Origin of the sequence: Spongisporangium articulatum, assembly GCF_044465595.1 — a bacterium.
Taxonomy (GTDB): Bacteria; Actinomycetota; Actinomycetes; order Actinomycetales; family Kineosporiaceae; genus Spongisporangium; species Spongisporangium articulatum.
On the sequence record NZ_JBITLV010000007.1, the window covers coordinates 194,959 to 310,301 of the forward strand.

The following is a 115,343-nucleotide window of genomic DNA, read 5'->3' on the forward strand; positions in this document are numbered from 1 at the left end:
CGGACGGCCGGCACCCTGCGGACGGCCGCCGCTGCGGGGGCCGCGGTCATCGCTGCCGGAGCGGTCCCTGCGCTGCGGACGGTCATCACGCTGCGGACGGTCATCACGCTGCGGACGGTCATCACGCTGGGGACGGTCCGGCCGCTCGAAAGGTCCACCACCGGCGGGGCGACCCGCACCCCGCGGACGGTCGCCGCCCTCGGGGCGCCACTGCCGCTGGGGACGGTCGTCACGCTGCGGGCGCTCAGAGCGCTCGAAACGTCCGCTGCCACCACCGGCGGGGCGACCCGGACCGCGTGGACGATCGCCACCTTCGGGACGCCACTGCCCCTGCGGACGGCCACCGCCCGACGGACGACCACCCGACGGACGCCCACCCGAGCTGGGCCGGCCGGTGCTGGGCCTACCGCTGCTCGTGGGGCGACCGGAACTCTGCGGGCGATCACCCTGGGTACGGTCGTCGCGCGACCAGGTACGCGGACCTTCACCGAAGCGCTGGCCACCACTGCGGGACGGGCCACCACTGCGGGACGGGCCACCACTGCGGGACGGGCCACCACTGCGGAAGCCACCGGACCGGGGAGAGCCGCCCGAACTGCCACCGCGCGACGCTCCTCCTCGGGAGGCGCCACCGCTGCCGGCGCTCCGGGGATTGCCCCCGCGCGAAGCACCGCCGGCTCCGCCCGACGACTGCCCACGGCTGAAACCACCGCCCTGGCCACCACGCCGCGGGCCACCACCGGAGCTCCCGCCGCGCCCGGAGTTGCCACCACGACCGGCGCTGCCGCCGCGTCCCTGCTTGCCGTCCATCTGCTCCATCTTTCCCGAACCCGATAGCCCCACCAAGATCACCGAAAATCCGTCAGTTGACCGGGCTGAACCCGATGAAATGCGCGATCCCCGGTGATCTTGTGAGCTACATGCGCCAAAACAACGATGGCGGCCACCGCAAAGGTGGCCGCCATCGTGAAAGATGTCCGGCGACGTCCTACTCTCCCACGCGCTCCCGCACGCAGTACCATCGGCGCAGACAAGCTTAGCTTCCGGGTTCGGAATGGAGCCGGGCGTTTCCCTGTCGCTATGATCGCCGTAACTCTATTGAGATGTCAGCCGTTTCCCGACCGTATCTCGGGAACCGCACAGTGGACGCAAGCAAGAAATCTGTTAGCAAGTTATCGGCTTATTAGTACCGGTCAGCTTCATGTGTCGTTAGTTCACACTTCCACATCCGGCCTATCAACCCAGTAGTCTAGCTGGGAGCCTCTCGGGGTAAACCCCATGGAAACCTCATCTTGAAGCGAGCTTCCCGCTTAGATGCCTTCAGCGGTTATCCCTTCCGAACGTAGCTAATCAGCGGTGCTCTTGGCAGAACAACTGACACACCAGAGGTTCGTCCGTCCCGGTCCTCTCGTACTAGGGACAGCCCTTCTCAAGTTTCCTACGCGCGCAGCGGATAGGGACCGAACTGTCTCACGACGTTCTAAACCCAGCTCGCGTACCGCTTTAATGGGCGAACAGCCCAACCCTTGGGACCTACTCCAGCCCCAGGATGCGACGAGCCGACATCGAGGTGCCAAACCATGCCGTCGATATGGACTCTTGGGCAAGATCAGCCTGTTATCCCCGGGGTACCTTTTATCCGTTGAGCGACCGCGTTTCCACTTACCACGGCCGGATCACTAGTCCCGACTTTCGTCCCTGCTCGAGATGTCTCTCTCACAGTCAAGCTCCCTTGTGCACTTACACTCGACACCTGATTGCCAACCAGGCTGAGGGAACCTTTGGGCGCCTCCGTTACTCTTTGGGAGGCAACCGCCCCAGTTAAACTACCCACCAGGCACTGTCCCTGATCCGGATCACGGATCGAGGTTAGACATCCAGAACGACCAGAGTGGTATTTCAACGTTGACTCCACGAATACTGGCGTATCCGCTTCAAAGTCTCCCACCTATCCTACACAAGCCGTTCCGAATACCAATACCAAGCTATAGTAAAGGTCCCGGGGTCTTTCCGTCCTGCTGCGCGTAACGAGCATCTTTACTCGTAGTGCAATTTCGCCGAGTTCGCGGTTGAGACAGCGGAGAAGTCGTTACGCCATTCGTGCAGGTCGGAACTTACCCGACAAGGAATTTCGCTACCTTAGGATGGTTATAGTTACCACCGCCGTTTACTGGCGCTTAAGTTCTGAGCTTCGCCGTGAGGCTAACCCGTCCCCTTAACGTTCCAGCACCGGGCAGGCGTCAGTCCGTATACATCGTCTTGCGACTTCGCACGGACCTGTGTTTTTAGTAAACAGTCGCTTCTCCCTGGTCTCTGCGGCCTTCAAAGGCTAGGCAGCAAGTGCCTTCACCCCTCAGGCCCCCCTTCTCCCGAAGTTACGGGGGCATTTTGCCGAGTTCCTTAACCACGATTCACTCGATCGCCTTAGTATTCTCTACCTGACCACCTGAGTCGGTTTAGGGTACGGGCCGCTCGATTCTCGCTAGAGGCTTTTCTTGGCAGCATGGGATCACCCTACTTCCCGCTAATGCGGTCACCATCAGATCTCAGGCTATATGAGCTGCGGATTTGCCTACAGCTCGCCCTACATCCTTGGACGTAGACAACCATCGCTACGCGGTGGCTACCCTCCTGCGTCACCCCATCGCTTACCTACTACCGGCTCGGGTCGCGTGCTCCACGGACACCGGTCCGAAGACCAATGCCGCTTCAGACGCTTAGCATTACCGGGTTCGGTATGGACGAATCTTTGCGGGTACGGGAATATCAACCCGTTGTCCATCGACTACGCCTGTCGGCCTCGCCTTAGGTCCCGACTTACCCAGGGCGGATTAGCCTGGCCCTGGAACCCTTGGTCATTCGGCGGACGGGTTTCTCACCCGTCTTTCGCTACTCATGCCTGCATTCTCACTCGTGTGGCGTCCACGACTGGGTCACCCCGCCGCTTCACTCGCCACACGACGCTCCCCTACCCATCCACACGCCTGGATCCGAAGACCTAGCACATGTGCGAATGTCACAGCTTCGGCGGTGTACTTGAGCCCCGCTACATTGTCGGCGCGGAATCACTTGACCAGTGAGCTATTACGCACTCTTTAAAGGGTGGCTGCTTCTAAGCCAACCTCCTGGTTGTCTGTGCAACTCCACATCCTTTTCCACTTAGCACACGCTTAGGGGCCTTAGCTGGTGATCTGGGCTGTTTCCCTCTCGACTACGGAGCTTATCCCCCGCAGTCTCACTGCCACGCTCTAACTTACCGGCATTCGGAGTTTGGCTGACGTCAGTAACCTTGTAGGGCCCATTAGCCATCCAGTAGCTCTACCTCCGGTAAGAAACACGTGACGCTGCACCTAAATGCATTTCGGGGAGAACCAGCTATCACGGAGTTTGATTGGCCTTTCACCCCTACCCACAGCTCATCCCCTCAGTTTTCAACCTAAGTGGGTTCGGTCCTCCACGCGGTCTTACCCGCGCTTCAACCTGGCCATGGGTAGATCACTCCGCTTCGGGTCTAGAGCATGCGACTCAATCGCCCTATTCGGACTCGCTTTCGCTACGGCTTCCCCACACGGGTTAACCTCGCCACATACCACTAACTCGCAGGCTCATTCTTCAAAAGGCACGCCGTCACCCCACGAATGAGGCTCCGACGGATTGTAGGCACGCGGTTTCAGGTACTATTTCACTCCCCTCCCGGGGTACTTTTCACCTTTCCCTCACGGTACTTGTCCGCTATCGGTCACCAGGTAGTATTTAGGCTTAGGGGGTGGTCCCCCCAGATTCGTACGGGATTTCTCGGGCCCCGTACTACTTGGGAACTCCCTCAGGAGGCCGCGCCATTTCGTCTACGGGGGTAACACCCTCTGTGCCGGGCCTTTCAATGCCCTTCGACTATGACGCGACTTTGTAACTCCTTGTACTTTCGGCAGAAAGTACGGAGGGGTCCCACGACCCCGAACGCGCAACGCCTGCCGGCTATCACACGCGCTCGGTTTAGCCTGATCCGCTTTCGCTCGCCACTACTCACGGAATCGCGGTTGCTTTCTCTTCCTGTCGGTACTGAGATGTTTCACTTCCCGACGTTCCCTCCACATACCCTATGTGTTCAGGTATGGGTCACTGGAAATGACTCCAGCGGGGTTTCCCCATTCGGAAATCCTCGAATCACAGCTCGGTTACCAGCTCCTCGAGGCTTATCGCAGGTTCCTACGTCCTTCATCGGCTCCTGGTGCCAAGGCATCCACCGTGTGCCCTTAAAAACTTGACCACAGATTTTAAAAGATGCTCGCGTCCACTGTGCAGTTCTCAAGCTACGGGCGGAGATCGGACCATTTGCTGTCGCGCCTGCCGGCGGAGGCCGGTGGTTCGTCGACGAGGTGATTCCGCGCGTGTCGGCCGGTTGCCCGGCCGGCCACTGAAGGTCGAGCTTTCGCCCGTTCCCTCAGGACCCAACAGCGTGCCTAAGCCGCCTCCCCGTGACCAACCCGCGTTCCTGCTCCGAAGAGCTGTACTAACGAGGGGTCGCAGAGCGACGGCCAACTGTCGATGTTCCACCCATGAGCAACCACCTCAGATCGAACGTCTGAGTAGTGGCCTCTGGACGCCAATCGGCGTCTAGATGCTCCTTAGAAAGGAGGTGATCCAGCCGCACCTTCCGGTACGGCTACCTTGTTACGACTTCGTCCCAATCGCCAGTCCCACCTTCGACGGCTCCCTCCACAAGGGTTGGGCCACCGGCTTCGGGTGTTACCGACTTTCATGACGTGACGGGCGGTGTGTACAAGGCCCGGGAACGTATTCACCGCAGCGTTGCTGATCTGCGATTACTAGCGACTCCGACTTCATGGGGTCGAGTTGCAGACCCCAATCCGAACTGAGACCAGCTTTTTGGGATTCGCTCCACCTTACGGTCTCGCAGCCCTTTGTACTGGCCATTGTAGCATGCGTGAAGCCCAAGACATAAGGGGCATGATGATTTGACGTCATCCCCACCTTCCTCCGAGTTGACCCCGGCAGTCTCCTATGAGTCCCCACCATTATGTGCTGGCAACATAGAACGAGGGTTGCGCTCGTTGCGGGACTTAACCCAACATCTCACGACACGAGCTGACGACAACCATGCACCACCTGTAAGGCGCCCTTGCGGACCTGATATCTCTACCAGTTTTCGCCTTATGTCAAGCCTTGGTAAGGTTCTTCGCGTTGCATCGAATTAATCCGCATGCTCCGCCGCTTGTGCGGGCCCCCGTCAATTCCTTTGAGTTTTAGCCTTGCGGCCGTACTCCCCAGGCGGGGCGCTTAATGCGTTTGCTGCGGCACGGAACTCGTGGAAAGAGCCCCACACCTAGCGCCCAACGTTTACGGCATGGACTACCAGGGTATCTAATCCTGTTCGCTCCCCATGCTTTCGCTCCTCAGCGTCAGTTACGGCCCAGAGACCCGCCTTCGCCACCGGTGTTCCTCCTGATATCTGCGCATTTCACCGCTACACCAGGAATTCCAGTCTCCCCTACCGCACTCTAGTCTGCCCGTACCCGATGCAAGCTCAGGGTTAAGCCCTGAGTTTTCACACCAGACGCGACAGACCGCCTACGAGCTCTTTACGCCCAATAATTCCGGACAACGCTTGCACCCTACGTATTACCGCGGCTGCTGGCACGTAGTTAGCCGGTGCTTCTTCTGCAGGTACCGTCACTTGCGCTTCTTCCCTGCTGAAAGAGGTTTACGACCCGAAGGCCTTCATCCCTCACGCGGCGTCGCTGCGTCAGGCTTTCGCCCATTGCGCAATATTCCCCACTGCTGCCTCCCGTAGGAGTCTGGGCCGTGTCTCAGTCCCAGTGTGGCCGGTCGCCCTCTCAGGCCGGCTACCCGTCGTCGCCTTGGTGGGCCGTTACCCCACCAACAAGCTGATAGGCCGCGAGCCCATCCATGACCGAAAAACTTTCCACACGCAGAGGATGCCCTCGCGTGTCGTATCCGGTATTAGCTCCGGTTTCCCGGGGTTATCCCAGAGTCATGGGCAGGTTGCTCACGTGTTACTCACCCGTTCGCCACTGATCCACCACCGAAGTGGCTTCACCGTTCGACTTGCATGTGTTAAGCACGCCGCCAGCGTTCGTCCTGAGCCAGGATCAAACTCTCCGTTGATGTCTAGTCAATGAGCCCGAAGGCCATTGTCATCTAGAAGTCGGTGCGCCCGGGCTGGCGAGCTCGGTTGCACCATATTGATCTGGCGTCTGCAGTTGCTGGCCCCCGGTAAGGGGCCCCAATCTGCGTCTACCAAAGGAATTCCGTCTCGACTATGCTGAGGCCCGGATGGACCTCGATGCACACCCGATGACGGGGTTATTTGGCATCGACTTTTGGCACGCTGTTGAGTTCTCAAGGAGCGGACGCACACCGTTACTGTGACCTTTCGGCCTGTTCTCGGGGCAACCCTTCTAGCTTAGCTTCCCGTTTCAGCCCGGTCAAATCCGTGTTTCTTGGATCTGATTGAGCCGTTTCGTTCGGCATCCCACCGCGTGGTTTTCTGGCCGAGCCCGTAGAGGACCCTGCCTGTACCTACTTGGGGGAGTTGCTCCGAGACCGGCCACCTTGCGGTGTCCGTTGCTCTCGTTCGGCAACAGGTAGAAAGTTACGCAGTACGGTTTCGCAAGTCAAATCGGCCCTGCGACACGCCTGTGACCTGCGCCAATGTCGCTACGTAGTTGTAACAACACGGCTGGTCAGGGCCACGCAGTGTGGTCAGTCGACGAGTTCCACCGCCCCGATCGCCTTCCGGCCCCGCCGCACCACGAGCCACCGCCCGTGCAGCAGGTCCGCAACGCCGGCGGTCGAGTCCTCCCCCGGCACCTTCGCGTTGTTCAGATACGCCCCGCCCTCCTTCAACGTGCGCCGCGCGGCCGACTTCGACGGCGCCAGACCGGCCGCCACCAGCAGGTCCGCCACCGGGTGGTCGACCCGGGGCAACCGCGCCACGGGCAACTGGCCGAGCGCGTCGGCCAGCGTCCCGTCGTCCAGGGCGGTCAGGTCCCCACCCCCGAACAACGCCGCCGCGGCCGCCTCGGCCTGCTCCATCGCCTTCGGCCCGTGCACCAACGACGTCAGGTCCCGGGCCAGCGCCCGTTGACCCTCCCGGGCCTGCGGGCGCTCAGCCGCCGAGGCCTCCAGGGCCGCGATCTCCTCCCGGGTCCGGAACGAGAAGACCCGCAGGTAGTCACCGATCTTCGCGTCCTCCACGTTCAGCCAGAACTGGAAGAACGCGTACGCCGACGTCATCGACGGGTCGAGCCAGACGGCCCCACCCTCGGTCTTGCCGAACTTGGTCCCGTCGGCCTTCGTGATCAGGGGGGTGGCCAGCGCGTGCGCCGACACGCCCTCGGTGCGGTGGATCAGGTCGGTCCCCGCCGTCAGGTTGCCCCACTGGTCCGAACCGCCGATCTGCAGCACGCAGCCGTACCCGCGGTACAGCTCCCGGAAGTCGAGGGCCTGCAGGATCTGGTAGCTGAACTCCGTGTAGCTGATCCCCGCCTCGCTGTTCAGCCGCGCGCTCACGGCGTCCTTGGCCAGCATCCGGCCCACCCGGAAGTGCTTGCCGATGTCCCGCAGGAAGTCGATCGCCGACAGGGGCGCCGTCCAGTCGAGGTTGTTCACCATCCGCGCCGCGGCCGGGCCGTCGAACTCCAGGAACGGTTCGATCTGCCCCCGGATCTTCTGCACCCACTCCCCCACCGTCTCGCGCGAGTTGAGGGTGCGCTCGGCCGTCGGCCGCGGGTCCCCGATCAGGCCGGTCGCGCCCCCGACCAGGGCCAACGGCCGGTGCCCGAACTGCTGCAGGCGACGCATGGTGAGCAGCTGGACCAGGTGCCCGATGTGCAGGCTGGGGGCGGTCGGGTCGAACCCGATGTAGTAGGTGACCGGCCCCTTCGCGAACTCCTCCGACAGGGCGTCCAGATCGGTGGAGTTGCTTATCAACCCGCGCCAGCGAAGTTCTTCGAGCGCAGGGTCCAGAGGTCGTTCGGCGGAGTTCTCGGTCACGCGAAACAGCCTACGGGCTGCGCACCACCGGTTTCCGGGACCGCGGCTTGGCGGGCCGGTACACCGACACCGTCGGGTCGCCGTCGATCCACCACCGCCACTCCTGCACCGCGCCCGCCCCCGACACCCCGACCCGCGGCCCGGTGCGCACCCGACTCGCGGGCACCCGGGCGCCGGCGACCAGCGCCCCGACGGCGTCGAGACCGTCGTCCGAACCGGTCAGCCCCAGCGCGCTCGCCAGCCGCGCCGGGCCGCGGCAGAGCTCGCGGTCGGTCTTCGCCGCCGGACGACGGGAGCGCGCCTCCTCGAGGCCGCCCACCACCTCGCCGGCCCGTAGGAGCACCGCGGTACCCGTCCCCGGTGGCTCGCAGACCAGGTTCGCGCACCAGTGCATGCCGTAGGTGAAGTAGACGTAGACGTGCCCGGGCGGCCCGAACATCGTTGCGTTACGGCGGGTTTCACCTCGGAAGGCGTGCGATCCGGGGTCGGACGACCCCAGGTACGCCTCCAGCTCGGTGAGCCGTACCGAGACCCCGCCGAGGGTCAGCACGCAGCCCAGCAGGTCGCGCGCGACCCTCCGGGAGTCCCGGTCGAAGAACTCCCGCGGCAGCGGCTCCCCCGCCCTCACGACGCGCGGAACCGTTCAGGCCCGGAGAGTCCGGGTGAACGCGCGCAGTCGCGTCAGCTCGGCCCGCGCCTCGGCGAGCTGCTCGAGCACCCGCGCCGGCGCCGTCCCGCCCCGCCCGTCGCGCGAGGCCAGCGAACCGGCGACGTCCAGAACCGACCGCACGTCCGGCGTCAGGTGCGGCGAGATCGCCGCGAAGTCGGCGTCCGTCAGGTCCCACAGCTCCACCTCGCGGCCCTCGGCCGTCGAGCGCTCCTCGCACCGCCGCACGCACGCCCCGGACAGCTCGTGCGCCTCCCGGAACGGCACGCCCTTCCGGACGAGCCAGTCGGCCACGTCGGTGGCCAGCGCGAACCCGCGCGGCGCCAGCTCGGCCATGCGGTCGGTGTGGAACACCAGGGTCGCCACCTGACCGGCCACCGCCGGCAGCAGCACCTCGAGGGTGTCGACCGCGTCGAAGACGGGCTCCTTGTCCTCCTGGAGGTCCCGGTTGTAGGCCAGCGGCAGGCCCTTCAGCGTGGCCAGCAACCCGGTCAGGTCCCCGATCAGCCGGCCGGCCTTGCCCCGGGCCAGCTCGGCCACGTCCGGGTTCTTCTTCTGCGGCATGATGCTCGACCCGGTCGACCAGGCGTCGTCCAGCGTCAGGAACGAGAACTCCTTCGTCGCCCAGAGGATCACCTCCTCCGACAGTCGCGACAGGTCGACCCCGACCATGGCCGTCACGAAGGCGAACTCGGCCGCCAGGTCGCGCGCCGCCGTCCCGTCGATCGAGTTCGGCACCGAACCCTCGAAGCCCAGCTCGACCGCCACCGCCACCGGGTCGAGCCCCAGCGACGTCCCGGCCAGAGCGCTCGACCCGTACGGCGACGAGGCCGCCCGTGCGTCCCAGTCGGCGAACCGGGCCACGTCGCGCAGCAGCGGCCAGGCATGGGCCAGGAGGTGGTGGGCCAGCAGCACGGGCTGCGCGTGCTGGAGATGCGTGCGCCCCGGCATCGGCGCCTCCGGGTGGGCCGCGGCCTGGGCGACGAGCGCCGCCACCACGTCCAGCACCTGCCCGCCGATCACGCGCGCGTGGTCGCGCAGGTACATCCGCAGCAGCGTGGCGATCTGGTCGTTGCGCGAGCGCCCGGCCCGCAACCGGCCGCCCAGCTCCGGGCCGACCCGCTCCAGCAGGACCCGCTCCAGCGCGCCGTGCACGTCCTCGTCGCCGGGGTCGGCGACCAGCGCCCCCGACGCGACGTCGGCGTCCATCTTGGCCAGCGCGTCGAGCAGCCCGTTCAGGTCGTCGTCGGTGAGCAGCCCGGCCCGGTGCAGCGCGCGGGCGTGGGCGCGGGACCCGGCCAGGTCGTAGCGGGCCAGTCGCCAGTCGAAGTGCGTCGAGCGGGACAGCTCGGCCATCGCGTCGGCGGGGCCCCCGGCGAACCGGCCGCCCCAGAGCGCGCCGGTACCCGTCGTGCCCGTCGAATCAGTCACTGCTCGTCCTTCTGCTCTTCAGGGGCCTCGCCCGAGGCCAGGGCCAGGAACCAGTCGGCGACCGCCCCGCCCCCGGCGGGGTCGCGGGTCACCACCAGGACCGTGTCGTCACCGGCGATCGTGCCCAGCACCGCCTGCAGCACCGACTGGTCGATCGCCGAGGCCAGGAACTGCGCCGCGCCGGGCGGGGTGTGCAGGACGACGAGGTTCGCGGACGCCTCGGCCGTCACCAGCAGCTCCTGGCAGAGCCGGGCCAGGCGCTGGTCGAGCACGTCCTGCTCGAGCCCGGCCTGCGGCGTCCGGTCGCCGCCCTCCCCCGGCACCGCGTAGACCAAGCCGCCGTCCGCGTGCCGGACCTTCACCGCGCCGAGCTCCACGAGGTCGCGCGACAGCGTGGCCTGGGTGACGACGAGGCCGTCCTCGGCCAGTAGCTGCGCGAGCTCGGCCTGCGAGCGCACGGGCGTCCGGCGCAGCAGGTCGACCACCCGGCGGTGCCGGGCGTTCTTGGTGGCGGCCAGCTTCCCCTGGGTGGGTATGGAGGTCACGACTTCTCCAGAAGCCAGGTCAACAGCGCCTTCTGGGCGTGCAACCGGTTCTCGGCCTCGTCCCAGACGGCGGACTGCGGACCGTCGATGACCTCGGCGGTGATCTCCTTGCCGCGGTAGGCGGGCAGGCAGTGCAGGACGACGGCGCCCGGGTTCGCGCGGGCCAGCTGGGTCCCGTCGACGACGAAGGGCACGAACGGCGCCGCGCGCTCGGTGGCCTCGGCCTCCTGGCCCATCGAGATCCAGGTGTCGGTGGCCAGCACGTCGGCACCCTCCGCGGCCGCGGCCGCGTCGTGCCCGACCGCTACGGACCCCCCGGTCTCGGCGGCCCGCGCGGCGGCGCGCGCCACGACCCCAGGGTCCGGCAGGTAGCCCTCGGGGGTGCCGATCCGGACGTGCAGGCCCGCGTTGGCTCCGGCCAGCAGGTAGGAGTGGGCCATGTTGTTGGCGCCGTCACCGAGGTAGGACAGCGTCAGCCCGGCCAGCTTGCCGTGCCGCTCGCGGACCGTCTGCAGGTCGGCGAGCAACTGGCAGGGGTGGAACTCGTCGGTCAGCGCGTTCACGACCGGCACCCGGCTGACGGCGGCCATCGCCGCGATCCGCTCCTGGCCCGCGGTACGCCAGACGATCGCCGCGACCTGCCGGTCGAGCACCCGCGTCGTGTCCTCGATCGACTCGCCACGACCCAGCTGGCTGGACCCGGCGTCCAGCACCAGGGGGTAGCCGCCGAGCTCGGCGATGCCGACCGAGAACGACACCCGGGTCCGGGTGGAGGACTTGTCGAACAGCACCGCGACGGCCCGCGGACCCTCCAGCGGGCGGGCCGTGAACCGGCCCGCGGCGCGCTCGGCCTTCAGCCGGTCGGCCAGGTCGAGGACCTCGAGCAGTTCGTCGGGGCTCAGGTCGTCGTCGCGCAGGAAATGCCTCATGCCGCACCAGCCAGGGCCAGGTCGAGGGCCGTGGGGAGCGCCTCGAGGAACGTGTCGGCCTGCTCGGCGGTGAGCACCAGCGGCGGGGCCAGGCGCAGCGCGTCGGGCGCGACGGGGTTGACGATGAAACCAGCCTCCAGCAGCCGGGCGGCCACCTGGGGGGCGACCGGCTGCGTGAGCTGGACGGCGAGCAGGAGACCGGCCCCGCGCACGCTCGCCACGCCCGGGTGGGCGAGCGCCCCGACCCCGTCGACGAGCCGCCGGCCGACGCCGGCCACGTTCTCGAGGAGACCGTCGCGTTCGATCACGTGCAGCGTGGCCAGGGAGGCGGCCGCAGCGACCGGATTGCCGCCGAACGTCGAGCCGTGCTGGCCCGCGCCGAGCAGCTGCGCGTTGCGCTCACCGAACGCGATGGTCGCGCCGATCGGGATGCCGCCGCCCAGGCCCTTGGCCAGCGTGACGACGTCCGGTCCGGTCCCGCCGGGCGACAGTTCCGCCTGCTGGAAGGCGAACCACGACCCGGTCCGGCCGACGCCGGTCTGGACCTCGTCGAGGACCAGCAGGGCGCCGACAGCCTGGGTCAGCCGACGAGCCTCGGCGAGGTAGCCGGGCGGGGCCGGACGCACTCCCGCCTCACCCTGCACGGGTTCCAGGACGACGGCCGCGGTCGCCGGGGTGAGCGCCGCCTCCAGGGCGGCGGGGTCGCCGAACGGCACGTGGACGACGTCCCCGGGCAGCGGTTCGAACGGCTCGCGGTAGGCGGGCTTGTGGGTCAGGGCCAGTGCACCCATCGTCCGGCCGTGGAACCCGCCCTCGGCGGCGACCAACCCGGTCCGGCCGGTGCGCCGGGTCAGCTTGAACGCCGCCTCGTTGGCCTCGGTGCCGGAGTTGCTGAAGAACACCGCCGAACCCGACGGGGCCCCGGCCAGGTCGAGCAGGCGCTCGGCCAGCGCCACCTGGGTGGGCGTGGCGAAGAAGTTCGACACGTGCCCGAGGGTGGCCAGCTGCGCGCTGACCGCCGAGCTGAGGAACGGGTGGGCGTGCCCGAGCACGTTGACCGCGATCCCGGCCAGCAGGTCGAGGTACCGGTTCCCGTCGGCGTCCCAGACGTAGCAGCCCTCGCCCCGCACCAGCACCCGCTGGGGCGTGCCGAAGGTCTGCATCACGGAGTGCCGGTACCGCTCCAGCCAGGCGTCCTGCGACTGCAGCTGACCGGAGGTGTAGAGGTCGAGGTCGAGAGTCACTGGGCCACCGCCTGTTTCGCCGGAACGACCATGGTGCCGGCGCCCTGGGTGGTGAAGACCTCGAGCAGCAGGCCGTGCCGGACCCGCCCGTCGATCACGGTGGCCCGCGGCACGCCCCCGCGGACCGCGCGCAGGCAGGCCTCCATCTTCGGCACCATCCCGGCCTCCAGGCCGGGCAGCATCTGCTCCAGCTGCACGTCGTCCACCTCGGTCAGCAGCGACGACCGGTCCGGCCAGTCCGCGTACAGGCCCTCGACGTCCGTCAGGACGACGAACTTCTCCGCGCCGAGCGCGACCGCCAGCGCCGACGCCGCGGTGTCGGCGTTCACGTTGAGCACCTGGCCGTCGTCGTCGGGGGCCACGGTCGAGACCACCGGGATCCGCCCGGCGTCGATCAGGTCCTGCACCGCGGCCGGGTCGACGTCCACCACGTCTCCGACCAGGCCGAGGTCGACCGGCTCGCCGTCCACGACGGTGCCGCGGCGCGCGGCCCGGAACAGGCCGCCGTCCTCGCCCGAGAGCCCGACCGCGAGCGCGCCGTGCGCGTTGATCAACCCGACCAGCTCGCGGCCGACCTGCCCGGTGAGGACCATGCGGACGACGTCCATCGCGTCCTGGGTGGTGACCCGCAGGCCGCCCCGGAACTCGCTCTCGATGCCGAGCCGGTCGAGCATCCGCGAGATCTGGGGCCCGCCACCGTGCACGACGACCGGCTTCAGCCCGGCGGCGCGCAGGAACACGACGTCCTGCGCGAAGGCGCGCTTCAGCTCGTCGTCGACCATGGCGTTGCCGCCGTACTTGACGACCGCGATCGCCCCGCGGAACCGCTGCAGCCAGGGCAGGGCCTCGACGAGGACGGCGGCCTTGAGCTGTGCCTCTTCTTGAGTGGTGCTGCTGATCATGTGGAGTAGGCGCTGTTCTCGTGGACGTAGGCGTGGGTGAGGTCGTTGGTCCAGATCGTGGCCGTCGCGTCGCCGCTCTTGAGGTCGATGACGATGTGCACGGCCCGCGGTTCGAGGTCGACGCCGGCCGGGTCGTCGGCGGCCATGCCCTTGCGGCAGATCCAGACGTCGTTCATCGCGACGTCCAGGTCGGCCGGGTCGAAGGCGGCCCCCGTGGTGCCGACGGCGGCCAGGATGCGACCCCAGTTCGGGTCCTTGCCGAAGATCGCGGCCTTGAACAGGTTGCTGCGGGCCACGCTGCGCCCGACCTCGACGGCGTCCTCCTCGCTGGCGGCGCCGCGCACCTCGATGGCGATCTCGTGGTCGGCGCCCTCGGCGTCGGCGAGCAACTGCCGGGCCAGGTCGGTGCAGACGGCCGTGAGGGCGTCGGTGAACTCGACGGGGTCGGGCGTGACACCGCTGGCCCCGGACGCGAGCAGCGCGACGGTGTCGTTCGTGGACTGGCAGCCGTCGGAGTCGAGTCGGTCGAAGCTCACCCGGGTCGCGGCGCGCAACGCGGCGTCCAGCCCCGCGGCGTCCACCTCGGCGTCCGTCGTGACGACCACGAGCATGGTGGCCAGCGCCGGGGCCAGCATGCCGGCGCCCTTGGCCATCCCGCCGATGGTCCAGCCCGCGGGCGAGGTGTGCACGGACTGCTTGGCCACGGTGTCGGTGGTCATGATCGCCGTCGCCGCGTCGGCGCCGCCGTCCGTGCTCAACGTGGCCGTGGCCGCCTCGACCCCGGCCAGCATCCGCTCGCGGCTGAACAGCGGGCCGATCAGCCCGGTCGAGCAGACCAACACGTCGTAGGCGCCGAAACCGCCCAGCTCGGCGACCTTCTCGGCCGTGGCGTGGGTGGTCTGGAAACCCTCGGGCCCGGTGTAGCAGTTGGCGCCGCCGGAGTTCAGGACGACGGCCCGCAGCCGGCCGTCGCCGATCGCGCGCTCGCTCCAGAGCACGGGGTTGGCCTTGCACCGGTTGCTGGTGAACACGGCCGCGGCCGCCTCGAACGGGCCGTCGTTGACGACGAGCGCGACGTCGGGCTTGCCGCTGGGTTTCAGGCCGGCGGTCACGCCGGCGGCCCGGAAGCCCTGGGGTGCAGTGACACTCATCGTTGCGCTACTCCGCGTCCTCGGTGATCTCGTAGCCGGCGTGCCGCCACACCGAGACGGCGTTGGTGGTCTTGGCGGCGGGCACGAGGATCCAGTCGGTGTCGAACGTCGAGACCGACAGCACCGGGATCCCGGCGTCGGCCATGGGTTTCAGCAGGCGCAACAGGCTGCCGATCTGTGAGATCTCGAGCTGCCCGGCGACCCGCACCACCGAGAACGGCCCCTCGACCGGGCCCGGTACGGGCTCCGGCAGGCTGCTCGTCGGGCAGATCACGCTCAGCTCGTCATCCGTGCGGGAGACGCTGACCAGGGGGCCGCCGACGGCCCACGTGGGCTCGGGGGCGTCGGCGCCGAGCCGGACCACGGTCATGGCCTGGCGGTACTGGATGAGGTGCACGCAGAAGACCTTTCGTGCGTCAGGGGGCCAGGCCGGCGACCGGCAGGCCGAGGCCCTCGGGCAGGCCGAGGGCCAGATTGGCGGACTGCACGGCCCCTCCCGCCGTGCCCTTCGTCAGGTTGTCGATGGCGCTGATCGCGACGACGCGACCGACGCGACGGTCGAGGGCCACCTGGACCAGGGCGGTGTTGGCGCCCAGCGTGTCCGCGGTGCGCGGCCAACGGCCCTCGGGGAGCAGGTGGACGAACGTCTCGCCGTCGTAGGCCCGGCCCCAGGCGTCCCGGACGGCCGACTCCACGGCCTGCGGGTCGTCGGCCAGCTGTGCCTGGAGCGACGGGGCCAGCCGGGCGGTCGCGGTGGCGAGGATGCCCCGAGCCATCGGCGCCAGGGTCGGGGTGAAGCTCACCGTCACGCCCTGCCCCGCGGCGACGCCCAGGCACTGTTCCATCTCCGGGGTGTGCCGGTGGATGCCGCCCACGCCGTAGGGGCTCATGGAGCCCATCACCTCGGACCCGAGCAGGTGGGGCTTCACGGCCTTGCCCGCGCCCGACGTCCCGCTGGCGGCGACCACGACGACGTCGTCCGCCTCGAGCACGCCCGCGGCGAAGCCGGGGGCGAGCGCCAGGGTCGCCGCGGTCGGATAGCAGCCGGGGACGGCGATCCGCGTGGCCCCGGCCAGCTGGGCCCGCTGCTTGGTGCCGTCCGCATGCGTGAGCTCGGGCAGGCCGTAGGCCCAGGTGCCCGCGTGCTCACCGCCGTAGAACTCGGCCCAGGCCTGCGCGTCGGACAGTCGGTGGTCGGCGCCGCAGTCGATGACGACCGTGTCGGGGCCGAGCTCGGCGGCGAGGGCGGCGGAGGCGCCGTGCGGCAGGGCCAGGAAGACGACGTCGTGGCCGCGCAGGGTCTGCGGGGTGGTCTCGGCCAGCACCCGGTCGGCCAGGGGCAGCAGGTGCGGCTGGTGCTCACCCAACGTCGAGCCGGCGTTCCCGCCCGCGCTCAGCGTGCCGATCTCGAAGTCGGGGTGGGCCAGCAGCAGGCGCAGCAGCTCACCGCCCGCGTAGCCGGATGCCCCAGCGACGGCTGCCGTGATTCCCATGACGAAAGACTATACACCCTTCTGCATGAGTATTCACGGCTCAGCATGAGACCGCCTCCCGCATCGATACCCAGTGTCCCACCTCGCTAACCGTGTGGGAACGGTGTGGCCTGTGTGGCGGGCGTGAACCCGCTACGAACCGCCTACGAACGCAGGACGGCGCCCGTCGCCCGGGTCGCCTCGGCCACGGCCGCGTCGCGGGCCGCCGCGGTCTCCTGCGCGGTCAGCGTGCGGTCGGGGGCCCGGAACCGCAGCGCGAAGGCCAGCGACTTCTTGCCCTCACCGACCTGCGGGCCCGTGTAGCTGTCGAACAGCCGGATCGACTCCAGCAGGTCGCCCGCCCCGGTGCTCAGCGCGGCCTCGACGTCGCCGGCCGGCACGACGGCGTCGACCACCACGGCCACGTCCTCCTTGGCCAGCGGGAAGGTGGAGATGGGACGGGCCTTGACGATCCGCCCCGACGCCGCGGTCAGCACGTCCACGTCGACCTCGGCCGCCACCGTGCGGGCGGGCAGGTCGAGCGCCGCGCAGACCTTCGGGTGCAGCTCTCCCGCGTGGCCGAACAGCTGCCCGTCGATCTCCAGGCGCGCGCAGCGCCCCGGATGCCACGGCATGTGGTCGGCGTCGCCGACCACCGTCGGCTCCACCCCCACCGTCCGGGCCACCAGGAGGGCGGCCTCGAGCGCGTCGGTCCAGTCGGCGGCCCGGCCGGGACCCGTCCATCCGGGCAGGTCCCGCTGTCCGGTGAGCACGATGGCCACCCGGCGGGGCTGCGGCGGGACGGCGGCCCGGATGGCGTCCAGGTCGGCGTCCGAAGGGCGCACCCCGACCGGGCCCTGGGGCGCGTGCGGCGTGCTGTCCGGCGCCGGCCGGGTGACGAGCCCGATCTCGTACAGCCCGATGTCGGTGAGCCCGCGGGACACGTTGCGGCGCAACGTCTCCAGCAGGGTGGACAGCAGCTCCGTGCGCATCAGGGGCAGCTCGTCGGACAGCGGGTTGGCCAGCCGGATGGCGGCTCGTCGCGGGTCGCCGGCGGGCAGACCGAGCGCGTCGTGCGTCGCGCCGGACACGAACGGGTAGCTGAGCACCTCGACCAGGCCGTGGTCGGCCAGCGCCCGGGCCACGGTGCGACGCACGCGCTGCCCGTGGGTCAGGCCTCGTCCGGGCGGGGCGACGGGCAGGACCGAGCCGATCTGGGCGTAGTCGCGCAGCCGGGCGACCTCCTCGACCAGGTCGACGCCGATCCGCAGGTCGGGGCGCCAGGTCGGCGCGGTCACCCTCAGCGTCCCGCCTCCACCTACTGCTGGCTCGACGGTGCAGCCGATCTCGCGCAGCGTCTCGACGACCTGCGCCTCGGTCCACTGCGCGCCGACGATGCGGTTGGGCAGGTCCCAGGGCATCTCGATCGGCGGGACGGGCTCGCGTTCGTCGACGTCGGTCACCGCGGCCGGGGTACCTCCGCCGTGCTCGACCAGCAGGCGGACCGCGAGCTCCGCGGCGGCGGCGGCCAGGTCGAGGTCGACGCCCCGCTCGTAGCGGCGGCTGGCCTCGGTGGAGAGCTTGTGCCGGCGGGCGGTGCGCGCGACGGTGATCGGGTCGAAGTGGGCCGACTCGATGAGCAGGTCCGTCGTGGTGGTGCCGACCTCGGAACTGGCCCCGCCCATGACTCCCGCCAGGGCCAGGACGCGGCTGCCGTCGCCGGACGGGCTGTCGGTGATCAGCAGGTCCTCGGCGTGCAGGGTGCGCTCGACGTCGTCCAGGGTGGTCAGCCGCTCACCGGCGCGGGCGCGGCGCACCACGACCGGCGCCACGAGCTTGCTCAGGTCGAAGGCGTGCAACGGCTGGCCGAGCGCGAGCATCACGTAGTTGGTGACGTCGACGGCCAGCGAGATGGGTCGCATCCCCGCCTGTTCCAACCGCTTCTGCATCCAGCGCGGCGAGGTGGCGGCCGCGTCGACGCCCCGCACGACCCGCGCCACGTAGCGGTCGCAGCCGGCGTGACCGTTGATCGGCGCGTCGTCGGCCAGCCTCACGGCCGGCCCGTCGTCCGTCGGGGCCGGCGTGTCCAGCAGCGCGGGGTCGGTGAAGGCGGCGCCGGTGGAGTGCGAGTACTCGCGGGCGATGCCGCGCAGGCTGAACGCGTACCCGCGGTCGGGCGTCACGTTCACCTCGACGGTCTGCTCGTCGAGACCGAGCAGCGTGAGCGCGTCGGTGCCGGGTTCGACGTCACCGAACTCCCACTCGACCAGCCGGATGATGCCCGAGTGGTCGTCACCCAAGCCGAGCTCGCGGGCCGAGCAGATCATCCCGTCCGAGACGTGCCCGTACGTCTTGCGCGCGGCGATCGCGAACCCGCCCGGCAGCACCGCCCCGGGCAGCGCCACCAGGACCAGGTCACCCTCGACGAAGTTGCCCGCCCCGCAGACGATCCCCCGCGGCTGCCCGTCGTCCGGGTTGTACGACCCGACGTCCACCTGACACCAGCGGATCGTCTTGCCGTTCTTCTGCGGCTCCGGCGTGAAGCTCACGACGCGACCGACGACGACCGGGCCGACGACGTCCCCGCCGTGCAGCCCCTCCTCCTCGAGGCCGACCTTCACCAGGGCGGCGGCCACCTGCTCGCCGGTGACCCCCTCGGGCAGCTCGACGTACTCGCCGAGCCAGTTCAGCGGCGCGCGCATCAGGCCTCCACCCCGAACCGGCGGCTGAACCGCACGTCGCCCTCGACCATGTCGTGCATGTCCTCCACGTCGTTGCGGAACATCAGGGCGCGCTCGACACCGACGCCGAACGCGAACCCGGTGTAGACGTCCGGGTCGACGCCACAGGCGCGCAGCACGTTCGGGTGGACCATCCCGCAGCCGCCCCACTCGATCCAGCCGGTGCCCTTGCAGGTGCGGCAGTCCGGGTCCTTGCCGGAGCACACGAAGCAGCGCAGATCCAGCTCGGCACTGGGTTCGGTGAAGGGGAAGAACGACGGGCGCAGACGCGTGACGCTGCCGGCGCCGAACATCGTCTCCACGAAGTGGTCGAGGGTGCCCTTCAGGTGGGCCATCGTCAGGCCCTTGTCGACCGCCAGACCCTCGACCTGGTGGAAGACGGGCGTGTGCGTGGCGTCGAGTTCGTCGGTGCGGAACACCTTGCCCGGGCAGATCACGTAGACCGGCAGGTCGCGCTCGAGCAGGCTACGGGCCTGCACGGGTGACGTGTGGGTGCGCAGCACGAGACCGCTGTCGGGTGGGTCGACGAAGAACGTGTCCTGCATCTGGCGGGCCGGGTGGTCGGGCCCGAAGTTCAGGGCGTCGAAGTTGAACCACTCGGCCTCGAGCTCGGGCCCCTCCGCGATCTCCCAGCCCATCGCGAGGAACACGTCGCCGACGCGTTCCATCAGCGTCTCGAGCGGGTGCCGGGCGCCGAGCGGGCGGCGCTCCGCGGGCAGGGTGACGTCGACGGCCTCCTCGACGAGCATGCGCGCGTCGCGTTCGGACTCCAGTTCCGCCTGGCGGGTGGTCAGGGCGGCCTGGATCTCGCCGCGGGCCGCACCGAGACGCTTGCCGGCGTCGGCCTTGGCCGCGGGCGGCAGCGCGGCGATCTCGCGGCTGGCCAGCGAGATGGCGCTCTTGCCGCCGGTGTGGTCGAGGCGGGCCTGCTTCAGCTCGTCCAGGTCGCGAGCCTCGGTGAAGGCGGCCAGCGCCTGGCGCACGGCCTCGGCGAGCGACGCCTCGGAGAGCGTCGCCACCTCGACCGGGTCGTAGTCGGTGCTCTTTCCGGTCACCGCGCGATTGTTTCAGATCGCGCGGGTTCCGTTCGCCAGGGTTTCCGCGACGCTCAGAAGGAGAGGTCGACGCCCGAGGTGCCGGTGGTGGTGCTCTTGGCCTGGCCGTTGGGCAGCAGGCTGGCGTACTTGTCGGCGATCCCGGAGTAGAGGCTGTCGAGCCCGCCGCCGGAGTCGTCGTCGCCGCTGCCGAAGGCGCTGAGCATCGCCTGCTGGTTCAGGTAGTTGGCGGACTCCATCGGGCTGAGCGCCTGGAACTCCTGCGTCGACAGGCCCGTGGACGCCGCGAGGGAGTCGAGGGAGTCGGACGCCGACGAGCTGCCGGACAGGCTGGCCCACCAGTCGCTGGTGGTGTCGTTCGACGAGCCGGAGACCTGCGACGAGGCCGAGGCGTTGCTGAGCAGCTGGGCGTAGTAGTCACCGCTGCCGCCGGACACAGGACTGATGCTCACGGAGCATGCATCGGCACGCAGCCCCTGAACCTTGAGCGGCGATCTTCACCGGGCCGCCGGGCGATCGTCGACGAGGCGATTTCGGGCGCTATGTCCAGCCGAGATCGCCTCGTCGATGATTACCGGTGGGCGCGCGCCGAGGCGTACAGGCACACCGTGGCGGCGGTGCCCAGGTTGAGGCTCTCCGCGTGGCCGTGCACAGGGACCCGGACGACCTGGTCGGCCAGGGCGCGGTCCGCCGGGGGCAGGCCCCACGCCTCGTTGCCGAACACCCACGCGACCGGACCGCGCAGCAGCGCGGGGGCGCCCGTCGTCCGGGCGGTCTCGGCTTCGTCGAGCAGGTCGTCCAGATCGGTCCGGCCCGCCCCGTCGGCCGCGAGCACGGCGAGGTCGGCCGCCTTCAGCGCCGCGACCGCGTCGGGCAGCGGCACGCCGGTCACGACGGGCAGGTGGAACAGGCTGCCGGCCGTCGACCGCACGCACTTGGGGTTGTGGACGTCGACGCTGGCGTCGGTGAGCAGCACGGCGTCGGCGCCGGCGGCGTCCGCGGCCCGGATGACCGTCCCGGCGTTGCCGGGGTCGCGCACCTGGGCCAGCACGGCCACGAGCCTCGGGCGGGCGGCCAGTACCTCGTCGAGCGGGACGTCGACCAGGCCGCACACGGCCAGCAGCCCCTGCGGGTTGACGGTCGCGTCGTCCCCCGCCATCGCGGCCAGCACGGCCTCCGTGACGGGGGTGACGGGGACGTCGGCGGCCAGCGCGGCCGCGACGATCTCGGCGTACCGCTGCGCGGCCGCCTCGGTGACGTACAGCTGGACGACGTCCGCCGCCCGGAAGCGCAGAGCCTCCCGGACCGACTGGGGTCCCTCCACGAGGAAGCGGCCGGCGCGTAGTCGCGCCGGCCGCCCCGAGAGCCGGGCCACCGCCTTCACCCGGTCGGACCGGGGGTTGGCGAGGGTTTCCCCGCTGAGCACCTGCTGGTGGCCTGTGTGGTTCAGGTCAGGCCGCGGTCGTCGTCCCGGTGGCCGGCAGGGCCTCCCGGGCGGTGGTGACCAGCACCGCGAACGCCGCGGGGTCGTTGACCGCGAGTTCGGCGAGCATGCGGCGGTCGACCTCGACCTCGGCGGCCTTCAGACCCTGGATGAACCGGTTGTAGGTCATGCCGTTGGCGCGGGCCGCCGCGTTGATCCGCTGGATCCACAGACGACGGAAGTCGCCCTTGCGGGCCCGACGGTCACGGTAGGCGTAGACCAGCGAGTGGGTGACCTGCTCCTTGGCCTTGCGGTAGAGCCGCGAGCGCTGGCCGCGGTAACCGCTGGCCCGCTCGAGGACCTCGCGACGCTTCTTCTGGGCGTTGACCGCCCGCTTCACGCGTGCCACGTGAGTTCTCCTTTACTGGCTCGCGCCGGTCAGCGACGACCGAGCAGGCGGTTGACGGCGGGCGCGTTCGCGGGGTCGACGACCTCGTTGGCGGCGAGGCGACGGGTACGCGTCGTCGGCTTGCCCTCGAAGAGGTGCCGGCGGTTGGCCTGCTCGCGGATCAGCTTGCCGCTGCCGCTCACCTTGAACCGCTTCTTCGCACCGCTGTGCGTCTTCATCTTGGGCACGTTCGTTCTCCTGTTCGGCCACGCCGGGTGGCGCGGGTCTGTCACCGCGGTTGGGACCGCGGTCGTCGGTGGTGTCACCGGCCGGAGGCGGACCTCAGGCGTCGGCGACCTTCTTGGCGGTCTTCGCGGCCGCCGTCTTGGCGGGCGGTCGCGGAGCCGCCGGCTTCGGCGGGGCCGGCTTCGGGGCCGGGGCCTTGGCCGCGGGCGCCTTGGCCGCCGGAGCCTTGGCCGCGGGGGCCTTGGCCGCCGGAGCCTTGGCGGGGGCCTTCGCCGCCGGCGCCTTCGCCGGTGCGGGGGCCGGTGCCGCGGCGGGGGCCTTGGCGGTGGCCGCCCCCGGGCGGGGGCCCGGTCGGGCGCTGCCCGGGGTCGGGGGCCGCGGGGCGGCCGGCCGGGCCGGAGCCGGGGCCGGAGCCTCGGCGACGGGCGCCGGGGTCGGTTCGACCACGGGGTCCGGTGCCGGCTCGGGCTCCGCCGCCTGGGCGACGGGCTCGGGCGTCGCCGGGACGGCGGGCGCGGGCGCGTCGGTCACGGCGGACCCGTCGAACTCGCTCAGGTCGATCGACACGTCGTCCTCGTCGCGGCGGCGACGGGAGGCGCGCGGCTCGGCCTTGGTCTCGGCCTTCTTCTTGTGCGGACCGATGACCATGACCATGTTGCGGCCGTCCTGCTTCGGGTTGCTCTCGATGTAGCCGAGCTCGGCGACATCGGCAGCCATCCGCTGCAGCAGCCGATAACCCATCTCCGGGCGCGACTGCTCGCGACCGCGGAACATGATCATGACCTTGACCTTGTCCCCCGCCTTGAGGAACCGCTCGACGTGGCCCTTCTTCGTGCCGTAGTCGTGCGGGTCGATCTTCAGGCGGAGACGGATCTCCTTCAGCACGGTGTGCGCCTGGTTCTTGCGCGCCTCGCGTGCCTTCATCGCCGACTCGTACTTGAACTTCCCGAAGTCCATGAGCTTGCAGACCGGGGGCCTCGCCTGGGGGGCGACCTCGACGAGGTCGAGATCGGCCTCCTGCGCCAGACGCAGGGCGTCCTCGACCCGCACGATGCCGACCTGCTCCCCGTTGGGGCCGACCAGCCGCACCTCAGGGACGCGGATACGGTCGTTGATCCGGGGCTCGCTGATGTGGTGCTCCCATCCGTTCGTGTCCGTGGCCGCCGCAACGCAGGAAGGCTCCCGCGCGCAGGCGCACGGGAGCCTCTGACAACGGACCGGCGAACACGCCGCGGACGGCGGAACGCGGCTTCGACCGGGCGGCGGGACGCCTACCGGTGAAGCACGGACCGGACCCGGACGCCGTCAGACTGATGCAGCCCGGCGACGGGTGGGAGAGACTCCACTTTGCGCACCGGACCCTGTCGGACCCGGTCGGTCGTCCCCCCACGATATCAGCACCAGGCCCACTCCGGCGACGAGCGCGCCCAGCGTGCCGATCAGGGCGAAACCGGACCAGGCCCCGGCCCGGTCGATCACGAACCCCGCCAGGGGCGCCCCGACAGCCACGCCCACCGTCGCCGCCGTCCCGTACCAGCCCATGGCCTCCCCGCGCACCGACTCGGGCGCGAGGCGGTTCACCTCCGAGGTGGCGGCGCTCAGCGTCGGCGCACAGAAGAACCCGGCCGGGGCCATGGCCAGGACCAGCCACCAGAGCCCGGGCACCAGTCCGACGGGCGCCGTGGCCAGGCCGAGAGCCAGCAGCAGCACGTACAGCGGAACCGGACGGCGCAGCGCCCCCAGGACGAGGCCGCCGACGATGGAGGTGAGCGACCAGACGACGAAGACCAGCCAGCTCATCCGGGCGTCGCCGGACTCCTCCCGGAGGTGCGCGACGATGGCCACCTCGGTGCCGGACAGCACGATCAGCGCGGCCACGGACGCCAGCAGGACGGTGACCATGCCGGGCGCGAAGACCTGGCGCAGGCGCCCCCGGTCGCGCACGACGGCCTCGACCGGGTCGGGGGCCGAGGTCAGGGGTGGGTTGAGCACGAGCAGCCCCACGCCCGAGACGACCGTCAGCACCCCCACGACCACGAGCGAACCGCGGACCGACCAGGCCGTGGCCAGGACGACGGCGGCGGCCGGGGCGATCATGAAGCTGACCTCGGTGGCCAGCGAGTCGACCGTGAACCCGCCGGTGTGCAGCCGGCGGGGCAGTTGGGCGCCGAGGGCCTGCCGGACGACGGTGAAGGTCGGGACCTGGAAAAGGCCGCCGACCAGGGCCACCGGCAGCAGCCATGCGTAGTCCAGGAACGGGATGGCGGCCCAGACGAAGCCCTCCACGACGAGCGAGGGCAGCACGGTGCGGCGCAACCCGATCCGGTCGAGCAGCCGCCCCCGCCACGGCGAACCGAGCGCCACCCCGACCGTCCACAAGGCCCCGACGGCGCCCGCCGCGCCGTACCCGCGGTCGAGCCCCAGCACCACGAACAGGGTCAGGACGATGCCGCTGGCCGCGTGCGGCATCCGCGCGAACAGCGAGAAGACCAGGAGGCGCCGGACGCTCGGGATCGCCAGGATCTGGCGGTAGACGTGCGTTTCGGGCGTCGTCGTCGACGGGGTGGAGCCGGACATGGCCTCCATCATGACCGTCCCGACCGACAGAGCTCGAGCCGTTTTCGGCCGGCGTCGCCCGGCATGATCGGCACGAGTGCCGGGGTCCGGCGAGTTCCGCTCGGCCGATCCCGGCCGGATCGGTGATCTTGTGTCAGGCGGTGCGCAGGCTGAGCCGGATCGAGCCGGCGCGTTCGGCGACGACGGGGTCGGCGGCCAGCAGCTCGGACAGCCGCTGCACGACGCGTTGGACCGCGTCGGCGTCCAGCCCGGCCGGCAGCCCGAGGACGACGAGCAGCCCGGTCTCGCCGTCGGGCTCGACCCGGTGGGCCACCAGGTCGGGGACGGCGCGGGCCAGGTTCGCCACTCCCGTCAGCACCTCGGGGTCGGCGGCCGGCGGCACCCAGTCCCGGCCCTGGGCGACGGCCCACACGCACGGGCGGGGCAGGATCCGCAGCTGCGGCCCGGCGGCGTCGACCACGATCTGCCCGCACTCCTCGAGCACGGCGGCCTGGGCGGCGCGGGCGGCCTCGACGGGCACCGGGCGGGCGCCGGGGTTCCAGGCGGCCAGCGCCGCGACGGAGGTGAAGACCGGCAGCGAGCGGACGCCGTCCGCGCCGGTGATCGTCACGAGCGCCATGTCGGCGCTCTTGTCGCCCTCGCTGGCCGTGGCCTCCTCCCCCTCGCCGAGGACGGCGACGATCGGGACCAGCGCGCGGGTCGGGGCCCAGGCGCGGACGACCTCCTCGAGGGAACCGCCCGCGAGCGCGGCGCCCAGGCCCGGGTCGCAGCTGCCGTCGTCCCCCGGGAACGGCTGCGCGGTGAGGGTGCGCCCCGACCACGGGACGCCGGCCGAGTCGGCGAGGTTCTCCCCCGGCGCCTTACCGGCCCGCGACATCCAGGGCCTCGGTGAGCGTGAAAGCGCCTGCGTAGAGCGCCTTCCCGACGATCGCACCCTCGACGCCCAGCTCCACGAGCGAGCGCAGGGCGCGCAGGTCGTCGAGGCTGGAGACGCCGCCGGAGGCGACGACCGGCCGGTCGGTCTTCGAGCAGAACTCGCGCAGCAGGTCGAGGTTGGGGCCGCGCAGCGTGCCGTCCTTGGTGACGTCGGTGAGCACGTAGCGGGCGCAGCCGTCGGCGTCGAGGCGCTCCAGGGTCTCCCACAGGTCGCCGCCCTCGCGCGTCCAGCCGCGCCCGGCCAGCGTCGTCCCGCGCACGTCCAGGCCGACGGCCACCCGGTCGCCGTACTCGGCGATCGCGGCGCGGGTCCAGTCCGGGTTCTCCAGCGCCGCGGTGCCCAGGTTGACCCGGGCGCAGCCGGTGGCCATCGCCCGGCGGAGGCTCTCGTCGTCCCGGATGCCCCCGCTCATCTCGACCTTCACGTCCATCGCGGCCACGACCTTGGCCAGCAGTTCCGCGTTGGAACCGCGGCCGAAGGCGGCGTCGAGGTCGACGAGGTGGATCCATTCGGCGCCGGCCGACTGCCAGGCCTGGGCGGCCTCGAGCGGGTCGCCGTAGGAGGTCTCGCTGCCGGCCTCACCCTGGACCAGGCGGACGGCCTGGCCGTCGGCGACGTCGACGGCGGGCAGCAGTTCGAGCTTCGGTGCGGATCCTTCGGTCACGGGCGCCAAGGTATCGCTCACTCGAAGCGGGACGGGTCCCCGGCCCCGACCCGGACCACGACGGGCTCGTCACCGGACAGGTCCACCACCGTCGTCGGCTCGACCCCGCAGTCGCCGGAGTCGAGGACGGCGTCGACCTGGTTGTCGAGCTCCTCCTTGATCTCCCACCCCTGGGTCAGCGGCTCCTCGTGGCCGGGCAGCAGCAGGGTGGAGGACAGCAGCGGCTCACCGAGCGCGGCGATCAGGGCCTGCGTGACCGTGTGGTCGGGGATGCGCACGCCGACCGTGTTCTTCTTCGGGTGCAGCAGCTGCTTCGGGACCTCCTTGGTCGCGGGCAGGATGAACGTGTAGCTGCCCGGCGTGGAGGCCTTGATCGCCCGGAACACCGCGTTGCTGACGATGACGAACTGGCCGAGCTGCGCGAAATCGCTGCACACCAGCGTGAAGTGGTGCTTGTCGTCGAGCCGGCGGATCTCCCGGATCCGGCGTAGCCCCTCGCGGTTGGCGAGCCGGCAGCCCAGCGCGTAGCAGGAGTCGGTCGGGTAGGCGACCAGGCCGCCGTCCTTGATCAGGTCGACGGTCTGCGCGATGGCGCGGGGCTGGGGATTGTCCGGGTGGACGTCGAGGTAGCGGGCCACGCAAAGACCCTAGACCTCGAGGGCTCAGAGGGCGGCGAGCCAGTTGTGCAGGAGGCGGAGCCCCGCCTCACCCGACTTCTCGGGGTGGAACTGGGTGGCGCACAGGGCGCCGTTCTCGACCGCGGCGACGAACGGGACGCCGTGCGTCGTCCAGGTGACCAGCGGCGCCCGCAGCGGGCTGTCCTCCTCGCCGGGGCCGGGCAGCTGCCACGTCTGCACGCCGTAGGAGTGGACGAAGTAGAACCGCTCGTCCTCGACGCCGGCGAAGAGGGTCGACCCGGCCGGCACGTCGACCGTGTTCCAGCCCATGTGCGGGACGACGTCGGCCTTCAGCTTCTCGACGGTGCCGGGCCACTCGCCCAGCCCGCGGACCTCACCCTCGAACTCGACCGACCGGTCGAAGAGGACCTGGAGCCCCACACAGATGCCGAGTACCGGGCGGCCGCCGGCCAGCCGACGTTCGATGATGCGGTCCCCGTGGACCGCGCGCAGACCGTCGGCCACCGCGGAGAACGCGCCGACCCCGGGGACGACGAGCCCGTCGGCCTCGGTGGCGACCCGCGGGTCGGCGGTCAGCGTGACCGCCGCGCCGGCCCGTTCGAGGGCCCGCACGGCCGAGCGCACGTTGCCCGACCCGTAGTCGAGCACGACGACGTCGGGCTGCGAGGACATACCCCCACCATAGTTCGTGATCATGCAGAAACGTCCGCCGCGGTCCGCGGCCGATCCGACCGCAGCCCGCCGGGCGGACGTTTCTGCATGATCACGAACCGAGGGTCAGCCCTTGGACAGGGCCCGGCGGTACTCCTTGTTCAGGTTGGCGATGCTCGTGAAGGGGATCTCCTTCGGGCAGGCCAGCGTGCAGTTGCCGGTGTTGGTGCAGCCACCGAAGCCCTCGGCGTCCATCTGCCCGACCATGTTGATCACGCGGGACTCGCGCTCCGGGCCGCCCTGCGGGAGCAGGTTCAGGTGTGTGACCTTGGCGCTGGTGAACAGCATCGCCGCACCGTTCGGACAGGACGCCACGCAGGCGCCGCACCCGATGCACGTGGCGTTGTTGAACGCCTCGTCCGCGTCGGCCTTGGGCACCGGGGTGGCGTGGGCCTCGGGGGCGACGCCGGTCGGGGCGGTGATGAAGCCACCGGCGCCGATGATGCGGTCGAACGAGGAGCGGTCGACGACCAGGTCCTTGATCACCGGGAAGGCCCGCGAGCGCCACGGCTCGATGACGATCTCGTCACCGTCCTTGAAGCTGCGCATCTGCAACTGGCAGGTGGTGGTCTGGACCGGGCCGTGCGCCTCACCGTTGATCACGACACCGCAGGAGCCGCAGATGCCCTCGCGGCAGTCGTGGTCGAAGGCCACCGGGTCCTGACCGTCGAGCGTCAGCTTCTCGTTGAGCGTGTCGAGCATCTCGAGGAACGACATGTCCTCGGAGACCTCGTCCAGCTCGTAGTCGACGATGCCGCCCTTGTCGGCCGCGTCCTTCTGACGCCAGATCTTGAGCTTGAGCTTCATGAGTGGGTACTGCTCCTCAGGCGTAGCTGCGCTGGGCCGGGTGGACGTAGTCGAAGATCAGTTCTTCCTGGTGCAGAACCGGTTTCACGGGCTCCGCCGGGTCGCTGCCCTCGGGCAGGATCGGCGCCTCGGGGCCGCCGTACTCCCACGCCGCGGCGAACGAGAAGTTCTCGTCGTCGCGGGCCGCCTCGCCGTCCTCGGTCTGGCTCTCCTCGCGGAAGTGACCGCCGCACGACTCCCTGCGCATCAGCGCGTCGATGCACATCAGCTCGCCGAGCTCCAGGAAGTCGGCGACCCGGTTGGCCCGCTCCAGCGACTGGTTCAGCTCGACGCCGGTGCCCGGGATCTTCACCCGGGCCCAGAACTCCTTGCGCAGCTCACGGATCGCGCTGATGGCCTTGCGCAGGCCGGCGTCGTTGCGGGCCATGCCGCAGTAGTCCCACATGATCTGGCCGAGCTCGCGGTGGAACGAGTCGACCGTGCGGTCGCCGTTGATCGACAGCAGCCGGTCGATGCGGGCCTTGACCCCGGTCTCGACCTCGGCGACCTCGGGCGCGTCGGTGGCGACCGGGGCCAGCTTGTTCGAGGCGATGTAGTTGTTCAGCGTGGGCGGCAGCACGAAGTAGCCGTCGGCCAGGCCCTGCATCAGCGCACTCGCGCCCAGCCGGTTGGCGCCGTGGTCGGAGAAGTTGGCCTCACCGATCGCGAACAGCCCCGGGATCGTCGTCTGCAGGTCGTAGTCCACCCACAGGCCACCCATCGTGTAGTGCACGGCGGGGTAGATCCGCATGGGCTGCTTGTACGGGTCCTCGTCGGTGATCCGGGCGTACATGTCGAAGAGGTTCCCGTACTTGGCCCGCACGGCCTCCTCGCCCATCCGCTTGATCGCGTCGGCGAAGTCGAGGTAGACGCCCTGCCCGCCGGGGCCGACGCCGCGGCCCTCGTCGCAGACGTTCTTGGCGGCCCGGGACGCGATGTCGCGAGGCACCAGGTTGCCGAACGCCGGGTAGATGCGCTCCAGGTAGTAGTCGCGCTCGGCCTCGGGGATCTCGGCGGCCGGGCGGGTGTCGCCGTGCTTCTTGGGCACCCAGATGCGGCCGTCGTTGCGCAGCGACTCGCTCATCAGCGTGAGCTTCGACTGGTGGTCGCCGCTGCGCGGGATGCAGGTCGGGTGGATCTGGGTGTAGCAGGGGTTGCCGAAGTAGGCGCCGCGGCGGTGGGCCCGCCAGATCGCCGAGGTGTTCGACCCCTTGGCGTTGGTCGACAGGTAGAAGACGTTGCCGTACCCGCCGGTGGCCAGGACGACGGCGTCACCGAGGTGGGTGCTCAGCTCACCGGTGACCAGGTTGCGGGCCACGATGCCACGGGCCCGCCCGTCGATCACGATCAGGTCGAGCATCTCGTGCCGGGCGTGCATCTCGACGTTGCCGGCCGCGATCTGGCGGGACAGCGCCTGGTAGGCCCCGATCAGCAGCTGCTGGCCCGTCTGGCCGCGCGCGTAGAACGTGCGCTGCACCTGGACGCCCCCGAACGAGCGGGTGTCGAGCAGGCCGCCGTACTCCCGCGCGAACGGCACGCCCTGCGCGACGCACTGGTCGATGATCTCCACGCTGGTCTGGGCCAGGCGGTAGATGTTCGACTCGCGGCCGCGGAAGTCGCCGCCCTTAACCGTGTCGTAGAAGAGCCGGTAGATCGAGTCGCCGTCGTTGCGGTAGTTCTTCGCGGCGTTGATCCCGCCCTGCGCGGCGATCGAGTGCGCGCGCCGCGGGCTGTCCTGGAAACAGAACTGGACGACGTGGTAGCCCTGCTCGGCCAGCGTCGCGCCGGCCGACCCGCCGGCCAGGCCGGTGCCGACCACGATGATCTTGTGCTTGCGGCGGTTGGCCGGGTTCACCAGCTTGGCCGCGAAACGGCGCTTGTCCCAGCGCTCCTCGATCGGGCCCTCGGGTGCCTTGGTGTCCTTGACGGGCTCGCCGACCGACCAGAGGTCGTCTGCGGGAAGGGTGCTCATGTCGTCTGTCCCTCTCAGTCCACTAGTCCGAAGGCGACCGAGAACGGCACCACCAGGAAGCCGACGGTGATCAGCACCGCGACCGTCACCGCGACCGTGCGGTACGACGCCGTGGTGGCCGGGCCGACGCCGAGCGTCGTCGCCGCGCTCCACAGGCCGTGTGCGATGTGCAGGCAGAGCGCGAGCATCGCCACGGTGTAGGCGAGCGTCACGTACCAGGTGCTGAAGTCGGCGGTCATCCGCTCGTAGACGTCCGCTCCGGCCGGGGCCGGGTTCAGCTTCGCGGCCGACAGGTCGAGCAGGTGGTAGATCACGAAGAGCAGCAGGATCACGCCGCCCCAGCGCATGGTGCTGGCGGCGTAGCCGCCCTTGCGCCGGGCGGTGTAGCCGACCGGGCGGGCCTGCACGTCCTGCTTGGTCAGCGAGGCCGCCGACCAGACGTGCGCGACCAGGGCGACCAGCAGCACGGCCCGCTGGATCCACAGGTACATGCCGTGCAGCAGCAGCGGCTCACCGATGGTCCGCAGCCAGGCCGCGTAGTGGTCGAACCCTTCCTGTCCCTCGTAGAACTTGAGGTTCCCCAGCATGTGCACGATCACGAAGGCGAGCATGAGCAGGCCGGTGACGGCCATGATCATCTTCTTGCCGACGGCCGATCGGTGCAGGGTGCTCAGGGACGTCGCCCGCTTGCTCGCAGGGGCGGTCTTCGCTGTCACAGCCACAGCCCGCACGCTAGGGCACCGCGCCTCGGTAGGTCCAAGAGAAGTAACCGCTCATCACGATAGGTGTCGCCTATACCTGCAGTACGCTGCTCCTCATGCAGCTCCACCAGCTCCAGTACTTCGTCGCCGTCGCCCGGACCCGGCACTTCACCCGGGCCGCGCAGGAGCTGCGGATCGCCCAGCCGTCGCTGTCGCAGCAGATCAAGGCCCTCGAACGCTCGCTGGGCACCGAGCTGATCGAGCGCACCCGGGGCAACATCGGCCTCACTCCGGCCGGGGAGGCGCTGCTGCCCATCGCCCAGCGCATCGTGGCCGATGTCGAGATGGCCCGCCAGGAGGTCCACGAGCTGGTCGAACTGCGCCGGGGCCGGGTGCGCCTGGGCGCACCCCCGAGCCTGCTCACGGGGCTGCTGCCGGACGTCGCCCGCGAGTTCCGGGTCCGCTACCCCGGCATCCACCTGATGATCGAGGAGAGCGGTTCCCAGAATCTGGTCGCGAAGGCGGCGACCGGCGAGCTCGACCTGGCCCTCGTCGTCCTGCCGTTGCGGCGGGCCGACCCGACCCTGCAGACCGCTCCCCTGCTCCGCGAGGAGCTCGTGGTCGTCTCCTCGACGCAGGAGCCGGCCCCCACGCGGGACGGCCGCCCGATCGCGGTCTCGGAACTGGAAGGCCGGCCGCTCGTGATGTTCCGGCCCGGCTACGACCTGCGCGAGGTGACCATGGACGCCTGCCGCGCCGAGGGTTTCGAGCCGACCCTGGTGGTCGAGGGGGGCGAGATGGACGCCGTGCTGAGCATGGTCGCCGCCGGCCTCGGCTGGGCGGTGCTGCCGAGCACGGTCGCCGAGGGCCGCGCGTCCCACCGGGTCACGCAGTTCGCCGCCCCCGGCCTGGCCCGCACGATCGGCGTCGCGCACCGCCGCGACGTGCCCCTGCCGGGGGCCGCCCGGGAACTGCAGACCGTCCTGCTGGAGTACCTGGCCGAGCAGGACCGGTCCGGCCGACTGCCGGCCGGCACCCGGTTGATGGTCGGGCTGAGCGGAAGCGCGGTCGGCGTCTGAAACCCGGGACCGTGCCGAGTTGATGTGATGTGCATCACGCGGCCCCAGCGGCACCGACCGCCCCCACGCCGACCGGGCGGACGTCGTCCCCCGGGCTGCGGCGCCCCGCCCGCCAGCGCTTTCCGCGCCCACGCACAGGCGCCGCAAGGGTTGTGGTCGCGCCCCCCGTCACGCGACCACAACCCTCGGCCATGCCCGCCGGGGCCCCGGAAGTGTGAACGGCCCCGTCTACGCGCCGGAATCGCGGCGCCGCGCAACTACTGTGGGGTGCTCTGGACAGGAGCACCCATTCGGTGCTCACGGACCGAAGACGGACCATGACGGACGATCACGGAGGGGCGTCGTGTCAGGAACAGGTCAGGCCGAAAGGGACAGTGTGCCCGATGCGGCGCAGATGTGGGCGGCCCGGCTCGGAGACCAGGACGACGACCTCTCCGCCGTGCTGCGCCACGTGCGGGTCAACCGACTCCCCGCGACCCGCGCCGCGTGGGCGAACAGCTGGCAGACCCGCGAGTTCCTCAACCTCGGGCTGCTGATCCTGCACGAGCACCAGTTGCAGCAGGGCACCTCCGCCCAGGGCGACGGCGTGAAGCTCAGCAGCACGCTGACCCCCGAGAACCTGGCCAACACGGCCCAGTTGAAGGTCGCCGACCCCGACCGGGCCTCCGTCCTGTCCGTGGTGCGCTGGAAGGAGACCTGGGGGCACCAGGCCGCCTACACCGAGGACCTGATCGCCTACCTGTTCCGGCCCGGCCCGCAGGAACGCCGCATCGCCACCGTGCGCGAGGCGGTCCTGGTCACCGACCCGGACCTGCCCTACGCGAAGTACGTCCGACTGGCCACCGACGCCCTCTTCCAGGCCGCCGCGGAGGACCCGGTGCTCCGCCTGCAGCAGTGGATCCAGGCGGCCATCCCCGGCCACCCGTCGGTGCTCACCCACGCCCTGAGGGTGGACGAACTCAGCCGCGAACTGTGGACGGTCATCCTCGAGAAGAACATGACGGCCTACGGGCTGACCCCCAAGCACGGGGTCACGTTCGCCGACCTGGCGGCCGCCGTCCGGTACGCGATCGCCGGCCTGCTGCTGGTCCGCGAGCCGGGCACGCTGCCGCCGGCGATGGCCTCCGGCGACTCGCCGCTGGCCGCGATCTCGCTGTCCCTGGCCGCCGCCTACTGCGACGTCACGCTGGACGACCTGGAGACCCGGCTGCCCACGATCTGACCCGCTGTACGAACGGCTCTACAGCGAGCCCTTGGTGCTCGGGACGCCGGACACGCGCGGGTCGGGCTCGATCGCGGCCCGCAGGGCCCGGGCGAACGCCTTGAACTGCGTCTCCACGATGTGGTGCGGGTCGCGGCCGCCGAGCACGCGGATGTGCAGGGCGATCGCGGCGTGGAACGCGATGGTCTCGAACACGTGCCGGGTCAGGCTGCCGATGTACTGGCCGCCGATCAGCACCTGCTCCTGCCCGGCGGGCTCCCCCTCGTGCACGCAGTACGGGCGGCCGCTGACGTCGACCACGGCCTGCACCAGCGCCTCGTCGAGCGGGACCACGGCATCACCGAACCGGCGCACCCCGGCCTTGTCGCCGAGCGCCTGGCGCAACGCCTCACCGAGCACGATCGCCACGTCCTCCACGGTGTGGTGGGCGTCGATGTGCAGGTCGCCCGTCGCCGTGACGGCCAGGTCGATCAGCGAGTGTTTCGACAGCGACGTGAGCATGTGGTCGTAGAAGCCGACCCCGGTGGAGATCTGCGACTGGCCCGTGCCGTCGAGGTCGAGCTCGACGACGACGCTGGACTCCTTCGTCGTGCGCTCGATGCGTGCGGTCCGGTTGGCCGAGGTCATCGTTTCTCGTTCTCCTTCAGGGGGTTTCAGTCGAGCAGGCTGTCGGCCAGCGCGTCCAGGAACTTCGTCGTCTCGGCCTCGGTGCCGGCGGTGACGCGCAGGTGGTTCGGGATGCCGACGTCGCGCACCAGGACGCCGCGGCTCAGCAGCGAGCGCCAGGTCGCCTCCGCGTCGGGGAGCCCGCCGAACAGCACGAAGTTGGCGTCGCTGGGCGCGGGCGGCAGCCCGAGCGCCGCAACGTCGGTGACGATCCGGTCGCGCTGCTCCTTGATCGCCTCCACGGTGGCCAGGAGGACGTCGGCGTGCCACAACGCGGCGCGGGCCACCGCCTGCGTGACCGAGGACAGGTGGTACGGCAGACGCACCAGGCGCAGCGCGTCGGTCACGGCCGGGTCGGCGGCCAGGTAGCCGAGCCGCCCGCCGGCCAGCGCGAAGGCCTTGCTCATCGTCCGGGTCACGATCAGCCGCTCCCGGCCCGGCAGCAGGGTGAGCGCGCTGGGCGTGCCCGGGCGCGCGAACTCCGCGTACGCCTCGTCGACCACCAGCACACCGTCGGTCGCCTCGTAGGCCGCGCGGACGACGTCCAGGTCGAGCGCCGTCCCGGTCGGGTTGTTCGGCGAGCAGAGGAAGGTCACGTCGGGGCGGTGCTTCTCGATCTGCTCGACCGTCAGGTCCAGGCCGAGGTCGAAGACGTCGGCGTCGGTGCCGCGCAGCCCGTCGACCCACGCGGTGCCGATCCCGGTGCTGATGATCGGGTGCATCGAGTACGACGGCGTGAACCCCAGCGCCGTGCGGCCCGGACCGCCGAACGCCTGGAGGACGTGCTGCAGGACCTCGTTCGAGCCGTTGCCCGCCCACAGCTGGTCGGCGGTCAGGTCGTGACCGAGGTACGCGGCCAGGTCCTCGCGCAGGCCGGTGAACTCGCGGTCGGGGTAGCGGTTCAGGTGCTTGGCCTCACGGCGGACGGCCTCGACGACCGCCGCGATCACCTCGTCCGGCACGTCGTAGCTGTTCTCGTTGGTGTTCAGCCGCACGGCGACGTCCAGCTGCGGCGCCCCGTACGGGACCTTTCCGCGCAGATCGTCCCGAATCGGCAGGCGCGACAGCACGTCGTCCCGCTCGCTCACAGTGCTCGACACCCCGCGATTCTACGGGCCGGGAGCTACGGGGCCGTCATCTCCACGAGCTTGACCACGGTGTTCCAGTTCCGCGCCGTGGCCGGGACCTTCAGGGCGCGCTGCAACGGGGGCAGGAGCTTGGAGCGGCCTTGCCCGTCGGGCAGGCGCAGGTAGATGCGGTCGTCGACGAGCGCGAACTCGTCGGGGGCGAACTGGGCCTGGTCGAACTCGGCCAGGCGTTTGCGACCCGCCGCGTCGAGGGCGTCGATCAGCCACCAGACGACGTGCTTGGTCGGCTCCGCCTCCGGCCTCGGGTACGGGCAGTCGGCGACCACGGCCTCCAGCTGGGCGTGGGTCTGGGCGAGGACCCGGATGTCGAGCCCGAACTCGCTCTTGATCAGTTTCTCGACGCGCTTCTGCAGGGCGGCGGGCGTCCCGCTCGCGGTGACGACGGCCTGGCCGGACTGCAGGTAGGTGGCGACGTCGTCCAGGCCGTCGGTCTCCAACGCGGCGCGGAAGTCCTTCATCGACAGCTTGACGCCGCCGACGTTCACCCCGCGCAGCAGCAGCGCGTACCGCTCTCTGCCGGCCATACGGCTAGTCCCGCTGGTCCCGGAACCGGGCCGAGACCGCCTGGCCGTGGGCCGGCAGGTCTTCCGCGGCCGACAGGGCCAGCACGTGGTGGGCGACCTCCTGCAGTGCGGCCCGGTCGTAGTTCACGACGTGGATGCCGCGCAGGAACGACTGGACGCTCAGGCCGCTGGAGTGGATGGCGCAACCACCCGTGGGCAGCACGTGGTTCGAGCCCGCGCAGTAGTCGCCCAGGCTGACCGGCGACCAGGCCCCGACGAAGACGGCGCCCGCGTTGCGTACGCGAGCGGCGACGGCGTCGGCGTCGGCGGTCTGGATCTCCAGGTGTTCGGCGGCGTAGGCGTCGACGACGGCCAGCCCGTCCTCGACGTCGGTGACCAGCACCGTCGCGGACTGCGGGCCCGACAGCGCGGTGGTGACCCGTTCGACGTGCTTGGTGGCCGCGACCTGGCGGGCCAGCTCGGCGTCGACCGCGTCGGCGAGCGCCTCGGAGTCGGTGACCAGGACCGAGGCGGCCAGCGGGTCGTGCTCGGCCTGGCTGATCAGGTCGGCGGCCACGTGCACCGGGTCGGCCGTGTCGTCGGCCAGGATCGCGATCTCGGTCGGCCCGGCCTCGGAGTCGATGCCGATCAGGCCCTGGAGCAGCCGCTTCGCCGCGGCGACGTAGACGTTGCCGGGCCCCGTGACGACGTCCACCGGCTCGCACGCCCACAGCTCGTCGTCCGCGTCGCGCGCCCCGTAGGCGAACATGGCGACCGCCTGCGCGCCGCCCACGGCGTAGACCTCGTCGACGCCGAGCAGGGCGCAGGCGGCGAGGATCGTCGGGTGCGGAAGGCCCTCGAAACCGGGCGGGTTGTCCTTCTGCGCCGGGCTCGTCACGGCGATGGACTCGACGCCCGCCTCCTGCGCCGGGACGACGTTCATCACCACGCTGCTCGGGTAGACGGCCAGGCCACCGGGCACGTAGAGCCCGACCCGGCCGACCGGCACCCAGCGTTCGGTCACGGTGCCGCCGGGCACGACCTGGGTGGTGTGGTCGCTCCGGCGCTGGGCCGCGTGCACGCGGCGGGCGCGGGCGATCGACTCCTGCAGCGCGGCCGTGACCTCGGCGTCGAGGGATTCCAGCGCACGGCCCAGCGCCGCGTGCGGGACCCGGACGTGCTCCAGCCGGACGCCGTCGAACCGTTCGGTCAGGTCGATCAGGGCGTTCAGCCCGTCGACGCGGACCTGCTCGCAGATCGGACGGACCGCTTCCAGGGCCTGCTCGACCCCGATCGAAGCCCGGGGGACGGCGTTGCGCAGGGACCGGGAGTCGAGGCGGCCGGACGGGCCACGCTGGGCGTCGCGGAGGTCGAGACGGCGGATCACGACCGCGAGTTTACCCGTGCCATAGCCTGGCCCCATGCCCGCGCACCTGCCCCTGTTCCCGCTCGGCACGGTGCTCGTGCCGGGGCTGGTGCTGCCGCTGCACATCTTCGAACCCCGCTACCGCGAACTGGTCGCCGACCTGCAGGACAAGCCCGAGGACCAGCGACTGTTCGGCGTGATCGCCGCCCGCTCGGTCGAACCGGCCACCCTGCAGGGCACGGAACTGCCGGATGCCGGGACGCCGGCGCTCCCGGCCCGGTCCCGGTTCCCCGAGTTGTTCCGGGTCGGCTGCACCGCGCTGGTGCAGGAGGTCACGTCTTACGACGACGGCCGGTACGACATCGTGGCCGTCGGCCAGGACCGGTTCCGGCTGGTCCAGCTGCTGCCCGACGCCGGGACGTCGTACCTGACGGCGCAGGTCGAGTACCTCGACGAACCCGACGGTGAGGACGAGGTGACCTACCTGGCCGAGCTGGTCGGGCTGCGGTTCGCGGCCTACCGCGAACGGCTCCGCGTCGAGCAGTCGGGCGTGCCGACCGACCCGCGCGTGCTCTCCTACCTGGTGGCCGCCGCGGCCGCCCTCGACCTGAGGGAACGCCAGCAGCTGCTGGAGGCCGGCTCGACCGCCGAACGGCTGCGGGCCGAGCTGGCGCTGCTGCGCCGGGAGATCGGGCTGCTCGACGCCTTCGCGGCCCTGCCCGCCGTCGACCTCCCCCGCGCCCCGATCGCCCCCAACTGACCCGCCCTCCCCCGTTGACTCGGGAGGAGGCGCGTCAGCGCCGACGGAGCACAAACGCATGACCTCCGCGTTGATCATGCACAAACGCATGGTCAGCGGCGCGTCGAGATGGGGGCGACGCGCGCCTGCGTCAGTCGCACCAGCTCGGCGGGGGCGAGTTCGACGTCCAGGCCGCGCTTGCCACCGCTGACGAAGACGGTCGTCCGTTCCAGGGCGCTGGCGTCGACGACCGTCGGCAGCCGTTTGCGTTGCCCGAGCGGGCTGATCCCACCCACGACGTAGCCGGTGGTCCGCTCGGCCACCGCCGGATCGGCCATCGCGGCGCGCTTTCCGCCCGCGGCCGCGGCCAGCGCCTTCAGGTCGAGCAGGCCGCTGACCGGGACGACGGCGACCCACAGGCTGCCGTCCACCTCGGCCAGCAGGGTCTTGAACACCGCATCGGGGTCGGCGCCGATCGCCGCCGCGGCCTCCGCGCCGAACGCCACGTCGCGCCCCTCCCGCGAGCGGTCGGCCGCCTCGTAGGCGTGCAGGGTGTGCGCGACACCGGCAGTGATGAGCTCCCGCACCGCAGGGGTCTCACCGGCAGGCTTCTTCTTGGCCACGCCTCAGCCTCTCAGGCGCCGATGCTGCGTTTGCGCATGATCACCGCGCTAGTCATGCGTTTGCGCATGATCAACGGGGGGGGTCAGCGGGCGTGGGACGGCGGGCGCTGGGCCCAGTCGCCCCACTCACCGTCCGGGCCGCCGTCCGGGCCGCCGTGCGGTTCTCCGGCCGCGTCGAAGCGCTCCGACGTCCAGGGCAGCAGCGAGGCCGTGAACAGGCCGAGCGCCGTGGCGATCGGCCAGGCCAGGAGCACCCCCGGGCCCAGCAGGGAGGCGCCTCCGAAGAGGTACAGGACCGGCCAGGTGATCAGCCCGCCGAGCAGCGAGCCGAGCACGGCCGAGGCGCAGCGGGTCACCGGCCGGGCGGTCGGCCGCACCAGAACCCAGGTGGCGGTGAGGATCCCGGCCACGATGCCGAGCAGGGCCAGCGTCACATCGGCGCTGGCGTTGACCTCGTCGCTGTCGCCCAGGTGCCGGGTCAGCGGGTAGAGCCCGCGCCGGGCCGCGGCCAGCAGGACGCCGACCAGCACCAGGCGCGCCACGAACGGGGCTTGAGCCCGCACCACCGGCCAGGCCCGCTTCAACGACACGGGACTCAGACTAGGCAGTTGGGGCCCAGGATCTGTTTCAGGTCCCCGAACAGCGACGTCGACGGCGTGACCCGCAGCCCGTCGTCCAGCTTCAGCACCTGCACCCGGCCGGGCTGCTGGAGCTGCAGGTGCACCTCGGTCACCCCCGGGTAGTTGGTCAACACGTCCTTCAGCCGCTCGACGACCGGCGGCGTGCACTTGGCCAACGGCATCGTCACGACGACGGGGCCGCGGTCGCCGATGTCGAGGTCGGGGATCTTGAGCTCGGAGCCGTAGATGGTGGGCACGTCGTCCCGCCGGTTGACCCGGCCGCGGACGCAGACGATGAGGTCCTCGGCGAGCACGTGCGAGATCGTCTCGTAGGTCTTGGGGAAGAACAGCACCTCGATGGCACCGTCCAGGTCCTCGACCGTGGCGATCGCCCAGGGGCTGCCGTTCTTGGTCATCTTGCGCTGCAACGAGCTGATCATCCCGGCGATGGTGACCGTCGCGCCGTCCGGCCGACCGTCGTCCCCGGTCAGCGCCGAGATCGAGCAGTCCGACTCCTTCGACAGGATGTGCTCGACGCCGAACAGCGGATGGTCGGAGACGTACAGCCCCAACATCTCCCGCTCGAACGCGAGCTTCTCCTTCTTGTCGAACTCCGGCAGGTCGACGATCTGCACCGACAGGCCCATCGCCTCGCCGCCGTCGTCCGCGCCGAGGCCCGCGAACAGGTCGAACTGCCCCACGGCCTCCTGCCGCTTGATCGCGATGACCTCGTCGACCGCGTCCTCGTGCTTGGCCAGCAGCGACCGCCGCGACTGCCCCAGGGAGTCGAAAGCACCCGCCTTGATGAGGGATTCGATCGTCCTCTTGTTGCAGGCGACCGCGGAGACCTTCTGCAGGTAGTCGGTGAACGAGGCGTAGCGGCCCTGCTCCTCGCGGGCCGCGACGATCGCGTCGACGACGTTGATGCCGACGTTGCGGATGGCGGCGAGCCCGAACCGGATGTCCGTGCCGACCGGCGTGAAGTTCGCCGCCGACTCGTTCACGTCGGGCGGCAGCACCTTGATGCCCAGCCGGCGGCACTCGTTCAGGTAGAGCGCCGACTTGTCCTTGTCGTCCCGGACACTCGTCAGCAGCGCGGCCATGTACTCGGCCGTGTAGTTGGCCTTGAGGTACGCCGTCCAGTAGGAGACGAGGCCGTACGCCGCGGAGTGCGCCTTGTTGAAGGCGTAGTCGGAGAACGGGACGAGCACGTCCCACAGGGCCTTGATGGAGGCGGCGCTGAACCCGTTCGCCTTCATCCCGCCCTCGAAGCCGACGTACTCGGCGTCCAGGACCTCACGCTTCTTCTTGCCCATCGCCCGGCGCAGCAGGTCGGCCTTGCCGAGCGTGTAGCCGGCCAGCCGCTGGGCGATCTCCATGACCTGTTCCTGGTAGACGATCAGGCCGTACGTGGTGCCGAGGATCGGCTCCAGCGCCTCGGCGAGTTCGTCGTGCGGGTACGAGATCTCCTGCTGCTTGTTCTTGCGCAGCGCGTAGTTGGTGTGCGAGTTCGCGCCCATGGGGCCGGGCCGGTAGAGCGCGCCGACGGCCGAGATGTCCTCGAAGTTGTCGGGCTGCATCAACCGCAGCAGGGCCCGCATCGGACCGCCGTCGAACTGGAAGACGCCGAGCGTGTCACCGCGGCCGAGCAGCTTGTACGTCTCGGGGTCGTTCAGGTCCTTCGACAGGGCGTCCAGGTCGATGTCGACGCCGCGGTTCAGCTTCACGTTGACGATGGCGTCGTCGAGGATGGTCAGGTTCCGCAGGCCCAGGAAGTCCATCTTGACCAGCCCGAGCGACTCGCAGCTCGGGTAGTCGAACTGGGTGATGATCTGGCCGTCCTGCTCCCGCTTCATGATCGGGATGACGTCGAGCAGCGGCTCGCTCGACATGATCACGCCGGCCGCGTGCACGCCCCACTGCCGCTTCAGGTTCTCCAGCCCGCGGGCCGTCTCGACGACGCGCGCGACGTCCTCGTCTCCTGCGTGGAGCTGGCGGAACTCCTCGGCCTCCTTGTAGCGGGGGTGGGCCGGGTCGAAGATCCCCGACAGCGGGATGTCCTTGCCCATCACCGCGGGCGGCATGGCCTTCGTCATCCGCTCGCCGAGCGAGAACGGGTACCCCAGAACCCGTCCCGCGTCCTTCAGGGCCTGCTTGGCCTTGATCGTGCCGTAGGTGACGATCTGCGCGACCCGGTCGTCGCCGTACTTCTCGGTGACGTAGCGGATGGTCTCGCCCCGGCGACGTTCGTCGAAGTCGACGTCGAAGTCGGGCATCGACATGCGTTCGGGGTTGAGGAACCGCTCGAAGATCAGGCCGTGCTGCAGCGGGTCGAGGTCGGTGATGCGCATGGCGTACGCGCACATCGAGCCGGCCCCGGAACCACGGCCCGGGCCGACCCGGATGCCGTTCTCCTTCGACCAGTTGATGAAGTCGGCGACGACGAGGAAGTACCCGGCGTACCCCTTCGAGGTGATGACCTCGATCTCGTACTGCGCCTGCTTGCGCACGTCGTCCGGCACGCCGTTCGGGTAGCGGCGCAGCAGGCCGCTCTCGACCTCCTTGACGAACCAGGACTCCTCGTTCTCCCCGGGCGGGCAGGGGAACCGGGGCATGTACTGCCCCTCCCCCTCGGAGAACGACACGTCGCACCGCTCGGCGATGAGCAACGTGTTGTCGCAGGCCTCGGGCAGCTCGCTCCAGACCTGGCGCATCTCGGCCGGGCTCTTCAGGTAGAACTCGTCGGCGTCGAACTTGAACCGCTTCGGGTCGGCCAGCGTCGACCCGGACTGCACGCACAGCAGGACGGCGTGCGCCTGCGCGTCCTCCGCGCGGGTGTAGTGCAGGTCGTTGGTGGCCAGCAGCGGCAGCTTCAGGTCGCGGGCCAGCTTCAGCAGGTCCTGCTGGATGCGGCGCTCGATGCCGAGGCCGTGGTCCATCAGCTCGCAGAAGAAGTTGTCGGGGCCGAACAGGTCGCGGTACTCGGCGGCCGCCTGCACGGCCTCCTTGTACTGACCCAGCCGCAGCCGGGTCTGCACCTCACCCGAGGGGCAGCCCGTCGTCGCGATGATGCCCTCGCTGTACGTCGTGAGCAGCTCGCGGTCCATGCGGGGCTTGTAGAACTGCCCCTCCAGGCTGGCCCGCGACGCCAACCGGAAGAGGTTGTGCATGCCGGTCGTGTTCTCGGCCAGCAACGTCATGTGCGTGTAGGCCCCGGTGCCCGACACGTCGTCGCCGGGGCTGGTCGACGCATCGCCCCAGCGCACCCGGGTGCGGTCGCCGCGCGCCGTGCCGGGGGTGAGGTACGCCTCGACGCCGATGATCGGCTTGACCCCGTGCTTCTTGGCCTTCTTCCAGAACTCGTACGCGCCGAAGACGAACCCGTGGTCGGTCGTCGCGACGGCGGGCATGCCCATCCGGGCGGCCTCGGCGAACAGGTCGTCGATCTTCGCCGCACCGTCGAGCATCGAGTACTCGGTGTGCACGTGCAGATGGACGAACGAGTCCGTCGACGGCATGGGTGGGCGCCTCCCGAGAAGCGGGCACGGTGACCGGGGGAAGCGCCGGGACGACGAGCGCCCCCGCTCGATCTAGGTGCGATCTGGTGCGTGGTGGGTGAGGTTCGATTCTCACACGGCGCACCGACAAGACGGCGCAACCTCGTCGACTGTCCGGGCCATTCGGCGTGTCCTCCGACCGGTCCGTTCGAGCGGCGAAAGCTCCTTGATGACGGGGCGTGTCAGGCGATCACGGAAGGTTGCGTACCGGCCCGCCGGACCATCGTCAGCAGGCTGGTGAACCCGTCGGCGTCGGCCGGGCGCCCGAACAACCAGCCCTGCCCGCGGTCGCACCCGAGCCGACGCAGCCGCTCGGCCTGTTCGGGGTGCTCGACCCCCTCCGCGACCACCTGCATGCCCAGGGCCTGCGCCATCCGCAGCACCGCGGTCACCACGGCCCACCCGTCCTGCTCACCCGCCCCGACGCCCGAGGGGATGAACGACCGGTCCAGCTTCAGGACGTCGACCGGCAGCCGGGTCAGGTACGACAGGGCCGAGTAGCCGGTGCCGAAGTCGTCGAGCAGCAGTCGGTGGCCGGCGGCGCGCAGCTTCAGCACCTCGGTGTCGACGTCGGGGTCGTCGGCGAGCAGCACGCTCTCCGTCAGCTCCAGGGCGATCGTGCTGGTGGGCAGCCCCGCCCCCGCGACCATCTCGGCCACCATGTCGGCGAGTCCGGGTCGCACGAGCACGGGCGAGACGTTGAGGGTGGCCACGAAATCCTCGGGGAGCAGCCCGGCCTGGCGCCAACGCCCGACGTCGGCTAGGGTCTGCGCGATCACGAACCGGCTGAGCTCGGTGATCAGGCCGCTGTCCTCGGCGAGCGGGATGAACTCGTCGGGGGTGATCTCGCCCAAGGCCGGGCTGAACCAGCGGCAGAGCGCCTCGGCGCCGATCAGGCGACCGGTGTTGAGCTCGACGATGGGCTGGTAGACGACGCGCAGGTCGCCGCGCCGGCGGGCCTCACGCAGCGCCGTCTCGACCTGCAACCGCCGCTCCACCCGGTCGCGCAGGCTCTGGTCGTAGTGCCGGATCGCCCCCCGCCCCGCGGCCTTCGCCTCGTACAGGGCGACGTCGGCGCGGCGCAGCAGGTCGCCGGGCGTGACGTTGCTGCTCGCCGCGATGCCGATGCCGCAGCAGGCGCTCGTCCACAACCCGCCCGCGATCGGCAGCGCGTGGGTCCACAGGCGCCCCAGCTGGTCGCCGAGCTGGGCGAGCCGACGGTCCAGCCGCAGCCGGCCGTGTCGTTCGACGATCACCACCGCGAACTCGTCACCGCCCAGCCGGGCCAGCACCTCGCCCGGCTGCAGCACGCTGGACAGGCGCTTCGCGACGTTCTGCAGCAGCACGTCGCCGGCGTCGTGCCCGTGCGTGTCGTTGACCATCTTGAACGAGTCAAGGTCGAGCAGGACGACGGCCGTCGCGGTCAGCGGTTCGGCCAGCGACCGGTTCAGCAGCCGCATCAGCAGCCGCCGGTTCGGCAATCCGGTGAGGGTGTCCTGGTCGGCCTGCTCCTGGAGCTGCTGCAGGCCGGCCTCGGCGCGGGCCGCGACCCAGACCACGAGGACCGCCACCACCAGGAACAGTGCCGACGTGTCGAGCCAGACGACGAACCGGCCGGCGAAGCCCCCCGGTTGCAGCCACAGGGCCCCGGCCAGGCAGACCTCGATGTGGAGCAGGTGGGCGAGCACCTCCCGGCGGCCGAGGAAGAGCGCCACGTACGCGACGGCCCAGGCGTAGTACAGCCGGACGTCGTTGTGCGAGGCGGCGGTCAGGGTGAAGGCGAGGGTGATCACCCAGACGGCGCCGGCCATGGTCGCGTGCTCGAACCAGGCGCCCGAACGGTCGAAGAGGCCCGAGTACATCAGGACACCCCAGAGGACGGCCCCGACACCCAGCCCGATGTTGATCGGCACGTGCTGGTCGACCACCCCGAGCCAGATCTGGACGAGTCCGAGCAGGCCCGCCGCGCCCCAGAGCACACCGAAGACGCGCATCCGGATCCGGGGCGGGACGACCTGCAACGGCGGGTCGAGCACCGGACGCTGTGCGGCCATGCCAATCCCTCCGTCCGACCCCAGGACCAGCGGCGGGCACCGTGGTCAGGCGGCTAGTGGAATGCGGCGGTCGCGCACCCCGACATCTGGATCGGCCCTCGGCGCCACGGGGTGTACCGGCCTCACCCGTTCGGCCCAGGGGGTCAGCCCAACGGTTCAGCCCCCGCGGTTCAGCCCACCACGTGCACCGGACCGTGGGCGCGCAGCAGGGTCTCGATCTCGGCCGGCGGAACGGGCCGCCCGTAGAACCAGCCCTGCGCCCGGTCGCAGCCCAGATCGAGCAGCCGCTGAGCCTGCTCACCGGTCTCCACGCCCTCCGCCACCGCGACCATGCCCAGGGTCTGCGCCAGGCGCAGGACGGCCTGCACGACGCCCTCGGCGCGCCGGTCGGAGCCCATCGCGGCGACGAACCCGCGGTCCACCTTCACCACGTCGACGGGCAGCCGGGCCAGGCTCGACAGGGACGAGTAGCCCGTGCCGAAGTCGTCCAGCATCAGGGTGTGCCCCGCCGCGCGCAGCTGCCCCAGCTCGTCGGAGACCTCCGTGGTCGGGCTGATCAGCAGGCGTTCGGTGAGTTCGATCGCGAGCCGCTCGGCCGGCACCCCGGCCAGCTCGACGGCGTCCCGCACCTGGGCCGCCAGCCCGGCCCGCAGCATGATCGGCGACACGTTGATGGTGACGGCGAACCGGGGCGGCAGCAGGCCGCCGGCCTGCCAGCGGGCGATCTGGCGCGTCGCCTCGGCGAGCACGAAGTCGCCGATCTCGTCGATCAGCCCCGAGTCCTCGGCGACCTGGATGAACCGGTCCGGCGGCACCGACCCCAGCACGGGGCTGTTCCAGCGGCACAGGGCCTCGACGCCCACCGGGCGACCGTCGTCCAGCGTGACGATCGGCTGGTAGACCAGCGACAACTCACCGCGCCCCGCCGCGCCGCGCAGGTGGGACTCCAGCTCCAGCCGACGCAGGGCGGAGTTGCGCAGGTCCTCGTCGTACAGATGGACGGCGGAGCGCCCGGCCTCCTTCGCCCGGTAGAGGGCGGTGTCGGCCTCCCGCAGCAGGGCGCCCGCGGTCACCGGGCCGCCGCCCGCCGCGCTGCCCAGCGACACCGAAACCCCCACGCAGCCACTGGCATACACCCCACCGGCGACGGTGAACCGTTGCCGCCAGGCCTGGGTCAGACGGTTCGCGAGCACCATCGCCGAGTCCCGGGCCCGCTCGTGGCCGTCCGGATCGGTCGCCGCCCCCGGGACCTCGTGCAGGACGGCGAACTCGTCCCCGCCGACGCGGGCCAGGATGTCGCGCGGGCCGATCAGCGCAGCCAGACGCGGGGCCACTTCGCTCAGCAGCCGGTCACCGGAGTCGTGGCCGTGACTGTCGTTGATCATCTTGAACGAGTCGAGGTCGACCAGCAGGAGCGTCGTGGTGACGTGGGGGTTCTGCAGGGAGTCGCGCAGCAGCCGGCCGAACATTCGGCGGTTGGGCAGGCCGGTGAGGAAGTCGTGCTCGGCGAGGTGACGGAGCCGGTCGCGGCTGCGCTGGTTGAGCCGGCTGACCCAGGCGACCAGGAAGGTGGCCACGCCGACCAACCCGATCGTGGTCAACCACAGGGCGACGGCCTGTGCCGCGGGTACCTCGTGGAAGCCCAGGACGACGAACATCAGCAGCGCGACCCAGACGCTGTGCAGGACGGCGAGCCGGCGGGTGAAGAACAGGGCGGCGTAGGGCGTGGCCCAGACGTAGAACAGCCGGATGTCGTTGGCCGGGTCGGCCGCAGCGGCGTACGCGATGGTGATCACCACCTGGATCAGGGCGATCGCGACGTGCAGGTAGACCTCGCCCACGTCGTGGCGGCCGAGCCGCCGGGCGCCGAGACCGTTGAACACGCCCGAGGTCATCACGAGACCCCAGACCAGGGCCCCCACGGCCATGGCCACGACGATCGACCGGCCCTCGCGCAGCTCCGTCAGCCGGACCCAGACCAGGGCGAGGGAGGCGCCCGCGATCCACAGCAGGCCGAGGGCCCGCATCCGCAGCCGGAACGGGATCTGACCCGCCAGCTCGACGACCTCGTCCAGGTCGCCCGAGTACGGCACGATGCATCCCCCCTCACCCGGTTCCGGCGTGCGACACAGCCGCCTCGGATAGGTCGGGCGATGGGCCGGTGAGCTTTACCCGGGCTGCTTGACGGGTGTCAGGGGCGCAGCCGCTCCAGGGCGGTGGCCAGGTCCTCGGGCAGCGTGGACTCGAACTCGACCCAGTCCCCCGTGGCCGGGTGGTGGAACCCGAGCCGCACGGCGTGCAGCCACTGGCGGGTCAACCCCAACCGGGCGGCCAGCGTGGGGTCGGCGCCGTAGGTCAGGTCGCCGACGCACGGGTGGCGCAGGGCCGAGAAGTGCACCCGGATCTGGTGGGTGCGGCCGGTCTCCAGGTGGATCTCCACCAGGGACGCCGCCGGGAACGCCTCCAGCGTCTCGTAGTGGGTCACGCTCGGCTTGCCGCCCTCGACGACGGCCCACCGGTAGTCGTGCACGGGGTGCCGGCCGACCGGCGCGTCGATCGTGCCCGACGAGGGGTCCGGGTGCCCCTGGACGCATGCCCAGTAGGTCTTCTCGACGGTCCGTTCCCGGAACGCCTGCTTCAGGACCGAGTAGGCGTGCTCGCTCTTGGCGACGACCATCAGGCCGCTCGTCCCGACGTCCAGCCGGTGCACCACGCCCTGCCGTTCGGCGGCGCCCGACGTGGAGATCCGGTAGCCGACCGCGGCCAGGCCGCCGACCACGGTCGGCCCGGTCCAGCCGGGGCTCGGGTGGGCGGCCACGCCGACGGGCTTGTCGACGACGACGATGTCGTCGTCGTCGTGCACGACCCGCAGCCCGGGGACCGGTTCCGCGACCCGGTTCAGGTGAGCCGGGACGACGGGTTCGGGGCGCGCGAGCGTGACCTCCAGCCAGGCGCCGGAGCGCAACCGTTCGGACTTGCCGACCGCCTCGCCGTCCAGGAGCACGTGCCCCTCGGCGGCCAGGTCGGCCACGGCCGTGCGGGACAGGCCGAACAGCCGGGCCAGGCCGGCGTCCACGCGTTCGCCGGCCAGCCCGTCGGGGACGGGCATCGAACGGACGTCACTCATCGGCGGCTCGTCGGCAGTGGCTCATCGCACCCGGGCGCCGTCGATGCCGACGCCGCGCAGGCTGGCCAGCACGATCAGCGCGGCGGCGCAGCAGATGGCCGAGTCGGCCAGGTTGAACACGGGCCAGTGCGGCAGTTCGAGGAAATCGACGACGTGCCCGCGGGCGAACCCGGGTGCGCGGAACAGGCGGTCGGTCAGGTTGCCGGTGGCCCCGCCGAGCAGGAGCCCGAAAGCGACCGTCCAGAGCCGGCTGCCGAGTTTCCGGGACATCCGGACGATGACGACGACCACTACGGTCGCGATGATCGTGAAGATCCACGTGGTGCCGGTGGCCATCGAGAACGCAGCGCCGGGGTTGCGCACCAACCGGAACCCGAAGAGGTCGCCGAGGACCGCGACCCGCGCCTCGTCGCCGTAGCGGTCCCCGAGCGCCGCGATGGCCCAGGCCTTGGCGGCCTGGTCGAGGGCGAGGACGACGACGGCGATCGACAGGACGATCGACAGGGCGCCCCTGATCGGCGTGGGCGCCGCCCCCGAGTCCGGCTCGGAGCCGGGTTCGGAGCCGGGCCCGGCGTCGGTGTCGGAGATCTCAGCCATGGTGACTCCAGACTGTCATACCCGGCGCAAACCGATCGCACCCGCACAGGCCGAGGCCTGTGCGGGTGCGATCGCGCGGGTGACCGGACCGGACGGCCCGGAGGCCGTCACGGCTCAGTTCAGTTCTGCCCGCCGAAGGGGTACTGGGCCGGCTGCTCCTGCCCCTGGTCGGCGTAGTTGCCGCGGCTGGGGAGCGGACCGCTGTAGGGCGTCTGGGACGCCCCCACCGACGCGGTGGCCTGCTGCGGCCCCCGGTTCGGCACGACGGCGGCCTTGGCCTCCAGCTCGCGCAGCTGGCTCTCCAGGTACGACTTCAGACGGCTGCGGTACTCACGCTCGAAGGCGCGCAGCTCGTCGATCTTGCGCTCCAGGAGCGAGCGCTCCTGCTCGAGCGAACCGAGGGTCTGACGCTGCTTCTCCTCGGCCTCGCGCATCAGCCGGGTCGAGTGCTCGCGCGCCTCCCCGACGATCCGGTCGCGGGTCTGCTCGCCGTTGCGCACGTACTCGTCGTGCAGCTTCTGCGCGAGCGCCAGCATGCCGGCGGCGGCCTCGGGACCCTGGGCCCCGGCGCTCGCCGCGACGAGCTGGTTCGGAACCGGCTCGGGCACGATCGGAGCCGGCGGCGGCGGGACCGCCGCGGCCGGCAGCGGAGCCGCCTCGGGAGCCGCCTCGCGCGCCACGGTGGCGCGGGACAGCTCGCCCACCCGCCGCTCGCACGCCGAGAGCTTGGTGCGCAGCTCCTCGGACTCCTCGGTCAGTCGACGGAGCTCGTTCACGACCTCGTCCAGGAAGTCGTCGACCTCGTCCTGGTCGTAGCCCTCACGGAACTTCGTCGCCTGGAAGCGTTTGTTGACAACGTCCTCGGGCGTCAACGCCATCTGGTCACCTCGCGAAAGGACTGCTGGAAGGACATCTGCGGACCGGGTCTAGGTCACCGTACCGGAAGAGACGCTACACAACTCTGCGCGCCGCGACCACCACCGTAGAAACGATGCGTGATGTGTCGGATACCCATAGTGATTGGGGGACACGCACGGGGGAGATCAAGCCGCCGCAAGTCCGGCCAGAACGCGCATCAAAATCACCACGATGAAAAACATCACGATGAACGCCAGGTCCAACTGGACCTGACCGATCCGCAGCGGGGGGAGGACTTTGCGCAACGCGAGCAGCGGCGGGTCCGTGGCGGAGTACACACCCTCGGCGACCACCAGCACCGGTCCACGCGGCCGCCAGTCGCGCGCGAACACCTGGATCCAGTCGAGGATCAGGCGCCCGATGAGCACGATGAAGAACAGCAGGACGACGTAGTACAGCAGGAGGAACACGACCGACACGGTGACGACTCCAGGTGGGAGCGGGCTGGGAGTCGATCCTAGAGCGGTCTGGGAATCTGCCTGCGGATCGACCTACGACTGGTTGAAGAACGCTCGCTCGGGCTGCCGAGTTCGCTCGGGGCTGGCGACCTCGACGTTCGCGGGCGAGAGCAGGAACACCCGGTTGGTGACCCGCTCGATCGACCCGTGCAGACCGAACACGAGACCGGCCGAGAAGTCGACGAGCCGCTTCGCGTCCGCGTCCTCCATGTCGGTCAGGTTCATGATGACCGGAACCCCGCCGCGGAAGGCCTCGCCGATGGTCTTGGCCTCGTTGTAGCTGCGCGGGTGCACGGTCGTGATGCGGTGCAGGTCGGGAGCGGACGGGTGGGCGAGCACCTTCGCGACCTGGCCACCGCGGGCGGAGATCGAGGTCACCGGCGCCCGGCGCGGAGCCTCGGGCTCGAGCTCGTCGAGCGCGGAGTCGTACTCCTCCTCCTCGTACTCCTCGTACGAGACGTAGCGGTCGTCGTCCTCGGCCAGACCCAGATAGATCATGGTCTTGCGCAGTGCGCCGCTCATCGGTACCTCCGTGCTCGCTCCAGAGGCAACAGCTGCCCCTCCGGAATCGACGGTACTAAGGGCGCGGGCGGTTTCCGAGGACCGCGCTGCCGACACGCAGGTGTGTCGCCCCGTGACGGACCGCTGCCTCGAGGTCACCGCTCATCCCCGCAGAGACCCAGGTCGCACCCGGATGCGCCCCCCGCAGACCGTCCGCGAGGTCCGCGAGCCGGGCGAACGCGGCGTCCGGGTCGGCACCCAGCGGCGCCACGGCCATCACTCCACGCAGGACCAGTCCCTCCGCCGCGGCCACCGCGTCCGCAAGCCCCGCCAGCCCCCCGGCGGCGACCCCGCCCCGGCTCGGGTCGTCGTCCAGGCTGACCTGCAGGAGACACTCGAGCGTCCGCCCGGCCGCCGTCGCCCCCGCCGACAGGGGCCGCACGAGCGAGTCCCGGTCGAGCGAGTGGACGACGTCCGCGTAGCGCGCGACGTGCCGCGCCTTGTTGCTCTGCAACCGGCCGACGAAGTGCCAGCGCAGTCCGAGGTCGGCGAGCGCGTCGGCCTTGGGCGCGGCCTCCTGGTCGCGGCTCTCCCCCACCTCCCGGACGCCGAGCCCGGCGAGCCGGCGCACGTCGTCCGCGGGGTAGGTCTTGGTGACGACGACGAGCGTGAGGTCGGCCGGGTCGCGACCCGCGCCCTCGGCCGCGGTCCGGATGCGGGTCCGGACGCCGGTCAGCCCGGCCCGCAGCTCGGCGAGCCGGGGGTCGGGCTGATCCGATTCGGTCGGGAGGTTCACTTCAAGAAGTCGGGCACGTCCAGGTCGTCGTCGTCGAGTACGACCGGCTGCTGCGGACGGGTCGGGCGGCCCGCGTCGGGCAGTTCCACCATGCGGGGCGGGACGAGCGGCTCGGCCGGGGCCTCGGGGGCCGGCGGCATCGACTGAGCGCCGTTGTGCAGCCAGTCGCCCTCCGGCTCCGCGTGGGTCGGTGAGCCGGCGGGCGGTGCCGAGTGGTTCGTCGAGTGGTTGGTCGAGTGGTTGGGCGCGGAGGCCTGACCGGCGTGGCCGGCGTGACCGGCGGGTGCACCGACCGGGACGCCGACCGGCTGCGTGGCCGGGGCGGGCGCCGGGGCCGGCTGGCCGTAGGTCTGACCGCCGTAGGTCGGGGCCGGCGGGGCGCTCGCGGGCGGCGCGGCCTGCGGCGGCACCTGCCCCCCGGCCGCGGGGGCCGAGCTGCGACCCGACACCTGACCGAGCGCCCGCTCGTCCCGCCGCCGCTGCGGGGCGCCGCCGTCGAAGCCGGCGGCGATGACGGTGACCCGCACCTCGTCGCCCAGTGCGTCGTCGATCACGGCGCCGAAGATGATGTTGGCCTCGGGGTGCGCGGCCTCCTGGACCAGGCGCGCGGCCTCGTTGATCTCGAACAGCCCGAGGTCCGAGCCACCCTGGATCGACAGCAGCACACCGTGGGCACCGTCGACGCTGGCCTCCAGCAGCGGCGACGAGATGGCCGTCTCGGCCGCCTGGATCGCCCGGTCCTCGCCGCGGGCCGAGCCGATGCCCATGAGCGCGGACCCGGCGCCCTGCATGACGGACTTCACGTCGGCGAAGTCGAGGTTGATCAGGCCGGGGGTGGTGATCAGGTCGGTGATGCCCTGGACACCGGAGAGCAGGACCTGGTCGGCCGAACGGAAGGCGTCGAGCACGCTGACGTGGCGGTCGCTGATCGACAGGAGCCGGTCGTTCGGGATGGTGATGAGGGTGTCGACCTCCTCGCGCAGCGCGGCGATGCCGGACTCCGCCTGGGTCGAGCGGCGCCGGCCCTCGAACGTGAAGGGGCGCGTGACGACACCGATGGTGAGCGCGCCGAGCGAGCGGGCCATGCGCGCGACGACCGGCGCGCCGCCGGTGCCGGTCCCGCCGCCCTCGCCCGCGGTGACGAAGACCATGTCGGCGCCCTTCAGCACCTCCTCGATCTCCTCCGCGTGGTCCTCGGCGGCCTTGCGGCCGACCTCCGGGTCGGCCCCGGCCCCCAGACCGCGGGTGAGTTCGCGGCCGACGTCGAGCTTGACGTCCGCGTCGCTCATCAGCAGCGCCTGGGCGTCGGTGTTGATGGCGATGAACTCGACGCCCTTCAGACCGACCTCGATCATCCGGTTGACCGCGTTGACGCCACCGCCGCCGATGCCGACGACCTTGATCACTGCGAGGTAGTTCTGCGGTGCTGCCACGTCGGTGCCTCTCGCTGGTTGGTCCTGTGGTCTGAGGCTTGCTGAGCCTGAGGCCTAACCCTCACCCTCGACTCGAGGGTTATAGTTATGTCAACTACTCGATGCAGCGAACGTAGGGACCGGGTGGGGTCCGTTCAACGACCACCGGGGTGTGTCGGGCCGGGAGTACGGAAAACCGTCCGAATGGTGCGTCCGGTCAGCCCATTCCGGGAATCAACGCTGCCGGACGGCCGGGGTGTCCGGTGAGCTGACGTCGTAGGCGACGGCCTTCTGCTTCAGCAGCGCCCTCAGCACCTCGGCCTTGCGCGCGGTCTGCCCCGCGCTCCCCCACATCACGCTCGCCCCGGCCTTCAGCCGGAGCCGGATGCCGTCCGGGGAGTCCGCACCGATCGTCGCGACCCGGCGCGAGATCGCCTCCGGCAGCTCGCGCAGCATCGCGAGGCAGGCGCGCAGCGACGCCGACCCGGCCGAGTCGAGGTCCACGTCCAACTGCGGCAGCCCCGCCGGCGCCGCCGCCACCCGGCCCAGCCGCACGCCGTCGATGTCCACCAGCACCAGGCCTTTGGACGACGCGCTCGACCCGCCGTCGGCGACCTCCCCCGCGTCGGCGGCGGGCACGGCCGCGTCGGCGGCGGGCACGGCCGCCACCGGCTCGCGCAGCTCGACGCGCAGCACCAGCGTCGAGGGCACCTTCCGGCGCACCGTCGCCCCGCGCACCAGGCGCAGCCGCTCCAGCCGGTCGCGCACGTCGTCCACCCGGGCCAGCAGTAGCGAGTGCCCGAGCTCCTCCTGGGCCTGGGCGCGCAGCTCAGCGTCCGAGATCTGCGCCGAGGCAGGCAGTCCCGTGAGCTTCGAGCCGCCGACCCGCTCGATCTCGATGGTCTTCACGGTCGCCCACGGCGACAGCACGACGAGCCAGCCGCCGCCCAGGACGAGGGCCAGCACCACGACGACGACCGCGAACCGGCGCCGGCGGCGTTCCCGCACCTTGGCCGCGAACCGCTGGGCCGAGGTGGCCGAGACGGTGCCGGGGGCGGGCCCCGTCGCGTGCCGCGTCCCGGTGCTGCTCATCGGGTCGCCGCGGGCTCGGCCAGCGCGTCGAGGATCAACGGCCCGAGTTCCGTGACGTCCCCGGCGCCAACGGTCAGGACGACGTCCCCGGGCTTCGTGAGCCCCGCGACCAGGTCGGGGACGGCGGACGCCGGGACGTCGGCGTGGGTCGCCACCCCGGTCACGTAGCCGGCCACCAGAGCGCCGTTGACCTGCGGGTCCGGTGCCTCGCGGGCCGCGTACACGTCGAGGACGACGACCTCGTCCGCCGCCGACAGTGCCTCGCCGAACTCCCGCGCGAAGGCCCGCGTCCGGCTGGGCAGGTGGGGCTGGAAGACGACGACGAGCCGCCCGTCGCCGGCCACCGGCCGGGCCGCGGCCAGCAGCGCCCGGATCTCCGTCGGGTGGTGCGCGTAGTCGTCGAAAACCCTGATGCCCCGGGCGGTTCCACGCAGCTCGAAGCGTCGCTTGGTGCCGGCGAACGCGGCCAGCGCCTGCAGCGCCTCGGCCGGCTCGGCGCCCAGGTGGACGGCCACCCGCCAGGCCGCCGCCGCGTTCAGGGCCATGTGCCGGCCGGGCACCTGCAGGCGCACCGACCCGACGCCCTCGATGCCCAGCGGGTCGGCGGCCGTGAGCAGCACGTCGTTCCCGAGCCCCGGCTCGTACCCGTAGCGGCTGACCTGCACGCCGCGCGCCGCCAACTCGGGGCCGACGGCCTCCAGGACGCGCCGGACGCCGGGGTCGTCACCGCAGGCCACCACGAGGCCACCCGCGCGCACGGTGCGGCAGAACTCCACGAAGGCCGCGTCGACCGCCTCGGCGGTGCCGTAGTGGTCGAGGTGGTCGGCCTCGACGTTGGTGATCACCGCGACCTCGGGCCGGTAGCGCAGGAACGACCCGTCGGACTCGTCGGCCTCGGCCACGAACGCCTCACCCGCCCCCGCGTGCGCGCCGACCCCGGAGTCGGTCAGCTGCCCACCGATCGCGAACGACGGGTCGAGCCCGCACTCGCGCAGCACGACCGTGACCATCCCCGTCGTCGAGGTCTTGCCGTGCGTGCCGGCCACGGCGACGCCCCGCCGGTCGGCCATCAGCGCGGCCAGCGCCTCGGAACGGTGCAGGACGCTCAGCCCGGCGGCGCGCGCGGCCGCCAGTTCGGGGTTGTCCTCCTTGACCGCGCTGGACACCACGACGGTCGACCCGGCGGGAACCTGCTCGGCCGCATGACCGACGAAGACCCGCACCCCGGCGTCCCGCAGCGTCTGCAGCACCGCCGAGTCGCGCCCGTCGCTGCCCGACGTGGCCAGACCGCGGTCGGCCAGCAGCAACGCGATGCCCGACATCCCGGCGCCGCCCACCCCGATCAGGTGGAACGGCCCGTCGAGAACCGCGCTCATCGACGGCTCACGCCGCGGCCCGCTGCGCCGCGGCCCGCTCGACGAGCTGCGCGAGCCGCTCGTCGCCGTCCCGGATGCCGAACTCGGCCGCCGCCAGGCCCATCGACGTCAACCGCTGGGTGTCGCGCAACAACGGGATCAACCGGGTGCGCACCCACTCGGGTGTGCAGTCGGCGTTGTCGACCAGCAGGCCGCCGCCGGCCGCGACCACGGGTTCGGCGTTCAGCCGCTGCTCGCCGTTGCCGATGGGCAGCGGCACGTAGGCCGCGGGCAGGCCGAGCGCGGTGACCTCGCTGACGTTGCCCGCCCCGGCCCGGCAGACCACCAGGTCGGCGGCCGCGTAGGCCAGGTCCATCCGGTCGAGGTACTCGGTGACCAGGTACCCGGCGGGCGCCTCGCCGTCACCGAACACGGTCTTGCCGCGCCCGCAGGTGTGCAGCACCTGGTACCCCGCGGCCAGCAGCTCGGGCGCCGCGGCGCCGAACGTCTCGTTGAGCTTCTGCGCGCCGAGGGAGCCGCCGGTGACGAACAAGGTCGGTCGCGCCGGGTCGAGACCGAGAGCGACCCGGCCGGTCTCGCGCTGGCTGGCCCGGTCGAGCTGCGTGATGGTGCGGCGCAGCGGGAGACCCAGCACCTGCGCGTGGCGCAGCGGGGTGCCGGGGAAGGCCACCGCGACGTGGTCGGTGAACCGGGCGCCGAGGCGGTTCGCCACGCCGGGGCGGGCGTTGGCCTCGTGGACGACGATCGGCACCCGCAGCCGGCGCGCGGCGATGTACGCGGGGGCCGACACGTATCCACCGAAACCGACCAGCACGTCGGCGTTCTCGATCACCCGGGTGGCCGCCGAGACGGCCGCGGACAGCCGGCCAGGCATCCGCAGCAGGTCACCGCTCGGGCGGCGGGGCAGCGGCACCCGGGGCAGGAACTCCAGGTCGTAACCCGCGGCCGGCACCAGCCGCGCCTCGAGCCCCTCGACCGTGCCGAGCGCGACGATCTTGGTGGCGGGGTCGCGGCGGCGCAGGCAGTCGGCAAGCGCGAGCAGCGGCCCGACATGACCGGTGGTGCCCCCGCCGGCCAGGACGACACTCAGACTCACCGGCGTCCTCTCCCCACCACGGCGAGGGAGCGGCGGACCAGGCCGGCGCGCGCGGCCAGCGCCTGCTGCGCCCCCGGCTCGTGACGTGCGAACCCGATCACCATGCCCAGTGCGGCCATGGTCATCACCAGCGCGGACCCGCCACTGCTGACCAGCGGCAGGGGAAGGCCGATCACCGGCAGCAACCCGATCACCACCCCGATGTTGACGACAGCCTGACCGATCACCCAGGCGAGCACACCGGCGGTCGCGATCTTGACGAACGGGTCGGTGTGCCGCAGGACGATCCGGAACATTCCTACCGCACACGCGGCGAAGAGGCCGACCACGGCCAGCGTGCCGACGAGTCCGAGCTCCTCGCCGATGATCGCGAAGATGAAGTCGTTGTGCGCCTCGGGCAGCAGCCCCCACTTCTCGCGGCTGGCGCCCAGGCCCACGCCCCACCAGCCACCCGTGGCCAGCGCATACTTGCCGTGCAGGCTCTGGAAGCAGGCACCGAGGGCCGCGTCGCCGGTGCAGTCGGACCGCCACGACGCGATCCGGCCGAGCCGGTTGGAGCTGGTCATCACCATCACCAGCGTGAGCAGGGCGAGCGCGCCACCGCCGAACACGAAGATCCGCTTCGGGCAGCCCGCCACGAACATCGTGCCGACCATGATCGCCATCACGATCAGCGCGGTGCCCAGGTCGGCGCCGTACAGGACCAGGGCGAGGAACAGCAACGCACCCGGGACGACGGGCACCATCGCGTGCACGGGTTCACCGAGCAGCGGACGTTTGCGGGCCAGCACCGCGGCGACCCACACGCACAGCGCCAGCTTGCCGATCTCGGAGGGCTGCAGCTGGAAACCGCCGAGGGAGACCCAGTTGCGGTTGCCGTTGACGCCCACGCCGAAGCTCGTGAACACGAGCAGCTGCATGACCATGGCCCCGACCAGCAGCGGCCAGCCGAGCGCCGCCCAGCTCTTCGGCGGCATCCGCGCCGCCAGCACCATGAGCGGCACGCCGATGAGCGCGAACACCGCCTGGCGCCAGAACACCGTGAAGGCGGACTGCCCGTCGGCCAAAGAGTCGACGCTCGAGCTGGACAGGACCATGACCAGGCCGAGACCGATCAGGACCACGCTCGAGCCCAGCACCAGGTAGTACGAGGTCAGGGGCGTGTCGAGCCAGGCGGGCAGGCGCAGCCCCCGCTCGGCCGGTGCCGGTGCCCCACCGGCGGCGGGCGAGGCGGGTCGGGTGCTGGTCTCGCTGCTCACACCGACGTGCTGCCGCCCGAGCCGCCGCTGCCCAGGCGCGACCGGACGGCCTCCGCGAACGCGTCACCGCGTTCCGCGTAGTTCGTGAACATGTCCATCGATGCGCAGGCGGGTGCGAGCAGCACGGTGTCGCCCGGGCGGGCCAGCTGACCCGCGCGTGCGACCACCACATCCATCACCGGCACGTCACCAGTCTCCGTGACGTCCACCTCGACGACCGGGACATCCGGCGCGTGTCGGCCCAGTGCCTCACGGACGAGTTCGCGGTCGGTCCCGATCAGCACGGCGCCCCGCAGCCGGGCGGCGTTCGCGGCGACCAGGTCGTCGAACCGGGCGCCCTTGGCCAGGCCCCCCGCGACCCACACCACGGAGTCGAAGGCGGCCAGCGACGCGGCGGCCGCGTGCGGGTTGGTGGCCTTGGAGTCGTCCACGTACGTGACGCCGCGCAGGATGCCGACGGTGGCGATCCGGTGCGGTTCGGGCCGGTAGCCACGCAGCCCGTCGCGGACGGCGTAGGCGGGGACGCCGTGCGCCCGGGCCAGTGCGGCCGCGGCCAGCGCGTTGGCCACGTTGTGCGGGGCGAGCGTGCCCCCACCGGCCGTCTCGACGTCCTCCAACGTACCCAGCTCGGCCGCCGACGTGGCGCGCTCCTCGACGAAAGCCCGGTCGCAGAGCACATTCTCGACGACCCCGAGCATCGACAGCCCGGGCACGCCGAGGGTGAAGCCGATGGCCCGGCAGCCCTCGATCACGTCGGCCTCGCGGACCAGCTGCTCGGTCACCGGGTCGGCCACGTTGTAGACGCACGCGATCTCGGCGTCGTGGTAGATGCGGCCCTTGGCCGCCGCGTACGCCTCGCGGCCGCCGTGCCAGTCGAGATGGTCGTCGGCGACGTTCAGGACCGCGGCGGCCTGCGGCTGCACCGAGTACGACCAGTGCAGCTGGAAGCTCGACAGCTCGACGGCGATCACGTCGAACGGGTCGGGGTGCAGCACCGCCTCCAGCAGCGGGGTGCCCACGTTGCCCGCGGAGGTGGCCCGCAGGCCGGCCGCGCGCAGCATCGACTCCAGCATCGTGACCGTCGTCGTCTTGCCGTTCGTGCCGGTCAGGGTCAGCCAGGGCGCCGGCCGGCCCCCCGGACCGTTGGCCGGCCGCAACCGCCAGGCCAGCTCGACCTCGCCCCAGATCGGCACCCGGGCCCGCGCCGCCTCGGCCAGCAGCGGCTGGGACGGGGGCCACCCCGGCGAGGTGATGACCAGGTCGGGCGGACCGCCGTCCACCTGCGGCAGGACGTGGGTGCGGCCCTCGCCGAGCAGGATCGTCGCACCCAGGGTCTCGAGGATGATGCCGCGCTCCCGCTGCCCGGGCCCGTCCCGCTCGTCGACCACGACGACCTGGGCGCCGCGTTCGAGCAGCGCGTCGGCGGCGGCGAACCCGGACACGCCGATCCCGGCGACGACGACCCGCACACCCGGCCAACCGTTCGCGGGCGTCCACAGCGCCGAGATCTGCTCCGGCGAGCCCTCGCTCATATGCCGACGACCCACTCCGCGTAGAAGACCCCCAGCCCCAGCGCGACGAACAGGCCGGCGATGATCCAGAACCGGATGACGATCGTCACCTCACCCCAGCCCGCCAGCTCGAAGTGGTGCTGGAGGGGGGCCATCCGGAAGACCCGTTTACCGGTCAGCTTGAAGGAACCGACCTGGATGATGACCGAGAGGGTGATCATCACGAACAGGCCGGCCAGCAGGACCAGCAGCAGTTCGGTCCGGGTGGTGATGGCCAGGCCGGCGAGCGCGCCGCCCAGGGCCAGCGACCCGGTGTCGCCCATGAAGATCTTGGCCGGTGAGGCGTTCCACCACAGGAAGCCGAAGCAGGCGCCCATCACGCAGGCCGCGACCACGGCCAGGTCGCGCGGGTCGCGCACCTCGTAGCACTGCGGCCCGGCCCGGGTCAGCAGCTGGCAGGACTGGTTGGACTGCCAGATCCCGATCAGTACGTAGGAGCCGAACACCATCACGCTCGCGCCCGTGGCGAGGCCGTCGAGCCCGTCGGTGAGGTTCACGCCGTTGCTGGTGCCGGCGATCATGACGTACGTCCAGGCGACGTACAGCACGAGCCCGAGCGCGGGCCCGGCGAAGGCCAGGTCGACCGCCGTGTCCCGGATGAACGAGATCGACGTGGAGCCCGGGGTCAGGAACGCCCGGTTGCCGAACTGCAGCGTCAGCACCGCGAACGCGATCGAGACGAACGACTGCCCGGCCAGCTTGCTGCCCGCCCGCAGGCCCAGGCTGCGTTGCTTGCTGATCTTGATGAAGTCGTCGGCGAACCCGACCAGGCCCAGCCCGCTCATGAGGAAGAGCACCAGCAGCCCGGACGCGCTGGGCGTCCACCAGGTGACCAGGTGCGAGACCGTGTAGGCGAACAGCGAGGCGCCGATGATCACCGCCCCGCCCATCGTCGGGGTGCCGCGCTTGATGTGGTGCGACGTCGGCCCGTCATCGCGGATGAACTGCCCGTACCCGCGCTTGACCAGGAACCGGATGTACAGCGGGGTGCCGAAGAGGGAACAGACCAGCGACACGAAGGCCGCGATCAGGACTGTCCTCACTCCCGAGCCTCCTGCTGTCCGGCGCCTCGGCGCGGCGCGCCGCCCGTCACCGTACCGACCTCTGTCCCCACCGCCACAAGGGCCTCGCCGAGTTGGCTCCGGTCGTCGAAGGGGTGGACGGCCCCCGCGACTTCCTGGCCCGACTCGTGCCCCTTGCCCGCCACCAGGAGCGTTCCCGGCGGCCCGGAGCCGCCCCAGGCCCGCCGGACCCCTTCGAGGATCGCCGCGGCCCGATCCCCGATCTCCAGGACGACGGAGGCCCGGGGGGCGGGCAGCTGGCGGGCCCCGGCCAGGACCGCCGCCCGGATCGCCGCCGGGTCCTCGGAACGCGGGTTGTCGTCGGTCACGATCACGACGTCGGCGTGCGCCGCGGCCGCCGCCCCCATCCCCGGCCGCTTGCCCCGGTCCCGGTCGCCCCCGGCGCCCAGGACGACGACCAGCGGGCCGCGCGCACCCGGCGCCAGCGCCTCGAGGGCCTTCGCGACGGCATCGGGCGTGTGCGCGTAGTCGACGACGGCCGTCGGCTCACCCCGGTAGGGCTGCCAGCGGTCGGCGTAGCCCCACCTCTCGATCTCCGGCCGGGCGCTGGTCACCGGCTCCATCCGGCCGGGGACACGGCCCCGGGAGAAGATCGACGTGGCGGCCACCCCCAGCTCGTGGCCCGTCAGGTCGCCCATCACCAGCGCGAGGGCCATGTTGGCGACGTTGAAGTCCCCCGGCAGGGGCACCACCGCCTCCACCTCACGCCCGTCCGGGGCGACCAGCGTGAAGCGGGTGCGCTCGCCCTCGGGCTGGATGTCGACGGCCCGCCAGTCGGCGTCCAGGACCGGGTCGGTGGTCAGGGTGGTGACCGGCACCCGGGCCTCGGCCGCGAGCCGGCGGCCCCACTCGTCGTCCACGCAGACCACCCCGCGCTGCGCGCGCTCGGGCGTGAAAAGCGTTGCCTTGGCAGCGAAGTAGTCCTCCATCGTGGGATGGAAGTCGAGGTGGTCCTGGCTCAGGTTCGTGAAACCGACGACGTCGAAGACGATGCCGTCGACCCGGCCCAGGACGAGCGCGTGACTGGACACCTCCATCACGCACGAGTCCAGGGCGTGCGTGTACATGGTGGCCAGCAGGCGCTGCACGTCGGGCGCCTCGGGCGTCGTCCGGGCGCTGGGCACCGGGTCGTCACCGACCAGGACCCCGACCGTGCCGATCAGCCCGGCCTTCTGTCCGCCGTTCAGCGCCGTGTGCAACAGATGGGCGGTCGTCGTCTTGCCGTTGGTGCCGGTGATCCCGTACATCGTCAGCTTCGTCGCGGGATCTCGGTACACCGTGGCCGAGACCCGGCCCAGCACGGCCCGCGGGTCGGGGACGACGAGCGCGGGCAGCCGCACCCCGGCCTCGCCCAGCAGCCGCTCCCCCTCGGGGTCGGTCAGGACGGCGACCGCCCCGGCGTCCGCGGCCTGGGCCCCGAACCGCGCCCCGTGCGTGGCGGCGCCGGGCAGGGCGGCGTAGAGGTCCCCGGCGGTGACCCGGCGGGAGTCCAGCGTGACCCCGAACAGGGGTACGTCGGCACCCGGCGGAGCGGGGACGCCGAGCAGCGTCGCGAGGTCGGCGACGGTTCGCGCGTTGCTCGGGTGCACGCTTCGCGACCCTAGCGGAGCGGCCAGGCGGGCGAGGTCGGTCACTTCCATTCGAGGGGCAGGTTCGGCTTCTTGCCGGTGGACGGGGCAATGCCCTCCTTGGCCAGCGCGTACGTCATGATCTTCTGGAAGATCGGTGCGGCCACCGTGCCGCCGTAGTAACCGTTCTTCTTCGGCTGCTGGAGGAACACGGCGACGACGATCGCCGGATCGTCCGCGGGGGCCATGCCGACGAAGCTGGCCGTATAGCCGTTGTAGCGACCGACGTCGGAGTCGTAATAGTCCGCCGTCCCCGTCTTGCCCGCCACCCGGTAGCCGGGGACGGACGCGAGGTCACCCGTGCCCTCCTTCCCGACCACCCGCTCGAGCATCTCCCGCAGTTGGGAGGCGGTCTTGTCGCTGACCACCCGGGTCCCCCGGGGTTGCGCGGTGGGCACCATCTCGCCGTCCTCGCCCTGTACCGCCTTGACGATGCGGGGCGGCACGCGGACACCGTTGTTGGCGACGGTCGCGTACACCTCGGCCGACTGCAGGGCCGTGACCGACAGACCCTGACCGAACAGCACCGTGTACCGCTGCGAGTTGTTCCAGTCCTTGGCATCGGCGAGCAGACCCTTCGACTCGGGCAGGCCGACACCCGTGGCGGACCCCAGCCCGAACGAGCGCATGTACCGGTACATGTCGGCCGCCGGCACCCGCTCGCCAACCTGGATCGTGCCGGTGTTGCTGGACTGGGCCAGAACGCCGGTGAACGTGAGTTTCTCGGGGCCGTGCACGTGGCTGTCGTGGAAGGTACGCCCACCCCGCTGGATGGTGTAGTCGACCGTCAGCCTGGACTCGGGGGTCACCTTGCCCTCCTCGAGGGCGGCCGCGGCGGTGACCAGCTTGCTGGTCGACCCCGGTTCGAACACGTCGACCAGGCTGCGGTTCTGGAGGTTCTCGGCCTTGGCGCTGCCGTAGTCGTTGGGGTTGAACGACGGCGCGTCCGCCAGGGCGAGCACCTCGCCCGTCTTCACGTTCAGGACGACCGCCTGCCCGGCCTTGGAGTCGCTGGACTTCACGGCCTTCGTGAGCAGCTGCTGCGCCTTCCACTGCAGGTCGGAGTCGATCGTCAGCTGGACCTTCCGGCCCGGCACGGGGTCGACCTCCGTGGTGCGCCCGGTCGGGATCTGCTGGCCGTTGCTCCCGCGCTCGTAGTGCAGCACCCCGTCCCGGCCCTGGAGTACGGACTGCTGGGCGCGCTCGATCCCGGCCAGCGGCGTGCCGTCCTTGCCGACGAAGCCGATCACGGAGGCGGCGACCTGACCGTTGGGGTAGTTCCGCTGGTTCGCCGACTCGCTGTAGACGCCGGGGATCTCGAGCGCGTCGACCTGCTGCCAGACGGCCGGCTCGATGCTCTTCTTCACGTACACGAAAGCCCGGTCGCCCGTGAGCTTCTCGCGCACGTCGTCGACCTTCATGCCGAGCAGCGGGGCCAGCGCGTTGGCGGCCCCGGTGATGCCGACCTGGGACGGCGGCAACTGGGCGTCGTCCACGTGGTACTGGTTGACGATCCGCTGGTCGACCGTGACGTTGCGGCGCTCCACCGTGGTGGCCAGCACCGCGCCGTTGCGGTCGACGATCGACCCGCGCGCGGCGCTCAACGTGCGCACCTGCGAGCGCTGTTCGAAGGCGGCCTCGGCGGTGGGCCCGGCCTGGATCACCTGGACCTGGATCAGCCGGCCCACGATCAGCAGCAGGACGACGCTCGCCGCCACCGCGACGAACCGGATCCGCCCGTCGGGGTTGCCGGGGCGGGGCGGGCGGCGCAGGCGGGGCCGGGGTCTGCGAGCCGGGGCCAGCATGCGCTGGGCGCTCGGGGCCTGCGGGGCCGGACGTCGGGACGTCGGGACCCGGCGGGCCGCCGCCTTCTTCGCGGGGGCCTTGCGGGCCGGAACCTGCCCCGGCGCAGCCTTCGTCGCCGCCGCCTGCCTCGGCGCCGCTCTCTTCGCCGCCGCACGCTTCGGGGCCGCCTTCTGAGCCGGGGCGGCCTTCTTGGTCACCCCCGGTCGCGCGGCCGCCCGGGCGGCACTCTTCTGAGCGGGGAGCTTCTTGGCGGCCGTCTTCTTGGCCGCGGTCTTCTTGGCCGCGGTCTTCTTGGCCGCGGACTTCTTGGCCGCCGCCTGCTTGGCCGCCTGCTGGGGGGCAGCCTTCTTCGCCCGGGTCTGAGCCGGGACGCCGGTGGTACGCGCGCGGGTCCCCGACGGCGGGCGGCCCGCGCCCGTCATCGGCCCGACCCCCCCGACGTGTCGCCCGTCTTCGAGTCCGTCTTCGAGGTCGACGTCCTGCTGTCCGTCTTCTTCGCGTCGGTCTTCGCGCCGGTCTTGGCGTCGGACGTCTTGGCGTCGGACTTCTTCGCGTCCGACTTCGCCGCGTCGGTCTTCTTCGTCGTCGTCGGCGGCTTCGGGGCCGGCTTCGGCGGGGCCGTCGCGGCGGCGCTCTCCCCCTGGATCCTCCCGCTGGGCAGTTGCAGGAACGCGGCGTTGGGCGCGGGCACCATGCCCAGTTCACCGGCCCGCTCGGCGAGCGCCGCGGGAGCGCGCATGGCCTGCACCTGCTCGGTCAGCGCCTGCCGCTGCTCGCTGAGATCCCGCTGCTGACGCTGCAACTGGGTCAGGGTGTAGGCCCCCGAGCCCAGGCTGATGGTGAGCATCAGCAACGCGACCAGCCCGGTGCAGAGCATCCCCACGCACAACCATGCGAGCTTGGCCCGCGACGTCCCCAACCGGGGCGCCACGACCCGCAGGCGGGGGGCCTGCTGCGCCCGCTGCCGGGCGACCGGCCTCGGGGCACGCTGGGGCAGCCTCGCCGCCGCCGCACCACTCACGCCGCTCATGCCGCCACCTGCCGCGACGCCGTCCGGTCCATCGTCCCCACCCTGATCACGCCGCCACTCCCCTGACGTCTTCCCGAATCCGTTCCGCCGCGCGCAGACGCGCTGACGCCGCCCGCGGATTGACCCCCCGCTCCGTCTCGTCCGGCTGCTCCGCCCCCCGCGTCAGCAGCCGCAACCGCGGAGCATGCTCCGGTAGCTCGACCGGAAGTCCATGTGGCGCAGTGCTCTTGGCGCCCGCCGCGAAGGTCCGCTTGACGATGCGGTCCTCCAGCGAGTGGTACGCGAGCACCGCGATCCGGCCGCCCACGCCGAGCGCGGCCACCGCCGCGGGCACGGCGCGCTCGAGCACGGCCAGCTCCTGGTTCACCTCGATGCGCAGCGCCTGGAACGTGCGCTTGGCCGGGTTGCCGCCCGTGCGCCGCGTCGCGGCCGGAACCGATTCACGGACCAGGTCGACGAGGCGGGCACTGGTGGTGAACGGCTCCCGGGCCCGCTCACGCACGATGGCCGAGGCGATCCGCCGGGCGAACCGTTCCTCGCCGTACTGGTGCAGCACGCGGGCGAGCTCGGCGGCCGGGTAGTCGTTGACCACCTCGGCGGCGGTGATGCCCGTGGTGGCGTCCATCCGCATGTCGAGCGGGGCGTCGGTCGAGTACGAGAACCCGCGCCCGGTCTCGTCCAGCTGCAGGGAGGAGACGCCGAGATCCATCAGCACGCCGCGCACGGTCGCGAGGCCGAGGTCGGCCAGCACGCGCGGCAGCTCGTCGTAGACCGCGTGCACGAGCCGCACCCGGTCGCCGAAGGAGGCCAGCCGGGCCCCGGCCAGCTCGAGCGCCTGCGGGTCGCGGTCGATGCCGACCAGGACGGCCCGCGGGCACTGCCGCAGCAGCGCCTCGCTGTGCCCGCCCATGCCGAGCGTGGTGTCGACGACGACCGCGCCGTCGTCCTGCAGGGCGGGGGCGAGCAGGTCGACGCAGCGCTGCACCATCACGGGGACGTGCCGCTCGCTCGTCGCGGGCGGGACAGGGGTGTCGTCGGTCATCTCGCCTCCCTTCGGGCGGTGCCAGTCATGGCGGGTACGTGCTCGTTGCCCGAAGGGCGGGCCGGTGGCCGCGCCGATCAGGGCTCCATCCGCGAAGAGCAAGGGCCTGACACCGGGGAAGGTGCGTCAGGACCAAGCTCATGCGGCTGGAGACCTCATCGCCGCGACGTTCTCGACCGTTCGAACTGGTGGTGCGTGGTGCGGTTGGTACGTCAGAACAACCCGGGCACGACCTCCTCGGCCTGCTCGGCGAACGCCTCCTCCTGCTCGGCCAGGTAGGCCTCCCAGGCACCGGCCGCCCAGATCTCGACCCGCTGGCCCGCGCCGATGACGGCGCAGTCCCGGTCGAGACCCGCGTAGGTGCGAAGTGCGGGCGGGATGGTCACCCGTCCCTGCCGGTCGACCGCCTCGTCGGAGGCGCCGGACAGGAAGACGCGCAGGTAGTCACGCGCCTGCTTGCTGGTGACAGGCGCCTGCCGCAACTGCTCCGCCAGCCGCTCGAACTCGGCGACCGGGAAGACGTAGAGGCACCGCTCCTGTCCCCGGGTGATGACCACCCCTTCTTCCAACTGCTCCCGGAACTTGGCGGGAAGGATCATCCGACCCTTCTCGTCGAGGCGCGGGGTGTGCGTGCCGAGGAACAACCCGCACCTCCCTGCGCCCCTACCTTGCTCCAGTGGCCCCCACATTACTCCACTTCGCTCCCCGGTCAACGGGAAGACCGCCGTGTCGATGGGGTCGACTGTGACGAATACGCAGGTCACAGGGTGTGGGTGCGAAGTGGAGGGAATCGGGCGGCGACGGCCGCGAGCGAGGGGCCCGGCGTCGTCCGAGCACGGTTTTCCGCCCCCGGAGGGGGGCTGAGGGCCCCGCGAGCCGCCTCCGTGGAGGGAAGTGGGGGACGCAGCCCCGGCAGGGCCATGCACAAGTGACGGCTGTTTGAGAGACTTCCGCCGATACCGAAACGCACCACCCGCACTCCGAGGGGATGCACTGTGACCGCACTGACCGCCGGGCCGCGCGAGCTGGAGTACGTGGCGCAGGCCACCGGTGCGATCTGCGACTCGATCGAGACGGTGATCGAGGGTAAGCGCGACGTGATCGAGCTCGCCGTGACGGTGCTCCTCGCCGAGGGCCACCTGCTGGTCGAGGATGTGCCCGGCGTCGGCAAGACGATGCTGGCCAAGTCGCTGGCCAAGGCCATCGGTTCGAAGTCGCGCCGCATCCAGTTCACGCCCGACCTGCTGCCGAGCGACGTGACCGGGGTCAGCATCTACCGCCCCGAGCTGCGCGAGTTCGAGTTCAAGCCCGGGGCCGTGTTCACCAACGTGGTGATCGGCGACGAGATCAACCGGGCCAGCCCCAAGACCCAGTCGGCGCTCCTGGAGTGCATGGAGGAACGCCAGGTCACCGCCGACGGCGTGACCCACCCGCTCGAGCCGCCGTTCATCGTCGTCGCGACCCAGAACCCGATCGAGATGGAGGGCACCTACCCGCTGCCGGAGGCGCAGCGGGACCGGTTCATGGCCCGCGTGTCGATGGGCTACCCGGCCCCCGCCGCCGAGATGGACATGCTGGAGCACCACGCCGGGCGCGACCCGCTCGGCCAGCTGGCACCGGCCAGCGACGCCGCGACCGTGCAGGCGATGATCCAGATCGCCCAGGCGGTCTACGCCGCCGACGCGATCAAGGACTACGTCGTGCAGATCGTGCGCGCCACCCGCGAGACGCCGCTGCTGCGGCTCGGCGCCTCACCGCGCGCCGCGCTCCACCTGCTGCGGGCCGCCAAGGCCCGGGCCGCGATCGGCGGGCGCGGGCACGTCCTGCCGGACGACGTCCAGTCGCTGGCCGCCGCCGTCCTCGCGCACCGGCTGCTGCCCAGCACCGACGGCAGCATCGCCCGCCGCAGCGCCCTCGACGTCGTGGGCGACCTGCTGCAGCAGGTGCCCGTCCCGCAGGCGCGGGCGGTGGTCTGACCGGCATGCCGGCCTCCGGTCCGCCCCGGCCCTCCCCCGGGCGGCGTCTGCTGCACCGGGTCCGGGCCGAGCTGTCCGGGCTGACCACCCGCGGCCGGTCCTTCATCAGCGCCGGGGTGGCCTCGGCGATCTGCGCCGTCCTGCTGGGGCAGGCCGACCTGCTGCGGGTCGCCGTCCTGCTGATCGCCCTGCCCCTGACCTGCCTCGTCTTCCTGGCCCGCACCACGTACCGGATGGGGCTGGCCCGGGCCGTCGAACCGTTGCGGGTGCCCGCGGGCTCGCCGCTGCGGGTCCGGCTCGAACTGCAGAACCTGTCCCGGGGCAGCGCCAACGTGCTGCTCGCGGAGGACTCGATCCCGCCGGCGCTCGGCACCCCGACCCGGTTCGTCCTGGACCGGCTCGCGTCGGGGCGCAAGGTGGCCGTGACCTACTCGTTGCGGGCCGCGGTCCGGGGGCGGTACCCCGTCGGCCCGCTGACCCTGCGGGTCAGCGACCCGTTCGGGCTGTGCGAGACGTCGCGCGCCTTCAGCGGCACCAGCGCCGTGACCGTCGTCCCGCAGCACTGGCCGCTCGGCGAGCTGGCCGGCGGGGGCGCCTGGAGCGGGTCCGGCGAGTCCCAGTCGCGCGCGGCGGCCGTGCACGGCGAGGACGACGCGGCGATCCGGGAGTACCGCGACGGGGACGACCTGCGCCGCGTCCACTGGCGGCTCACGGCCAAGCGCAACGAGCTCATGGTCCGGCGAGAGGAACAGCCGCGGCAGCGAAAGGCCACGGTGCTACTGGATTCTCGCGTCGTCGCGCACCGCGGCCCGGGCTGGGCGTCGTCGTACGAATGGGCCGTACGGATGGCCACCTCGGCCGTGCTGCACCTCGGCCAGACGCAGTACGCGGTGCGCCTCCTGCTCGGCGAACCCCGCCCCGAGGGGCACGCCCCCGGCTGGACCAGCCCGCACTCGGGCAACGAACTGAACGACCTGATCGACCGGCTGGCGGTCACCACCCTGCAGTCCGACGTCCACTCGCTGGAGACCGACCTCGAGCTGCTGCGGCACAGCCCGGACCGGCTCGTCGTGGCCGTCCTCGGTGAGATCAGCGGCAGCCAGCTCGATGCGCTGGCCCGGCTCCGGGTGGGCGGGGCACGCTGCCTCGCCGTCCTGCTGCACACCGCCGAGTGGGACGTCTCCGTCGAGCGGGAACCGACCGGTGGCGGGGCCCCCGGCCCGGCCCGCCCGGACACGGCCGAGGTGGCCGAGGCCGTGGAGGCCCTCCTGGGGGCCGGCTGGCTGGTCGCCGAGGCGCACCCCGCGTCCACCGGCACCGAGGTGTGGGCGGAGGCGGCCCGGCTCGGTGACGGCTGGGGCGCGGAGAACGTGCACGGGGCGACCGGAGCCCGGACGGGCACCACCGTCGGAGGGTGGAACTAGTGAAGCCAGGTTCGGACGGTCGCCTGGCCGTGGCCGCGGCGGGCGCCACGCTGCTCACCTCGTTGGCCCTGGTGCCTCTGGTCCGCAACCCGTTGTGGCTGCTGGCGGCGGCGCTGGTGACGCTCGTCGTCATGGTCACCGGGATCGCGCTGCGCCAGCTGCTGCACCGCTCGGCGCTCGTCGTGCCGGGGCAGGTCCTGGCCCTGGCCGTGGTGCTCGACCTGCTCTTCACCCGCGACCGCCTGGTCGACCCCTTCGGCGTGATCGACGGTTTCGTCGACCTGGTGCACGCCGGGCTCGAGGTCAGCCGCACCCAGGCCTCCCCGGTCACCGCCACCTCCGGCGTGGTGTTCCTCCTGGTCGCGGGCACCGGCCTGATCGCGCTGCTGACCGACCTGATGGCCGTGACGCTGCGCCAGACCGCGCTGGCCGGGCTGCCGCTGCTGGCCCTGTACTGCGTGCCCGCGGCGCTGCTGCCCGACGGCCTGCCCTGGTACCTGTTCGGCCTGGCCGGCGCGGGTTTCCTCCTGCTGCTCACCGCCGACGCCGACGAGCGGACGCACTCCTGGGGCCGCGTGCTGGGCGGTCAGACCGACGGGCGGGGTAAACCTCCGGGCCTCGGCGTGACCGGGCTCGGGCTGGGGTCGCTCGGCCAGGGCGGGCGGCGGGCGGCGGGCGCCGCGGTGGTGACGGCGCTCGTCGTCCCGCTGTTCGTCCCGGGGCTGGGTGGGGCGCTGTTCGGCTCCGGGGGCATCGGGTCCGGTGACGGTGGCAAGGGGTCGATCACGCGGATCAACCCGATCCTCAACCTGCAGAAGGACCTGACCGACCGGCAGGACACCGAACTGCTGCAGTACCGCACGTCGGTGTCGAACCCGGAGCCGCTGCGGATCGTCACCGCCGACGTGTTCGACGGCAAGGTCTGGGCGCCGGGGACGCCCCGGATCCCGCGCGACAACAAGGTGCAGGACGGGCTGCCGCCGGCCCCCGGGCTGACCGACTCCTCGGTCGCCCGGAAGCTCGCGACCACACAGGTCAAGATCGGGAAGCTGGCGCAGACGTACCTGCCGCTGCCCTACCCGGCCACCCAGGTGGCGATCGACGGCGACTGGCTCTACGACGCGGAGACGCTGAACGTGATCGGCGACCACATCACCACCGAGGGGGCCGCGTACAAAGTCACCCACCTCGAGGTGACGCCCACCGCGGCACAGCTGAGCGCCGCGACCACCAACGCCCGCGACGTCTCGGCCACCTACACGGACCTGCCGGCCGACCTGCCGCAGTCGATCCGGACCGCCGCCGAGCAGGTCACCGCGGGCGCCACCACGACGTACGAGCAGGCCGTCGCCCTGCAGAGCTGGTTCCGCAGCAGCAACTTCACGTACAGCACCGAGGTCAGCCGGGCGACCCGCGGCACCGACAGCGGGTCGGCGGCGATCGCGCAGTTCCTGCAGGACCGCAAGGGCTACTGCGTGCACTTCGCTTCGGCGATGGCCGTGATGGCCCGCGTGCTGCACATCCCGGCCCGCGTCGCCGTCGGCTTCCTGCCCGGTACGAAGGACTCCGACGGGGACATGGTGATCACCGCGCACGACGCGCACGCCTGGCCCGAGCTGTACTTCAGCGGGATCGGCTGGGTCCGGTTCGAGCCGACCCCGCGCGGCGCCGGGACCGACGCTCCGGCCTGGACGCAGCCGCGCTCGTCGGCGCTGCCGCAGGACACCCCGACCACCGCGGCACCGACCACCGCGGCGCCGTCGTCGTCCGCGTCCACCTCGACCGCCGTGCGGCCCGAGCCGACGCAGACCGGCGGCGGGAGCACGGGCGACGGGTCGTCGCGGCTGCCGCTGGTCCTGGTCGCGGCGCTCCTCCTGCTGGCCCTGGTGCTGGTGCTGCCGTGGCTGGCGGCCCGCACGGCGACGCGGGTGCGCTGGTCGCGGGCGCTGCGCTCACCCGACCCGGCCACGGCGCTGGCCGAGGCGGCCTGGGAGGAGCTGCGGGTGGGGCTCTCCGACCTGGGCATGGCCTGGGCCCGGTCCTGGACGCCGCGAGCAGTCCTGCAGCGGGTGATGACGGAGTACGAGCTCGGTGGGCCCGCGGCCGAGGCGCTGCGCCGGCTGGTCACCGAGGTCGAGGGGGCCCGCTACGCGCCGCCGGGCGGAGCGGACGGTGGGCGCCGGGCCGAGGAGCGTCGCGCCGACGTCGCCCGGGTGGTCGCCGGGGTGTCGGCGGCCAGCACCCGGGCCCAGCAGCTGCGCGCCCGGTGGCTGCCGACCTCCGGGGCGGACATGCTGCGGGACGCCGTCCAGGCGGCGGCCGCCGCCGTCCGGCGGGTGGTGGAGCGGGTCGAGAACTGGTTCGACGACCGGTTCCGCGGCGGGCCGGGCCCGGGGGCCGGTAACGGTGCGGTGGACCTCAACCGCGAGCGCGAGACGGTCTGAGGCGCCCGTCCGATCGTTTACGAGGCAACCTCGGTCGCTATGGGCAGCCGAGATTGCCTCGTAAACGATCGGACACGGTCACCGGACGCGTGACGGCCCGGGTCAGGTGACCCGGGCCGGGCGGTACTGGTGCCGGCTACTGGCCGTCGCGGCGACGGTCCCAGCGCTGCTCGATGCGCTGCATGAAGTTGCCCCGGCTCCGGGCCTTGCCCTTGGCGGGGGCTCGGGTGGTGCCGTTCTGGTTCACGACGCCGAGCGGGCCCTTGCGCTGGCTGGACACCGCGTAGGCGGTACCGCCGAGCATGCAGACGAAGCCGAGGACGCCGACGAGGATCTGCTGGTTGGACACGCCGAGGACGAGGACGACGAGCCCGGCCACGATGGCGACGCCGCCGAGTACGAGGCGTCGACCAGCACCGTGACGGCGGTTGGCTCCGCGCATGGCCGAGGCGAACTTCGGGTCCTCGGCGTACAGAGCACGCTCCATCTGCTCGAGCAGCTTCTGCTCGTTGTCGGAGAGCGGCACCTTCGACCTCCTGTGGTCCCACCGGTAGTTTCCCTGACTTCCGGCGATGGGGACAAGGATAGGTCGCGCTTGGCCTTCGGGAAAGCCGATCCACCGTCCCGGCGGGGCCGGTCGAGCAGGTATCGACCCCGAATCGGCCGATCTTGATGCCCGCACGGCCCCCGCAGGGCGCCGGTAACCCGTTCGGAGCAGGTTTCCACCCCCTGTTCCGGAGGGATCACCGGATGATCATCGGCCCCGCGCCGGGTCGTCACCGACCAGGGTCGCGGGGCGCACCGCGTCCCGGCCGAACCGGGCGCTGACCCGGTCGACGGCCTGCTCGGCCTCGCGCCAACCCTGCGGCCGCTCGTCGAGCGCCAGCTGGTGGTGCCCGCCGGCCGCGTCGGCCAGCCCCTCGAGCCGGACGCCGACCAGCCGGACCCGGGCCCGGTCGAGCCCGAGCTTCCCGTACAGCTCGGCCACCGTGCGGTAGAGCACCTTGGCCACGTCGGTGCGCTCGGACAGGGTGCGGGAGCGGGTGATGGTGGTGAAGTCGGCGAAGCGCACCTTCAGGACGACGGTGCGCCCGATCATCCCGGCGTGCCGGACCCGCGCGGCGACCTTCTCGCTGAGCCGCAGCAGCTCCCGCAGCACGATCTCGGGGTCGTCCACGTCCTGGGCGAACGTCTCCTCCGCGCCGATGCTCTTCTCCGCCTGCGCCGGGACGACGGGCCGCGGGTCACGCCCCCAGGCCAGGTCGTGCAGGTGCGAACCGGACGCATCCCCCAGCGCCCGGCGCAACGTCTCGACCGGGGTGTGGGCCAGGTCGGCGACCTTCGTCAGGCCCAGCCGGTGCAGCGCCTCCTCCGTGCGCTCCCCCACGCCCCACAGCGCGCCGACGGGCAACGCGTGCAGGAAGGTGACCGTCTCGGCGGCCGGGACGACCAGCAGCCCGTCGGGCTTGGCCCGCCCCGACGCGAGCTTGGCGACGAACTTCGTCGAGGCCACCCCGACCGAGCAGGTGATGCGTTGCTCGTCGGCCACCCGGTCGCGGATCAGCTGCCCGATCGCGGCGGGCGCCCCGAGCCGGCGGACGGCCCCCGCCACGTCGAGGAACGCCTCGTCGAGGCTGAGCGGTTCGACCAGCGGCGTGACCGACGCGAAGACCTGCATCACCCCCGCGGAGACCTCGGCGTAGCGCCGGTGGTCGGGCGGGATGACCACGGCGTGCGGGCTGAGCCGCCGGGCCCGGGCCATCGGCATGGCCGAGTGGACCCCCTCGGCCCGGGCCTCGTAGGTGGCCGACAGGACGACGGAGCGCCCGCCCCCGCCGACGATCACCGGGCGCCCCTTCAGCTCGGGGCGGTCGATCAGCTCGACGGACGCGTAGAACGCATCCATGTCGACGTGCAGCACGGTGCAGCCGGTGTCGTCCTGCGAGAGCAGACTCTCGGGCGTGCGGCCGCCCGAACCCCGGTTCAGCTGGCTCCTGCTCACGCGAGGAACCTAACCCGCCGCACCGACAGAACCGCGGCCATCGGGTTCAGCCACCGGAACTGCCCGGGCTGGAGTGCCACAGCTTGCGCGGCGCCGAGCGGTCGGGCCGGGCCGCGTTCGCACCGTTCACGCGGCTGACCCGGCGGGTGTCCTTGACGTCGTCACCGGGCGGGGCGAGGTCGGCGTACGGCGACTGCCGGAACCCGCTCGCGTGCACCAGCACGCGGGTGTGGCCCAACCCGCCGCCCATCCCCCCGGCCCGGCGCGCCGGCTCCTCGGGCGCCGAGCCGGAGCCCGGGTCGACGTAGGCCGCCGCGAGGGCGGCCCGGTCCCCCGCGGGCAGGCCCGCCGCGATCTCCCAGTTGACGGGCGGGGCCCCGGGGACGGCGACCCCGCCGCCGAACGTCGTGGCCGGCAGGCCGGCCGGGGTCCGGGAGGTGCGCCGCCACGGATCCCCGGCACCGGGTTCGGTGCGCAGCAGTTCCAGGACGGCGTCGCGGCCGGCCTCCGACCAGATCTCCCACAGCACCGGCAGCTCCCACGCCCCGGTGGCCCGCAGGCTGACCCCGCGCCGCCCGGCCTTGCGCAGCACGCCGCGCACCAGCAGCAGCCAGGAGTGGAACACCGTGCCCGCGTAGTGCCCCTGCACGTCCTCGAAGAACGTCGCGTCGACCGGGCCGCTGGAGTCGTCGAGGGTGAGGAACACGACCCGGCGGCCGCCCCGGATCGGTGGCGTCTGCGTGGCCACCTTCACCCCGGCCACCAACAGCTCGGACCGGCTGCGCCGGGACAGCAGGTCGGGGGCGCGGGTGACGCCCAGCGACTCCAGCATCGGCGCGTAGAAGTCCATCACGTGCCGGCTGGCGTCCAGGCCCAGGACGTCGAGCTCGATCCGCAGGCGCTCGCCGTCCGTCAGCTCGGGCAATCCGCTGCGGCGGGTGTCGGTGACGGACCCGCCCGCGGGGCGGACGTCGTCCACCTGCTCCTGCTCGTCCGGTTCCTCGAGCAGCCCGGCGAGGTCGAAGGCGAGCTGACCGCCGCGCGAGCGGCGCGGCGTCCACCGGTCCAGGTCGCCCAGCTGCAGCAGCAGGTCGCGGCGGGTGGGCAGGGTGCGGTTGGTCAGGCCGGCGCCGGTCAGCTCGGGGACCAACCCGTAGACCGAGTCGAAACCGCCGGCCAGGACGAGCCGTTCGACCACCGGGCGGTCGACCTCGGCCCGCTGCCAGAAGTCGGCCAGCGAGTGGTACGGGTGGTTGGCCACGACCGAGGCCACCTGCTCGTCGCTGATGCCCTTCACATCGGCGAGGGAGAGCCGGATGCCGTACCCGCTCTCGGCGTGGTCGACCCGCTCCACCCGGTAGGTGCCGTCCGAGGCGTTCACGTCGAGCGGGAGGACGGCGATGCCGAGGTTGCGGGCGTCGTCGAGGATCAGCCGCTTCGGGTACATGCCCGGGTCGTGGGTCAGCACCCCGGCCAGGAACGCCGCCGGGTGGTGGGTCTTCAACCACGCCGACTGGTAGGTGGGCAGCGCGAAGGCGGCGGCGTGCGCCTTGCAGAAGCCGAACGACGCGAACGCGACCAGCAGGTCCCAGATGCGCCGCCGGGTGGGTTCGTCGAACGTGGGTAAGGTATTGCGCTGCAACCACTCCCGGACCGTCGCCTGGCCCTGCGGCGAGCCCATCGCGCGGCGCGCCTCGTCGGCGACGTCGAGCGGGCAGCCGGTCACCGCGGCGATGATCTCGATCACCTGCTCGTGGAAGACGACGACCCCGGCCGTGCTCTCCAACGCGTCCTTCAGGGCCGGGTGCAGGTACTCGACGTCGTCGAAACCCTGCCGGGCGCGCAGGAACGGCGTGATCATGTCCGACTGCACCGGGCCCGGTCGGTACAGCGAGATGTCGATGATCAGGTCGTCGAAGGTCTCGGGGCCGAACTTGCCGATCAGCTCCCGCTGCCCGGGCGACTCGATCTGGAAGCAGCCGAGAGTCCGGGTGCTGCGGATCATCTCGAACGTCGGCTCGTCGTCCAGCGGGATGTCGTCGAGCTCGATGGCCGGCCCGCCGAGCCGCTCGACCTCCTGGACGGCGTGCGCCATCGCCGACTGCATCCGGATGCCGAGCACGTCCAGCTTGATCATGCCCATCAGCTCGACGTCGTCCTTGTCGAACTGGCTCATCGGGAAGCCCTGCCAGCTGGCCTCGACCGGGGTGCGGTCGAGCAGCTGGGCGTTGGACAGCACCACCCCGCACGGGTGCAGGGCGATGTGCCGGGGCAGCCCGTCGAGCCTCTCGACCAGCTCGAAGAGCAGCTGCAGGCGCGGGGAGTCGAGACCGGCGGAACGCAGCTCGGGCAGCTCGGCGACGGCGAAACGGGCGTCCTTGGCGCGGATGTGCGGGAACGCCTTGGCGATGGTGTCGACCTCGCCGGGCGGCAGGCCGAGCGCGGCGCCGACGTCACGCACCGCGTGCCGGACCCGGTAGGTGTCCATCATCGAGACGCAGGTGACCCGCTCGTCGCCGAACTCGCGCAGGATCTCGCGGTAGATGTCCTCGCGCCGGTGCGACTCGACGTCCAGGTCGATGTCGGGCAGGACCGCCCGCCGGGTGGTGAGGAACCGTTCCATCAGCAGGCGGTGCTGCAGCGGGTCGACGCCGGAGATGTTCAGCAGGTAGTTGACCAGGCTGCCGGCGCCGGAGCCGCGGGCCGCGACCCGGCCACCGAGCTTGTCCCGGATCAGCTCGCAGACCCGCTGCACAGCGAGGAAGTACTCGGGGATGTCGAGTTCCTCGATCACCCCCAGCTCCTGGTCCAGCCGCTCGTGGACCCGCCGCCGGAAGCTCTCGTCGGCGTGCGGATAACGGGTCAGGACCTGGTGCTCGCAGCTCTCCCGCAGGGTGCGCCGCGCGTCCTCCTTGTCGGCCAGGCGCAGCGTGTGCAGCTCGGGGTACTGCGCGCTGCCCAGGCCGAGGTCGACCTTGGGCACCAGACGGCACCGCATCGCCAGCGACCGCGTGTGGGCCAGCAGCAACCGCGCCTCGTCCCGACCGCCCCCTCCGCCCAGGGCGTCGGCGATCTCGACCGCCCGGGCGACCATCTCATCGGTACCGGCGAGATAGCCCTCGGCGGTGGTGCTGTCGAGGTGTCGGGCGTTCAGCGGGACGAGCCGCCGGGCGGCGTCGAGGACGTCGGCGACCACCGCGCCGTCGGGTTCGAGGTGTCGGACGACGTTGGTCAGGACGGCGGGCACGCCCACCTGGCGGGCCAGCGTGAGCAGCTGGACGGCGTGCGCGCGGCCCGCGAGCGCCCCGCGCGGACCGCGGTGGTTCACCACCTCGACGGCCAGAGCGCCGGCCGGCAGCAGCGCACGCCACCGTCGCAGCAGGGCGGCCGCCCGGTCGGGGCGCCCGGCCAGCAGCGCGCGCCCGACGTCGGAGGCCGGGCCCAGCAGCACCACGAGCGCCGCGACCTCGGGGTGCTCCGGGTGGGCGGCGTGCCGCGTGACGAGGTCGACGTCGGCCACCGGGGTGCCGCGTTCGCCGCGCGCGTGGGCGGCCGAGACCAGCCGGCACAACCGGGCCCAGCCGACACCCGGCGGGCGCGGACCGTCGTCCGGACCGCTGATCGCGCGGCGGGCTACGAGGTCGGCCAGCGCCAGGACCGTGACCCGCGGGTGCCGGGGGTCGACCGCGGCCCCGCCCCGGACGGGAGCCTTGCGCACCGCCCGGGTGACGGTCGCGTAGCGGGGGGCGGCGTCGTCCTGGTCCAGATCGAGTGGTTCGACCGCCAGGTCGACGCCGAGGATCGGGGCGACGCCGTTCTTCTCGCAGGCCTGGACGAACTTGACCGCCCCGTAGAGGCCGTCGCGGTCGGTCAGGGCGAGGGCGTCCATGCCGAGTTCGGCCGCGCGGGCCACGAGCGCGCCGGGGCTGGTCGCCCCGTGCCGTAGCGAGTACCCCGAAGCGACGTGCAGGTGGACGAAAGGCTCTGACATGACCGGCCTTTCGTTCGCACCCGACTGAGGATGGCTACTCGCAGCTGGGCAGGTCGATGGGGAGCACCTGCTGGTAGGGCAGGCCGAGGGCGGACTCGACCAGGTGGTGGAACGCCTCGGCGTCCCGCAGCAGGTCGTCGGCGTCACGGCCGCTGACCACGTAGGCGCGCCCCGCCTCGATGGCGGCCCGACGGGCGGCGGTGGAGGCGAAGAACGTGGCCCACTCCCCCATTTCGGGGGCCACGCGGGGCAGCACCTCCCAGACGCTGCGCGGACCGCCGCGACCACCGGGCCGGCTGCGGACCGCGAGTACCGCGGCGGCGGCGCGCAGGGCGGCGAGGTGCGCGGTGACGTACCGCTCGCCGGGGGTGCGGGCGGCGCAGGCCGACAGCAGACCGGCGCGGGAGCGTTCGAGCAGCATGCGCGCAGCGGTGGAGACGGGCGGTCGCTCCAGGGTGGTGGCCGACATGTCGTCCTCCTCGTCGTCGGTGGTGCGTCGCCCACGCTCCCGTGGGTCGGTGAAGGGTTGCTGCGAATCAGGTGTGCTGGACCTGAGTGCCTGCTCGTCCTGCTCTTGCTCTTCTGGACGATCCGGAGGGTCGGCCCGTTCCGGGCACATCGGCGCCCACGTCTTCAGTCGGCGACGGCCAGCAGGCGCCAGCCCTCGCCGTCGGTGCCCCGGGTCGTCTCACGGGAGATGTCGTACACGCCGGCACCGACAGTCCGGGGCCCGCGCGCCTCCACGCGCCACACCTCGCGCTCGTGGTCGACCGCGACCTTGAGCGCCTGCCCCTCCGCGCCGACGGCCATCGGGAGGTCCTCCCCGACCGCGGCGGCGCGGACCGCGGGCGCGTTCCACCAGGCCTGCCGCTCGCGCCAGTAGCCGAGCACCTCACGGACGACGTAGACCCGGTCGCGCCAGATGAACGACGCGGGTGCCACCCCGGCCCCGGCGCCGGACGTGACATCCTGTGCGAGCCGTACCGCCACTGCCTCACCGATCCGCCGAGCCACCCGAACCTCCCCTTTTCGAACACGTGTTCGAACAGTTCGAATGTACACCGGGGCCCCCGCGGTCCGTCAATCGGAAACGCGGCCCTCTCGAGATCGGAGTGGGCGATGGTCGACGCCGACGACGTCCGCCGGCTCGCGCTGGGGTTGCCGCATGTCGAGGAGATCGCCTCGAAGGGGTTCGACTTCCGCGTCGGCGGGCACGGTTTCATCTGGTCCTACCCCGAGCGCGAACCCGGTCGACCGCGCCGCATCCGCACCGACGTCGCCGTGCTGTACGTCGGCGACGAGGACGAGAAGCAGGCGCTCCTGCTCGGCGAACCCGACCTGTTCTTCACCGCCCCCGGCTACGGCGACCAACCGCTGGTCATGGTCCGCCTCGCCGAGATCGACCTGCCCCGGCTGCACGAACTCGTGACCGACGCCTGGCGGATGCGCGCCCCCGAGGACCTGGCCGCCGACTACCGCGAACCCTGACCGGTCGAAGATCGGGTGGATCTGCGCAGCCCGGAGCCCACGAAGATCCACCCAGTGATGCGGTGGCAGAGCGGAAATCCACTGTTCGCGCCGCGTTCTCGGGGCTACGTTTCCGGCCATGAGCGGGCACGAGGGAAAGGCGGGGCCGGACGAGCGGCACCCCTTGGCCGACACCCTTCCCGGGCTGGAGGTCCACCCCCTGGAGCCCGGCTGGACGCCGCTCGAAGCCTTCGTCCTGGTCAAGTGCCTCGACGACGAGGGCGACGTCACCTGGGCCTACCGGACCACCTCGCGGCTGAACCGGGAGGAGTTGCTGGGTGCACTGATCGTCCAGGCCGACGTGCTGCGCAAGGAACTGCGCGACGAGTGGGACGACGCATGACCTCACCGCCGCCTCCGAAGGGCCAGGTCGTCCGGTACGCGACACTGATGGGCCTGGTCGTGGGCGGTCTCGCCGGGGTGGGGATCGTCGCGCTGATGAGCATCGACTACCTCCACTACCGGGGTGCCCCCGCGGAGCAGGCCGAATCGCCGGACCCGACCTGAGCAGCGGGGTAGATCGCGGCCCCTGGGAGGGCGCAGAACTACCCCACAACCACCCGCTGTCCGGCCCTCCACCCGCAGAATGTCCCGGTGACCCGCGTGAACGGCCGCTCGCCGCTGGCCGTGCCGAAGCACACGAGGAACCTGGGCCACGGAGGGATCTGGTCGCCGCGCCGGTGGGACCGCCCCAGCTTCTGGTTCGTCCTGGCCCTGAGTCTCGTCGCCCTGCTCGTCGGTGGGGTCGCCGCCGCGGCCCTCTTCGACTCCCCCGTGACCGGCACCGTCGTCCGGTGCGATTTCCGCCCCTCCACCGGCCGCTACTCGATGAACCACACGGTCTGCCGGACGCGGTGGTCCTCCGGCGGCCGCCAGCACGAGGACGACGTCGAAGTGCCGCACTGGATCGAGCCGGGCGGCACGGTGCCGCTCCAGGTCGACGGGGAGTACGCCACCGAACGGCACGAGAGCGCGACCATGGCGCTACTCCTGATCCCGGGCATCCTCGGCCTGCTGAGCCTCGTGCTGTTCGGCTACCCGCCGCGGCGGCGGTCATGACACGGGCGGCGCAGTCGAGCCCATGAGCCCCCGAGCAGTCGTCGATCACTGATCGGGGTAGTTCCGACCCCCTGGGAGGGCGCAGAACTACCCCACTGTCCGACGGCCGGCAGTGATGCCAATTGGCGTTCAGAGCAAAGCTCAGTCGACGGTGATGCCGAGATGGGCGGCCAGGGCCGGCGCGAGCGACATCAGCTGACCCGTATTGATCACCGCTCCGCGCAGGCGGTCGAACCCGGCGGCGATCTCCACCGAGGCACCGCGCAGGTCGACCGCCGACAGCCGGGCGTCGGTCAGGTCGAGCCGTTCGACCCGGCAGCCCGGGAACCGCAGACCGGACAGGCGGGCCGAGCCGAAGGTCACCTCGCGTAGCGTGCAGTCCTCGAAAACCACCGTGTCCAGAGCACTCTGGCGCAGGTTGACGACCTCGAGCAGGCACCCGCGCAGGGTCACGTTCCGCCACGTCGACACCGACAGGTCGACCCCCGACAGCGCGCAGTCCTCCAGCGTGACGCGGGTCAACTGGGCCCGCATCAGCTTCGCCGTGACCAGGCGCAGGCCGGACAGACCGCCACCGCGCCAGATCGTCCGGGACAGGTCGGCGCCGGCCGCGGACCCACCCGAGAACGAGCAGTCGACGAACGACGCCCCCGCCAGCGTCGCGCCGTCCAGAACCGATCCGGGCAGCGCCAGGTCCTCGTGCCAGGCCTCCGCCTCCAGCTCGCTCACGGGGCATCCAGAAGGGATGCGACCCGCTCGAGGCGCGCCGTCCACCAGGCCCGGCGCCCGTCGTCCGACGTGAGCGCCGCGGCCAGCGACGCGGCCGTCGGCACGGGCGCGGCGACCGACAACGCACCCCCCAAGGGCCGCAGCGACGCTTCGGCCGGGACGGAGTCCCGCGCGAACAGCGACACCGTGCCCAAACCGCACGCGAACGGCAACGACGGCAGGGCCGCGGCGAGCGCGACCGACGCGGCCAGCCCGACGCTCGACTCCAGCGCCGACGACACCACGACCGGCAGCCCGCAGGCCTCCGCCACGGCCAGGGCGGCCGAGACCCCGCCCAGGGGCAGGCATTTGATCACCGCGACATCGGCGGCCCCGGCCAGCGCCACCGTCAACGGGTCGGATGCCAGCCGGATCGACTCGTCCGCCGCGACCGGCACCGACACCGACCGGCGCACGGCGGCCAGCTCCTCGACCGAGGCGCACGGCTGCTCGACGTACTCCAGCCCGCCCGCGGCGTCGTCCAGCACCGTGACCGCCTCGACCGCGCCGGCGACCGACCACGCCCCGTTGGCGTCGACCCGCACCGCACCGGCCGCCCCCAGGGCCGCGCGCACGGCGGCGACCCGCGCGACGTCGTCCGCGAGCGTCTGCCCGGGGTCGGCGACCTTCACCTTCGCGGTCGCGCAGCCCGAGGCCCGCACCAGCTCGGCGGCCCGGGCCGGCGCAACCGCGGGCACGATGCAGTTCACCGGGACGACGTCGCGCACCGGGGCGGGCCAGCCCACCGTGGCGGCCTCCAGGGCACCGGCCAACCACGGCACGCACGCCGCGTCGGAGTACTCGGGGAACGGGCAGAACTCGCCCCAGCCGGCGGGCCCGCGCAGCAGCACGCCCTCGCGGACGTCGGTACGCCGGAACCGTTCGGTCAGCGGGAGCGCGTAGACCCCCACCACCTCGACGTCGTCCAGCACACCCACGACACCGCAGGTTAGACCGCGGGCAGCAGGTCCGCGGTCGAGGCCCAGCGACGCAACTGGTCCGGCACCATCGGCCGGCCCAACAGGTGGCCCTGGATCAGCGGGCAGTCCATCGCGCGCAGCTGCTTGAGCTGCTCGGAGGTCTCCACACCCTCGGCGACCAGACCGAGGTGGAGCGTCGCGGCCATGTCGACCATCAGCCGCACCAGCGAGCGACCGCGTTCGGTGCCCAGGTCGACGATGAACGAACGGTCCATCTTCAGCACGTCCACCGGCAGCTTCTGCAGGTGCGCGACGGAGGTGAACCCGGTGCCGAAGTCGTCGACGGCGACCCGCACGCCGAGCCGGCGCAGCTGCTCGAGATGGTCGGCGGCGAGCAGGAAGTCGTCGAGCAGCACGGTCTCGGTGATCTCCACCACCAGGCGCGCCGGGTCCAGCCCGGAGCTGTCGAGAGCCTCCTGCACATCGCCCACGACACCGGGGTCGAGCAGATGCCGGCCGGACAGGTTCACCGACAGGTACGCGCCCTTCAGCAGGCCGTCGGCCTGCCAGCGGGCCATCTGCCGGGCGGCCTCCTTGAACACCCAGCGATCGAGTTCGACCACCAGCGTGGAGGTCTCGGCGATCCCGACGAACGTCGTGGGCGGCACCTCGCCGAGCTCCGGGTCGACCCACCGGCACAGTGCCTCGAGCCCGGCCACCCGGCCCGACGTGTCGGTGATCGGCTGGTACACGAGTCGCAGGTCGCCGCGCTCCATGGCCGCGGACAGCGCCGACTCGACGCTGGAGCGGTAGGCCAACTGGCGGCGCAGGGCCTCGTCGAACACGTCGATCCGGTTGCCACCGCCGGCCTTGGCCCGGCGCACCGCAGCCTCGGCGTCCCGCATCAGCTCCGCCGGGGTGGCCAGGCCGTCGAGGGTGATGCCGATCCCGACGCTGCCCCCCACCGACACCGGGGCCGCACCGGCGCCGGCCACCGCCGGCCCCGGCCCGGAGATCGGCTGGACGCTCGTCGTCGCGATGGTCTCGACGACCCGCTCGGCCAGTTCCACCGCCTCGGCGATCCCGTCGACCTCGGCGATCACCACGAACTCGTCGGCGCCGAGCCGGGCGACGATGTCGCCGCCCCGCACCGAGGCGGCGATCCGCCCGGCCACCTGGCGCAGCACCTCGTCGCCGGTCGCGTGCCCGAAGGTCGCGTTCACCCGGTTCAGCCCGTCGAGGTCGATGCTGAGCACGGCCAGCCCACCTCCGACCCGGTGCACGCGGGCCACACCCTGCTCCAGCGCGACGATCGCCGACGACCGGTTCAGCAGGCCGCTGAGCCGGTCGTGGGTCGACTCGTGACGCAGCTGGCTCTCGAGTTCGGCGCGCGCCTCGAGCGAGCGGGTCAGCCGCCGCACGGACGTCTTCAGGTTCGCCCCGATCCGCCCGGACCCGGTGCGCTTCAGGGACTCGTGCTCGACCTCCCCCGCGGCGAGTGCGGCCAGCTGGTCCCCGACCAGCGTCACGTTGTCGGCCAGGTCGTCGAAGGCGTCCGTCACCATGGCGATCTCGGCCGGGGCCGGGGCGTGGGTCCGCAGCACGGCCAGGTCACCGTCCTGCATCCGGCGGGCCCGGTCGGCGACCCGGCGCAGCGGGCGGGTCACGCTGCGGGCCAGCAGCAGGGCGGCCAGGGCCATCCCGATGCCGACCAGCAGGACCTGCAGCAGGGCCAGGTAGAAGGCGTGGCCGTTGCGGGCGCGCAACTGCGCGGCGTCGCGGGCCACCTGGGCCGCGGCGAGGTTGATGACCTCGGCGTGCAGGCGGTCGCGTTCGCCGTCCTCGACCTCCAGGGCGGCCGTCGTCTGCATCACCTGCCGGGCGGTGAGCGGGCCGGGCGTCTCGCCGTCGACGACCGCGTTCAGGGTGCGCATCGCCGAGGAACTGCTCATCCGCTTCCAGTAGTCCTGCACCGAGGGACCGCCGAAGGCCACGACGGTGTCGCCGAAGGCGGTGTAGCGCGCCTGGTACTCCAGCAGGACGGCCCGTTCGCCGTCGGTGATCCGGTGGCCGCCCATCACGGCTCGGGCCGCGACCGACAGGCGGGCCTGCAGCGACGCGGCCTGGTACGCGGCCTGCAGGGCCATCACCTGGCGCAGCACGCCCGAGGTGTGGGCCAGCCCGTCGCTGGTCTCCAGCAGTTCGCTGCCCAGGGTGTCCATGCTGCGCAGGACCTCGCGCTCGGACGCGATCCGGTTGGCGCCGGGCGCGAAGATCTTCTCCGTGAGCGAGGCGCGCAGCCCGGGTTCCGAGATCTGGTCCAGCGCCCGATCGATCTGGTCGCGGTTCGCGGGCCACGCCAGGCCGCTGGACAGCACGTACGCCAGCCCCCCGACGCTGGACAGCTCCTCCGCCTGGGCCTGCACGTCCTCGGCCTGCTCCAGCACCGAGTACTGGCCGTAGGCGACCCGCGCGCTGACCGCCCCGAAGGCCGCCACGGGCACCAGCAGGAGCACGGTCAGGCGCACGGTGAGCCGCGTCCCGCGCAGGCGGGCGAGGCGGATCGGCGGACCTGGCACGACTTCTTCTCGGCCCCCGCGGACGGTGAGTTGACCGGCGTCGGTGCGGGGCGACGTCCCTCTAGGCTGTCCGGGTGACGGCGAGCGCCGAGGGTGACCACGGACCGGGCCCCGCCCCGGCGGTCGTCGACCTGACGATCTGGGGCGTTCCCCCCGGATCGGTCCCCGGCGCCCTGGCCCGGATGGCGCGGCACCGCCGCCCGCTGGCCGCCGCACCGGGCCTGCGCTTCGCGAAGCTGCTCGGCACCGGCCGCGGGGCCCGGTTCACGCCGCGCGACGCGGACCCCCGGCACTGGGCGCTGCTCAGCGTCTGGGACGGCGAGCGTGCGGCCGACGCCTTCCGCGCCGGCCGGGTGCACCGCAGCTGGGACGACGTCAGCTCCGAACGCCTGGACGTCCGGCTCGCGCCGGTGACCAGCCGGGGGTCCTGGGCGGGGCGGCAGCCGTTCGGGCCGCTCGCGCTCGCGGACGTGCCCCGCGAGGACGGCGGCCCGGTCGCCGCGATCACCCGGGCCCGGCTGCGGCCGGTACGGGCGCTGTCGTTCTGGCGGGCGGTGCCACCCGTCGCCGTGGCGTTGCACGCGGCGCCGGGAGTGCTGCTGGCGATCGGGATCGGCGAGGCGCCGGTCGGGCTGCAGGGCACGTTCAGCCTGTGGGAGTCGGGGCGGGCGATGCGGGAGTTCGCCTACCGCGGGGCCGCGCACGCCGAGGCGATCCGGCGGAGCGGCCCGTCGCGCTGGTACGCCGAGGAACTGTTCGCCCGGTTCGCGGTGCGGCGCGTCGAGGGCACGTACGCAGGGCGACGGGTGAGCGTCGGGGGTGGCTCCTAGACTTCCGGGATGACTTCGGCGGCGCTGGCGGTGGCAGGGGTGGTCGCGCAGATCGCGTACCCACTGCTGTCCGGTCCGGCGTTGACGGCGGCGACGGTGGCCGGGGTGGTGCTGTTCGCGGCGGCCGGGCTGGCGCACGCGACGTCGGTCGCCGGCCTCACGCGGGCGGCGGCGGTGTTCGCGCTGGCCTGGGTGGCGACGGGGCTGGTCGAGGCGGTCGGGGTGACGAGCGGTCTCCCGTTCGGCGCGTACGAGTACGCGGGCGACGGGCGGCTCGGGCCGCAGTTGCTCGGGGTTCCCGTGCTGGTGCCGGTGGCGTGGTCGATGCTCGCCTACCCGGCGCTGCTCCTGGCCCGCCGGCTGGGCACCGGTCGCGCGGCCCGCGCCCTGCTGGGCGGGGGCACTCTGACCGGGTGGGACCTGTTCCTCGACCCGCAGATGGTGGCGGCCGGGCACTGGCGGTGGCTGTCCATCTCGGGCGGGGCCCATGGCCTGCCGGGCGTGGCCGACGTGCCGGTGACCAACTACCTGGGTTGGTTCGCGGTGGGCTCCGCACTGACCCTGGCGCTCGATGCGGTGCTGCCGGAGAACCCCTCCGCGACGGGCGATCTCGCGCCGGCCCTGGTGCTTGGCTGGACGTGGCTGGGTTCGACCGTGGGCAACCTGACCTTCTTCGACCGCCCGGCGGTGGCGGCCTACGGGTTCGTCGGGCTGGGGCTGTTCGTGCTGCCGTACCTGCGTTCGCTGACCCCCGGACCGCAGGCCCGGGCCCTGGCGGAGGTGACCCGATGAAGGTGTGGCGGGCGGCGACCCGGGCGGGCAGCCTGGCGGCGGTCGCGTTGACGGTGCACTCGGTGCTCAACGTGCGCAAGCTGCGCGTGCCGTCGGACGAGCCGGACGCCGTGACCGAGCGCGTCAGCGTGCTGCTGCCGGTGCGCGACGAGGCGCAGCGGGTCGGCCCCTGCCTGACGTCGCTGCTGGAGCAGGTCGCGGTGCCGGACCTGGAGATCCTGGTGCTGGACGACGGTTCCAGCGACGGCACCGCCGACCTGGTGCGCCAGGTGGCCGGTGCCGATCCGCGTGTGCGGGTGCTGCAGGGGCGTGACCTGCCGCCCGGGTGGTCGGGCAAGCCGCACGCCTGCGCCCAGCTCGCCGAGCAGGCGAGCGGTGACGTGCTGGTGTTCGTGGACGCCGACGTCCGGCTCGCCCCGCACGCCGTGGCGGCCGCGGTCGGGTTGCTGCGTGGCGCGGGCCTCGACCTGGTGTCGCCGTACCCGCGGCAGCTGGCTCTGACCGCCGGTGAGCGGCTGGTGCAGCCGCTGCTGCAGTGGTCGTACCTGACGACGCTGCCGCTCGACGTGGCCGAGTCGTCCCCGAACCCGGCGCTGTCCGCCGCGAACGGGCAGTTCCTGGTGGTCGACGCGGCGGCCTACCGGGCGGCCGGCGGGCACGCGGCCGTGCGCGACGCGGTGCTGGACGACCTGGCCCTGGTCCGGCGGGTGAAGGCGGCCGGTGGCCGGGGCGGGATGGTCGACGGCACCCGCCTGGCGACCTGCCGGATGTACGAGAGCTGGCCGCAGCTGCGCGACGGGTACGGGAAGTCGTTGTGGTCGGCGTTCGGGTCCCCGGCCGGTGCCGCGGCCGTGATGACCGGGCTGGGGCTGGTCTACGTGATGCCGCCGCTGGCCGCGCTCACCGGCTCGTGGGTCGGGTTCGGCGGGTACGCGGCGGCCGTGGCCGGGCGGTACCTGGTGGCCGAGCGGACCGGGGGCCGGTCGTTGCCCGACTCGCTGGCCCACCCGGCCTCGGTCGTGGCGCTGGGCTGGCTGACGGCCCGTTCGATCGCCGAGCACCGGGCCGGGCGGCTGGCCTGGCGGGGCCGCGCCGTCGGCACCCCGGTGCGCTGAGCGTTCCCGGAGCGGCTCGGTCGTGGCGCGGGTAGCGGTGGTCGGTGCGGGTCTGGGCGGGTTGGCCGCCGCCGCCCGACTGGGCACCCTCGGGCACTCCGTAACCGTCTTCGAGCAGGCCGAGACCATCGGCGGGAAGCTGGGTTTCGTCTCCCGGGACGGTTTCGGGTTCGACACCGGGCCGAGCCTGTTGACGCTGCCGGCGACGTACCGTGACCTGTTCCTGAAGACCGGCCGGCCGCTGGAGAAGGTGCTCGACCTGCAGCCGGTCGACCCGGCCTGCCACTACCGGTTCGGCTCCAGTTCTGGTGCGGCACTCGAACTCGACCTGCCGAACGTGTCGACGTCGCGGATCGCCGCGGCCTGGGACGACGCTCTGGGGCCGGGGGCGGGGGCCGACTGGAACGCCTTCCTGCAGCGCGCGGCCCGCATCTGGGATCTGACCCGTGAGCCGTTCCTGGAGTCGCCCCTCCAGGGGCTGGGCACCCTGCTGCGCCTGGCCCGGCCGGGTGACGTGCGCACCGTCGCCCCCTTCACCTCGCTGCGGCAGCTGGGCGCGAAGTACCTGAAACACCCTGCGCAGCGCCAGTTCCTGGACCGCTACGCGACGTACACCGGCTCCGACCCACGCCGGGCCCCGGCCGCGCTGGCCACGGTGCCGTTCGTCGAGCAGCGGTTCGGTGCCTGGTACGTGCCGGGCGGGTTACGGCGGCTGGGCGAGGCCGTGCACGCGCGAGCGCTCGAGCGGAAGGTGGAGGTGCGCACGTCGGCCCGGGTCACGCGGGTCTCGACGGCGGGCGGTCGCGTCGACGGGGTGTTCGTGGGGGACGAGTTCGTCCCCGCCGACGTGGTGGTGGCCAACGCCGACGCGGCCCAGGTGTACGACGACCTGCTCGCCGGCGACCGGTCGGCACGCGCGGCCCGGCGACGGGCCGGACGGGCCACGCCGTCGCTGTCGGGGTTCGTCCTGCTGCTGGCGTTGCGCGGCCGCACGCCCGGGCTGCGGCACCACACGGTGCTGTTCGGCGACGACTACCCGACCGCCTACGACGCCGAGTTCGACGCCGTCTTCGGCACCGGCCCGTTCGCGGGCGCCCCCCGACCGGTCCCGGACCCCACGGTGTACGTGAGCGCCCCCGACGACCCGGCCCTGCGCCCCGACGACGACCACGAAGCCCTCTTCGTCCTGGTGAACGCCCCCCGCCACAGCCCCGACGGCGGGCCGGCCGGGGTCGACTGGCGGGCGCCGGGGCTGGCGGAGCGGTACGCGGACGACGTGCTGGCCGTGATGGCCAGGCGGGGTCTCGACGTCCGCGGCCGGGTGCTGTGGCGCGAGATCCGCACCCCCGCCGACCTCGAGGCCGCGACCCTGTCCCGCGGCGGGTCGATCTACGGGACCAGCAGCAACGGACCGCGCGCCGCGTTCCTGCGGCCGGCCAACCGCGGCCCGGTCGACGGGTTGTTCCTGGTCGGCGGGTCCGCGCACCCCGGCGGCGGGCTGCCGCTGGTGGCGCTGTCGGCGGCGATCGTGGCCGACCTCGTCGGCCCGGCCTGACCACACCTCTTCCCGTTGATCATGCACGAACGCAGGATCGGGATTCTGGACAGAGCGGACATCTCGACCTGCGGGTGATCGAGTTCGGGTCAAGGATCGATGCCGACCTGAGGAGGTACGCCATGGATCCCATCTACTGGCTGGTCGTTCTGGTCGTCGCCCTGGTCGCGATCGGCGTCCTGCTGCTCGTGACGCGGCAGAGACAGCGGCAGCAGCTGCAGCACCGGTTCGGACCCGAGTACGACCGGGCCGTCGAGCGCACCGGTGACCCGCGGGCCGCCGAACGCGAACTGCGGGACGTCGCCCAGCGGCGCGACGCGCTGGACATCCACGAACTGGACGAGGACTCCCGGCAACGCTGGACCCGCGACTGGGGAGCCGTGCAGACCTACTTCGTCGACTCCCCGGCCGAGGCCGTCGCGTCGGCGTCGGCGCTGGTCACGTCCGTGATGCGGGAGCGCGGCTACCCGGTCGACGACTTCGACGAGCGAGCCGCCCTCGTGGCCGCCGACCACCCGGACGTCGTCCAGCACTACCGGGACGCACAGGCGGCCTACGACCGGCACCGCGAGTCCGGACTGGGCGACACCGAGGACCTGCGGCAGTCCTTCGTGCACTACCGCGCGTTGTTCGTGGCCCTCGTGCACCCCAGCGACGACACCCGCGAGACCCCCGCGACCACGGTCCGCGGCGACGCGGTCCGTGACGATTCGGTCCGCGACGATTCGGTCCGCGGCGACGCGGTCGGCGAGCCGGTGCCCGACCGGACGGACCGACTCACGGACCGGCGCCCTGACGAGCAAGTGGATGGCCGGACGGACGACCGGCTGGACGAGCAACCCGACCGGGTGAACCTGACGACGGCCGAGGAACGGGCCGAGGCGAGGCGGGAGGCCGACCGATGAGCGAACGTGACGAGACCCTGACCCGGCCCGGTGTCGACGAGCCCGACGTCGTCGTCACGCACGACGGTTCGGCAACCGAGGACTCCCCCGTCCTGCTCGGCCGCGACGAGGACCCCGTGGTCGACGTGGACGACACCGGCGCGGTCACCACGGTCTCCACGACCGCCGCCGAGCCGCACAGCGACGAGCCGGACAGCGACGAGCCGGACACTTCAGCACCGGTCGCCGAGGAGCCCGTCACCGAGGAGCCGGTCGTCGCAGAGCCGGAGGGCGCCGCGGAGCCGGACGTGCCCGAACCGGCCGACCTGCCCGCGCTGCCCGACCCGGGGCCCTGGGCCGACCTGCAGGGCCGGTTCGTGGACGATCCGGCGGGCTGCGTCCAGGAGGCTTCGGAGCTCGTGGACCAGGCGATCCAGTCGCTGCGCGACTCGCTGCCCGGCACCGGATCGGCCGGCGGTGACACCGAGTCGCTGCGGCAGGCGTTCCGCCGCTACCGCGCCGTGCACGAGGCCCTGACCCGCGCCTGACCGCTCAAGATCACCGCTGGTGCCCGCCGAATGCGAGTGAGACTCGCACTCACCGGGCGCTGGCGGTGATCTTGGCCAGGAGCTGGACCAACCCCGCGGCCGCCAGCAGCAGCGACGTCCACGCGCCCGCGGAGGCCCACCACCCGGCGTCCGCCAGCACCCCGAGACCGGCCGCGACCAGGAACATCACCGTCACGATCACGCGCGTCGGGCGCTCCGACACCGTGACCCCGAGCCGTAGCCTCCGGCGCCGCGCGACCACCCGCACCCCCTCGTGCGCGAACCCGACGGCCACCGCCGTCCCGCACACCCAGCCGGGAGCGCCCGCGGCGGCCAGCCCGACGCCGAGCAGGAGATCCCCGACCCGGTCGCACGCGGCGTCCACCAGCGCCCCGCGCCGGCCGGCCCGTCCGGCGACGAGCGCGACCGCGCCGTCCACCCCGTCGCAGACGCCGCCCGCCGCGATCAGCAGCCCCCCGAGCGCGGGCCACCGGCCGGCCGCGAACGCACCGCCACCGATCAGCGCCACTCCCAGAACGCTTATCGCAGAAGGAGATACGCCGAGCCGAGTCAGCGGGCGAGCCACCCGGTAGGCCGCCCGCAACCACCCCGCGACCAGCCGGGAGGGCACGACCCCGTGCCCCACCGACCAGCCGACGAGGTACTCGTCCCGGGTCAGCATCGGAACGGCTCAGACCCGGGCGGCGAGCCCCAGCCGCTCGTACACCTCGAGCGTCGCCGTGGACCGGTTCATCGTGTAGAAGTGCAGCCCCGGCGCGCCGCCCTCGAGCAGCGCCGAGCCGAGCTCGGTGGCCACGTCGACGCCCACGGCGCGCACCGCGGCCGGGTCGTCGGCGACGGCGTGCAACCGCTCGATCAGCTGGGCGGGCATGTCCGCCCCGGACAGCTCGGCCATCCGCTGGATCGACTTCACGCTGGTCACGGGCATGATCCCGGGCAGGATCGGGATGTCGCAGCCCAGCGCGGCGACCCGGTCGACGAGCCGGAAGTAGTCGTCGGGCGTGAAGAAGAACTGGGTGACGGCGAACTGGGCCCCCGCCTCGGCCTTCAGGGCCAGAACGCGCGCGTCGGCGTCCAGGTCGGTGCTGGCCGGGTGCACGTCGGGGAACGCCGCGACGCCCACCCCGAAGGACCCGAGCTCACGCGCCAGCCGGACCAGTTCGACCGCGTAGTTCAGGCCGTCGGGGTGCGGCGTCCACGGGGCGCGCGGGCCCTCCTTCGGGTCCCCGCGCAGCGCCATGATGTTGCGCACCCCGGCGTCGGCGTACTCGCCGATCACCCGGCGCAGTTCGCTGCGGGAGGCCCCGACGCAGGTCAGGTGCCCGACCGGGGTGAGGGTGGTGGTCTGCGCGAGCTGCTGCGTGATGCGGACCGTCCGGTCGCGGGTGGACCCGCCGGCGCCGTAGGTGACCGACACGAAGGTGGGCGCCAAGGGCTCGAGCACGCGGATGGTCTGCCAGAAGACCGCCTCGGCCGCGTCGTCCCGCGGGGGCCCGAACTCGAACGAGATCGACGGGCGGCCGGTGGCGCGCAGCTCCGCGAGGGCAGCGGGCAGGCTGCCGGGGGCGGAGCCTGTCGGGTCACCGGTCGGGGCGGGCATGCTCACAGGGTAAAGGGTGGGTCCCGCCCGTAGGCTGTGGCCGTGACCACCGCCCCCTCCCCCGTTGACTCGCCTGTCGACCGGGAGGCGCTGCGCGCCCGGGTGGACGCCGAGCTCGACCGGTTCCTGACCGCCCAGCGGGCGGTGCTGGCGGGGGTCGACCCGCAGGTCGGGGAGCTGGTGGACGCCGTCGAGCTGCTGATGCGGGGCGGCAAGCGGTTGCGCGCGGCGTTCGCGTACTGGGGCTGGCGGGCCGCCGGGGGTGACGCCGCCGAGCCGGGGGCGGTGCGGGCCGCCGCGGCACTCGAGCTGTTCCAGGCGGCCGCCCTCATCCACGACGACCTGATGGACGGCTCGGACACCCGCCGCGGGATGCCCGCCGTGCACAAGCGGTTCGAGGCGCTGCACGACGAGAACGGCTGGCAGGGCCGTGCGGAACGCTTCGGGCTGGCCGGCGGGCTGCTCGTCGGGGACATGGCGCTGGCCTGGTCGGAGGAGCTGTTCGCCGGCCACGGGCTCGACGCCGGACGCTCCGCGGGGGGCCGCGAGACCTTCGACCGGATGCGCACCGAGCTGCTGGCCGGGCAGTACCTCGACGTGCTGGCCGCGTCGGTACCGCTGGCCGACCCGGCCGAGATCACCCGCCGGGCGCGGCACGTGATCCGGTTCAAGAGCGCCAAGTACTCGGTCGAGGCGCCGCTGCTGATCGGGGCCGGGCTGGCGGGCGGGGACGACGTGGTGCGGGAGACGCTGTCGGCGTTCGGCCTCGCCGTGGGCGAGGCGTTCCAGCTGCGCGACGACGTCCTCGGGGTGTTCGGCGACCCCGCCGCGACCGGCAAGCCGGCCGGGGATGACCTGCGCGAGGGCAAGCGCACCGTGCTGATCGGGCTGACCCTGGAGGCGGCCACCCCCGCCCAGGCCGCACTGGTCGACAAGCTGCTCGGCGACCCGGAGCTCACGGGCGACGACGTCGAGGCGCTGCGCGCGGTGATCGTCGAGACCGGGGCGCTGGACGACGTCGAGCGCTCGATCGCGGGCCTCGCCGACGCCGCGCTGGCCCGGGTGGAGGGCCTGCCCGAACCGGCGCGCGGGGTGCTGCGGGCCCTGGCCGAGGCCGCGACCGCGCGGGCGCACTGACCGCCGTGGCGCTCGGGCGGGGTCGCCGGGTCGAGGGGCCCACCGACCATGTCGTCGTCGTCGGCGCCGGGCTCGGCGGGTTGTCGGCCGCTATGCGGCTGGCCGGCGCCGGACGGCGGGTGACCGTGCTGGAACGCGAGGCCACCCCGGGCGGGCGGGCCGCCGTCCGGGTGCTGCCCTCCCCCGCCGGCGGCGAGTACCGGTTCGACCCGGGCCCCACCGTCCTGACCATGCCCGACCTGATCGCCGACTGCTTCGACGCGCTCGGCGAGGACCTGACCGACTGGGTCAACCTGCGCCCGGTGGAACCGCTGTACCGGGCGAACTTCGCGGACGGGTCTCACATCGACGTGCACGCGGACGTCGACGCGATGGCCGCCGAGATCGAGAAGCTCTGCGGGGCCGGGGAGGCCGCGGGGTTCCGGCAGTACGTGAGGTTCGTGTCGAAGCTGTACCGGTACGAGATGCGCTCGTTCATCGACCGGAACATCGACTCCCCGCTCGACCTGGTCTCGACCAACCTGGCCCGGCTGGTGGCGATCGGCGGGTTCCGGAAGCTGGCCCCGAAGGTCGCGCAGTACCTGAACGACGAACGGCTGCAACGGGTCTACTCGTTCCAGGCGATGTACGCCGGCCTGTCGCCGCAGGACGCGTTGGCCCTGTACGCCGTCATCTCGTACATGGACTCGGTGGCCGGGGTGTACTTCCCGGCCGGCGGGATGCACGCCGTACCCGCCGCGATGGCCGCCGCCGCCGCCCGCCACGGCGTCGAGTTCCGTTACGGGACCGAGGTTTCCGGGGTGGAGCTGAAGGGACGGCGGGCGGTCGCCGTCCGGACGGCGACGGGCGAGCGGGTGCCGTGCGACGCCGTCGTGCTCAACCCCGACCTGCCCGTCGCCTACCGCGACCTGCTGGGTCGCGTGCCGTGGCGGGTCCGGCGGCTGCGCTACTCGCCGTCCTGCTACCTGATGCTGGCCGGGTCGCGGGCCGACTACCCGGCCGCCGCCCACCACAACATCCACTTCGGGCACGCCTGGGACTCGGTGTTCGACGAGCTCGAACGCGGCCGGCTGATGAGCGACCCGTCGTTCCTGGTCACCAACCCGACCCGCACCGACCCCCGGCTCGCCCCCGGAAACCGGCACATCTACTACGTGCTGTTCCCGACGCCGAACCTGCAGCCGCCGCGGGGTTCGCGGCCGGTGGACTGGGACCGGATCGGCCCGGTGTACACCCAGCACGTGCTCGACGTGCTGGAGGAGCGCGGCTATCCCGGGTTCACCGGCGCGGCCGAGGTCATCGACGTGACGACGCCCGCCGACTGGGCCGCGCGTGGGATGGCCGCGGGGGCGCCGTTCAGCGCGGCGCACACGTTCGGGCAGACCGGCCCGTTCCGGCCCGGGAACCTGTGGGGCGAGAACGTCGTGTTCGCGGGGTCCGGGACCCAGCCGGGCGTCGGCGTCCCGATGGTGCTGCTGTCCGGACGCCTGGCGGCCGAGCGGATCACCGGTCCGGACCCGTTCTACCGGTCCAGGGCGTGGGTCTGATGGCGACGGACGGCGAGACGGTGGCCGAGGCGATCGCCCGGTTCGAGCGGGAGCCGGCCGCACGACGTGAGGCGGCAGCGGCTGCCGGTCGCCCATGGGTGGAACCGCTCGACCTGGGGGTGACGTGGAACGCCGGGGCGCCGATGCCCCACCTGGTCGTCGGTCCGCATCGTGCGTTCGTGATCTGTTACCCACGGGACTCCGAGAACCTACGCGCCCTCGGCGGCTGGGGAGAGTCCGAGGGAAGACCTGTGACGTCCGGTGATGAGGAAGCCCTTCTGGTCGTCGAGATCGTGGGCTGTTCCGAAGTGCGCTGGGGCGGGCCCAACGACGAGGCACAGCACGGGCATCCGTTGGCAGGCTCCGGGCTGAGCGGTTATGGCCCCTTCGAGGTCCACAACTCGGCCTGGATCGAGCACTCGCGGCAGGTGAACTCCGTGCACGAGTACCACTCCGACGACGTGTTCCGCTCCCGTCGGCATTTCATCCTGGCCTTCCACGACGAGATGATTGAGACCCAGGCGCGGCGCCTCGACATCGAGGTCAGGCACTCGACCATGCGCGACCTGTTGACCGAGCTGGCAGTGCGGGTCACCGAGTCCTGAGCATCTGTATGGACGTTGTGCGGGTCTGCTGCGCCGAGATTGACGTTGCGCTTCTCTGAAGCCCCGGACCGGGCTTCTCCAGGCTGTATTTCGTCAAGCTGGGCGCGACGAACCCGCGTTTCGTCAATCTCGGAGCGGATCTGGGCCGGACCCGGCGGATACGGCACAATGCGCGGGGTGAGTGACCGGGTACTCGACGCAGCGGGCATCCAGGACCCGCAGCTGCGCGCCGCGTACGAGGTGTGCCGCAAGCTGAACCAGGAGCACGGCAAGACGTACTACCTGGCCACGATGCTGCTGCCGCCCGCCAAGCGGCCCCACGTCTGGGCGTTGTACGGGTTCGCCCGCTACGCCGACGAGTTCGTCGACTCGCTGGTCAACCCCGACCCCGACGCCCTGATCACCTGGGGGGCGAACTTCCTCGACGCACTGGCCGGGGGGCCGATGCCGGACGACCCGGCCGCTCTGGCGATGATCAACACGATGCGCCGGTGGGCGATCCCCCGCCAGCACGTCGAGGCGTTCCTGGAGTCCATGCAGATGGACATCACGATCACCGGCTACCCGCGCTACACCGACCTCGAGCAGTACATGTACGGCAGCGCGTCGGTGATCGGGCTGCAGATGCTGCCGATCCTGGAGCCGCAGCAGCCGGAGGCGGCGGCGCGGGCCCGGGCGCTGGGCGAGGCGTTCCAGCTGACGAACTTCATCCGCGACGTCGGCGACGACCTGCGCCGGGGCCGGGTCTACCTGCCGCAGGAGGACCTGGACACGTTCGGGGTGACCCGGGCGCACCTGGAGCGCGGGATCGTGACGCCGATGATCCGGGAGCTGCTGGCCTTCGAGATCGACCGGGCCCGCGCGCTGTACGCGTTCGCCGAACCCGGCATCGACATGCTGCACCCGACCAGCCGGGACTGCGTGCGGACGGCGTTCGTGCTGTACGGCGAGATCCTGGACGCCGTCGAGCAGGCCGGGTACCAGGTGCTCACCCAGCGGGTCGGCGTCCGGCTCTCCCGGCGGTTCCAGGTCGCGGTCCCGGCCCTGCGCCAGGCCCGCAAGACCCGCCGCGCCCTCATCAGATCGTGATCAGGGACGAGTAAGAGGGCGGGTCAGAAGGCCAGGGCCTGGGCGCGGCGCCGGATCTCCGTCTTGCGGCCGGCCCGCAGCGCGTCCAGGGGCGTGCCCGGCAGGCTCTCGTCGGGGGTGAGCAGCCAGCGCAGCGACTCCTCGTCGGTGAACCCGGCGTCGGCGAGCACGACGATCGTGCCGGACAGCGCGTCCAGGGGCTGACCGTCGTCCCCCAGCAGTTCGGCGGGGACGCTCAGGATCTTCCGCTCACCACGTCGCAGCGCCAGGAGCTGGCGCTCCTCCAGCAGCCGCCGGACCTTGCCGACGGCGATGCCCATCCGTTCGGCGACATCGGGCAGGGGCAGCCATTCACGGGGGCCGTCGGGGCCGGAGTCGAGCACGTCCACGTGCTCAGCCTGCCACGGCCGCCCGGCGATGTGAGAACCGCCTCAAGCAGCGGCCGGGACAGGCGGCGGAGGTGTCCGGTTCATGCCCCCGACCTGCGTCTTGGGTCGAATCAGTGTTACCGATGAAACCGTGGGACCCCAGGAGCCCCCGTATAGTCGGACCCGTGGACCTCACTGTGAAGGGCGGGCTCCTCGGCCGCATGGTCGACGACCGCTACCTCGTGGAGTCGAAGATCGCCGACGGCGGGATGGCCACGGTGTACCTGGCGGTCGACCGGCGGCTGGACCGCGAGGTCGCGCTGAAGGTGATGCACGCCGATTTCGGCGGTGACGAGGAGTATGCGTCCCGTTTCGTACGGGAGGCACGCTCGGCCGCCCGGCTGTCGCACCCGAACATCGTCCAGGTCTTCGACCAGGGCACCGACCGCAGCGAGCCTGGTCACGAGCTGCTGTACCTGGCCATGGAGTACCTGCCGGGCCGCACGCTGCGGGAGGTGCTCGCCGAGCGCGGCGCGCTGACCCCGCGCGAGGCGTCGTCCGTGATGGTCCCGCTGCTCGACGCGCTGGCCGCCGCGCACCGGGGCGGCATCGTGCACCGCGACGTGAAGCCCGAGAACATCATCCTGACCGACGACGGCCGCGTGAAGGTCGCCGACTTCGGCCTGGCCAAAGCCATCGCCGCCCCGGTGCCCAGCGACGCGCAGGGCCAGTTGTTCGGCACCGCCGCCTACCTCGCCCCCGAGCTCGTCAGCCGCGGGATCGCCGACCACCGGGCCGACCTGTACGCCGCGGGCATCGTGCTGTTCGAACTGCTCACCGGCGCCCAGCCGTACAGCGGCGGCGAGCCCGTCCAGGTCGCCCACCGGCACGTGCACGAGCGCGTCCCGGCCCCCAGCGTCGTGGCCCCCGGCCTGCCGGACGTGTTCGACGCGCTGGTCCTGCAGGCCACCGAGCACGACCCCGACCGCCGTCCGGCCACCGCGGAGGACATGCTCGCCGAGGTCCGTCACATCCGGGCCACCATGCCGGCCGCGGCGCTCGACATCCGCGCGGTCACGCCGTCCCTGCAGCCGGTGACCCGCTCCGAGCCCACCCGAGCGATGAACACCGCGGGCATGCCCGTGGTCGGCGGTGCCGCCGCCGGGGCCTTCGCGGGCGGGACGGCCGGAGCCGTCGGTGCCGCCGGGGCCGCCGCCGGCACGGCCGCCTTCTCCGCCGGTCCTGCGACCGCGCACACCACGGCGCTCAGCGGCGCCCCCACGGCCTTCGCGCCCCCGCCGTCCTTCGCCGACCGGCCGACCGCGGTGGGCGGGCCGGCGACCACGGCCCTCGGCCCGCCCGCCGGGCCGGGGGGCCCGGGGGGCCCGTCCTGGCCGGGCGGCAACGACCCGAACGCCGGGTACGGCGGTCTGCCGCGGCTGTCGGTGCACGACGAGGACGACGCCCCGCTGGTCGCGCTCGGTGGTCCGGGGGCCGCGCGCCCGCCGATGGACCCGGAGAAGCGCAAGCGGCTGCTGATCGGGGCCGGGGGCGGCGCCGCGGTGCTCCTGCTGCTCATCGTCTGGTGGTTCGCCGGTGGGCCGGGTTCGAAGATCCCCGTCCCACTCGTGGTCGGTTCCACCCAGGCCGAGGCGACGGCGACGCTGAAGGCGGCCGGTCTGACGGTCGTCATCGTGCCCCAGTACAGCGACGACGTCGACAAGGGCAAGGTCATCCAGTCGGACCCGGGCGCCGGTGAGGGCGTGTCCAAGGGCGGCGAGGTCACGATCGAGGTCAGTCAGGGCCCCGAGACGGTGAAGATCCCCGACGTGGCGAAGCTGTCCGAGGAGGACGCGCGGGCCAAGTTGAAGGCGGCCAACGGGAAGATCCAGATCGCGGCCGAGTCGACCGAGAAGTACAGCAACAAGATCGACAAGGGTCAGGTGATCGGCACCGACCCGGCCGCGGGTAAGACCATCAAGGTCAACTCGCAGCAGGTCACGCTGATCGTCAGCCGCGGTCCGGCCCCGATCAAGGTCCCCGGCGTGGTGGGCCAGAACGTCGACGCCGCGAAGGCCCAGCTGTCCGGGCTGGGCCTCAAGGTGAAGGTCGAGGAGACGGACGGCGACGGCACGCAGGCGCCCGGCACCGTCCTCGACCAGAGCCCCGCCAAGGACGCGAACGTGGCCAAGGGCGACACGGTCACCCTGACCGTGGTGAAGGTGCCCGACGGGCAGGTCCAGGTGCCGGACGTGCGGAACAAGAACGTCGAGGAGGCCAACGGCATCCTGAACGGCGCCGGGCTGACGATGAACGTGATCAACGGGGGCGGCAACAACCCGAACGCCGTGGTCACCTTCCAGAGCGCCACGCCGGGCAGCTACGTCCAGCAGGGCACGCAGGTCAACGTCTTCGTCGGCAACGGCCCCGGCCGCTGAGGCCGCTCCCCGAGCCTCACTCCTGGTAGGAGTACCGCTCCTCCCGCCAGGGGTTGCCCTGGCGGTGGTAGCCGCGTTCCTCCCAGAAGCCGCGGCGGTCGAGCGTCAGGTACTCGATCATCCGCAGCCACTTGGGGCCCTTCCAGCTGTACAGGTGCGGAACCACCAGGCGCAGCGGCCACCCGTGCTCCGGCGAGAGCGGCTCACCGTTGCGATGGGTGGCGAGAACCGTTCGCGGAGAGACGAAATCGTCCATCGACAGGTTCGTCGAGTAGCCGTACTCGGCCCACGCCATCACGTGGGTCACCTCGTCGGCCGGCGGGATCAGCTCGACCAGGGTGCGGGCGAGTACGCCCTCCCAGAGGTTGTCGAGGACCGACCACTTGCTGACGCAGTGCAGGTCGCCGGTGACGCTGCCGCGCGGCAGCTGGGCGAAGGCGTCGACGTCGAGGTGGTGCTCCTGCCCGTCGGCGGTGGCGCCGTTGACGGTCAGTTTCCACGTGTCCGGGCGGAATCTCGGGACCGGCCCGTAGTGCCGGACCGGGAACCCCGCCGCCAGGCTCTGGCCCGGCGGTAGCGTTCGCGGCTGCGGCGCGGGCTCCTGCACCCCGGCATTCTCCCAGACCTCACAGGTCCCGCTGACCACCGAGGCCGGCGCGCGAGTGAGCCACCCCCGGGCTACACCCGTCTGCGGGGGTCAGGAGCTGCGCGACAGCACGTCCGTGACCACGGCGGGCAGGACGTCGCACGCGCGGTCGGTGCCCGCGTCGTCCACGTCGAGGTGGGTCACCACTCGCACCGTCCGGGTGCCGAGCGCGCCCACCCGCACGCCGCGCTCGGCGGCCAGCCGGACGACGTCCGCCGCGGGCGACTCGCCGACCGCCCCGGGCAGGTCGAGGACCACGATGTTCGTCTCCACGTCGGCCGGGTCCACGACCTGCGGGGCGGCCGCGGCGACCGCGGTGGCGATCCGCCGGGCCCGCGCGTGGTCGTCCGCCAACCGCTCGACGTGATGGTCCAGCGCGTGCAGCCCGGCCGCGGCCAGGACGCCGACCTGGCGCATCCCGCCGCCGTACCGCTTGCGCCAGACCCGGGCCTGTGCGATCCGCTCGGCGGAACCCACGAGCACCGAACCGATCGGCGCGCCAAGGCCTTTCGAGAGGCAGATCGACACGGTGTCGGCCACGGCCCCGTACTCGGACATCGGGACGCCGGTGGCGACGTGCGCGTTGAACAGGCGGGCGCCGTCCAGGTGCACCGCGACGCCGAGCGCCTCGGCCCCCGCCCGCAGCGACTTCAGCTCGTCGATGGACTGGACCGTCCCACCGCCGAAGTTGTGGGTGTTCTCGACGGCGATCGCGGCGGTGGAGACGAAGTACGGGCCCGCGTCGGGCACCGCCATCTCCAGGGCCTGGTCGGCCGAGAACCGGCCCCGCTCCGACACCCAGGTGCGGGTCGTGACCTGCCCGAGGACGGCGTGCCCGCCGAGCTCGGCCCGCACGACGTGCGCCATCGAGTCGCACAGCAGCTCCTGCCCGGGCGCGACGAGCACCCGGACGCCGAGCATGTTGGTCATCGACCCCGTCGGGCAGAACAGCCCGGCCTCGTGCCCGAGCAGCGCCGCGGCCCGGGCCTCCAGCTCGTTGGCCAGCGGGTCCTCGGCGTAGACGTCGTCGCCGACCTCGGCGTGCGCGATCGCCTCGCGCATCGCCGGGGTCGGCCGGGTCAGCGTGTCCGACCGCAGGTCGACGGGCGCGCTCACCGCTCGCTCAGCATCTCCGCGACCAGGAACGCCAGCTCCAGGGACTGCTGGTGGTTCAGCCGGGGGTCGCACAGCGTCTCGTACCGGGTGGCCAGGTCGGCGTCGTCGATCCGCTCCGACCCGCCCAGGCACTCGGTCACGTCGTCACCGGTGAGCTCGACGTGCAGCCCACCGGGCACGGTGCCCAGCGCCGCGTGCACCTCGAAGAAGCCACGCACCTCGTCGAGGACGTCGTCCAGCCGACGGGTCTTGTAGCCCGAGGCCGACTCGAACGTGTTGCCGTGCATGGGGTCGGTGATCCACAGCACCGGCATGCCCTCGCGGTGCACGGCCTCGACCAGGCCCGGCAGGACGTCGCGGATGGTGCCCGCGCCCATCCGGGAGATCAGCGTCAGCCGGCCCGGCTCGCGGTGCGGGTCGAGCTTGTCGATCAGCCGCAGGAGCTCGTCGGGCGTGGTCTTCGGGCCGACCTTCATGCCGATCGGGTTGCGCACCCGCGACATCAGGTCGACGTGCGCGCCGTCGAGCTGGCGGGTGCGCTCGCCGATCCAGACCATGTGCGCCGACACGTTGTACGGGGTGCCGGTGCGGGAGTCGATGCGGGTCAGCGCTCGCTCGTAGTCGAGCAGCAGGCCCTCGTGCGAGGAGTAGAAGTCGACCGTGCGCAGCGCGTCGGTGTCACCGCCGCAGGCCGCCATGAAGCGCATGGCCCGGTCGATGTCACGGGCCATCACCTCGTAGCGGGCGTTGGCCGGGCTCTTCACGAAACCGCGGTTCCACTCGTGCACCTGGCGCAGGTCGGCGAAGCCGCCCTTGGTGAACGCGCGGATCAGGTTCAGGGTCGAGGCGCTCGTGTTGTAGGCGCGCAGCAGCCGGCGCGGGTCGGGGATGCGCGACTCGGGCGTGAAGTCGTAGTCGTTGATCGCGTCGCCCTTGTAGGCGGGCAGCGCCACGCCGTCGCGGGTCTCGGTGGGGCTGCTGCGCGGCTTGCTGTACTGGCCGGCCATCCGGCCGACCTTGATCACCGGCATGCTCGCGCCGTAGGTCAGGACGACGGCCATCTGCAGGATCGTCTTGATCTTGTTACGGATGCGGTCGGCCGTGGCCTCGGCGAACGTCTCGGCGCAGTCGCCGCCCTGGAGCAGAAAGGCCTCGCCGCGGGAGGCCGCGGCCAGCCGGTCGCGCAGGTCGTCGCACTCGCCGGCGAACACCAGCGGCGGATACGCCGCGAGCTCGGCGGTGACCTCCTTCAGCACGGCCTCGTCGGGCCATTCCGGCTGCTGCAGGGCGGGCAGGTCACGCCACAGGTCGAGGCCGGCCTCGAGGGCGGCGGCGGCGGTCTGCGGAGCCCCGAATTCGGGGAGCTGTTCGAGCGGGAGACGGACGTTCACCGGGCCAGCCTAAGCGACCGGGGTCGTGAGTTTCGCCCGAGTATCGCCGCGCCGACCCGTACGGGCGGTGGGCCGCCCGCTCGAGGGGCGGGCGTCGTCCGGGATGAGCCGTGGGACGGCGCCCCTCAGGCGGCGTCGTCGGGTGCGGTTCGGGCGGGGGGCCCGCCCGGGGTCACCACCCCGTCGTGGACGCCGTCGTGGGCCTCCCAGGCGTGGCCCGCCTTGGCCGCGGCCAGGCGCTCCTTCATGGTCGCCACGTAGACGTCCACGTACTCCTGGTCGGACAGCTCCATCAGCTCGTACATGATCTCGTCGGTGATCGAGCGCAGCACGAACCGGTCGGACTCCATGCCCTCGTAGCGGGAGAAGTCGAGCGGTTTGCCGATCACGACCCGCACGGGCTTCAGCCGCCAGAACTTCCGCCCGGGGGGCTGCACCTCGTAGGTGCCGACCATCGCGACGGGGATGACGGGGACGCCGGCCTCCAGGGCCATCCGGGCGACGCCCGTCTTGCCCCGGTACAGGCGCCCGTCGGGCGAGCGCGAACCCTCGGGGTAGATGCCCAGGAGCTCGCCCTTGCCGAGCACGCGCAGCCCCGTGCGCAGGGCCGCCTCGGAGGCCCGCCCACCCGTGCGGTCGATCGGCACCTGGCCGGTGGCCGCGAAGAAGGCGGCGGTGAGCCGGCCCTTGACGCCCCGGCCGGTGAAGTAGTCCGACTTGGCCAGGAACGTGATCTTCCGGGGCACGAACAGCGGCAGGAAGAAGTGGTCCGAGAAGGACAGGTGGTTGCTGGCCAGGATCGCCGCGCCCCGGTCGGGCACGTTCTCCAGCCCCTCGACCCGCGGGGACCAGACGGCGGCGATGAGGGGGCCCAGGATGACCCGCTTCAGCAGCCAGTAGAAGAGCACCGAACCTCCGCCCCCCGCGTCTCGACCCACGACCCCCTTCCGGTGCGAGGGCTTGTCAACGAGGGTAGGCCGCGGATGCGCGTGCGGAAACCGGGGTGGTTGTGGGCGGCGCTACATCCGAGAGTGTTCCCCTGGCGTTTCCTGACAATCCGGACTCCGGTCGACCGGCCTCGACCTCGGCGGCCCGCCGTGTCACGATTGGCGGGCAGATTCACGATGGGAGTGGTCATGACCGTGCGGCCCGGTGCCGAGCCCTTCCACTCCGACGGCGACGACGTCGGCGTCCTCGTACTGCACGGTTTCACCGGCAACCCCACGTCCATGCGCCCGTGGGCCGAGGCGATCGCCGCCACCGGCCGCACCGTCGCCCTCCCCCGCCTGCCCGGGCACGGCACGACGGTGCAGGACATGCGGAGTACCCGCTGGGAAGACTGGGTCGCCGAGGCCGACTCGGCCTTCCACACGCTGCGCGCCAAGGTCTCGACGGTCGTGGTCTGCGGGCTGTCGATGGGCGGGGCGCTGGCCCTGACCCTGGCCGAGCGGTACCCCGCCGAGGTGGCGGGGCTGGTGCTGGTGAACCCGGCCGTGCGCATCGACGACCCGCGCTTGGTCGCGCTGCCCGTCGTCAAGTGGCTCACGCCGTACCTGCCGCCGGTGGGCAACGACATCAAGAAGCCTGGGGTGACGGAGGACGCGTACGGGAAGATCCCGTCGCACGCGCTGGCCTCGAGCCTGGCCGGGTACAAGGGGGTCGTGGCCGACCTGCCGAAGGTGACGGCGCCGCTCCTGCTGATCCGCTCGCGCGTCGACCACGTGGTGCCGGCCTCGTCGAGCGCGCTGATCCTGTCGAAAGTGTCCTCCCCGGACCCGGTCGAGATCGTGCTGGAGGACAGCTACCACGTGGCCACTCTCGACAACGACGCGCCGACGATCTTCGAGAAGTCCATCGAGTTCATCGAGCAGGTCACCCGCAACCGGACGACGGCATGAGCGAGCGGAGCGAGCTCATCATCGAGCAGAGTGTGCGGCGCATGGCGAGGAACGAGCCATGAGTGACGAGGCGAACGCCGGGGGCGGCAACGGGCCCGACAGCGGTTCCGGGGAGCCGTTGGACATCGACTCGGCGTTCGCGGCGATCGTTGCCGACTGGGAGAAGGAGACGCCCGAGGGCGAACGTTCCTGGCCCGCCGACGAGGACGCCGACCTGGAGGCCCTGCGCGCCCTGCCGCCGGTGACCAAGTCGGTTCCGGTTGAGACCGAAGGACTCTCGGTCGTCCCGGACGGCGAACGGTCCGACCGGTCCGAGCCGGCCGAGCCCGAGGACACCGAGCGGTACGAGCCGCCCGAGCCGCCCCCGCTGCCGCGCGGCGACCTGATCAGCCGGGTCGCCTGGGCCGGCGCGCTGGGCGGGCCGCTGTTCCTGCTGATCGCCGTGATCGCCTGGCGCACCGCTCCGCAGCTCCTGCTGATGGCCGCGATCGTGGCGTTCGTGGCCGGCTTCGTGACCCTGGTCGCGCGGATGCCGCAGCACCGCGACGAGGACGACGGGGACGGCGCGGTCGTCTGACCATAACGGGGAGTGGTACGTGCAGGAGGGGCTCTACGAGTCTCTGGTCACCGTCGGACTTCGGGACAGTCTTGCCCGCTTAGTCGACGCCCAGGCTCACACTGACAAGGTCGATGTGGCGGAGGAAACGACCGCCCTGGTCCGGCATCTCGCGCCGCTGATCGAGGGCAGCCTGCGCCGCGCGCCCGGTACGGCGGACCGGGTTGCGTTGGCTCGCACGATTCTGCGGGCCCTTCCCGATGCTGAGCAGGAGACGTTCGACGAGCAGCTCCCGCGGCTCGAGCAATTGCTCGCGATTCAGGCGCACCCGGGCCTTGTCGCACCGAACGTCGAACGGCCCAAGACACCGCTCTCGGACGCCGCTTTGCTGACCAATGCTCGCGGCGAGCCCACCCTGGCCGCCGAGCTTCAGGCCGAGCTGAGCAGCGCCGATGGCGTTGACCTCCTGTGCGCCTTCGTGAAATGGGAAGGCGTTCGGCTTCTCGAGCGTCAACTTCTGATGCTCAAGGAGCGGGGCGTGCCGGTACGCGTCCTGACGACCACCTACCTGGGCGCCTCGGATGCGCGGGCCCTCGACCGACTGGTCGATGAGTTCGGCGCGATCGTGAAGGTCAACTACGAGACCGACCGGACCCGACTGCACGCCAAGGCTTGGCTGCTGCACCGTCGAACTGGCTTCGACACCGCCTACGTGGGCAGCAGCAACCTCTCGCATGCAGCGCTGATCGATGGGCTGGAGTGGAATGTCCGACTTTCGGCTATCGCCACACCGGCGCTACTGAACAAGTTCCGGTCCACGTTCGACTCGTACTGGGCGAGCCGGGAGTTCGAGCCGTACCTTCCGGGCCGGGACGGCGAACGACTCCGGGAAGCGCTCGAGGTCGCGGGAGGACGACGGCAGCGTCCGACGTCAGTGACGTTGTCCGGTCTCGAGGTGCGGCCCAAACCGCATCAGGCCGAGATGCTCGAGGAGCTGGACGCCGAACGCACCCTGCACAACCGGCACCGCAACCTCGTCGTGGCTGCCACGGGGACGGGCAAGACAGTGATCGCTGCGCTGGATTACCGACGGTTGGTCGAGGATCATCACGGCCGCGATCTGAGCCTGCTGTTCGTGGCCCACCGCATCGAGATCCTGGAACAGGCCCGGCGCATGTACCAAGAAGTGCTCTCGGATGGGACGTTTGGCGAGCTCCTGGCGGGAGGTAAGGAGCCGAAGCGCTGGCGTCACGTGTTCGCCGCCGTGCAGGCGCTGTCCGCGAGGCGGCTGTCGGAGATCGACCCGGCCCAGTTCGATGTCGTGGTGGTCGACGAGTTCCATCATGCCGAGGCGGCCAGTTACCGCCGCCTGCTCGAGCACGTACAGCCCATCGAACTGCTTGGGCTCACTGCCACGCCGGAACGGACGGACGGCGCCGACGTTCGCACCTTCTTCGACGGCCGAGTGGCCAGCGAGCTACGCCTCTGGGATGCACTGGAACAGAACCTGCTCTGCCCCTTCCACTATTTCGGCATTCACGACGGCACCGACCTCTCCCGCCTGACCTGGCGACGAGGCGCCTACGAGACCACGTCGCTCAGCGAGCTATACACCGGTGACGATGCGCGCACCCGCATCGTCCTGCGCCAGGTCCGCGACAAGGTCGCGGACGTCGGCATGATGCGGGCGCTGGGCTTCTGTGTCAGCGTCGAGCACGCGCGCTACATGGCGGAGAAGTTCACCGAGGCCGGCATCCCGTCCCGCGCCGTCAGCGCAGATACTCCGGCCCAGGAACGTCGAGACACCTTGGTAGCCCTGCGAGAGCGTCAGCTCAACGCCGTTTTCGCGGTCGATCTCTTCAACGAAGGCCTGGACATCCCCGACGTGGACACGGTGCTGTTCCTACGGCCCACTGAGAGCTCGACGGTCTTCCTCCAGCAGTTGGGCCGCGGCTTGCGCATGACGCGCGGCAAGACGGTGCTGACCGCGCTCGATTTCGTCGGTCATCACCGCCGCGAGTTCCGCTTCGACCAGCGCCTCACAGCCATGACCGGTCTCCGTCGCGGGGACCTGGTGCGCCAGGTGGAGCAGGGATTCTCGTTCCTGCCCTCAGGTTCGCAGATCGTGTTGGACGAGGTGGCGCGCGAGATTGTGCTAGCCAACGTCCGACAGCAGGTCTCCCCACGTTGGGCAGCCCTGGTGACCGAGGTGGCCACACACCCGAACGGTCAGTTGGCCTCTTTCCTCGACGCGGGGCAGCGCAGCCTGGCCGACGTCATCCGGGACAAGGGACAGACATGGACGAAGCTGTGTCGCGACGCCGGTAAGGAAGTCCCCGCCCCTGGCCCCCGTGAGGACCAGTTGGCCCGTCGAGCCCGTGCCTTCACTCAGGTCGATGATGCCGCGCGCCGTTCGGCGTATGCCCAGCTCCTCGCTTCGGGCCAGGCCGACGATTCCGTTCTGGAGCGTCGAACTTCGGACATGTTGTTCTTCTCGCTATTCCCGGATGGGGGCGGTTTCCCCGACACGGCAACCGGTCTCGCCACCCTCAACGAAGAGCCGGCGCTGCGCTCCGAACTCACACAGATCATCGACGTCAGCTTCGACTTGGCTCGGCGCAGTACTCAGCCCATCGTGGAGTTGGAGCCGGCGCTGAAGGACGTGCCCTTGGCTGTGCACGCGAGCTACACCCGCGAGGAAGTTCTCGCGGCGCTCGGGCACGCAACTATGAGCCGGACGCCGGGAACCATGCGCGAAGGGGTGGCCTGGTGCGAGGCCAGCCAGGCTGACGCCTTCTTCATCACGCTACAGAAGACGGACACCGACTACTCCCCCACGACGATGTACCGAGACTTCGCGCTCAGTCCCGAACTCTTTCACTGGGAATCGCAGTCGACCACGCGCGAGTCCTCGCCCACGGGCCAGCGGTACATCAACCATCGAGAGCGTGGAACGTCGATCCTGCTGTTCGTACGCCAACGCAAGACCGGGCCGCTCGGCACCTCGCCGTACGTGTTCCTGGGGCCGGCCGACTACGAATCGCACACCGGGGAACGTCCGATGGCGATCACGTGGAAGCTTCGCAAGCCCATGCCCACTGAGGTTTTCATCGCCGCTCGGGCTGCCATTGCGTGACGGCTCGATGCACAGCGGAATCCGGCTTGTGGACAGTCAATCGCAAGAGACAGCCAACCACCCGTAGTCGTCGCAGACCAAGTGACTGATGCCGGTTCGCTCGTCACGTGCATCAGGCGAAACGCCTCTCGGTGAAGCTCTAGTCGCGAGAAAGGTCTAGTCGGGAGGGCGCACCGATGACCGCTGGGTCGTGACTGCCGTCGTATCCCAGGAACCCGATCAACAGGCGAGTTTCAACACTCACGATTCACTGATCGGGGCGAAAAGTTGCTGCAACTTACTGCGCGCCTCGTCTAGCGAAAGACCGAGTCGGGCGGCTGAGCGGCGGACGAGGACCTCGCGATCGCGCAGGCGCTCCGCCTCTTCTCGAAGCAGCTCGGGTCGGTGCAGGGCTAGCTCAGCTAGATGAATACTCACATCGCTAGTTCCGATCTCCTGCAGATAGGGCATCGTCTCTAGCATGTGATCGCTTGCATACCAACGTAATTCGTGGGAAACATCCTGGATGTCAAATTCCTCGACAATCCTCGCCAGTGCAGCAAGGCCATGCTCGTGTGATCGACTCACGAACCGAGCATCCCCGACACAGGACCAGATCACCAAGGGGCGTCTCAGAACGCGATGTGCAGCTCGAGTTCGCGACCGTTAGCGGGGTGATTCGCCTTCGTGACAGCCCAAATAGCGCCGCTGTCGGTCGCTAGCTGGAAAGCAGGGCGATCTCGGTGAGCACCGGGCGGTGGTCGGACGCTCGCGCCACGTCCGGCTGGTCGAAGCGCTCGACATCGTAGGCGGCCACCTCCACCCCGCGGGCCAGGACGACGTCTATCCGGGTGGACGGCGAGCGCGCGGGGTAGGTGGGGGCGGCCCCGGGGGCCGGGTCGTCGAGGAAGGTCGACAGCGCGGTCCAGGCGCGACCGCCGGGACGCTCGTTCAGGTCGCCGGCCAGAACCACCCCGGAACCGTTGCGCACCAGCGCCTCTCGAATCACTGAAACGTGCCGTAGCCGGAGGTCGGCGAGCAGGGGCAGGTGCACCGCCGCGACCCGCACCGCCGCGGTCCCCGGCAGCCGGACCGACGCGACGACCGTCCCCCGGGGCACGCGCGCCCGGCCGGGCACGGGGCGGCCGGGGACGGGCAGCCGGAACGCCGACACGTCGGAGAAGGACGCGGCGAACGACCCGAGCAGCGCCGTCCCGGCCGACGCCCGGCCGCCCGCGACGAACAGCAGGTTGGCGGCCCGGGCCAGCGCGCTGATCCGGTAGACCGACCCGGCCCGGCGGGAGACCTCCTGCAGGCAGACGACGTCGGCCCGCGCGGCCCGCAGCACCCGCGCGGCCGCCTCGGGGTCGGGCAGGCCGGCGACGTTCCAGGTCAGCAGCCGGAGTGGACGCACCGCGCACTTCCTTCCGTGTCCGTCGGCGCCGGGGGCGCCTCCTCCGGGGCGCCTAATTCCATGATCACGCTTAATTCCTTGATCACGGGAGGGAGAGGCGGGCCAGGTCGGCGGCGCCCACCAGACCGGCCTGGGGGCCCAGGGCGGCGCGTTCGACGGCGGCGAACGGGCGGAAACCGCGGCCGGTCAGCGTGCGCCGGAACGACTCCCGCGCGGGGCGCAGCAGCAACTCGCCCGCGTCGGACACCCCGCCGCCGATGACGAACAACCCCGGGTCCAGCGCCGCGGCCAGGTTGGCCAGGCCCACGCCGAGCCAGCGCCCGACGTCCTCGAACAGCTCGACGGCCACCGGGTCGCCGTCCTGGGCGGCCTGGGTCAGCACCGGCCCGACCAGCCCCGACACGTCCCCGCCGACCCGTTCCAGCAGGGGCACGGTGACGGGCGACCCGGCCAGGGCCAGTTCGCGCGCCTCCCGGCCCAGCACGTTCCCGGACGCGTACTGCTCGAGGCACCCGCGGTTGCCGCACTCGCAGCGCCGCCCGTCGGGCACCACCACCATGTGTCCGAACTCGCCGGCCATCCCCCACCGGCCCCGGTAGAGCCGACCGTCGCGGACGATCCCGCCGCCGATCCCGGTGCCGAGCGTGACGCACACCAGGTCGGGTTCCCCCCGCCCGGCCCCGAACCGCGACTCGGCCCAGGCGGCGGCGTTGGCGTCGTTCTCCACCACGACCGGCAGCCCGACGTCCGCAGCCACCGAGGCCCGAAGCGGTTCGTCACGCCAGGCCAGGTGCGGGGCGAACATGACGCGCGCCCGGTCGGCGTCCACGAACCCGGCGGCGCCGATGCCGACCGCGAGAACGTCCGCCCCGGAACGCAGTTCGGAGACCACCGAGGCGATCGTGGCCCGTACGGCCGCCGGGTCCCGGCCCGGCGTCGTCCGCCGCACCTCACGCGACACCCGGCCGTCGGCGGACACGAGGCCACCGATCACCTTGGTCCCGCCGATGTCGATCCCGACCGTGTAGCCGCTCACCGGATCGTCGCGAGGTCCGCCGCTCCGATGATGCCCGCGTCGTTGCCCATCCGCGCCGTGACCACCTCGGCGTGCGGCCGGTTGGCCGCCCCGGTCAGGTTCTCCAGGTACGTGCGGCGCGCGGGCCCGATCAGCAGCTCCCCGGCCTCGGCGACGCCCCCGCCGACGACGACCATCACCGGGTCGAACACGGCACACATCTGCGCGACGCCCTCGCCGAGCCAGTCGCCGAGCTCGGCCAGCAGCGCGATCGAGGCCTCGTCCCCGGCCAACGCGGCCTCCGTGACCATCCGGCCCTGCAGCGCCTCGGCGTCCCCGCCGGCCCGCTTCAGCAGGTCGGCGCCGCGCACCGGGTCGTCGATCACCAGCTGCTTGGCCGAGCGCACCAACGCCCGCCCGGAGGCGTACATCTCGAGGCAGCCGTGCAGGCCGCACCCGCACAGCCGGCCGCCCCGCACGATCCGGAAGTGCCCGAACTCGGCCGCCATGCCGAACCCGCCGCGCACGAGCTTGCTCGACTCGACCAGGCCGCCGCCGACCCCGGTGCCGATGGTGAACAGGATCATGTGCTCGACGTCGCGGCCCGCCCCGAACCGGAACTCGGCCCAGGTGGCGGCGTTCGCGTCGTTCTCGATCCGCACCGGCACCCCGAGCCGGGCCGTCAGCTCGGGCCCGAGTGGGTACTCGCGCCACGCGATGTTGGGCGCGAACCGGACGATCGACCGGGTGGCGTCGATGTACCCGGCGGCCGCGACGCCGACCGGTACCTCGCCGGCCGGGCGCCCCACCCGCCGGAGCAGCTCCTCGGCCACGTCACCGATACCGCGCACCAGGCCCGGGACGTCCGTCGGTGTGGGGACCCGCACCCGGTCGAGGATGGTCCCCGCCTCGTCGACGACGCCCCCGGCGATCTTCGTGCCACCGACGTCCAACCCGATGCTGACCTGCACGCGACCGACCCTTCCTCCGGGGCAGCTCGACCGCTGCCGGGTGACAGATTAGGCGGTCGGGCCCCGGCGCTCGGCATCCGGCCGCCACCCCGACCAAGATCACCGACCGGGTTCACCTGGTGCGAGTCCCACTCGAGAATCGCGCACGCCGGCGGTGATCTTGAAGCGTGCTCAGTCGGTGATGTCGATGCGGACGGTGGTGGGCGGGTCGGGGACGGTGACCGGCTCAGGCTCCTCGCGCACGTCCACGTCGTGCTCGTGGGCCTCCTGCTCGCGCAGGGACGCCGCCAGCCCGGTCGCGATCTCGGCGATCCGTTCCAGCACCTCGGGACCCGAGCGCCGGGCGGCCCGCATCGCGCGGCACACCGGGCACCACGTGCACTCGGGCGAGTGCTCCGTACCGGCGGGGTCGTCGAGGTGCTCACCCGCAGCCTGACCGGCCTGACCCGCGAAAGACTCGACCAGGTCGAGGACCCGGCGGACGTCGTCCAGCCACGGCCCGGCGGACGCGCCGTACGCCTCGTGCGGATCCGGTTGCTCGCTCACACCGACCGCCAGTACCGGGGGTCGGGCACGAACCGGACGTCGAGCGTCCCGTCCCGCAGGCGGGCGCCGTCCACCTGGCACCGGCGCAGCGCGCCGGGCAGCGTGATCACCCGGACGCTGCCGCCCACCCCGACCACCAGCTCGTCCCCACGCCGGCCCAGATCGAGCTCGGAGCGTTCGGCCAACGGCATCGGCAGGCTGAGTGTGAAGCCCTCGTCGTCGCGGGCGACCTCGAACGGCTGCGTGCGCCTGACCGGTTCCAGCAGCCGGCGCGCGGCTCGTTCCCCCGGTTCGCCGTACAGCTGGGAAGCCATCTGCAGCAACGGTTCCGGACCGACCGGTTCGGCCGCGTCGTACCCGACCACGGCCACCGGGGTGGGGGCGAACGACTCGCGGGCCCGGGCCAGCACCTCGGCGTGCGCCCGCCCCCAGCGGGACCGCCACGGGTCGGAGGCGTCGGGTTCGAGGACCCGGTTCACCACGACCCCGTCGACCGGGAAGCCGTGCACGCCGAGCGCCGTCCAGGTGCGCCGGGTCTCGGCCAGGACGACGGTCTCGGGCGTCATCACCAGGCGCACCGACGTCGTGGGAGCCGTGAGCAGCTCGTGGATGCCCGCCAGCTGGGCGGCCAGCCGGTCGGCGGCCTCGGCCAGCCGGTCACCCGTGGGCAGGACCCCGGCCTTGCGGACGGCGCCGACCACCCGGGCGATGCGCCGTTCCATCGGCAGCAGCCGGGCCAGGAGTCGCTCGTAGACCTCGGCGACCGCCAGCAGGCGCAGGGTCTCGGCCGAGGGACCGCAGTCGACGACGATCAGGTCCCAGCCCTCGACGCTCGCCTGCCGGCGGACCTCCAGCAGGGTGAAGACGTCCTCCACACCGGGCAGTTCGGCCAGCTCACGAGCAGCGATCGGGTCGACGCCGACGTCGGCCAGCAGCTCGACCAGGTAGCGCTCGAGCCGCTCCCAGTCGCCGTCCGGGTGCGAGCGGGTGTCGACCTGCTGCGCGTGCAACCGCTCGCCGACCGCGCGGGGCGTGGGCCCCAGCGGCGTGGCGAGGGCGTCGCCCAGCGAATGGGCCGGGTCCGCCGACATCACCAGCGTGCGCAGGCCGCTCGCGGCGGCGTGGGCGGCCGTGGCCGCGGCGGTGCTGGTCTTGCCGACCCCACCCTTGCCCGTGAACAGCAGCAGCCGCGTCACGATCTGCTCAGTCTGCTCAACCCTCGACCCGCTTCTTCAGCTCGCTCAACGCGGTGTCGATGATCGTGCGCTCGGCCTTGCGCCGCAGCATGCCCAGCATCGGGATGCGCAGGTCGACCGACAGCTCGTAGCGCACGTTGGTGGCACCGCCCGGCGCGTCGCTCAGCTCGTAGGTGCCGTTCAGCGCGCGCAGCACCGTCGACTCCTCGAGCGTCCAGCTGAGCGCGCCGACGCCGGAATCGTCCACGCCCCAGTCGTAGTCGAGCACGTAGGTGTCGCGGATCGCGCCGGCGTCGAGGGCGAACCTGACCCGCTTGCCGCGGCCGTCGGGCAGCGCCTCGAGGATCTCGACCTGCTTCACGGCCCCGGTCCATTCCGGGTAGCTCTCGAAGTCGGCGATCACGTCGAGTACGGCCGCGGGGGCCGCCGCCACGACGATGCTCGACTCGGTACGGTCGGCCATCCGGGGCCTCTCTCGTCAGCTCAATGGGGTGGTCCTGCGTTCACCGGGAGGGTGAATCTGCGAAAGGTTACCCGGCCGGTAGGCGCGGCGGAGTGCCGACGGGACGGTCGGCGTCCACCTCGTCCTTGATCTTGAGCAGCCAGCGGGTCCAGGCGTGCTCGCGCGCCTCGGCGTCGGGGCGGACCCGGCCCCGCCGGCCCGGCGTGGCCCGCAACCGCAGGTACAGGTGGACGACGGTGCCGTCCTGCCACGGTTCGAGCCAGACCTCGGCGGTGCCGCGCGCGCCGCCCGCGACGGACCACTGGCAGCCCTTGGCGCCGCGGTCGCGCGTCACGGTGAACTCGAGGTCGGGCCAGCAGCCGCCCGCCCCGGCGACGATCCGGGGGGCGAGCAGCGCGGGCGGCAGGGCGATGAACGCCTCGTCACCGGCCGTCACCTCGACGTCTTCCACCACACGGGCCACGACGCCACGCTACTTCGTGATCAACGGTCGCTGTGCCCCGACTGTCTCCAGCGATTAGGCTCGCGGCGTGCGCGAGATCAAGGAAGCTCCGGTCACCCCGCTCGAGGCGGACGAGAACCTCACGGACGTCATCGTCGCGAACGCGGCGCAGGCGCCCGACCTACCGGTCCTGTCCCGGCCCGCGGCCGGCGGTGGCTGGGAGGACGTCACGGCGGCCGAGTTCCTCGCCGACGTCACCGCCACCGCCAAGGGCCTGGTCGCGTCCGGCGTGGAGCCGGGTGACCGCATCGGCCTGCTGTGCAAGACGCGCTACGAGTGGACGCTGTTCGACTTCGCGATCTGGTTCACCGGCGCCGTCACGGTGCCGATCTACGAGACGTCGTCGGCCGAGCAGGTCAAGTGGATCCTGTCCGACTCGGGCGCGGCGGGGCTGATCGTCGAGACCACCGAGCACGCGCAGACGGCCGGGTCGCTGAAGGCCGAGCTGGCCGACGTGAAGAACGTCTGGGTGATCGACGACGGCGCCGTCGGGCAGCTGCACGAGGCGGGCGCGGGCGTCGCGGACGACGAGATCGAGCGCCGGCGGCGCACTCTCAAGGTCGACTCGGTCGCCACCGTGATCTACACGTCCGGGACGACGGGCCGCCCCAAGGGCTGCGAGCTCACCCACGCGAACTTCCTCGGTCTGGCCCGCGGGGCGAGCGCGATCTTCGGCGAGCTGGTCACCGAGGGGAAGAGCACGCTGCTGTTCCTGCCGCTGGCCCACGTGTTCGCGCGGTTCATCCAGGTGCTGTGCCTGGTGACCCGGGCCCGGCTCAGCCACAGCCCGAGCGTCGCCCAACTGCTCGACGACCTACAGGCCACGAAGCCGACGTTCCTGTTGGCCGTGCCGCGCGTCTTCGAGAAGATCTACAACTCGGCCGAGGCCAAGGCCCGCGGTGAGGGCAAGGGCCGGATCTTCGGCATCGCGGCCGACACGGCCATCGAGTACTCCCGGGCGCTGGACGACGGTGGCCCGGGCCTCCTGCTGCGCGTGCGGCACGCGGTGTTCGACCGGCTGGTGTACTCGAAGCTGCGCGCCGCCACCGGGGGCGCGGTCGAGGGCGCGGTGTCGGGCGGGGCACCGCTCGGGCAGCGGCTCGGCCACTTCTTCCGGGGCATCGGCATCGACATCCTCGAGGGCTGGGGCCTGACCGAGACCACCGCGCCGGCGACCGTGAACACGCAGGCGCGCAACAAGATCGGGACGGTTGGTCGGCCGCTGCCGGGCGTGTCCATCCGGATCGGGGACGACGGCGAGCTGCTGGTCGGCGGCGTGGGCGTGCTGAAGGGCTACTGGAACAACGAGCAGGCGACCGCCGAGGCGATCACCGACGGTTGGTTCCACACCGGCGACCTCGGCGAGATCGACGACGACGGGTACGTGTCCATCACGGGCCGCAAGAAGGAGATCCTGGTGACGGCGGGCGGCAAGAACGTCTCGCCGGCCCAGCTGGAGGACCGGATGCGCGCGCACCCGCTCATCTCCCAGGCCATGGTGGTGGGCGACGGCAAGCCGTTCATCGCCTGCCTGATCACGCTGGACGCGGAGATGCTGCCCGGCTGGCTGAAGAACCACGGCAAGGGTGACATGTCGGTCGAGGAGGCGGCGAAGGACGACGACGTGCGGGCCGAGCTGCAGAAGGCCGT

100 protein-coding genes, 3 rRNA genes and 1 pseudogene (1 of these 104 running past the window's edge) are annotated in these 115,343 nt (G+C 71.8%); 25 read left to right on the forward strand and 79 right to left on the reverse strand.

What is annotated here, in order from left to right:
- The 29 genes and pseudogenes from ACIB24_RS20060 to ACIB24_RS20200 form a co-directional block, all read right to left on the reverse strand.
- A partial coding sequence (locus ACIB24_RS20060) for a hypothetical protein (RefSeq protein ID WP_398283962.1) occupies window positions 1-311 on the reverse strand: 311 nt, incomplete at its 3' end.
- Window positions 312-975: 664 nt separating this feature from the next.
- Window positions 976-1,092: ribosomal RNA gene (gene rrf / locus ACIB24_RS20065) — 5S ribosomal RNA — on the reverse strand.
- A gap of 71 nt (window positions 1,093-1,163) precedes the next feature.
- Window positions 1,164-4,267 (reverse strand): 23S ribosomal RNA (locus tag ACIB24_RS20070).
- A 362-nt stretch (window positions 4,268-4,629) separates the two neighbouring features.
- Window positions 4,630-6,147: ribosomal RNA gene (locus ACIB24_RS20075) — 16S ribosomal RNA — on the reverse strand.
- The 16S, 23S and 5S rRNA genes sit together here, the layout of an rRNA operon.
- A 597-nt stretch (window positions 6,148-6,744) precedes the next feature.
- Entirely contained in the window at window positions 6,745-8,010 is a 1,266-nt protein-coding gene (gene tyrS / locus ACIB24_RS20080) for a tyrosine--tRNA ligase (protein WP_398284127.1), read from the reverse strand.
- Window positions 8,011-8,047: 37 nt separating this feature from the next.
- On the reverse strand, window positions 8,048-8,665 hold the full coding sequence (locus tag ACIB24_RS20085) for a DNA-3-methyladenine glycosylase (RefSeq protein WP_398283963.1): 618 nt from the start codon (window positions 8,663-8,665) through the stop codon (window positions 8,048-8,050).
- 15 nt (window positions 8,666-8,680) lie between these two features.
- Window positions 8,681-10,135 (reverse strand): argininosuccinate lyase, encoded by a 1,455-nt coding sequence (gene argH / locus ACIB24_RS20090; RefSeq protein ID WP_398283964.1) that lies wholly within the window; start codon window positions 10,133-10,135, stop codon window positions 8,681-8,683.
- Window positions 10,132-10,680 (reverse strand): arginine repressor, encoded by a 549-nt coding sequence (locus ACIB24_RS20095; protein ID WP_398283965.1) that lies wholly within the window; start codon window positions 10,678-10,680, stop codon window positions 10,132-10,134. Before ACIB24_RS20095 ends, argH begins: the two co-directional genes overlap by 4 nt.
- A complete protein-coding gene (gene argF, locus ACIB24_RS20100) occupies window positions 10,677-11,609 on the reverse strand; it encodes an ornithine carbamoyltransferase (RefSeq protein ID WP_398283966.1) in 933 nt (310 codons plus the stop codon). Before argF ends, ACIB24_RS20095 begins: the two co-directional genes overlap by 4 nt.
- Window positions 11,606-12,853, reverse strand: a complete 1,248-nt coding sequence (locus ACIB24_RS20105) for an acetylornithine transaminase (protein WP_398283967.1) — start codon at window positions 12,851-12,853, stop codon at window positions 11,606-11,608. The genes argF and ACIB24_RS20105 overlap by 4 nt, the downstream gene beginning before the upstream one ends.
- Window positions 12,850-13,755, reverse strand: coding sequence for an acetylglutamate kinase (gene argB, locus ACIB24_RS20110; RefSeq protein WP_398283968.1), 906 nt, complete (start codon window positions 13,753-13,755; stop codon window positions 12,850-12,852). Before argB ends, ACIB24_RS20105 begins: the two co-directional genes overlap by 4 nt.
- A complete protein-coding gene (gene argJ / locus ACIB24_RS20115; protein ID WP_398283969.1) occupies window positions 13,752-14,906 on the reverse strand; it encodes a bifunctional glutamate N-acetyltransferase/amino-acid acetyltransferase ArgJ in 1,155 nt (384 codons plus the stop codon). The genes argB and argJ overlap by 4 nt, the downstream gene beginning before the upstream one ends.
- A 7-nt stretch (window positions 14,907-14,913) precedes the next feature.
- Entirely contained in the window at window positions 14,914-15,303 is a 390-nt protein-coding gene (locus ACIB24_RS20120) for an ACT domain-containing protein (RefSeq protein ID WP_398283970.1), read from the reverse strand.
- 19 nt (window positions 15,304-15,322) lie between these two features.
- Entirely contained in the window at window positions 15,323-16,399 is a 1,077-nt protein-coding gene (gene argC, locus ACIB24_RS20125; RefSeq protein WP_398283971.1) for an N-acetyl-gamma-glutamyl-phosphate reductase, read from the reverse strand.
- Window positions 16,400-16,542: 143 nt separating this feature from the next.
- Window positions 16,543-19,080 (reverse strand): phenylalanine--tRNA ligase subunit beta, encoded by a 2,538-nt coding sequence (gene pheT, locus ACIB24_RS20130; RefSeq protein ID WP_398283972.1) that lies wholly within the window; start codon window positions 19,078-19,080, stop codon window positions 16,543-16,545.
- Window positions 19,080-20,174 (reverse strand): phenylalanine--tRNA ligase subunit alpha, encoded by a 1,095-nt coding sequence (pheS, locus tag ACIB24_RS20135; protein ID WP_398283973.1) that lies wholly within the window; start codon window positions 20,172-20,174, stop codon window positions 19,080-19,082. Before pheS ends, pheT begins: the two co-directional genes overlap by 1 nt.
- A gap of 53 nt (window positions 20,175-20,227) precedes the next feature.
- Complete coding sequence (locus ACIB24_RS20140) at window positions 20,228-20,626, reverse strand: hypothetical protein (protein ID WP_398283974.1); 399 nt, start codon at window positions 20,624-20,626, stop codon at window positions 20,228-20,230.
- Between the two features lie 119 nt (window positions 20,627-20,745).
- Window positions 20,746-21,600, reverse strand: a complete 855-nt coding sequence (locus tag ACIB24_RS20145) for a TrmH family RNA methyltransferase (protein ID WP_398283975.1) — start codon at window positions 21,598-21,600, stop codon at window positions 20,746-20,748.
- Window positions 21,601-21,625: 25 nt separating this feature from the next.
- Window positions 21,626-22,006: a 50S ribosomal protein L20 gene (rplT, locus tag ACIB24_RS20150; protein WP_398283976.1), complete on the reverse strand. Its 381-nt coding sequence runs from the start codon at window positions 22,004-22,006 to the stop codon at window positions 21,626-21,628.
- A gap of 29 nt (window positions 22,007-22,035) precedes the next feature.
- Entirely contained in the window at window positions 22,036-22,233 is a 198-nt protein-coding gene (rpmI, locus tag ACIB24_RS20155; RefSeq protein WP_398283977.1) for a 50S ribosomal protein L35, read from the reverse strand.
- A gap of 594 nt (window positions 22,234-22,827) precedes the next feature.
- Window positions 22,828-23,362, reverse strand: a pseudogene (gene infC / locus ACIB24_RS20160) (translation initiation factor IF-3); the annotation flags it as partial.
- Between the two features lie 174 nt (window positions 23,363-23,536).
- Entirely contained in the window at window positions 23,537-24,808 is a 1,272-nt protein-coding gene (locus ACIB24_RS20165) for an MFS transporter (RefSeq protein WP_398283978.1), read from the reverse strand.
- Window positions 24,809-24,941: 133 nt separating this feature from the next.
- The gene (locus ACIB24_RS20170; RefSeq protein WP_398283979.1) at window positions 24,942-25,685 is read right to left on the reverse strand and encodes an SseB family protein; all 744 of its coding nucleotides are present in this window, start codon (window positions 25,683-25,685) and stop codon (window positions 24,942-24,944) included.
- Window positions 25,669-26,409 carry a bifunctional 1-(5-phosphoribosyl)-5-((5-phosphoribosylamino)methylideneamino)imidazole-4-carboxamide isomerase/phosphoribosylanthranilate isomerase PriA gene (gene priA / locus ACIB24_RS20175; protein ID WP_398283980.1) on the reverse strand — a complete coding sequence of 247 codons (741 nt, stop codon included), beginning with the start codon at window positions 26,407-26,409 and terminating at the stop codon, window positions 25,669-25,671. Before priA ends, ACIB24_RS20170 begins: the two co-directional genes overlap by 17 nt.
- Window positions 26,410-26,426: 17 nt before the next feature.
- Entirely contained in the window at window positions 26,427-27,047 is a 621-nt protein-coding gene (locus tag ACIB24_RS20180; RefSeq protein WP_398283981.1) for an L-threonylcarbamoyladenylate synthase, read from the reverse strand.
- A gap of 24 nt (window positions 27,048-27,071) precedes the next feature.
- Window positions 27,072-27,719 (reverse strand): imidazole glycerol phosphate synthase subunit HisH, encoded by a 648-nt coding sequence (gene hisH, locus ACIB24_RS20185; RefSeq protein WP_398283982.1) that lies wholly within the window; start codon window positions 27,717-27,719, stop codon window positions 27,072-27,074.
- Window positions 27,720-27,824: 105 nt separating this feature from the next.
- Complete coding sequence (locus ACIB24_RS20190) at window positions 27,825-28,565, reverse strand: succinate dehydrogenase/fumarate reductase iron-sulfur subunit (RefSeq protein WP_398283983.1); 741 nt, start codon at window positions 28,563-28,565, stop codon at window positions 27,825-27,827.
- A gap of 16 nt (window positions 28,566-28,581) precedes the next feature.
- Window positions 28,582-30,576 (reverse strand): fumarate reductase/succinate dehydrogenase flavoprotein subunit, encoded by a 1,995-nt coding sequence (locus ACIB24_RS20195; protein ID WP_398283984.1) that lies wholly within the window; start codon window positions 30,574-30,576, stop codon window positions 28,582-28,584.
- Window positions 30,577-30,590: 14 nt separating this feature from the next.
- On the reverse strand, window positions 30,591-31,292 hold the full coding sequence (locus tag ACIB24_RS20200; protein ID WP_398284128.1) for a succinate dehydrogenase cytochrome b subunit: 702 nt from the start codon (window positions 31,290-31,292) through the stop codon (window positions 30,591-30,593).
- Between the two features lie 101 nt (window positions 31,293-31,393).
- Between ACIB24_RS20200 and ACIB24_RS20205 the strand changes: the two genes are divergently transcribed.
- Complete coding sequence (locus ACIB24_RS20205; protein ID WP_398283985.1) at window positions 31,394-32,356, forward strand: LysR family transcriptional regulator; 963 nt, start codon at window positions 31,394-31,396, stop codon at window positions 32,354-32,356.
- A 376-nt stretch (window positions 32,357-32,732) separates the two neighbouring features.
- On the forward strand, window positions 32,733-33,578 hold the full coding sequence (locus ACIB24_RS20210; protein ID WP_398283986.1) for a hypothetical protein: 846 nt from the start codon (window positions 32,733-32,735) through the stop codon (window positions 33,576-33,578).
- 18 nt (window positions 33,579-33,596) lie between these two features.
- Here the strand turns inward: ACIB24_RS20210 and hisB are convergent, their stop codons facing one another.
- The 4 genes from hisB to hisD are packed head-to-tail and all read right to left on the reverse strand — an operon-like array spanning window position 33,597 to window position 37,282.
- Window positions 33,597-34,205: an imidazoleglycerol-phosphate dehydratase HisB gene (gene hisB, locus ACIB24_RS20215; protein WP_398283987.1), complete on the reverse strand. Its 609-nt coding sequence runs from the start codon at window positions 34,203-34,205 to the stop codon at window positions 33,597-33,599.
- 26 nt (window positions 34,206-34,231) lie between these two features.
- On the reverse strand, window positions 34,232-35,344 hold the full coding sequence (locus ACIB24_RS20220) for a histidinol-phosphate transaminase (protein ID WP_398283988.1): 1,113 nt from the start codon (window positions 35,342-35,344) through the stop codon (window positions 34,232-34,234).
- 23 nt (window positions 35,345-35,367) lie between these two features.
- Window positions 35,368-35,916: a DUF1697 domain-containing protein gene (locus tag ACIB24_RS20225; RefSeq protein ID WP_398283989.1), complete on the reverse strand. Its 549-nt coding sequence runs from the start codon at window positions 35,914-35,916 to the stop codon at window positions 35,368-35,370.
- A gap of 4 nt (window positions 35,917-35,920) precedes the next feature.
- On the reverse strand, window positions 35,921-37,282 hold the full coding sequence (hisD, locus tag ACIB24_RS20230; RefSeq protein WP_398283990.1) for a histidinol dehydrogenase: 1,362 nt from the start codon (window positions 37,280-37,282) through the stop codon (window positions 35,921-35,923).
- A gap of 34 nt (window positions 37,283-37,316) precedes the next feature.
- Between hisD and ACIB24_RS20235 the strand changes: the two genes are divergently transcribed.
- Window positions 37,317-38,021, forward strand: a complete 705-nt coding sequence (locus ACIB24_RS20235; protein ID WP_398283991.1) for an LON peptidase substrate-binding domain-containing protein — start codon at window positions 37,317-37,319, stop codon at window positions 38,019-38,021.
- Window positions 38,022-38,113: 92 nt separating this feature from the next.
- Here the strand turns inward: ACIB24_RS20235 and ybaK are convergent, their stop codons facing one another.
- From ybaK to mraZ, 23 genes are all read right to left on the reverse strand, one after another.
- Window positions 38,114-38,623, reverse strand: a complete 510-nt coding sequence (ybaK, locus tag ACIB24_RS20240) for a Cys-tRNA(Pro) deacylase (protein ID WP_398283992.1) — start codon at window positions 38,621-38,623, stop codon at window positions 38,114-38,116.
- 83 nt (window positions 38,624-38,706) lie between these two features.
- On the reverse strand, window positions 38,707-39,213 hold the full coding sequence (locus tag ACIB24_RS20245; protein ID WP_398283993.1) for a hypothetical protein: 507 nt from the start codon (window positions 39,211-39,213) through the stop codon (window positions 38,707-38,709).
- A 5-nt stretch (window positions 39,214-39,218) separates the two neighbouring features.
- Complete coding sequence (dnaE, locus tag ACIB24_RS20250) at window positions 39,219-42,761, reverse strand: DNA polymerase III subunit alpha (RefSeq protein ID WP_398283994.1); 3,543 nt, start codon at window positions 42,759-42,761, stop codon at window positions 39,219-39,221.
- 221 nt (window positions 42,762-42,982) lie between these two features.
- Window positions 42,983-44,854: a putative bifunctional diguanylate cyclase/phosphodiesterase gene (locus ACIB24_RS20255; RefSeq protein WP_398283995.1), complete on the reverse strand. Its 1,872-nt coding sequence runs from the start codon at window positions 44,852-44,854 to the stop codon at window positions 42,983-42,985.
- Between the two features lie 170 nt (window positions 44,855-45,024).
- Window positions 45,025-46,947 (reverse strand): putative bifunctional diguanylate cyclase/phosphodiesterase, encoded by a 1,923-nt coding sequence (locus tag ACIB24_RS20260; protein WP_398283996.1) that lies wholly within the window; start codon window positions 46,945-46,947, stop codon window positions 45,025-45,027.
- Window positions 46,948-47,045: 98 nt separating this feature from the next.
- Window positions 47,046-47,981: an RluA family pseudouridine synthase gene (locus ACIB24_RS20265; protein ID WP_398283997.1), complete on the reverse strand. Its 936-nt coding sequence runs from the start codon at window positions 47,979-47,981 to the stop codon at window positions 47,046-47,048.
- A gap of 21 nt (window positions 47,982-48,002) precedes the next feature.
- The gene (gene lspA, locus ACIB24_RS20270) at window positions 48,003-48,578 is read right to left on the reverse strand and encodes a signal peptidase II (protein WP_398283998.1); all 576 of its coding nucleotides are present in this window, start codon (window positions 48,576-48,578) and stop codon (window positions 48,003-48,005) included.
- 119 nt (window positions 48,579-48,697) lie between these two features.
- Entirely contained in the window at window positions 48,698-49,456 is a 759-nt protein-coding gene (locus ACIB24_RS20275) for a DivIVA domain-containing protein (RefSeq protein ID WP_398283999.1), read from the reverse strand.
- A gap of 165 nt (window positions 49,457-49,621) precedes the next feature.
- Window positions 49,622-49,906: a YggT family protein gene (locus ACIB24_RS20280; protein ID WP_398284000.1), complete on the reverse strand. Its 285-nt coding sequence runs from the start codon at window positions 49,904-49,906 to the stop codon at window positions 49,622-49,624.
- 81 nt (window positions 49,907-49,987) lie between these two features.
- The gene (locus ACIB24_RS20285; protein WP_398284001.1) at window positions 49,988-50,476 is read right to left on the reverse strand and encodes a cell division protein SepF; all 489 of its coding nucleotides are present in this window, start codon (window positions 50,474-50,476) and stop codon (window positions 49,988-49,990) included.
- A gap of 55 nt (window positions 50,477-50,531) precedes the next feature.
- Window positions 50,532-51,251 (reverse strand): YggS family pyridoxal phosphate-dependent enzyme, encoded by a 720-nt coding sequence (locus ACIB24_RS20290; protein WP_398284002.1) that lies wholly within the window; start codon window positions 51,249-51,251, stop codon window positions 50,532-50,534.
- On the reverse strand, window positions 51,248-52,684 hold the full coding sequence (gene ftsZ / locus ACIB24_RS20295; protein ID WP_398284003.1) for a cell division protein FtsZ: 1,437 nt from the start codon (window positions 52,682-52,684) through the stop codon (window positions 51,248-51,250). Before ftsZ ends, ACIB24_RS20290 begins: the two co-directional genes overlap by 4 nt.
- A gap of 213 nt (window positions 52,685-52,897) precedes the next feature.
- Window positions 52,898-53,755 (reverse strand): cell division protein FtsQ/DivIB, encoded by an 858-nt coding sequence (locus ACIB24_RS20300; RefSeq protein WP_398284004.1) that lies wholly within the window; start codon window positions 53,753-53,755, stop codon window positions 52,898-52,900.
- Complete coding sequence (gene murC, locus ACIB24_RS20305; protein WP_398284005.1) at window positions 53,752-55,131, reverse strand: UDP-N-acetylmuramate--L-alanine ligase; 1,380 nt, start codon at window positions 55,129-55,131, stop codon at window positions 53,752-53,754. Before murC ends, ACIB24_RS20300 begins: the two co-directional genes overlap by 4 nt.
- 7 nt (window positions 55,132-55,138) lie before the next feature.
- Entirely contained in the window at window positions 55,139-56,221 is a 1,083-nt protein-coding gene (gene murG / locus ACIB24_RS20310; protein ID WP_398284129.1) for an undecaprenyldiphospho-muramoylpentapeptide beta-N-acetylglucosaminyltransferase, read from the reverse strand.
- A 2-nt stretch (window positions 56,222-56,223) separates the two neighbouring features.
- Window positions 56,224-57,486: a putative lipid II flippase FtsW gene (gene ftsW / locus ACIB24_RS20315; protein ID WP_398284006.1), complete on the reverse strand. Its 1,263-nt coding sequence runs from the start codon at window positions 57,484-57,486 to the stop codon at window positions 56,224-56,226.
- Window positions 57,483-59,018: a UDP-N-acetylmuramoyl-L-alanine--D-glutamate ligase gene (gene murD, locus ACIB24_RS20320; protein WP_398284007.1), complete on the reverse strand. Its 1,536-nt coding sequence runs from the start codon at window positions 59,016-59,018 to the stop codon at window positions 57,483-57,485. Before murD ends, ftsW begins: the two co-directional genes overlap by 4 nt.
- Window positions 59,015-60,100, reverse strand: coding sequence for a phospho-N-acetylmuramoyl-pentapeptide-transferase (gene mraY / locus ACIB24_RS20325; RefSeq protein WP_398284008.1), 1,086 nt, complete (start codon window positions 60,098-60,100; stop codon window positions 59,015-59,017). The genes murD and mraY overlap by 4 nt, the downstream gene beginning before the upstream one ends.
- Window positions 60,097-61,779 carry a UDP-N-acetylmuramoyl-L-alanyl-D-glutamate--2,6-diaminopimelate ligase gene (locus ACIB24_RS20330; RefSeq protein ID WP_449619063.1) on the reverse strand — a complete coding sequence of 561 codons (1,683 nt, stop codon included), beginning with the start codon at window positions 61,777-61,779 and terminating at the stop codon, window positions 60,097-60,099. The genes mraY and ACIB24_RS20330 overlap by 4 nt, the downstream gene beginning before the upstream one ends.
- On the reverse strand, window positions 61,770-63,995 hold the full coding sequence (locus ACIB24_RS20335; protein WP_398284010.1) for a peptidoglycan D,D-transpeptidase FtsI family protein: 2,226 nt from the start codon (window positions 63,993-63,995) through the stop codon (window positions 61,770-61,772). Before ACIB24_RS20335 ends, ACIB24_RS20330 begins: the two co-directional genes overlap by 10 nt.
- A complete protein-coding gene (locus tag ACIB24_RS20340) occupies window positions 63,992-64,603 on the reverse strand; it encodes a hypothetical protein (RefSeq protein WP_398284011.1) in 612 nt (203 codons plus the stop codon). The genes ACIB24_RS20335 and ACIB24_RS20340 overlap by 4 nt, the downstream gene beginning before the upstream one ends.
- A gap of 46 nt (window positions 64,604-64,649) precedes the next feature.
- Window positions 64,650-65,645, reverse strand: a complete 996-nt coding sequence (gene rsmH / locus ACIB24_RS20345) for a 16S rRNA (cytosine(1402)-N(4))-methyltransferase RsmH (protein WP_398284012.1) — start codon at window positions 65,643-65,645, stop codon at window positions 64,650-64,652.
- 212 nt (window positions 65,646-65,857) lie between these two features.
- The gene (mraZ, locus tag ACIB24_RS20350) at window positions 65,858-66,289 is read right to left on the reverse strand and encodes a division/cell wall cluster transcriptional repressor MraZ (RefSeq protein ID WP_398284013.1); all 432 of its coding nucleotides are present in this window, start codon (window positions 66,287-66,289) and stop codon (window positions 65,858-65,860) included.
- Between the two features lie 351 nt (window positions 66,290-66,640).
- On the opposite strand from mraZ, the gene ACIB24_RS20355 reads away from it, so the two are divergent.
- The 3 genes from ACIB24_RS20355 to ACIB24_RS20365 are packed head-to-tail and all read left to right on the forward strand — an operon-like array spanning window position 66,641 to window position 71,489.
- The gene (locus ACIB24_RS20355) at window positions 66,641-67,621 is read left to right on the forward strand and encodes an AAA family ATPase (protein ID WP_398284014.1); all 981 of its coding nucleotides are present in this window, start codon (window positions 66,641-66,643) and stop codon (window positions 67,619-67,621) included.
- Between the two features lie 5 nt (window positions 67,622-67,626).
- Complete coding sequence (locus ACIB24_RS20360; RefSeq protein WP_398284015.1) at window positions 67,627-69,045, forward strand: DUF58 domain-containing protein; 1,419 nt, start codon at window positions 67,627-67,629, stop codon at window positions 69,043-69,045.
- Window positions 69,045-71,489, forward strand: a complete 2,445-nt coding sequence (locus ACIB24_RS20365; protein ID WP_398284016.1) for a transglutaminase family protein — start codon at window positions 69,045-69,047, stop codon at window positions 71,487-71,489. The genes ACIB24_RS20360 and ACIB24_RS20365 overlap by 1 nt, the downstream gene beginning before the upstream one ends.
- A gap of 136 nt (window positions 71,490-71,625) precedes the next feature.
- On the opposite strand, the gene ACIB24_RS20370 is transcribed toward ACIB24_RS20365, so the two are convergent.
- From ACIB24_RS20370 to ACIB24_RS20390, 5 genes are all read right to left on the reverse strand, one after another.
- Window positions 71,626-72,015, reverse strand: a complete 390-nt coding sequence (locus tag ACIB24_RS20370) for a DUF3040 domain-containing protein (RefSeq protein WP_398284017.1) — start codon at window positions 72,013-72,015, stop codon at window positions 71,626-71,628.
- Between the two features lie 228 nt (window positions 72,016-72,243).
- Window positions 72,244-73,491, reverse strand: a complete 1,248-nt coding sequence (locus tag ACIB24_RS20375) for a DNA polymerase IV (protein WP_398284018.1) — start codon at window positions 73,489-73,491, stop codon at window positions 72,244-72,246.
- A gap of 46 nt (window positions 73,492-73,537) precedes the next feature.
- Entirely contained in the window at window positions 73,538-77,482 is a 3,945-nt protein-coding gene (locus ACIB24_RS20380) for a DNA polymerase III subunit alpha (protein WP_398284019.1), read from the reverse strand.
- Window positions 77,483-77,516: 34 nt separating this feature from the next.
- Entirely contained in the window at window positions 77,517-77,951 is a 435-nt protein-coding gene (locus tag ACIB24_RS20385; RefSeq protein ID WP_398284020.1) for an SAV_6107 family HEPN domain-containing protein, read from the reverse strand.
- A 164-nt stretch (window positions 77,952-78,115) separates the two neighbouring features.
- Window positions 78,116-78,496, reverse strand: a complete 381-nt coding sequence (locus tag ACIB24_RS20390) for a DUF6504 family protein (RefSeq protein WP_398284021.1) — start codon at window positions 78,494-78,496, stop codon at window positions 78,116-78,118.
- A gap of 105 nt (window positions 78,497-78,601) precedes the next feature.
- Between ACIB24_RS20390 and ACIB24_RS20395 the strand changes: the two genes are divergently transcribed.
- The 4 genes from ACIB24_RS20395 to ACIB24_RS20410 all read left to right on the forward strand — a co-directional run bounded on the left by ACIB24_RS20395 (window position 78,602) and on the right by ACIB24_RS20410 (window position 80,068).
- Window positions 78,602-78,970, forward strand: coding sequence for an MmcQ/YjbR family DNA-binding protein (locus ACIB24_RS20395; protein ID WP_398284022.1), 369 nt, complete (start codon window positions 78,602-78,604; stop codon window positions 78,968-78,970).
- A gap of 118 nt (window positions 78,971-79,088) precedes the next feature.
- Complete coding sequence (locus ACIB24_RS20400; RefSeq protein WP_398284023.1) at window positions 79,089-79,352, forward strand: hypothetical protein; 264 nt, start codon at window positions 79,089-79,091, stop codon at window positions 79,350-79,352.
- Window positions 79,349-79,516 carry a hypothetical protein gene (locus tag ACIB24_RS20405; RefSeq protein ID WP_398284024.1) on the forward strand — a complete coding sequence of 56 codons (168 nt, stop codon included), beginning with the start codon at window positions 79,349-79,351 and terminating at the stop codon, window positions 79,514-79,516. The genes ACIB24_RS20400 and ACIB24_RS20405 overlap by 4 nt, the downstream gene beginning before the upstream one ends.
- A gap of 87 nt (window positions 79,517-79,603) precedes the next feature.
- On the forward strand, window positions 79,604-80,068 hold the full coding sequence (locus tag ACIB24_RS20410; RefSeq protein WP_398284025.1) for a hypothetical protein: 465 nt from the start codon (window positions 79,604-79,606) through the stop codon (window positions 80,066-80,068).
- Between the two features lie 141 nt (window positions 80,069-80,209).
- On the opposite strand, the gene ACIB24_RS20415 is transcribed toward ACIB24_RS20410, so the two are convergent.
- From ACIB24_RS20415 to ACIB24_RS20425, 3 genes are read right to left on the reverse strand one after another with little or no spacing between them, the layout of a single operon-like run.
- Window positions 80,210-80,797: a pentapeptide repeat-containing protein gene (locus tag ACIB24_RS20415; RefSeq protein WP_398284026.1), complete on the reverse strand. Its 588-nt coding sequence runs from the start codon at window positions 80,795-80,797 to the stop codon at window positions 80,210-80,212.
- Window positions 80,794-81,768 (reverse strand): o-succinylbenzoate synthase, encoded by a 975-nt coding sequence (locus tag ACIB24_RS20420; protein ID WP_398284130.1) that lies wholly within the window; start codon window positions 81,766-81,768, stop codon window positions 80,794-80,796. Before ACIB24_RS20420 ends, ACIB24_RS20415 begins: the two co-directional genes overlap by 4 nt.
- A 17-nt stretch (window positions 81,769-81,785) precedes the next feature.
- A complete protein-coding gene (locus ACIB24_RS20425) occupies window positions 81,786-84,335 on the reverse strand; it encodes a putative bifunctional diguanylate cyclase/phosphodiesterase (RefSeq protein WP_398284027.1) in 2,550 nt (849 codons plus the stop codon).
- 74 nt (window positions 84,336-84,409) lie between these two features.
- Between ACIB24_RS20425 and ACIB24_RS20430 the strand changes: the two genes are divergently transcribed.
- From ACIB24_RS20430 to ACIB24_RS20455, 6 genes are all read left to right on the forward strand, one after another.
- Entirely contained in the window at window positions 84,410-85,165 is a 756-nt protein-coding gene (locus ACIB24_RS20430) for a monooxygenase (protein WP_398284028.1), read from the forward strand.
- 9 nt (window positions 85,166-85,174) lie between these two features.
- A complete protein-coding gene (locus tag ACIB24_RS20435; RefSeq protein WP_398284029.1) occupies window positions 85,175-85,957 on the forward strand; it encodes a carotenoid biosynthesis protein in 783 nt (260 codons plus the stop codon).
- The gene (locus ACIB24_RS20440; protein ID WP_398284030.1) at window positions 85,954-87,072 is read left to right on the forward strand and encodes a glycosyltransferase; all 1,119 of its coding nucleotides are present in this window, start codon (window positions 85,954-85,956) and stop codon (window positions 87,070-87,072) included. The genes ACIB24_RS20435 and ACIB24_RS20440 overlap by 4 nt, the downstream gene beginning before the upstream one ends.
- Window positions 87,073-87,094: 22 nt before the next feature.
- Entirely contained in the window at window positions 87,095-88,627 is a 1,533-nt protein-coding gene (locus ACIB24_RS20445; RefSeq protein WP_398284031.1) for a phytoene desaturase family protein, read from the forward strand.
- Window positions 88,628-88,749: 122 nt separating this feature from the next.
- Window positions 88,750-89,532 carry a hypothetical protein gene (locus ACIB24_RS20450; RefSeq protein WP_398284032.1) on the forward strand — a complete coding sequence of 261 codons (783 nt, stop codon included), beginning with the start codon at window positions 88,750-88,752 and terminating at the stop codon, window positions 89,530-89,532.
- Complete coding sequence (locus tag ACIB24_RS20455) at window positions 89,529-90,059, forward strand: hypothetical protein (protein ID WP_398284033.1); 531 nt, start codon at window positions 89,529-89,531, stop codon at window positions 90,057-90,059. The genes ACIB24_RS20450 and ACIB24_RS20455 overlap by 4 nt, the downstream gene beginning before the upstream one ends.
- A 49-nt stretch (window positions 90,060-90,108) precedes the next feature.
- On the opposite strand, the gene ACIB24_RS20460 is transcribed toward ACIB24_RS20455, so the two are convergent.
- Window positions 90,109-90,741 carry a CDP-alcohol phosphatidyltransferase family protein gene (locus ACIB24_RS20460; RefSeq protein WP_398284034.1) on the reverse strand — a complete coding sequence of 211 codons (633 nt, stop codon included), beginning with the start codon at window positions 90,739-90,741 and terminating at the stop codon, window positions 90,109-90,111.
- 9 nt (window positions 90,742-90,750) lie between these two features.
- A complete protein-coding gene (metF, locus tag ACIB24_RS20465; protein ID WP_398284035.1) occupies window positions 90,751-91,680 on the reverse strand; it encodes a methylenetetrahydrofolate reductase [NAD(P)H] in 930 nt (309 codons plus the stop codon).
- A gap of 42 nt (window positions 91,681-91,722) precedes the next feature.
- On the opposite strand from metF, the gene ACIB24_RS20470 reads away from it, so the two are divergent.
- The 4 genes from ACIB24_RS20470 (at window position 91,723) to ACIB24_RS20485 (ending at window position 96,058) form a co-directional block, all read left to right on the forward strand.
- A complete protein-coding gene (locus ACIB24_RS20470) occupies window positions 91,723-92,817 on the forward strand; it encodes a polyprenyl synthetase family protein (RefSeq protein ID WP_398284036.1) in 1,095 nt (364 codons plus the stop codon).
- 5 nt (window positions 92,818-92,822) lie between these two features.
- Window positions 92,823-94,364, forward strand: a complete 1,542-nt coding sequence (crtI, locus tag ACIB24_RS20475; RefSeq protein ID WP_398284037.1) for a phytoene desaturase family protein — start codon at window positions 92,823-92,825, stop codon at window positions 94,362-94,364.
- Complete coding sequence (locus tag ACIB24_RS20480; protein ID WP_398284038.1) at window positions 94,364-94,969, forward strand: hypothetical protein; 606 nt, start codon at window positions 94,364-94,366, stop codon at window positions 94,967-94,969. Before crtI ends, ACIB24_RS20480 begins: the two co-directional genes overlap by 1 nt.
- Before the next feature lie 168 nt (window positions 94,970-95,137).
- Entirely contained in the window at window positions 95,138-96,058 is a 921-nt protein-coding gene (locus tag ACIB24_RS20485; RefSeq protein WP_449619064.1) for a phytoene/squalene synthase family protein, read from the forward strand.
- 23 nt (window positions 96,059-96,081) lie between these two features.
- Here the strand turns inward: ACIB24_RS20485 and ACIB24_RS20490 are convergent, their stop codons facing one another.
- Window positions 96,082-96,447 carry an Rv2175c family DNA-binding protein gene (locus tag ACIB24_RS20490; RefSeq protein ID WP_398284040.1) on the reverse strand — a complete coding sequence of 122 codons (366 nt, stop codon included), beginning with the start codon at window positions 96,445-96,447 and terminating at the stop codon, window positions 96,082-96,084.
- 164 nt (window positions 96,448-96,611) lie between these two features.
- Between ACIB24_RS20490 and ACIB24_RS20495 the strand changes: the two genes are divergently transcribed.
- Window positions 96,612-98,864, forward strand: coding sequence for a PASTA domain-containing protein (locus ACIB24_RS20495; RefSeq protein ID WP_398284041.1), 2,253 nt, complete (start codon window positions 96,612-96,614; stop codon window positions 98,862-98,864).
- Window positions 98,865-98,880: 16 nt separating this feature from the next.
- Here the strand turns inward: ACIB24_RS20495 and ACIB24_RS20500 are convergent, their stop codons facing one another.
- The 4 genes from ACIB24_RS20500 to ACIB24_RS20515 form a co-directional block, all read right to left on the reverse strand.
- Window positions 98,881-99,471, reverse strand: coding sequence for a molybdopterin-dependent oxidoreductase (locus ACIB24_RS20500; protein ID WP_398284042.1), 591 nt, complete (start codon window positions 99,469-99,471; stop codon window positions 98,881-98,883).
- A gap of 90 nt (window positions 99,472-99,561) precedes the next feature.
- Entirely contained in the window at window positions 99,562-100,572 is a 1,011-nt protein-coding gene (locus tag ACIB24_RS20505) for a threonine aldolase family protein (RefSeq protein ID WP_398284131.1), read from the reverse strand.
- Between the two features lie 50 nt (window positions 100,573-100,622).
- Entirely contained in the window at window positions 100,623-101,933 is a 1,311-nt protein-coding gene (locus tag ACIB24_RS20510) for a class II 3-deoxy-7-phosphoheptulonate synthase (protein ID WP_398284132.1), read from the reverse strand.
- A 209-nt stretch (window positions 101,934-102,142) separates the two neighbouring features.
- Complete coding sequence (locus ACIB24_RS20515; protein WP_398284043.1) at window positions 102,143-102,955, reverse strand: lysophospholipid acyltransferase family protein; 813 nt, start codon at window positions 102,953-102,955, stop codon at window positions 102,143-102,145.
- A gap of 198 nt (window positions 102,956-103,153) precedes the next feature.
- On the opposite strand from ACIB24_RS20515, the gene ACIB24_RS20520 reads away from it, so the two are divergent.
- Genes ACIB24_RS20520 through ACIB24_RS20530 form a run of 3 tightly spaced genes read left to right on the forward strand, consistent with a single transcriptional unit; the run spans window position 103,154 to window position 107,607 of the window.
- Window positions 103,154-103,915, forward strand: coding sequence for an alpha/beta hydrolase (locus tag ACIB24_RS20520; RefSeq protein ID WP_398284044.1), 762 nt, complete (start codon window positions 103,154-103,156; stop codon window positions 103,913-103,915).
- 58 nt (window positions 103,916-103,973) lie between these two features.
- Window positions 103,974-104,492 (forward strand): hypothetical protein, encoded by a 519-nt coding sequence (locus tag ACIB24_RS20525; RefSeq protein WP_398284045.1) that lies wholly within the window; start codon window positions 103,974-103,976, stop codon window positions 104,490-104,492.
- Window positions 104,493-104,511: 19 nt separating this feature from the next.
- Window positions 104,512-107,607 carry a DUF3427 domain-containing protein gene (locus tag ACIB24_RS20530; RefSeq protein WP_398284046.1) on the forward strand — a complete coding sequence of 1,032 codons (3,096 nt, stop codon included), beginning with the start codon at window positions 104,512-104,514 and terminating at the stop codon, window positions 107,605-107,607.
- Window positions 107,608-107,847: 240 nt separating this feature from the next.
- Here ACIB24_RS20530 and ACIB24_RS20535 read toward each other — a convergent pair whose 3' ends face one another.
- From ACIB24_RS20535 to ACIB24_RS20570, 8 genes are all read right to left on the reverse strand, one after another.
- On the reverse strand, window positions 107,848-108,174 hold the full coding sequence (locus tag ACIB24_RS20535) for a hypothetical protein (RefSeq protein ID WP_398284047.1): 327 nt from the start codon (window positions 108,172-108,174) through the stop codon (window positions 107,848-107,850).
- Window positions 108,175-108,304: 130 nt separating this feature from the next.
- On the reverse strand, window positions 108,305-109,000 hold the full coding sequence (locus tag ACIB24_RS20540) for an endonuclease/exonuclease/phosphatase family protein (protein ID WP_398284048.1): 696 nt from the start codon (window positions 108,998-109,000) through the stop codon (window positions 108,305-108,307).
- 82 nt (window positions 109,001-109,082) lie between these two features.
- A complete protein-coding gene (locus ACIB24_RS20545) occupies window positions 109,083-110,036 on the reverse strand; it encodes an ROK family glucokinase (RefSeq protein WP_398284049.1) in 954 nt (317 codons plus the stop codon).
- Complete coding sequence (locus tag ACIB24_RS20550; RefSeq protein WP_398284050.1) at window positions 110,033-110,986, reverse strand: ROK family glucokinase; 954 nt, start codon at window positions 110,984-110,986, stop codon at window positions 110,033-110,035. The genes ACIB24_RS20545 and ACIB24_RS20550 overlap by 4 nt, the downstream gene beginning before the upstream one ends.
- Before the next feature lie 171 nt (window positions 110,987-111,157).
- A complete protein-coding gene (locus tag ACIB24_RS20555) occupies window positions 111,158-111,532 on the reverse strand; it encodes a hypothetical protein (RefSeq protein WP_398284051.1) in 375 nt (124 codons plus the stop codon).
- The gene (locus tag ACIB24_RS20560) at window positions 111,529-112,728 is read right to left on the reverse strand and encodes an ArsA family ATPase (protein ID WP_398284052.1); all 1,200 of its coding nucleotides are present in this window, start codon (window positions 112,726-112,728) and stop codon (window positions 111,529-111,531) included. Before ACIB24_RS20560 ends, ACIB24_RS20555 begins: the two co-directional genes overlap by 4 nt.
- Window positions 112,729-112,744: 16 nt before the next feature.
- The gene (locus ACIB24_RS20565) at window positions 112,745-113,191 is read right to left on the reverse strand and encodes an SRPBCC family protein (protein ID WP_398284053.1); all 447 of its coding nucleotides are present in this window, start codon (window positions 113,189-113,191) and stop codon (window positions 112,745-112,747) included.
- Between the two features lie 67 nt (window positions 113,192-113,258).
- Window positions 113,259-113,654 carry a polyketide cyclase / dehydrase and lipid transport gene (locus ACIB24_RS20570; protein ID WP_398284054.1) on the reverse strand — a complete coding sequence of 132 codons (396 nt, stop codon included), beginning with the start codon at window positions 113,652-113,654 and terminating at the stop codon, window positions 113,259-113,261.
- 67 nt (window positions 113,655-113,721) lie between these two features.
- Here ACIB24_RS20570 and ACIB24_RS20575 point away from each other — a divergent pair, with 67 nt between their 5' ends.
- Window positions 113,722-115,343 carry the 5' portion of an AMP-dependent synthetase/ligase gene (locus ACIB24_RS20575; RefSeq protein ID WP_398284055.1) on the forward strand. 169 nt of this gene lie beyond the right edge of the window, so 1,622 of the gene's 1,791 nt are visible here — the first part of the coding sequence; the start codon lies at window positions 113,722-113,724; the stop codon falls past the right edge of the window.

What these genes read in the sequence shown, in the direction of transcription:
- ACIB24_RS20380 (WP_398284019.1), bottom strand. Translation starts at nt 77,482, where the DNA reads ATGTCAGAGCCTTTCGTCCACCTGCACGTCGCTTCGGGGTACTCGCTA.
- argB (WP_398283968.1), bottom strand. Translation starts at nt 13,755, where the DNA reads ATGATCAGCAGCACCACTCAAGAAGAGGCACAGCTCAAGGCCGCCGTC.
- ACIB24_RS20455 (WP_398284033.1), top strand. Translation starts at nt 89,529, where the DNA reads ATGAGCGAACGTGACGAGACCCTGACCCGGCCCGGTGTCGACGAGCCC.
- ACIB24_RS20520 (WP_398284044.1), top strand. Translation starts at nt 103,154, where the DNA reads ATGACCGTGCGGCCCGGTGCCGAGCCCTTCCACTCCGACGGCGACGAC.
- dnaE (WP_398283994.1), bottom strand. Translation starts at nt 42,761, where the DNA reads ATGCCGTCGACGGACTCGTTCGTCCATCTGCACGTGCACACCGAGTAC.
- metF (WP_398284035.1), bottom strand. Translation starts at nt 91,680, where the DNA reads ATGCCCGCCCCGACCGGTGACCCGACAGGCTCCGCCCCCGGCAGCCTG.
- argF (WP_398283966.1), bottom strand. Translation starts at nt 11,609, where the DNA reads ATGAGGCATTTCCTGCGCGACGACGACCTGAGCCCCGACGAACTGCTC.
- ACIB24_RS20480 (WP_398284038.1), top strand. Translation starts at nt 94,364, where the DNA reads ATGGCGACGGACGGCGAGACGGTGGCCGAGGCGATCGCCCGGTTCGAG.
- murC (WP_398284005.1), bottom strand. Translation starts at nt 55,131, where the DNA reads ATGAGCGCGGTTCTCGACGGGCCGTTCCACCTGATCGGGGTGGGCGGC.
- ACIB24_RS20190 (WP_398283983.1), bottom strand. Translation starts at nt 28,565, where the DNA reads ATGAAGCTCAAGCTCAAGATCTGGCGTCAGAAGGACGCGGCCGACAAG.
- ACIB24_RS20405 (WP_398284024.1), top strand. Translation starts at nt 79,349, where the DNA reads ATGACCTCACCGCCGCCTCCGAAGGGCCAGGTCGTCCGGTACGCGACA.
- ACIB24_RS20385 (WP_398284020.1), bottom strand. Translation starts at nt 77,951, where the DNA reads ATGTCGGCCACCACCCTGGAGCGACCGCCCGTCTCCACCGCTGCGCGC.
- ACIB24_RS20285 (WP_398284001.1), bottom strand. Translation starts at nt 50,476, where the DNA reads ATGAGCGGCGCACTGCGCAAGACCATGATCTATCTGGGTCTGGCCGAG.
- hisH (WP_398283982.1), bottom strand. Translation starts at nt 27,719, where the DNA reads ATGTCCTCGCAGCCCGACGTCGTCGTGCTCGACTACGGGTCGGGCAAC.
- hisB (WP_398283987.1), bottom strand. Translation starts at nt 34,205, where the DNA reads ATGACCTCGGCCAACCGGACCGCACGCATCGAGCGCACGACGAAGGAG.
- ACIB24_RS20265 (WP_398283997.1), bottom strand. Translation starts at nt 47,981, where the DNA reads ATGAGTGACGTCCGTTCGATGCCCGTCCCCGACGGGCTGGCCGGCGAA.
- ACIB24_RS20205 (WP_398283985.1), top strand. Translation starts at nt 31,394, where the DNA reads ATGCAGCTCCACCAGCTCCAGTACTTCGTCGCCGTCGCCCGGACCCGG.
- ACIB24_RS20170 (WP_398283979.1), bottom strand. Translation starts at nt 25,685, where the DNA reads ATGTCGCGGGCCGGTAAGGCGCCGGGGGAGAACCTCGCCGACTCGGCC.
- ACIB24_RS20485 (WP_449619064.1), top strand. Translation starts at nt 95,138, where the DNA reads ATGCGCGGGGTGAGTGACCGGGTACTCGACGCAGCGGGCATCCAGGAC.
- ACIB24_RS20330 (WP_449619063.1), bottom strand. Translation starts at nt 61,779, where the DNA reads ATGGAAGTGACCGACCTCGCCCGCCTGGCCGCTCCGCTAGGGTCGCGA.
- ACIB24_RS20360 (WP_398284015.1), top strand. Translation starts at nt 67,627, where the DNA reads ATGCCGGCCTCCGGTCCGCCCCGGCCCTCCCCCGGGCGGCGTCTGCTG.
- ACIB24_RS20225 (WP_398283989.1), bottom strand. Translation starts at nt 35,916, where the DNA reads ATGGCCGGCAGAGAGCGGTACGCGCTGCTGCTGCGCGGGGTGAACGTC.
- ACIB24_RS20440 (WP_398284030.1), top strand. Translation starts at nt 85,954, where the DNA reads ATGAAGGTGTGGCGGGCGGCGACCCGGGCGGGCAGCCTGGCGGCGGTC.
- ACIB24_RS20565 (WP_398284053.1), bottom strand. Translation starts at nt 113,191, where the DNA reads ATGGCCGACCGTACCGAGTCGAGCATCGTCGTGGCGGCGGCCCCCGCG.
- ACIB24_RS20235 (WP_398283991.1), top strand. Translation starts at nt 37,317, where the DNA reads ATGCCCGCGCACCTGCCCCTGTTCCCGCTCGGCACGGTGCTCGTGCCG.
- ACIB24_RS20255 (WP_398283995.1), bottom strand. Translation starts at nt 44,854, where the DNA reads ATGGCCGCACAGCGTCCGGTGCTCGACCCGCCGTTGCAGGTCGTCCCG.
- ACIB24_RS20195 (WP_398283984.1), bottom strand. Translation starts at nt 30,576, where the DNA reads ATGAGCACCCTTCCCGCAGACGACCTCTGGTCGGTCGGCGAGCCCGTC.
- ACIB24_RS20435 (WP_398284029.1), top strand. Translation starts at nt 85,175, where the DNA reads ATGACTTCGGCGGCGCTGGCGGTGGCAGGGGTGGTCGCGCAGATCGCG.
- murD (WP_398284007.1), bottom strand. Translation starts at nt 59,018, where the DNA reads ATGAGCGAGGGCTCGCCGGAGCAGATCTCGGCGCTGTGGACGCCCGCG.
- ACIB24_RS20395 (WP_398284022.1), top strand. Translation starts at nt 78,602, where the DNA reads ATGGTCGACGCCGACGACGTCCGCCGGCTCGCGCTGGGGTTGCCGCAT.
- argC (WP_398283971.1), bottom strand. Translation starts at nt 16,399, where the DNA reads ATGGGAATCACGGCAGCCGTCGCTGGGGCATCCGGCTACGCGGGCGGT.
- ACIB24_RS20460 (WP_398284034.1), bottom strand. Translation starts at nt 90,741, where the DNA reads ATGCTGACCCGGGACGAGTACCTCGTCGGCTGGTCGGTGGGGCACGGG.
- pheT (WP_398283972.1), bottom strand. Translation starts at nt 19,080, where the DNA reads ATGCGCGCGCCGCTGAACTGGCTCGGCGAGTACGTCGAGCTGCCCGAG.
- lspA (WP_398283998.1), bottom strand. Translation starts at nt 48,578, where the DNA reads ATGGCTGAGATCTCCGACACCGACGCCGGGCCCGGCTCCGAACCCGGC.
- ACIB24_RS20400 (WP_398284023.1), top strand. Translation starts at nt 79,089, where the DNA reads ATGAGCGGGCACGAGGGAAAGGCGGGGCCGGACGAGCGGCACCCCTTG.
- ACIB24_RS20340 (WP_398284011.1), bottom strand. Translation starts at nt 64,603, where the DNA reads ATGAGCGGCGTGAGTGGTGCGGCGGCGGCGAGGCTGCCCCAGCGTGCC.
- ACIB24_RS20275 (WP_398283999.1), bottom strand. Translation starts at nt 49,456, where the DNA reads ATGGCGTTGACGCCCGAGGACGTTGTCAACAAACGCTTCCAGGCGACG.
- ACIB24_RS20525 (WP_398284045.1), top strand. Translation starts at nt 103,974, where the DNA reads ATGAGTGACGAGGCGAACGCCGGGGGCGGCAACGGGCCCGACAGCGGT.
- ACIB24_RS20505 (WP_398284131.1), bottom strand. Translation starts at nt 100,572, where the DNA reads ATGCGCGAGGCGATCGCGCACGCCGAGGTCGGCGACGACGTCTACGCC.
- argJ (WP_398283969.1), bottom strand. Translation starts at nt 14,906, where the DNA reads ATGAGTGTCACTGCACCCCAGGGCTTCCGGGCCGCCGGCGTGACCGCC.
- ACIB24_RS20450 (WP_398284032.1), top strand. Translation starts at nt 88,750, where the DNA reads ATGGATCCCATCTACTGGCTGGTCGTTCTGGTCGTCGCCCTGGTCGCG.
- ACIB24_RS20300 (WP_398284004.1), bottom strand. Translation starts at nt 53,755, where the DNA reads ATGAGCAGCACCGGGACGCGGCACGCGACGGGGCCCGCCCCCGGCACC.
- rsmH (WP_398284012.1), bottom strand. Translation starts at nt 65,645, where the DNA reads ATGACCGACGACACCCCTGTCCCGCCCGCGACGAGCGAGCGGCACGTC.
- ACIB24_RS20165 (WP_398283978.1), bottom strand. Translation starts at nt 24,808, where the DNA reads ATGTCCGGCTCCACCCCGTCGACGACGACGCCCGAAACGCACGTCTAC.
- ACIB24_RS20335 (WP_398284010.1), bottom strand. Translation starts at nt 63,995, where the DNA reads ATGACGGGCGCGGGCCGCCCGCCGTCGGGGACCCGCGCGCGTACCACC.